We start from the raw sequence: 115343 nt of genomic DNA, 5'->3' as shown, positions 1-115343 counted from the left end.
CGGACCGACGCCGTCGCCGAACGCGTCCGCGACGCCACCGGCGGCCTCGGTGCCGACCTCGCCATCGAGATCAGCGGCGCCTACCCCGCGCTGCACGAGGCCCTGCGCTCGGTCGCCGTCGGCGGCCGGGTGGTGGCCTCCGGCTTCTATCAGGGCGACGGTGCCGGCCTGCGGCTGGGTGACGAGTTCCACCACAACCGCGTCCAGCTCATCTGCTCCCAGATCGGCGGCGTGCCGCCCCAGCTCTCCCACCGCTGGAGCGTGGAGCGCCTCCAGCAGACCTTCCTGCGGCTGGTCGCCGAGGGACAGGTGGACGTCGCCGCCCTCGTGAGCCACGTCGTTCCCGTCGCGGACGCCGCCGAGGCCTACGTGCTGCTGGACGAGCGCCCCGCCGAGGCGCTTCAGGTCGTGCTGGAATTCTGAACCGTTCGAAAGGCCCCTCATGTTCAAGACCGCGGCGCAGGAACAACTCCTGCCCGGAGACACCCTGCAGGCCAAGTGGGACTTCGCCCAGGAGGCGGGCTACGACGCCATCGAACTGCGCGGCAAGGGCGACCTGCACTTCGCCTCCCGCCTTCCCGAGCTGAAGCAGGCCGGCAAGGACGGCGTGGTCATGCCCACCGTGTGCGTCGACATGCTCCACTTCTTCGGCGCCTTCGACGACGACCTGCGCCGCGACGCCATCGTCCAGATGAAGTCCCAGCTCACCGTGATCGCGGAGATCGGCGGCGTGGGCGCCCAGACCCCGGCGTCCTACGGCATGTTCTCCCGCCGCCTGCCGCCCTTCGAACCGCCGCGCAGCGAGGCCCAGGACCGCGAGGTGCTGCTGTCCGGACTGGCCGAACTGGGCGAGCACGCCCGCAGGGAAGGCGTCTCCCTCTTCCTCGAACCGCTCAACCGGTACGAGGACCACATGGTCAACCGGCTGGAACAGGCGGCGGACCTGATCCGCGCCACCGGCCTGGACTCGATCCGGATCGGCATCGACAGCTACCACATGAACATCGAGGAGACCGACCCCGCGGCCGCCATCCTCGCCCACGCCGACCTGATCGGCCACGCCCAGGTCTCCGACTCCAACCGCTTCCAGCCCGGCGCCGGGCACCTCGACTGGCCCGCCTGGCTCGGCGCCCTGCACACCATCGGCTACGACGGCCACCTCGCCCTCGAATGCCGGCTGACCGGCGACCCGGCCGAAGCCGTGCGCTCCGTCCCCGCCCTCCTCAAGAGGTCGGGCGCGTGAAGTCACTCCTGGACCGGCCCGTGCCCACCGCCGCCGCAGCCCTGACACTGCGGCGCGGTGCGGCACGGGTCCTGCTGGACAACTGGACCGGCTCCTCGACCGTCCCCTCCCGCACCCTCTACCCCCATCAGTGGAGTTGGGACTCCGCCTTCATCGCCATCGGGCTGCGCCACCTGTCGGTACGCCGGGCCCAGCAGGAACTGGAGTCACTGCTGTCCGCGCAGTGGGCGGACGGGCGCATCCCGCACATCGTCTTCAACCCCGCCGTACCCCACGACGCCTACTTCCCCAGCCCGGACTTCTGGCAGTCCTCCACCGCCGGCAGGGCGGCCGGCGCACCGGCGGCACCGCAGACCTCCGGCATCGTCCAGCCGCCGGTGCACGCACTGGCGGCCTGGCTCGTCCACCGCGCCGACCCCGAGGAATCTCGACGCCGCGGCTTCCTCAGCCGCGTACTGCCACGCCTCGAAGCCTGGCACGACTACCTCCTCGACCGCCGCGACCTCGGCGGCGGAGGACTGGCCGCCGTGGTCCACCCCTGGGAACCGGGGACCGACAACAGCCCGTGCTGGGACACCGCCCTCAAGCGCGTCCTCCCCGCCACGCCCGACTCCTTCCGCCGTGCCGACCTCAACCACGGTCACCCCGCCGACCGGCCCACCGACCTGGACTACGGCCGCTACGTCCGTCTCGTCACGGACTACCGCGACGCCGGCTACGACGACCGGGCCGGCCGGCGCGCCTTCGCGGTGGAAGACCCGTGCTTCAACGCCCTGCTGATCACCGGCGAACGAGCCCTGGCCGCCATGGCCCGGGAGACCGGTGCGAACCCCGCGGCGCACACGGCTCGCGCCGACGCCCTCACCCGGCACCTCGTGACCCGGCTGTGGGACGACGGCGCAGGCATATTCCACGTACGCGACCTGGCCACCGACACTCTGGTGGAAGAGCACGCCGTCACCGGCCTCGTTCCCCTGCTCGCCCCGCACCTGCCGCAGCACATCGTCACCCGTCTCCTGGACACGCTCACCGGCCCGCGCTTCAGCGCGCCGGCCACCCGTCTGGTGCCGAGCTACGACCTGACCGGGCCCGCGTTCGACGCCCAGCGCTACTGGCGCGGCCCCGCCTGGTTCAACACCGCCTGGCTGATCCACCGCGGTCTGCGCACGCACGGCCTGCACGACAGCGCCGAACACCTGCGGCAGGGCTTCCTCGGCGAAGCGGAGAAGTCCGGCTTCGCCGAGTACATCGACCCGCTCACAGGAGCCGCCCGCGGAGCGCGGAACTTCTCATGGACCGCCGCCCTCGCCCTCGACCTGGCCGGCACAGACCCACAGGAGCCCCTGCCATGACCTCGGCCGACACCGGCGTCCAGCTGGTCCGCGACGCCACCTTCGCCCGGCTGGACTCCGCCGGGAACATCAGCGGCACCCTCGGCACCGCCCCCGACGGACTGTTCCTGCGCGACGCCCGTCACCTCAGCCGCTGGCAGCTCACCGTCGACGGCGCCGCGCCCGTCCCGCTGATACCCGCCACCGTCGACGCCGACGACACAGCCACCTGCGTCCTGACACCGCAGGGCACTCGGGACAACCCGCCCGCCTACACCGTCTTCCGCAGCCAGAAGGTCGCGGCAGGTGTCCTGACCGAGCATCTGCGGCTGGTCAGCAACCGCCCCGAACCGGTCACCGCGCACGTCCAGATCACCGTGGACGCCGACTTCTCGGACCTGTTCGAACTGCGCGCCGACGACCGCCGCTACGACAAGCCGGGCGCCGAGCTCCACGTCCACCGCACCGACGACGCACTGCACTTCGACTACCGGCGACACGACTGGCACTCCCGGACCGTCCTCACCTCCCGGCCCGCCCCCGACACCACGGACACCTCCCCCGGGCTGCCCAACGCCACCGCGCGCACCCTCGGCTGGCACCTCGCCCTCGCCGCCCACGGCGAAGCCGACCTGCACCTGACCGTCCGCGCCCTGCCGCACGGTCTGCCGACCGCCTCCACAGCACCTGCCGTCCGACGACCGGCACCGCGTCCGGCAAGGGCAGACGACCCGCTCGCCCGCACCTGCGAGCGAGGCCTCGCGGACATCGACCTGCTGACCATCGCCGTCACCGGAGTGGACGGCGAGGAAGTCCACGTTCCCGCCGCCGGCATCCCGTGGTTCTTCACGCTGTTCGGCCGCGACTCACTGCTGACGTCCTACTTCCTGCTCCCCTACCGGCCGGAGACGGCCGCGGCGACCCTGAGCGCCCTCGCCACCACCCAGGGGCGCCACCATGACCCGGTGAGCGGCGAACAGCCCGGTCGCATCGTCCACGAGACGCGCCACGGCGAACTGGCGCACTTCCGGCAGGTTCCCTACGGCCGGTACTACGGCGCCGTCGACTCCACCCCGCTCTTCCTGGTGTTGCTCCACGCCCACCACGAGACGACCGGCGACCGGACCCTCGCCGTACGGCTCGAACAGCATGCCCGGCGAGCCGTCGACTGGATGCTCACCGACGGCGGCCTGGACAAGCACGGCTACCTCGTCTACCAGCCGGACCCCAACGGTCTGGTGAACCAGAACTGGAAGGACTCTGCGGGTGCCATCTGCTTCGCCGACGGCACCCAGGCACAGGGACCCGTCGCCGTGTCCGAAGCCCAGGGTTACGCCTACGACGCCCTGATCCGAACCGCCCGACTGGCGGCGGAGGTCTGGCACGACGAACCGTACGCCCACCGGCTGCGCGAGACCGCCGAAGCGCTGCGCACCCGCTTCACCGCCGACTTCTGGATGCCCCAGGCGGACTTCCCCGCCCTCGCCCTGGACGGCAACGGCCGGCAGGCCGACGCCCTCGCCTCCGACGCCGGCCACCTGCTGTGGTCGGGCATACTCGATGCGGACCTGGCGCGCCGGGTGGGACAACGCCTCCTGCGCCCCGACTTCTTCTCCGGCTGGGCCATCCGCACGCTCGCCGCCGGACAGCGCCCGTTTCACCCCTTGTCCTACCACCGCGGCAGCGCCTGGCCACACGACAACGCCGTCATCGCGATGGGCCTCGCCCGCTACGGACTCGCCCAGGAGGTCCGCACGGTCACCGACGGGCTCGTCGCGGCAGCCGCTCATCACCAGTACCGGCTGCCCGAAGTACTCGCCGGCTACGACCGGACCGCCACGACCCGACCGGTCCCCTACCTCCACTCATGCTCCCCGCAAGCGTGGGCCGCGGCGACGCCCCTCGCTCTCAGGACGGCACTGGACCTCACACTCAGTCCGCCGGGTGGCCTGGGGTGATGTCATGGGTGTCGTTCAGCGTCAGCAGCGGGGTTCTGTCACCCGTGGGATTGTTCGCCGCCTCGGGAGCGAGCAGGAAACCGACGTGGTCCCCGCCGTCGATCTGGTTCTCCACGCGACCGGCGAACCAGGCGGGGGCGTCGTCGAGAATCAGCGTTCCGCCCGGTCCTGGATGCCACGGGACGTGAGTGAACTTGTCGGTGCGGTCGCCGGTCTCGCCGCCGAAGAGCCGGGCCAGTCGGTTCTGGTCGCGGCCGAGGAGATGGACCGCGAGTCGTTCGGCGCGCTCGGCCACCTGGTACGTCCGGTTGGCCTTGGACAGCCAGACCATGAACCGGGCGGGCCGAATCGAGCACTGAGAGGCGAAGCCGACCAGGCAGCCGGCTCTTTCCCCGCCGGCTTCCGCGGTCACGACGTACATCGGATAGTCGAGCAGGTCGGTGAAGGGATCAAGCTCGGGCACAGTACCTGGCTCCCGCCTCGAATGATTGGATATGGGGTCATTCTGTGCCCTGTCGGTGTGCGGCCGCGGCACCCGGCTGATCGCCGGCATCGTCGTCTCGACGGCGACGGCCGGATCAAGGCCGATTACCTGTTGCCCGGGGCTTGACCCTCGACAGCAGCGGCTGTGGGTCCGGCGGCCGCCGAGAGCGCCTCGGCTGTCGCCGGGTCGGCCGGCAAGAACGCCTCCAGCTTCAGTTCGGCGAGTGTCACGTCAACGGCGGTCGCGAAGGTCGTCACGGTCGTCATCAGGCGCAGCTCACCGTACGAGGACCGCAGGCGGAGCGGAACCGCGAAACCCAGGAGCCCTGCGGACGGCCCCAACTCCGGAACGTACCCGGTGAGTTCGGAGTGCAGCTCCTTCAGATGACCGAGACCCGCCAGGATGTGGCGCGCCCATTCGGCGAGGTTGAGGATACGGGGAGCCAGGCCGTCAGGGTGCAGCGCAAGGCGGTAGACGTTGGTGCCCGGACCCACCAGGTCCGGCGCCGCTCCCTCGGTGATCAGGTCGAATGCGGCGTTCGCGGCGATAAGGTCACCGCCGCGGTCCACCACCAGCGCCGGATACGGCAGATGCCCGCGCAGGATGTGGTCGATCGCCGTGCGCACAGGGGCCAGTTCCGGGTCGTCGAGTGCGCTCTCGGGGTAGGCGGGTGCGTACCCGGCGGCCAGCAGGAGTTCATTGCGCTCCCGCAGCGACAGTCCCAGCGACTCGGCCAGGCGCACGACCATGGTCCGGCCGGGGACGGACCTGCCGGACTCGATGAAGCTGAGATGTCGCTGGGTGGTGCCCGCCCGCAGCGCCAGGTCAAGTTGGCTGAGATGACGGCGGGTACGACGTTCGCGAAGCGTACGAGGGAAGTCCACGCGCCTGTTGTAACGGCGACGAAGGGTTCCAGGCCATTCCCCGCAGGGAATTGCCGCCACTCACACCGGTCGTGAACATCACCGACATGGACATCGGTGTACTGCTTCCGACCGGAAGCGCCCAGTGGGGCCCGGCCGACGACCCTCGCGAGCTGATCGCCCTCGGCCGTCAGGCCGAACGTCTGGGCTTCTCCTCGCTCTTCGTCAACGACTCCTTGATCAGCCCGCGCATCGAGGCGCTCTCGATGCTGGCCGCGCTCGCCCCGGCGACCGAGAACGTGACGCTGGGTACGGCCGCACTGATGCCGTTCCTCCGCCGGCCGATCCAGGCAGCCCAGTCCCTCGCATCGATCGACCTGCTGTCCGGAGGAAGACTCACCGTGGCCGTCGGCGCCGGCTTCCCCGGCCGCTTCGGACGGCCCCTCTACGCGCTGTCCGAGCTGCCGTGGGACAGGCGCTTCGCCCGTTTGGACGAGACGGTCGCCCTGTGGCGGGCGTTGTGGGACGGTGCCGATGCCTTCCACGGCGAGATCCTCCGGTTCGACGGCATCCCGCCCACGACCAAGCCGACGCGAGCCGGCGGGCCGCCCGTCTGGCTCGGCGGTGCGACCCCCGCAGCGCTGGCACGCACCGGCCTGATGTACGACGGATGGCTGCCCTACCCGCCCGAACCCGCCGACTACGCGTCCGGCCTCCGCGACATCCACGGAGCGGCGGCCGATGCCGGACGCACAGCCGACAGCATCACCCCGGCACTGTTCGTCTCGGTACGGATCGACGACGACATCGAAGGCGGCCGCCGGGCACTGGACGGCTACGCACGCGCCACATATGGCATGCCGCTGAAGGAACTGGAGAAGATCCAGGCAGTCGTCGCCGGCTCCGCCGACCAGGTACGCGAGCGCCTAGGACAGTACGTCGCCGCCGGCGTCCGACACGTCGTCGTACGCCTCGGAGCCCTGGGCCTGCACTCCCAGCGCGATCAGCTCGAACGGGTCGCAGACCTGATCCCGGCCGTCCAGGCAGCAGCGGCCCACACCGCCGTCTCTGAAGGCTCCTGATTCTGGCCGGGCCGACCCGGAGTGTCGATTACGGACGGCCTTTAGTCGGGGCCAGCCGGCGGCGCTATCCGATCAGAGCCACCGCCATGGCGATGAGGCCGATCGCCACCAGCAGGACCACGCCCATGATCAGAACGAGCGGTACGGCCGCCCATCCCCTGCGCGGCTCGGGCGGCTCCGGATGGGAGATGCCGGAAGTGCTCCCCTCGGCGGGTGGGGTTTCACCAGGTGGCACCCTGCCGGCTGTCGCGAGTCCCGGGGTTCGGCCCGGCTCAGGAGTCGTCATCACACGGGCTCCTCTCGATTCTCGATTGGCTGCGGCCTGTCGGCCTCGATCACAGGGTCGGCGTTTTCGCAGTGAACTCTTTTATTCCGCGTTTCCCGCATTTATACGACTAAACGGTAGGCGGCCTGCTCGAAATCGGGATCGCCGTCGGTCACCGCGGAAGTCCCGATGGCCAAGGCGGTGGGTCGCGGATATGTGGGCACTTGGCCATGAGCCATCGCCGTATCCCCCGGGGGAGTGTGATGGTCAGGCTCTTCCGGTTCGGATCATGTGCCGGAAGAGCCGCCCCGACGGCCACGACGTCAGCCGGGCAACGACCGCGGTGTTCGTGCCGGCCGTCGACCACGTAGGTGTCGTCACGCACGGGCCAGGGCCCCAAGGTACCGGCCGCTTGGGCCAGGTACTGGCGTCGGACGATGCCCGGCGGGTGCGTCGGAGGCCGCGCAGTCGGTGTTCGGTGCGGTCACGGTCGACACCCCAGGTCATCTCGCCCTTGGCGACCTTCGCACCGATCTGCGCTGCGATCAGCCGCTGCCGGGGTAGCGCTTCGGTCATCTCGTCGAGCAGGTCGGTCCATGCTGCCCGCTCAGGGTCTCCACGACCTCGCCCACAGTCGGAGAGCCCTGCCCGGGGGCAAGTACCAGAGACCGCCACCTGAACTGCTGGCGATGTACGGGGTATTGACGCGTAGCTGGTCTAGTCCATACCGTCTTCAACCATCGATGGTTCAACAGAGGAACCATCGTTCAGCTATGTGAACTTCTGCTGCAGCTTCCGAATGCTCTGTCTCGGCACCCCCACCTCGCGCGTCCCGCGTTCATGACAGGAGCCGTCCTGTGATCAGATCCGCTGCCAGAGCCCTCACCACCCTTCCCGCCGTCCTCGCGACGGCCGCCACCGTCCTCGTCGCCACCGGCGGCTCCGCGAGCGCCGCGACCAACCCGGGCCCCGGCTTCCCCGCCCACTACGCCGCGCCGTACGTCGAGACCTGGAACTCGCCCTCGGCCATGACCAACGCCCGCAACGCCACGGGCCTGAAGTACTTCACGCTCGCCTTCGTCATCGACGGCGGGGGTTGTAACGCCATGTTCAACGGCGACACTCCCGTCACCGACGCCGGCTGGACTTCAGCGATCAACTCCCTGCGTGCCGCGGGCGGCGACGTCATCGCCTCCTTCGGCGGCGCCTCCGGCACCGAGGAGGCCCAGGCCTGCACCACCGTGGCCTCGCTCAAGGCCCAGTACAAGAAGGTCATCGACACCCTCAACCTCACTCGGGTCGACTTCGACATCGAGGGCAGTGCGATCGCCGACACCGCCGCCAACGACCGCCGGAACAAGGCCCTCGCCCAGCTCCAGCAGGAGTACGCGGCCGCCGGGCGCAAGCTGGACGTCCAGTACACCCTGCCGTCCATGCCGAACGGCCTGGACGGCAACGGCACGAAGCTGCTGTCCAACGCCAAGAGCAACGGACTCACCGTCAATCTCGTCAACATCATGACGATGGACTACTACGACGGCACCCGGGACATGGGCAAGGCGGCCACCGACGCCGCCACCGCCCTGCGCACCCAGCTCGGCACCATCTGGCCGGAGAAGTCCGACGCCCAGCTGTGGGCGATGGAGGGCAACACCCCGATGATCGGGGTCAACGACGACGTCAGCGAGATCTTCACGACCGGCAACGCCACCACGCTCACCAACTTCGCCAAGTCCAAGGGCATCCAGGAACTCGCCTTCTGGGCACTCGGCCGCGACAAGGCGTGCGCCACCAACGGCCAGCTGTCCGACACCTGCAGCGGTACCCCGCAGAGCGCCTGGCAGTTCTCCAGCACCCTCAACACCGTGACCGGTGGTACGACTCCCCCGCCACCCACCGGCTCCACCGGCCAGATCACCGGCCTCGGCGGAAAATGCGTGGACGTCGCGGCGGCAAGCAGCGCCAACGGCACCGCCGTTCAGATGTATGACTGCAACGGCACCACGGCCCAGCAGTGGACCGTGGGTTCCGACAACACCATCCGCAGTCTCGGCAAGTGCATGGACCTCACCGCCGCCGGCACCGCCAACGGCACGAAGGTCCAGTTGTACGACTGCAACGGCACCGCCGCTCAGGTCTGGCAGCAGAGCAGCGGCGACACCCTGGTGAACCCCGCCTCCGGCAAGTGCCTCGATGTCACCGACAAGTCGACGGCCAACGGAGCCCGCCTGCAGATCTGGACCTGCGCCGGCGGCACCAACCAGCAGTTCCACTTGCCGGCCTGACGGGGAAGAACACCCGGCCCGTCCGGGCCAACTCCGACGCCCAGTCATAGGACGCTCCGTCACACAAGCGTGTGTGACGGAGCGCGGCACTTTGCGGGTGATCCCCCGCGTAGGGTCACCCTGTCGCAGAAGCAGGCCGCGGCGGTCGGGGGCAGCCGGAGGTGTGTGGGAGGGCCAGGTGTTACGCGCGTAAATTCTGCGACCGATGGCTTGCCGACGGCCCCTGAACTCACGATACTTCAGAATTGAACTTGTCAGGAGCACGTCCGACCCGCCCACCGGCGGGCTCGCGCCATACCCACTCGTCTCTCTGACCCGCATCCCCCCACAGGAGGAACGTATGCGGATCAAGAAGCTCAGCTCCGCGAGACGCACGGGACCGATCGCCACAGCGTCCGGCCCGATGGCAGCAACCGTACCCACGACCCCCACCCCTCGGACCATCGCCCGCCCAGGCGGGTCCCAGCCGAGGAAGCACCCGGCGTCCACCGAGCCCCGCTCCGCCGCCACCATCACCTTTCTCGGTGGCACGGCCGCCACAGGACACGCGGGCGGAACCGCCGGGCAGCCGCGACGCGGCGAGAGCACCGCACACAGGCCGCCGGCCCACCGCCGACGCGCGCGCCGCGCCCACGGCGCGCACGACGCCCGCGACGCCGATACGACCGCCGACGGCCGCGCGCGCACCGGGCGCGGCGAGGCACACGGCAACGCGCCCGACCGTGCCAGGACATTCACTCCGGCCCCCAGCGGCAGTGCCGCCCGCGGCGCACGCACCTCAACCCCCGCTTCCAGGCCCGTGACCGGGACGCCCAACACGTAAGCGGCACCAGCATGCGCTGACGGTCAGCCGGCCGCGTCCTCGCAGCACCCACACCGCCCCCACCGGCCCGCCGGGGGCACCTCACCGCCCTCTCGCGGCGGCCCTCCCTGTTCGCCCGCCCCCTGGTCTCGTCCCGTGAGATCAGGGGGCGAACGCGGAGTGCCGCAAGAGGGTGATCTGTCATGCACACCTCACATCTCTCAAGTGCCTCATCCACACGCTCCTTCCGTGCGCCACCCGCTGGAATCCGGCATTCCACTTCTGGAGGTCCCGTGAGATCGACCAAGTCGCTGTCCGTGCTCGCAACTCTGGGCGCCGCGGTACTCGTCAGCCTGGGTCTGGCCGCTCCGGCCGAGGCCGCCGGCCCGGTGTACGTCGCGCTCGGCGACTCGTACTCCGCCGGCAACGGAGCGGGCAACTACGACAGCGCGAGCGGCAGTTGCCACCGCAGCCTCAGTTCCTACCCCTACCTCTGGAAGAACGCGCACGCCCCGTCGTCCTTCGCGGACACGGCCTGCTCCGGCGCGGTCACCACGGACGTGACGAACTCCCAGCTCGGCCCGCTGAACTCCGCCACCACCCTGGTCTCCGTCACCATCGGCGGCAACGACGCGGGTTTCGCCGACGTCATGACGGCCTGCGCCACGGATTCGGACTCCGACTGCGTCAACCGGCTCAACCAGGCCGAGAGTTACGCGCGGAGCACCCTGCCCGGCCGTCTCGACGCCACCTACGACGCGATCCGGGCCAAGGCCCCCAACGCCAAGGTGGTCGTACTGGGATACCCGCACCTCTACACCCTCAACGTCTTCTGCGTCGGGCTCAGCGACACCAAGCACCGCAAGATCGACGAGGCCTCGGACGTCCTCGACAGCGTCATCCAGAGCAGGTCCGCCGCGCACGGTTTCGCCTTCGGTGACGTCCGCACCACGTTCAACGGGCACGAGCTGTGCTCCGGCGACGACTGGCTGCACTCCATCGTCATCTCGCCGACCTGGGAGTCCTACCACCCCACCGCCACCGGCCACGCCTCCGGCTTCTACCCCGTCCTCAACGCCAACAGCTGACCGGCCCTCAACCCCGCGCAGGCATCCCGGGCCGCCGGGGTGCCTGGGCGTGCTCTCCCCCTCACCTCCGGCCTGACCACCTCGCTGATCTGAGGCAGAATGGCCCACGGGCGCCTGCCGTGGCGGGCCGGGGCGAGGGGGCGGCGACGTGGCGCACTGGCAGGGAACCGACTTCACCGTGAACGGCCGCGAGCCGACCAGTGCGGAGGACTACTACCAGATCGGTCTGCACTGCTGGAACAGCGGTCAACACCGTGCCGCGGCCCCCTTTTTCCTGGAGACGGCCGCCTCCGCCGGCCATGACGCCGCCGTAGAACTCCTGGGGCACATCGCCTACCTGCAGGGGCACTACGCGATCGCGGTGCCGCTGCTGCGGCAGAGCACCGGTTCGCCGCGAGCGGCCTACTACCTTGCCTCGCTGTACCACCAGGGCTGCCCCGAGGCAGGTATGGCCCAGTCGCTCGACGAAGCATCCCGCCACTACCGGACCGCGGCTCGACTGGGCGAACCCGAAGCGATGCTCGCCCTGGGCGAGCTGTACCTGGAGCGGCTGCTGCCCCTGACGCGGACGCCCGCGGAGCACGCGCTGGAGCACTTCCTGGCGGCTGCCGAGCGTGGCCACCCCTATGCCCAGTACCGTGCCGCGGAGCTCTACCGCACCCTCTACCAGGACACCGAGCGCGCCGCCGCCCTCTACCGGTCCTGCCTGGACAACCCGATGACCGGCCGCCATCCGCTGGGCTCGATGATGACCCTGCAGAGCCAGGCACACCTGCGGGAGGAGGCGGCGATGCGGACGGCTCGCGCGGCGCAGCAACGGCGCGACGCCGTCAACCCCGTGGAACGACGAGGCGACTTCATCTGAGCATTGGACACTGGGCCCAGTGTCCAATGCCAATGCTCAGGGCCCTGGGCCGTGAGCCCTGAACGCCGGGCACGTGTACGGAGCGCGCCCCGGGCACCGGCGGCCACGCGCACCAGCCGGTCAAGCGCACGCCAGCACCCACAGGAAGACGGAGAGCGTCCGTATCAGCTCCCGCGTCTCCTCGGTCTGCACCCGCAGCGCATCCGGTACGTGCGTCAGCTCCCAGTCGGCCGGGTCCCGCGGCTCCTCAGGCTCGGCCTCCCAAAGGAACCGTACTTCTTCAGTGCTGGTCCGCAGTCCGGCGCAGGCGCGAGCCGTGGCGTCCAGGACCTGCGCCAGCGGCTCCGGGGGACCTCCGCCGTCGGCCGGTATCCCCCCGGCGGCCCCTGACAGGACGTCGGCGCCCCCGGACAGGACGTCGGCGAGGCCGACCAGGTGCGTTGCCCGTGCGAGCCAGCTCGGGGCCCGGCCACCCGGCGCGCCGCTACCGTCGGCCGGTTCCCGGTCCAGGGACATGCGTCCGCACAGGGTCCGTTCCCGGGCGCCGGGCTGCCATGTCCCCCGCTCCCGGAGAGCGTCGGCCCGCTGCATCGCCTGCCGGGCCAGCGCGATCACCGCCGGCCAGTCGCCGCGATCCCAGTCGGGTGTCGCCAGGAGTTCCCGGACTCGGTAGCCGACCGTCGCCGTCGGCCGCACTCCGGCAGGGGCGGACCGCGGGAGATCGGGTGTGAGGTGGGCGAGCAGTACGGGTCTGACCCCGGCCACCGCTTCGACGCCGCCCACCCCGATCCCGCCTACGCGGGCCGCGTCGGGCATCGGGCCTGCCGCCAGAGCAGCGGCCGCGGGGTCGCAGTAGCGCATGACGTCGGCCAGGGGAACTTCGTCGACGAGGATCCCGGCATCGTAGGCGGTCCGCCACAACAGCAGACCAAGGGTGTGCTGGCCGCTCCCCCACGGCCACTTCACGCGTGCGCCGGGATCGGAGGCGAACCGCCGGGCTGTCAGTGCGCCGAAGTGGAGATCCTGCTCCTGGTGCCAGGCGACCATCAGGCCCCCCTGACGACAGGCCCGCTCCCAGGCACCGCGCCCGTACGCGGCCCGGTGCCGCGACTCCCACCCGTCCGCGTCCAGCTCCAGGTCAGCGTCCACGTGACGAACCGTACCGGTGCGGCCTCGGCCGACCAGCGCCGAGGCCCCGGTCCGGAGCCCTGACACTCGTCGGCGAGCGCGAGACCTTATCGCACGGGCCGCAGATATATTCATCGATTCCATTTCTCAGTGCCATGACCAACAACTATTGGACTGCTGAATCATCGATTCCTAGGCTCGGCCAGGCAGGCCTTCGGTACGAGAAGACCTCGACCACCTGTCTTCCACACCCCGGAGGAGACGTCCGATGAAGCAACGCACGATCGGCGGTCAGACGGTTTCGGCCATCGGGCTCGGCGGCATGCCGATGTCCATCGAGGGCCGCCCCGACGCCCGCAGGTCGATCGCGACGATCCACGCCGCGCTCGACGCCGGTGTCACGCTCATCGACACGGCGGACGCGTATCACCGCGACGCCGGCGAGGTCGGGCACAACGAGGAGCTCATCGCCCAGGCTCTGCGCACCTACGGCCGGGGAGCTGACGACGTACTCGTCGCGACGAAGGGCGGTCACCTGCGGCCCGGCGACGGCAGCTGGACCGTGAACGGCGATCCGGCCCATCTCAAGCGTGCCGCCAAGGAATCGGCCAGGCGCCTGGGCGTCGAGGCGATCGGCCTCTACCAGTTCCACCGCCCCGATCCGAACGTCCCGTACGCCGACTCGATCGGTGCGATCCGTGACCTGCTCGACGAGGGCGTGATCCGCGGCGCAGGCATCTCGAACGCGACCGTGGAGCAGATCGACGAGGCGAACGAGATCCTGGGCGGTCGCCTCGACTCGGTCCAGAACCAGTTCTCACCCAGGTTCCGCTCCAGCCTGCGCGAGCTGGAACACTGCGCCGGACTAGGGATCGCGTTCCTGCCCTGGAGCCCACTGGGCGGCATTGCGAACGCGCCCGAACTCTCGGCGCACCACGCCGCTTTCCGCCAGGTCGCGGACGAGGTGGGCGTCAGCGTCTACCGCGTGACCCTGGCCTGGGAGCTTGCCCTCGCGCCCGTGGTGGTCCCGATTCCCGGGTCCTCTCGCCCCGAGAGCATCCGTGACTCAGCGGCGGCCACCGACGTCGAGCTCACCCCCGAGCAGATTTCCCGCCTGTCGGCGGCATGAGGCGCCCGGTACCGGCACCGCATACCCACTCACGGACAAGGACCCGATCGTGAAGACGTTCAAACTGCCCGGCACTGACATGGTCGTCCCGAACATCGTGCTCGGCCTGATGCGGATCCAGGACAAGAGCGACGCCGAGGTGCGCGAACTCCTCGCCACCGCCATGGACGCCGGCATCACGTTCCTCGATCACGCCGACGTGTACGGCAGCGAGCTGCACGGCTGCGAGCGCCGTTTCGCCGAGGCGATGCGGCTGAGCTCCTCGCAGCGGGAACAGTTGATCATCCAGTCGAAGGCGGGCATCGTCCGCGAAGGCCCTTACTTCGACTTCTCCTACGAACACATCGTGGAGTCGGTGGACGGTTCGCTCGAGGCTCTCGGCACCGACTACCTCGACATCCTGCTGCTGCACCGTCCCGACGCCCTGGTCGAACCCGAAGAGGTCGCGCGCGCCTTCGACGACCTCGCCACGGCGGGCAAGGTACGGGCCTTCGGCGTCTCTAACCACACCCCCCGGCAGATCGATCTGCTTCGCCGCCACGTCAGTCAGCCGTTGGTGGTGAACCAGCTCGAGCTGTCGATCACGCACGCCCCGCTCGTCGCGCAGGGCGTCGCGGCCAACATGCAGGGCCTGGACCAGTCGGTCAGCCGTGACGACGGGCTCCTGGACTACTGCCGACTGCACGACATCACCGTGCAGGCCTGGTCACCGTTCCAGGCCGGCTTCTTCGACGGACCGTTCCTCGGCTCGGAACGCCACACCGAGCTCAACGCCGTCATCGATCGCCTGGCGGCGAAGTACGGTGTGCCGCCCCTTGCCATCGCGACGGCCTGGATCACCCGTCATCCCGCCCGGATGCAGGTGGTCATCGGCACGACCACACCGCAGCGCGTCGCGGACGCCGCCCTCGGCTCGGACGTACCCCTGAGCCGTGCGGAATGGTACGAACTGTTCCGCGCCGCCGACTACATCGTGCCCTGACCGCCGACCCGAACTGACAGCGCGGACAGACGTCCTGGGCCACAGGCTTCTTCGTCGAAGGGCTCGTCGACAGAGTCCTCGACTGGGCGGATCAGGCGCCGGCGGCGTCTGATCCGCCGCGTCGGAGGGCAGGGCCTCGGCTTCGCCCAGTCGTCGGCGTCGACGGTGGCCGGCAGCGGCTCGCGGTCACGCAGCAGCCCGGGGATCCCAGCCCAGCGCTGGAGCGCGGTCTGTTCCTCGGTCAATCCGCCGGCCGGCGTGCCTGGTTCGCCTCGCGGAGGGCCTGCCAGGCGTCCGCTACCGGGCCGACGTGGCCGAGCTTGTCGGGGTTGTTCACCGTGCGGATCGTCTGGATCTGCCCATCGAGTACGTCAAGTGCCCAGGTGCTGAGGACCTGGCCATCTCGGTCGCGGAAGATCGCGCCCGGCTGGCCGTTCACCTGCTGCGGCTCGACGACGCCACCGCTTCTGACCACCAGCGGGACAAACGACGCCAGCGCCCGGAGCACGTTCTCCGCACCGAGCATGACGGGCTTGAACTGCGGGGCCTTGCCGCCGCTGTCGCCGACCATGTGAACGTCGGCGGCCAGCAGCTCGGTCAGTCCGTCGACGTCTCCTTCGCGGAAGGCGTCGAAGAAGCGTTCGGCGAGTTTCTCGCGTTCCTTCCCGTCCGCCTCGAACCGGACCCGGCCCGCGTCCATGTGACGGCGTGCCCGCACCGCGAGCTGGTGGCACGCCGCTTCCGACCGTCCCACGGCCGATGCGATCTCCGAGAAGCCGAAGGCGAACACCTCCCTCAGCACGAAGACCGCGCGCTCCAGCGGGGTGAGCCGCTCCAGCAGGAGCAGGGCCGCCATCGACACCGAGTCCGCCAGCTCAGCCGACCGCACCGGATCCTCGTACGGGTCGGTCAGCAGCGGTTCAGGGAGCCACGGTCCGGCATACTCCTCCCGCCGGACGCGGGCCGAGCGCAGTACGTCGATCGAGATCCGGGTGACCACGGTCGACAGGAACGCCCTGGCCGACCCGGGCCGGGTGGAGGCGGCCTGGTAGCGCAGCCATGTCTCCTGGACCGCGTCCTCCGCCTCGCTCACACTGCCCAGGAGCCGGTAGGCGATCGAGAACAACAGCGGCCGCAGCTCCTGGAACTCCTCTGTCTTGGTCACGCCGGATTCTCCTTGATCGTAGGCACCTTGACCGGCCCTGGTGTACGGACTTGTTCCGGCTCCACTCGCACGTTCGACGGTGGAACCCACACCCCCCGCAGCTGTCCGGGGACACCATCACCAGGGAACCGGACCCTCCGCACTGAAGAACCCTCCGGTCGGTCCGTCCGCGCCCGGCATGGCCAGGCGAACCACGGATGTGGCGCCCTGCGCGACCGTGAGGAACCCGGTGTGGTTGTTGCTGTCCGTGTCGACGAACCCGGGGGCGACCGCGTTGACCCGGATGCCCCGGCTCCGTAGCTCATTGGCGTACTGCACGGTCAGGGCGGTCAGCGCGGTCTTGGACGGCGCATACGCGGCGGACGGCAGGAGTGCCGTGAAGGGGCCGTCCGGATCGCTGGTGAGAGTCAGCGACGCGGCGTGACTGCTGACGTTGACGACGCGTGGCGCCGGTGACCGCCGCAACAGCGGCAGCATGGCATTGGTCACTTGGATCACCCCGAAGACATTGGTCTCGAACACCGCCCGAACCATGTCCAGGTCGACGGAGCTGGGGACCTGATCGTGGGCGTCTTCGGGCGACACCTGTCCGGAGCCGGTGATTCCGGCATTGTTGATCAGTACGTCGAGATGACCGAAGCGCTCCTCGAGCTGCTTCGCGGCCCCCTGGACGGTGGCCTGGTCAGTGACGTCCAAGGTGACCGCGTGCGCATTGCCGCCGGCCGCGCGCACCGCCGCAGCGGCCTCCTCGCCGCGCAGCGGGTCTCTGGCACCGATCACGACGGCCATGCCCAGCGCGGCGAGCTGCTCGGCAACGCCACGGCCGATCCCCTTGTTCGCCCCGGTGATCAGCGCGACCTCCTGGCGCGTGCTCTCCCCACTCATGATCTGCTCCCTGTTGTCGAGGCGGACTCTTCTCAGAACCTGTCTGCACAGCCTGAGACGAGACAGCCAGGCCATCTCTGACATGCGGGCGCAAGGAGCTCCTCACTTCCGGAGGCCGCCAGTCCCGGTTCCCCCGGCCGCGGCCAGGAAGCCCGCCTGCAGGCCGGCACGTCGTCGGCGCTGCGGCAACCGGTCACCACGACCATGATCGCCGCACCCGTCCCGGCCAAGCTCCGCGCCTGCTACTACCCGGCCACCGGACAGCCGGGCCGGGACTGCTTCAGCGGATGAGGCCGTCGGCAGGCACGCCGGCCCTCTCCGCCCGCGCCTTCGTGACCACTGCGGCGCCCTGCCTGCGCTGAACCGAGGGTGCCGTACGGAGTGTCAGAGGTCTGGCCTAATCTTCGCTCACCGGCTACAGGGCCGGTACAGGCCGCGCACAACGGCCGCACGCCCTTGGGGGGTTCGAATCACCGTGCGTATCCGCACACTTCCGGCTGCCGTCGCGACGGCAGCCCTCTTCAGCTCCGCTGTGCTGACGGCTGCCGGCCAGGCGGCCGCCGACACCAGCGTGCCGATCAGCGTCGGCACCGTGAACGACACGGTCGTCGACGGCGCCCACCAGCACCTCTACATCAGCGGCGACAACACCATCTCCGTCGTCGGCTACAACGGCAAGGTGCTCAACAAGCTCACCGGCCTGCCCCAGGTGTCCGATCTCCAGTTGAGCCCGGACGGCAGCACCCTGTACGCCGCGGTGACCGGAGCGGACAAGATCGTCGCGTTCGACACCACGACGCTCACGCAGACCGCCGAGTACCCGACCGGCGCCGGGACCGCACCGCGCTGGATCGCCCTCACCGAGGGACGGATCTGGTTCGGCTACGGCGACCAGTGGGAGTCCGGGCTCGGCAAGGTCGACCTGAGCGCCGACCCGGCCACCGTGACCCTCGACCTCGCCGGTGACCACGACTTCGCCACCACGCCGAGGCTGTTCGCCGACCCGGCGAACCCCACCTCCCTGGTCGCCCTGGACCCCGGCATCAGCAGCGGGCCGATCATCGTCTACGACATCTCCTCCGGCACCCCCGTCATCCGCGTCGCCGCGAACGAGGGCGGCTTCTACCGGGACGGCGCGCTCACCCCGGACGCACAGTCGATCGTCGTGGCCGGCCCGGGCAACCGCGCGGTCACCGAATACCGGCTCTCCGACCTTCAGATGGTCCACGAGTACCCGGTCAAGGACGAGCCGGAGACCGTCAGCGTCGCCCCGGACGGCACGGTCGCGGCGACCGCGCTCGACACCGAGAACACCGGCGACACCTACGTCTTCCCCGGCGGGGCCGACGCGCCCGCCAGCATCCGCAACCTGTCGGACTCCTGGATGCCGTGGGGCGGGCACTCGACGGCCTGGTCGGCGGACGGCACGAAACTGTTCGTGCTGACCGGGAGCACGGACTTCAGACAGCTGCAGACCGTCACCGAACCGCGCAAGTACGTCACGAAGCTGACCGTCGATGCTCCGTCCACCGGCACGCGCGGCAAGACACTCACCGTCAAGGGCACGCTCACGACCGGTCTGAAGCTGCCCGCCGGAACGCTGCTGAACGTCGTGCGCACCGACCTGCTGTCCCCGTCGGGCAAGTCGCTGGGCACCAGGGCGCTCGGCGCGAACGGTACCTTCTCCTTCACCGACGCGCCGCCTGCCGGCAGCAAGGTGCGCTACACGGTGACCTACGCCGGGGACGCCGCGCACACCCCGGCATCCGCCTCGGACACCGTCACCGTCCCCCGCGCCACGCCCGCCCTGACGCTCACCAACAACAAGAAGACGTACGCCTACGGCAAGAACGTCGTCTTCACCGCCCACCTCGGCACCACCTACAGCAACCGCACGGTGGAGATCTGGGCCGACCCCTACGGCGGCGACAAGCCGAACAGGCTCCTGAAGACCGGCAGGACCGACGCGCACGGCAACCTGTCGGCCACCGTCACCATGTCCCGGGACACCGCCGTGACCGTCGTCTTCAAGGGCGACGCCCGCTACGCCGGCCGGACCGTCAAGTCCACCGCCTACGCGCACGTGAAGACCGCCGGCTCACTGTCCAAGTACTACCGCACCGGCACGATCGGCTCGACCCGCTACCGCTACTACCACAAGAACACCGACGCGGTCCTGACCACCACGATGACCTACTACAAGGGCCGCAAGGAGCGCCTGGACCTCCAGGTCTACTCGGGCGGCAAGTGGTACACCACGGACTCGGAGTACTTCTCCCTCGGCACCAACGGCAAGTCCATCGTCAACCTCGGCCACCCCGGGAGATCCGGCGTACGCGCCCGGGTACGCACCTCGTACATCGACCCCTCCTCGGGCGACAGCGTGAACACCACGACGTACGGCACCTGGAACTACTTCTACTTCAGCAGCTGACCCAGCTCGGACACGGGACAAGAGCGGCGGCGCGCAGGACGTGCCGCCGCCCTTGCGCGCCCATGCCTCGACCGCCGGCACATCGGACCGGAGTGTGGAGTTTCCCCCAGGACCGCGGTACGGCGGTCTGGCGAGTTGCCCGGTAGGTGCCGCCTGATCGAACCCTCCGTCACTTGACGTCCTGGCGGGCGCGGTTGAGCGCCGGGGGCGACGGGCGACCGCTGTACGCCGCCCGCTAGCATCCCTTCCCATGACGAGGCGGGGGTGGCGACTGGGTGTCGTGGTGGTGCTGGCGGCGATCTGCGTCTCAGGTCCCGGGCGCCCGGAGCCCATCAGAAGGGCGTCGGACCTCGGCCCCCTGCCGGCCGACCGCTACGGCTTCACGCCGCAGGACTACCAGCGATCGCAGCGGGCATCGGCGTTGCTGGTCCGGCAGTGCATGGCGGAGCGCGGCCACCGGGACTTCCCGCTCGACCCCCGCTACCCCAGCGACCCCATCGTCGCCACCGCGGTCAGCACCGACTACGGCGTCCTGGATCTCGCCGCCGCCCGCCGCTGGGGATACGGCTGGGACCCGGCCAAGTCCCTGGCCTTCCGGCCGAAGGGCCGCCGGATGACCGACGCCGAGTATGCGGACTTCCCCGCCTGCGACGCCAGGGCAAGCGGGCGGCTGCTGCACGGCATCGACGTCAAGCAGGACTGGCTCTACGCGAGTACCCGGGCGGTCGAGGTCAACAAGGCGGTCAAGCGCGACCCGCGCCTCCGTACGGCGTGGGACGAGTGGTCCCGCTGTGTGGCAGAACAAGGATTCACGCGCTATCCCGACCCCGTCGCGGCGTACACGGACCCCGCCTGGCATCGGAGCAGTGACGGCAACACCCGGCACACGCGGCGGGAACGGGCCACCGCCGAAGCGGACGTCACCTGCAAGCGCCGCCACCACACGGCCGAGATCTGGCACGCCGCACTGGCGCGGCAGCAGGCCCTGGACATCACCCGTCACCGCGACCGCTACACCGCCGGGCTCCAGGCGCTGCGGACATACCGGACCACCATCGCCGAGGTGCTACGGAAACTCGGCTAGCCAGGCACCCGCGCATCACTGCGAGTCCCACGAGACCACGAGACCCGAAGTCGCCGCCCAGCCGACCGACCTCGCGCCTCGCGTACGACGGCGGCGTCCTTGGCATCGGTCCTGCCACGCGGTGGCTCTCGGAGGTCTCTCGTCGATCGAGACGCAGTGAACTTGGGTCTCGCCTGGTGCCTTCGTGCAGGGAAGGTTGCCGGGCTCGGGTACAAGTCCTCAGGCCGGTCAGCCGAGATAGTCCGCGCGCCCCTCGTCGTCAAGTTCGAAGGCGCCGTCGGGGATGATGCAGAACTCGTTGCCCTCAGGGTCCGCCATCACCAGGAAGCCGCCATCGGCGTACTGCTGCAGTCTGCGCCCGCCGAGCCTCTCGACCCGCTGCTGCTCGGCGGCGGGGTCGGGCGAGGAGATGTCGAAGTGCAGCCGGTTCTTGCCCGACTTGGGGTCGCTGGTCCGCTGGAAGCCCAGGCCGAGGCCGCTCTCTCGCCGCAGCCATACGTACGGGCCCATACGGCCCACGACCGGCCTGCCGAGCAACTCGGACCAGAACGCGGCAAGCCGCTCTGGGTCGGTCGCATCGATGATGAGGGCATTGACCTGCATAGGTGAGTCCGCCATGCCCAGATCATCCCAGAAGAGCGCGAGGCCACTCAGCGCCGGGACCCTGACCAGGGATGTGTGCGAGCCGGCGGGGGTGTGACTGCGCGCCTCGAGATGGGCTCATGGGCCGGCTGAGGCCGTGTGGGGACGGGACGGTGCCGAGGAGCTTCGCAGATCCGCCGTGGTGGCGCTCACCACGGCGACGGCGCCGAGGCACAGCAGGCCGCCGCTGACGAGGGCCGCTGTTCCCGAGGTGGCGTCTGCGACGAGGCCGCCGCGCAGGTTGCCGATGTCGGGTCCGGCTTGCCCGACGATCTGTTCGGCAGCGCTGACGCGTCCGCGTAGTTCGTGCGGGGTGTGCATCTGGACGACGGTGCTCCGGGAGACGACGGAGACGGTGTCGGCGGCGCCGGCCATGACCAGGAAGGCCAAACCGACCCAGGGGTTGGGCGACAGGCCGAACAGCGTCAACGATGCGCCCCAGGCGGCGGATCCGCCGAGCATGACCAGGCCGGGGCGGGGGAAGCGGGTGAAGGATCCGGAGAAGAGGGACGCGGCAACGCCACCGACGGCCACGGCTGTGAGGAACAGTCCGAGAGTGCGTGGGTCGTCGCCGAATCGTTCGGCGTTGATCAAGGGAAACAGGCTGATGGGCATCGACAGCACGGTGGTGGCCAGGTCTGTGAGCAGCGCTCCACGGATGACAGGAGTGCGGCCCAGGAAGGCCAGTCCGTCCAGCACGCCGCGCAGGCCGGGTCGAGCGGGCTCGTCTCCGGGGTTCATCTGCGGCAGGCCGAAAGCACCGTAGAGCGCGGCGATGAATGTGAGGGCGTCGATCAGGTAGCAGGCGCCGGCTCCCAGGCCGCCCACGATCAGTCCGCTCAGTGCGGGACCCAGCAGCATGGCGCCCTGGAAGGCGATCCGTCCCAACGCCAGGCCCGCGGCCAGCTGGTGCTTGGGCAGAAGGTGCGGAATGAAGGTGCGCGAGGCCGGGCCTCCGCCTGCGCCGAAGCAGGACTGGAGTGCGACCAGCCCCAGAACGCCGGCGGCAGGAACGTGTCCGAGGAAGCCCTGGAGTGCGAGGAGGAGCGAACACACCGCTTGCCCGCTGGTCGTGAGCAGGAAGAACTTCCGGCGGTCCACTCGGTCGACGAGTGACCCGGCAAAGAGTCCGAGCGCGACGAGGGGAACGGCCTGTGCCAGCCCGACGGCCCCTGTCCACGTGGTGCTCCTTGTCGACTGCCAGACCTGGAACATCACTGCGACGACAGTCATCTGGCTGCCGAACCCGGAAAGGGTCTGGCCGATCCACAATCGCCGGAACGGCGGCGAAGACCGTAACGGAGTCACGTCGATCAGCGTGTGTCTCATCCCCACGCGGGATCCTCGGCCAGCTTCTCGGCGATCCGGTCGTGGAAACTCTTGCGTGCCAAGGCCCGCTCGATATCGGTGACGACCCGGGAGAGCGGGTAGGGAACCTCGGCCTCCAGGTCGGCGACGGCGGCCTCGGTGGCCCGCCATTCCGCCGCCAGGCGGTCGACGACGTGGCGAGCCTTGTCGGTGAGCGTCACCTTCCTGGTGCGCGCGTCGTCGCCCACGACGGTCTGGACCCAGCCGGCCCTGCGCATCGCCGCGACTTTCTGGCTGAGCGCCGAATGCGTGCGTTGGACCGACTCGGCCAGTTCCGCGATGGTCATGGGGCCACGGGCGTGGAGCCGGAGCAGCTCCATGACGAAGCTGGGCTTGAGCCCGTCGATCCGCTGCTCGGAGTAGACCCGGGCGATGTCGGCGTCCATTGCCGCCTGGAGCAGGCGCAGAGGTCGCCAGAGGCTCTGCCGCGTCGGGTCGAGTGCGTGAGGTTCGGTCACGCGTCGAATCGTAACAGCGCTTATATAAGCACTGTTGCTTCTGCGTGACCGCGCTGAACGTCGCGGAAGAGAGCCGCGCCGACCACTCCCGGGACAAGTTCCGGCGCTGGAGGGACGCGAACAAGGACGGCTTCAACACCCACTCGGAGTTCCTTCGGTCGCCCACGTGGTCTTCGGCCAGGTGCCGCACGTGGGCGCGGAACCCGGGTCCAGGCACAGCTCGGCCAGCTCCACCCATGCCCTGAACTCCTCCTCTGTGGGGTTGTCCGGGAGTTCGGGTGTCATGGAGCGTCAGCACGCCCGTGCAGACCCGGAACCGGCAGGCACCGGACGGCGAGACCCTGGTGGCCGCCGTCATGCCGCTCGCCCACTGGAGCACGAAGCGCTCCGGTTACCGAACCACTGACCGGCCGACCGGCCGCCCTCCGCGACCTCCGCAACGTCCGCGGCCTCCGCCGCTTCCACGACCCCCGCCGCCAGCCGGATCAGAGCATCAGCTGGTCGATGGTGAAGGGAAGCGACCTCAGACGGCGGCCCGTCGCGTGGTGCACGGCGTTTCCGATGGCCGCGGCGAGCCCGACCAGACCGACCTCGCCGATGCCCTTGGTGCCGACCTCGCTCGCCCGGTCGGACCCGCCGCAGAAGATGACCTCCATGTCAGGGATGTCCGCGTTCACCGGCACCAGGTAGTCGCCGAACGTCGCGTTGGCGATGCGTCCCGTCCCGGCGTCGGTGACGGTCTCCTCGAAGATCGCCTGGCTGATGCCTCCGACGGTGCCGCCGACGATCTGGCTGGTGGCGGTCTTCTCGTTGAGAATGCGGCCGCCGTCGATCGCCGACACCACACGCGCGACGCGCAACAGCCCGAGCTGCGGGTCGATGCGCACCTCGACGAACTTGGCGCCGAACGCGCCGGCGGTGGCCATGCCGAGCCGCTCGGCGTCGGGCGGTGTGCTGCGGCCGTCCGCACTGAGCTCCTCCAGGCCGTGGCGGGCGAGGATGTCGGCATAGGCCTCACCGGCGCCGGGATCGTCGACGAGGTGCAGGCGGCCGTCGGTCACCTGCACGCCGTCCGGCTCCGCGCCTCGCAACGGGGAGGCGTCGTCGTCCCGCACCACGTCGAGGAACTCCCCGACGAGGTTGCGGCAAGCCGTGTGAACGGCGTTCGCCAGAGCCCCGGTCAGCCCCGACCCCCCGGCCTGCGGGGCGTAGGGCATGTCGGAGTCGCCGAGGTCGAAGCGGACTTTCCCGATGTCCAGGCCCAGGAGTTCGGCCGCCAGCTGTGTCATGACCGTGTACGTGCCGGTGCCGATGTCCGTGGCGGCGCTGCGCACATAGGCCGATCCGTCGCGGCGCAGCGACGCCCGCGCCTGGCAGGGCACCTGGTAGAACGGGTACGACACACTCGCCATGCCGTAGCCGACCAGCCACCGGCCGTCGCGCATCGAGCCGATCCCCGGCCTGCGACGGGACCAGCCGAACCTCTCGGCGCCCACGGTGTAGCACTCCCGCAGGGCGTTGCTCGACCACGGCAGGCTGAGCACGGGGTGGGTATCGGCGAAGTTGCGCACGCGCAGTTCGAGCGGGTCCATGCCGAGGGCGTGGGCCAGTTCGTCGACCGCGGATTCGAGGGCGAAGTTGCCCTGTGCCTCCGCGGGCGCGCGCATGGATCCCGGGCACGGGATGTTGAGCCTGGCCTGGCGGTCGCGTGTCACGACGTTCGGGCAGGCGTAGGACACCGCCGAGCACGAGGAGACGGGCTCGTAGTCGTCGTCCTCCATCGCCACCGAGGAGAGGCCGTGGTGCTCGATGGCGACCAGGTCACCGGACGAGGTGGCGCCGATCCTGATGTGCTGGACGCTGTTGGGGCGGTGGCCGACCGACGTGAACATCTGCGGGCGCGTCAGCACCAGTTTGACCGGGTGCTTCACCTCGCGTGCCGCCAGGACGGTCAGCACGGTGTGCGACCACACCCGCAGTCCGGCGCCGAAGCCGCCGCCCACGAAGGGCGCGAGGACCCGGATACCGCTCTCGGGGATGCCGAAGATCCGGGCGATCGAGGTGCGGACGTTGTGGGGCCACTGGGTGGAGTCGTGGATGGTGACGGAGTCGCCGTGCCAGGCGGCGATCGTGGTCATGAGCCCGAGCGGGTTGTTGGTGTTGTCCGGGGTGCTGTAGTCCGCCTCGACCACCACGTCGGCCCGGTCGAAGCCGGCGGCCACGTCTCCGCGCCGGGTGTCCAGCCCCCACGGGTTCTCGACGATCTCCGCCCGCGGGTCCCGTACGTCGAGGAGCGGATCGGCGGGTTCGTACGTCACGCGCACGAGGGAGGCGGCGTGCCGGGCCCGCTCCGGGCTGTCCGCGACGACGACGGCGATGTGCTGCCCGTAGTGCAGGATCCGGTCGTCCCGCAGGGGGGCCGGCGGGGACTGCCCGAGCAGGGTCACGGGTCCGCGTTCCAGCCGTGGGGCCGTCAGGTGCGTGATGACGGTGATGACGCCCGGGGCCGCCTGGGCGGCGGAGGCGTCGATGCCGCGGATGCGTCCGGCCGCGATCGTGCTGCCCACCAGGGCGGCGTGCACCAGGCCCGGGTAGCTGAAGTCGTTGGGGTAGTGCGCCGTCCCCGTGGTCTTCAGGGGGGCGTCCACCCGGTCGAGGCCCGCTCCGATGGAGGTGGGTGTGGCGAGGGTCGTCATGGGTGGCCTCCCGTGACGGTTTCGAGGGCGCGGACCAGTGTGCGTTTGGCCAGTTCGACCTTGAACGCGGTCCCCGGCAGGGTCCTGGCGCCCTCCAGGGCCGCCTCCGCGGCCGTCCTGAAGTTCTCGCCGTTCACCCGGCAGCCGCGCAGCACGCTCTCCGCGCCCCAGGCCCGCCACGGGATCGTGCCCACACCGCCCAGCGCGATCCGGGCTTCGGTGATCACGTCGCCGTCGAGTCGTACGGCCACGCCCGCGGACGTGAGGGCGAACTCGTAGGAGACGCGGTCGCGCACCTTCAGATAGTGGGACCGGGTCCCTTCGGGAAGCAGGGGGATCTCGACCTCGGTGATCAGCTCGCCGTGCCGCAGCATGTTCTCGACGTCGGGTGTGGTCCCGGGCGGGAGGTAGAACTGTGTCAGCGGGACGGAGCGTGGGCCGTCCTCGCCCTGTATCCCGACGATCGCGTCGAGTGCCACCAGCGGGACGGCGACGTCCGAGGCGTGCAGGGCGATGCAGTGCGCGCTGGTGCCGAGGATCGCGTGCATGCGCTGGGCGCCGGTGATCGCGGCGCACCCCGATCCCGGGTTCCGCTTGTTGCACGCGGCGACCGCCGGATCGCGGAAGTAGCGGCACCGGGCGCGCTGGAGCAGGTTGCCGCCGATGGTGGCCATGTTCCTCAGCTGCGTCGACGCGCCGAGCAGCAGGGCCTCCCGGACGAACGGGAGCCGTTCGTTCAGGGCCGGGTCCGCGGCGAGCTCCTCCATCGTGGTCAGCGCCCCGACGTGCACCGACGTGGCCGTGTGCATGATTCCCCTGAGCGGCAGCCTCGTGATGTCGACCAGGCGCTCGGGACGCAGGACGCCGTCCTTCATGAGGTCCAGCTGGGTCGTCCCGCCGGCGAGGTACGACGCGTGCCGGTCGCGGGAGACGGTCGCGACCGCATCGTCGGCGGCGGAGGCGCGCACGTACTCAAAGGGATGCATCGGTTCCCTCCGACGCGACCTCGCGGATCGCCGCGCGAATGTTGGGATACGCCCCGCAGCGGCAGATGTTGCCGCTCATGAACTCGCACACGTCCTCCTCGGTGCGGGCCCGGCCCTCGGCCATCAAGGAGACGGCGGACATGATCTGCCCGGGGGTGCAGTAGCCGCACTGGAAGGCGTCGTGCCGCGCGAACGCCGCTTGCATCGGGTGCGGCTCGTCGTTGTCGGACAGCCCCTCGATGGTGGTGATCTCCAGCCCGTCGTACTGGGCGGCCAGCCCCAGGCAGGCGACGATGCGCTTTCCCTCGACGAGGACGGTGCAGGCGCCGCAGGCACCCTGGTCACAGCCCTTCTTGGCTCCTGTGAGACCGAGGTGGTCGCGCAGCGCGTCGAGGAGTGTCACCCGGGAATCGATCCGCAGGCGATAGACATCGCCGTTGACGTGCAGAGTGACGTCCACATCGGGAATGCCGGAAGCTGCCTGTCCGGGGCGCGCCGTGGTCTCGACGTACTTCATAGCGCCTCAGTTCTTCGATCCAGTCCGGGGGGAACGCTTCACCGTCCGGAGCGGTATCTGTCCGATGGTAGAACCGGATCGGCCTGTTCGCCTGCCCTGGAGGTGCGGTCCCCTTCCCGGGGCAGACGCTCCCTGTTTCGGCGGTCCGGCGCGGTGCACTCGAATGGCGAATACCAGGGAATTCCGGGCCACCGCGAGCGCCGTCTTCGTGCTGATGGTGGACGACGGTGAGCAGTTGCTCAGCATCCGGTCTACGGCGACAGCGGAATGGGTACGGTTGCCTGGGGAGTCCTCGGTGATCAGCGCCGGGACGCAGATCGTGATGAGCGGTCTGGGGCGAGCACGGGGTGACGATGGTTTACCTGGTGATAACTGCGACAGCGCTCGTGTCCATCGTGGCCGCCGCGGTGATCACACTGGTGCGCCGCGATCGGCGCCGGATGGCTGCCAGTCCGGAAGCACAGCGAATCGAAGCGGCGGCTACGAGAACCTTTCGCGATGCGCGTCGGCAGGCTCATGGCTATGAGCATTTCGGCGATGCCAGTGGCAGTATCAGTGCCCTGCGGGATCGTGACTCCCGTTCGTAAGGCGCTCGTCTCGCCGACGGCGTGAGGGTCGGCCTTTTCCCCGGTGTCCGGGGCCGGCGCTCGCGGACCGAGCACCAGTCTCCGTGCCAGGCGCCGTGAACCAGCGGCACGGTGGGGCGCGCCGTTAGCTCCGCCCGGTCCCCGGATGCCCCGTCCAGCCACGTTTGCCATGCTGAATTGGCCGGGGTATGGAAGGAAGTGGCTGATGTGAGCGCCACAGATGAGACACCGCGACATCCGCCCGAGTCCGGCACCAAAACGGCTGACGTGGTCGTCGACCAGTACGGCGTGATCGCGAGATGGAGTGCGGCGGCGGAACGGTGTCTGGGCTTCACCGCCTCGGAAGTCGAGGGCGAGGCGGCCAGCGACTTCCTGGCCGCTCGGCAGGAAGCGCGGCTGGACGAGGCCGACCGTGTCCGCCGGGGCCGGGAAGCACCGGTGGCCCTTCGATGCCGCGACGGCGGCACCGCGGCGTTTCAGGTCCGTATCTGCCCGACCGCCGAACCTCCCGGCTGCTGGGACGTGGTCCTGACCCCCATGGCCGAGATCTCCGAGGCGCGGGCAGTGGACGACGCCGTCCTCGACGCCCTGTTCAACCGCTCCCCCACGAGTCTCTGCGTGTACGACCCGGAACTCAGACTACGACGCTTCAATCCGGCGGCACGGGGGATGCCAGGCGTCTTCGGCGAGGACTCCATCGGCCGGACCCCTTTCGAAATCTGGCCGGAGTCGAACTCCGATGCTTTTGAAGACGACATGCGGCGCGTCCTGGAGACCGGCGTCGCGCGGATCGGCTTCGAGAAGCGGGGCCGGCCGCCGGACGATCGTGAGCACGAACGCATATTCAGCAATTCCATTTTCAGGCTGGAGGATTCCTCCGGCCATGTCCTGGGCCTGGCGACCACCGCGGTGGAGATCACCGAGCAGCGCCGCGCCGAACAGCAGATCGCTCTGCTCGCGGAGGCCAGCTCGGTGATCGGCACGTCGTTGGACGTGATGCAGACCGGTCAGCAGCTGGCGAACGTCAGCGTGCCCCGCCTCGCGGACGCCATCACCATCGATCTGTTCGCCCCGGTCCTCGCAGGGGAGAACCCCGCCGCCAGGTCGCCCGCTCCCACGGCGAAGGACCTCCTGAGAGTGGGCATGCGTTTCGCCTGCGACCGGTTCGACCTCACGAAGACCAGCCGCCCGGGATTCCCCTACCCGTCCTCGGTGGCCTCGCTGATCCAGACCCCTGAGCCGCGGCAAGGAGTCACCGACCTGCCGGCCGACGACGGGGAGCCGCTGTATCGGGGCACGGGCGGCAAACGGTCCGCGCATTCCCTGGTGCTGCCGGTGACCGCCCGCGGGACGGTGCTGGGCTTCGTGTCGTTCTACAAATTCGGATCGAGCGGCCCGTTCACCGAGTTCGACGTCATGACCTGTCGCGAGCTGGTCTCCAGGGCCGCTCTCAGCATCGACAACGCTCGGCAGTACACCCGTGAATACAACACGGCGCGCGGTATGCAACGCGACCTCTCTCCGCAAGGGATCGTCGATCACGGTGCTGTGGAAACGGCTCACTACTTCGCTCCCACCTCATCGGAAGCGAACTGGTTCGACGTCATTCCCATCTCGGGCGCCCGCGTCGCACTGGTCCTCGCGGCCACCGACGAAGCCGGCCTGCGTGGCGCGGCCACCATCGGCCGCCTCGGGGCGGCGGTGCACACTCTCACGCATCTGGATCTGAGTCCGGAGGAGGTGCTGGCCCGCCTGGACGGCGTGGTGAAGAGCATTTCGGGCTTCCAGGCGTCCGGTACGGGCGAAGGTGAGAGCGGTACCGCGGCCATGGACCTCCGGTGTGTGTACGCCGTGTACGACCCGGCCACGGGCCGGCTCTCCATTGCGAGCGCCGGGCATCATCTTCCGGTCATCGCCCGCCCGGACGGGGAGATGAACGTGCCGGCTGCGCCGGTCGGCCCTCCACTGGGGACCTCGGAAATGCGCGCCAAGGCGGCGGAACTGCGTCTGGAGGCGGGCAGCACTCTGGTGTTCTCGTCGTCCTTCCGTGACTCGCCCACCGCTTCCGCTTCCGACGAGCAAGAGCATTTGATGCAGGCGCTGTCGGCTGGGGCGGACGTACCTCTGAAAGACCTGAAGGAGAAGGTGCTGGAGACCATCCACCCCGGGCCCTCTCCATCCGAAGGAGAAGTGCTTCTCCTGGCACGCACCCAGTGTCTGAGCGCCGACAACTTCATCACCTGGGAGTTCCCCGCCGATCCGGCCGTCGTCGCGACGGCACGCAGTCTGGTCGAGCACCAGCTCTGCATCTGGGGGCTGGAGAACGCCGTGTTCACGACCGAACTCGTGGTGAGCGAACTGGTCACCAACGCGATCCGCTACGCGAGCGGGCCCTTCGGCCTGCGGTTGATACGCGACCACCATGTGCTCATCTGCGAGGTCTCCGACACGAGCGCCACGGCCCCACACCTCCGGTACGCGCGCTCCAGCGACGAGGGAGGACGAGGCCTGTTCCTGATCGCGGAACTGACCGACCGTTGGGGAACCAGATTCGGCTCCGACGGAAAGACGATCTGGACCGAACAGGACCTCGAGGCGGCGTGATGTCGCGGCTGGATCGTGGTGGTGGCCGAGGGTGATGCGTACTCCGATGAGGCTCGAAGTGTCGGCCGCGGTCGGGGTCGTGTCTCGTCTGCCGTCGCGGGAACCGCGCACCCTGGCAACGCGTGAGCTGCCGCGCTCACGGATCGACGGCGCGGATCTGCGCGTTCACGTCGCCGACGCCACCCGCGCCCTTTGGAGCCGGGAGCACGACGAAGAGAATCCGTCGGAGCAGGCACGCTTTCGGCTGTCCCAGCACGACGGCGTGAAGCCCCACAGAGGAGGGAGGAGTCTTCGGAGCGTGGGTAGTGCAGGAATTCGATGCGCTGCATGGCCGTCATCCTGATGGGCGAGGACTGCCCGCGCGACCCGTCTTGGTTGCCGCGGTGGCCGCCTCGGCCCGCGAACCTGGCTGCGGAGTCGGGGACGAACACGGCTCAGGGTGAACGCGTGCGGTCGCGCGACCAGTTCGGTGCGGCGGGCTCGTCGAGGTGTCCGGCCGCCTTCCGCCATGCGGCCGTCACCGCGCCGTGGGCCTGTGCGGTACACGCTGCCCGGTCACCGGTCAGTGTGAGCGGTGACCCGACGTGGACGTGCAGGGACGGGCGGCGCAGTGGTGCGGTGAGCAGCCCGGCGATCTGCTTGCCGGTCCTGCCCGAGGTGATGCGCCGGGCTCCTGCCTGGCCGACGGGTACGACGGGGGCGCCGGTGCGTTCGGCCAGCCGCGCCAGGCCGCTGCGGAAGGCGGCGGGCGCGGCCTCGGCGGCGTCGGTACGGAGCGGGAGTCTGCCTTCGCCGTAGATGAGGACCATGCGTCCTTCACCCAGGGCGGCGGCGGAGAGGTCGAGGCAGCGATCAGCACGGCGGTCGTTGCGGTGTACCGGGATGTGGCCTTCGCGGGCGAGCGCGCGGCCCAGCAAGGGGATGCGCCACAGGCCCGCGGCCGCCATGACGGCCGGCTCGGCGCCCAGGCGGCGCAGCGCGGCGAGAACGACGGCCGGATCGGCGAGGGAGGTGTGGTTGACGACGATGATGCTGCCGGGCGTGAAGGCGGCACCGGTGTCGGCGGTCACGGTGAGTCGGCCGACGGCCGGCAGCAGGACCTCGGCAAGGCGGCTGAGCATGAGGTCTCCCGGTCCCGACGATGAGATCTTCATTCTCGAGGGCCGACGGGGGCCGGGGCGTGAGCGCATCTACTCAGCTCCAACGGTGCTCGGTACTCAACCCGGGCGGCATCGTTTCGTTGGCAAGGGAGAGCCTGTAGGACGCCACGGCAGGGCGCACCAAGGATGCTGCGGCAGGGCTTAGTTCATAGCTTGATTTAACTAATGAGTTTCGTCGCTCGGCAAGCCTTCGGAAGCTGGAATCTTTCCGGGTCCTCTTCCGCCGGATCCCTTGACACCTTGATGACATGCCCTCAACACTCCTGGTCGGGAGAGCGCTCTCCCGACGTCTCCCGGCGCCCCCACGTCAGCTCGCCTGACGTCACGTCACGGGGACTCCCGGCGACGACCTCTGACACCCCCACCGTTCAGGAGGAGGTCTCCATGCCACGGAGATCGAAAGGCCTGTCAGCCACGCTGATCACCGGCGCGCTCCTGCTGACCTCGCTCGGCCTCGGCGGCATCGCCGTCAGCGCCGGGCCGCCCGCACCGCACAGCGCCGCCGCGCAGGCGTTCGCGGCCACCCACTCCGGTCATGCGATGGCCGCGTCCACGGCCAACTCCCCGGAGGATCCGGACGGCGACGGCTACATCCCCGCGAACCCGCCCGTCACCGGCGTGACGCCGTCCACCCAGGACCCGCCGCACCGCTACTTCCACGAGTTCCAGGCCAACTGCTCGGTCACCCACACCAGGCCGGACGACCCCATCGTCTACCCGCAGCAGCCGGGCAAGTCCCACGACCACACGTTCATGGGCAACACGACGACCGACGCCAACAGCACGACCGCCTCTCTGTCGGCCGGCGGCACCACGTGCAAGGCCCCCGGCGACCTGTCCGGCTACTGGATGCCCACCCTCTACAACGGCGACCAGCAGATCCTGCCCGTCGGCCCGCAGGTCATCTACTACAAGGCCGGCGTCACCGACTACACCAGCGTCCGCCCCTTCCCCAAGGGCCTGCGCTTCGTCGTCGGCAGCCCCCTGCAGAGCGCCGACGAGTTCCGGCACCACCCCGGCTTCGTCGAGGGCTGGGAGTGCGGTGACAGCTACTTCAACACCGAGTTCCCCGCGACCTGCCCGAACCGTACGGACGTCCAGCTCAACATCCGTTTCCAGGCGCCCAGTTGCTGGGACGGCAAGTACCTCGACACCCCCGACCACAAGAGCCACATGGCCTACCCCGTGGTCAAGCCCGGCACGAACGACAACATGTGCCCGGCCGACCACCCGGTGGCGCTGCCGATGATCGAGTTCAAGATGGCCTTCCCGGTCAACGGCGACATGTCGAAGGTGCGGCTGTCCAGCGGAACGGGTCACAGCTTCCACTACGACTTCTTCAACGCCTGGGACGACCGCACACTCAAGGCCCTGGTCGACCACTGCGTCGTCGGCGGGCTCCAGTGCGACGCGCGCGGCTACGACGAGACCCACCCCGAGGCCGGCGCCGCGCTCGACGAGCACTACCGACTGCCTTGAGGAGTTCGCGCATGACCCCACGACCCCGCACCCGCACCCGCACCCGCACCCGCCGCATCGCGGCACCCCTCACCGCCGGCGTGCTGACCGCCGGATTCCTCGCCGCTCTGCCCGGCGCCCAGGCCCACGCCGCGGGCAGTGTTGTCAAGGTCACCGGCAGCCAGGGCGCCTGGCAGCTGACCGTGGACGGGCAGCCGTACCAGATCAAGGGCCTGACCTGGGGCCCGAGCGTCGCGGACGCCGAGAAGTACCTGCCGGACCTCCAGTCCATGGGCGTCAACACGATCCGCACCTGGGGCACCGACGCCACCAGCAAGCCGCTGTTCGACTCCGCGGCCGCCCACGGCATCAAGGTCGTCGCGGGCTTCTGGCTGCAGCCGGGCGGCGGACCCGGCAGCGGCGGCTGCGTCAACTACCTCACCGACACCGCCTACAAGAACCAAGTGCTCGACGAGTTCCCCAAGTGGGTCCAGACCTACAAGGACAACCCCGGCGTGCTCATGTGGGACGTCGGCAACGAGTCCCTCCTCGGGCTGCAGAACTGCTACAGCGGCGACGAACTGGAGAGACAGCGCGACGCCTACACCACCCTCGTCAACGACATCACCAGGAAGATCCACGCCGTCGACCCCAACCACCCGGTCACGTCCACCGACGCCTGGGTCGGCGCCTGGCCCTACTTCAAGAAGAACGCGCCGGACCTCGACCTGTACGCCGTGAACTCCTACAACGCGGTCTGCGACATCAAGTCCGCCTGGCAGCAAGGGGGTTACACCAAGCCCTACATCGTCACCGAGACCGGGCCGGCCGGCGAGTGGGAGGTCCCCGACGACGCCAACGGCGTCCCGCTGGAGCCCTCCGACCAGGCCAAGGCCGACGGCTACGCACGGGCCTGGGGGTGCGTCACCGGGCACCGGGGGGTCGCGCTCGGCGCCACGATGTTCCACTACGGCACCGAGTACGACTTCGGCGGCATCTGGTTCAACCTGCTGCCCGCCGGCCAGAAGCGCCTGTCGTACTACGCCGTGAAGAGGGCCTACGGCGGCGACACCAGCCACGACAACACCCCGCCCGTCATCACCGACCTGACCGTGGAGGGCGGCGCGGGCCAGGTGCAGGCCGGACGTGACCTCGTCCTGGCCGTGAAGGCCACCGACCCTGACGGCGACCGGATCTCCTACGAGGTCCTCGACAACAGCAACTACATCGACCAGAGCAAGAACCTGGCCTCGCTGCCCTCCACCGACCTCGGCGGCGGCCGCCTCAGGATCACCGCGCCCGACCGCCCCGGCGTCTGGAAGGTCTACGTCAAGGCGACGGACGGCCGGGGCAACGTCGGCGTCGAGACCCGCTCGATCCGCGTCGTCCCGCCGATTCCGTCCGGCACCGACGTGGCACGGGGCAGACCCGCCACCGCCTCGTCCTACCAGGCGAGTTACGGCGACTGCCCGTGCACCGCGGCCGACGCGGTCGACGGCGATCAGACCACGCGCTGGGCCAGTGACTGGAGCGACCCCCAGTGGCTCCAGGTCGACCTCGGCACCCGCACCACGTTCCGGCACGTCCAGCTGTCCTGGGAGGCCTCGTACGCCAAGGCCTACACCATCCAGACCTCCGACGACGGCCAGAACTGGCAGACCGTACACACCGTGTCCGACGGCAACGGCGGGATCGACGACTTCGACGTCACCGGGACCGGCCGCTACGTCCGCGTCAACGGCACGGCGCGGGGCACCGGTTGGGGCTACTCGCTCTACGAGTTCGGCGTCTACGCCTGACGGACGGACCTCTGACGGAGCGCACGGGCTCGTCGGCCGCCTCCCGGTCCGGGGATCCGGGCCCGGATCCCCGTTCCGGGAGAGCGCTCTATTTCGGGATTCGCAGGTCCGTTAGGGTGCCTGCATGAGCAGAAGGGCCCCGACTCTGGAGGACGTCGCCCGGGAGGCCGGTGTCTCCCGGGCGACCGTGTCCCGGGTCGTCAACGGCATCCGCAACGTGGATCCCGAGATTCAGGAAGTGGTCCGCGGGGCCATCGAGCGAACGGGTTACGCGCCCAACCGGGCCGCCCGTTCCCTGGTGATCCGGCGGGCCGAGACCGTCGCCCTGGTGATGTCCGGCGCCGGGGACACCAGCGACGCCGGCCAGGACGCCTTCGCCGCGTCGGTTTTCGCGGACCCCTTCTTCGGACGGGTCGTCAGCGGGATCGTCGGCTTCCTGCGCCCCCGCTCGATGCACCCTGTCCTCATGTTCGCCGAGTCCACCCAGGCTCGGGAGGAGGTGCTGGCCTACCTTCGACAGGGCCGTGCCGACGGCGCCCTCGTGGTCTCCACCCACGCGGACGACCCGCTGCCCGCCCTTCTCGCCGACGCCCGGCTTCCCACGGTGCTCTTCGCTCGTCCCTCCCGTCCGGTCCCGCTCAGCTATGTGGACCTGGCGCACCGGGACGGCGGGCGCCTCGCCGCGGAGCACCTCCTCGCGCGCGGCTGTCGCCGACCCGCCACGGTCTGCGGCCCCCTGGACGTGGCGGCGAGCCAGGAGCGCCTTGCCGGGTTCCGTGACGCGCTCGCCCGCCACGGCCACCCCTACGTCCCGGTCGCCGAGGGCGGGTTCACCCTGGACAGCGGTCTCGCGGCCATGTCGGACCTGTTGGCCCGCCACCCCGACACGGACGGCGTGTTCGCCGCCAACGACCTCATGGCGCAGGGCGCCTGCCAGGTCGTACGGGAGCGCGGACGCCGAGTGCCCGAGGACGTCGCGGTCGTCGGCTTCGACGACTCCAGCATCGCCGTGACCTGCCGGCCCCGGCTGACCACGATCCGCCAGCCGGTGGAGGAGATGGCGGCGGAGATGGCCCGCCTGCTCGACGAGCACATCCAGGGCCGCCGTACCGATGCGACGTCGGTCATCTTCGACCCGGAGCTGGTGGTCCGCGACTCGGCCTAGCCCTGCTCCGCGGACAGGTCGGCGACGCGGCCGGCCGGAGTCCCCGCCCGCCGATGCCGGACACCCGTGATCTACGCCTGGCGCGCCGGGGACGTGATGCGGGCCGTCGCCCGGACCGGGCCCCCGTCGGCGCCCGCGAGGCGCATCGGAAACAGGAAGACCTCGACCGGACACCCCTCCGCCTGCGCGTCCGCGACGCGTCCGAGCCCGGTCAGGTTCTCGGCGATCACACCGCCCGCTCCGCACAGCACCCGGTGCGAGGGCAGATCCGCGGGACCGGTCGGATCGACGCTCAGCGCGTCGATCCCGACGGTGAGACAGTCCGCCGCGACCACGGCCCGCGCCGCCTCGGGCGTGAGCCAGGGATGCGCGAGGTAGTCCTCGGTTCCCCAGTGCCGCGACCACCCGGTGGCCAGCAACAGGATCGAGCCGGGCCGCAGCCGCAGCCGGCCCAGGGCGGAGGTGAGCCGGTCGGAAGTGATCGGTGCCCGCGCGGGCAGACCGCGGACATCGGCGACGACCGCCGGCCCCGCGAACCGCGCCAGCGGCAGATCGTCCAGCGTGGGCCACGCCTCGTCCACGTGGTACGGCGCGTCGACATGCGTTCCGGACTGGGACCCCATGTGCAGCCGGAGGACGTTCACCCCGTGCTCGGCGACCCGCAACGCCCTGGAGACCTCCACCTCCGGGTCACCGGGGTAGACGGGCATCCCGGTGACCACGGGCACGGACAGGTCGAGCCAGCTCTCCATCAGCGCATCAACTGCCTTCGACGGCGAGGGCGGGCGTGCCCTCGCTCTCCGTACCAGGACCGGTGATCGGTGGCACCGGAACATCGATCGTACGGGCCAGCCGCGGACCGTCGGGCCCGTACACCGCCCGTGGCTCGGGGAACAGCCGCAGCAGCGCCAGGTACAGCACCCCGGCAACGGCCAGCGACAGCGGCAGGCTGACGTCGATGCCGTTGACGAGATCGCCCAGCGGTCCGACGAACTGGCCGGGGATGTCGGTGAACAGCACACCGACCACGGCGCCCACCCACCAGGCCGTCATACCGCGCCAGTTCCAGCCGTGCGTGAACCAGTAACGGCCGCCACGCTGGCGGCGGTTGAAGACCTGGAGCGCATCCGGGTCGTACCAGCCGCGCCGGGTGTAGAACCCGAGCATCATCACGACCATCCAGGGCGTGGTGCAGGTGATGATCATCGTGGCGAACGTCGAGATGGACTGCACCAGGTTGAAGCCGAACCGGCCGATGAAGATGAACGCGATCGACAGGACTCCGACCAGGACCGTCGCCTGGACCCGCGACAGCTTCGGGAACACCGACGAGAAGTCGAGCCCGGTGCCGTACAAGGACGTCGTACCGGTCGACATGCCGCCGATCAGGGCGAGCAGACACACCGGCAGGAAGAACCAGCTCGGTGAGATGGCCAGCAGACCGCCCACGAAGTCCGGAGCCGCCGGGTCCACGTACTTCGGTGCCCTGGTCGCGATGATGCTGGCGGTAGCGAGCCCGAACACGAACGGCAGCAGGGTCGCGATCTGGGACAGGAAGGCGGCGCCGACGACCTTGCGCCGAGCCGTGTCCGCCGGGATGTAGCGCGACCAGTCGCCGAGGAACGCGCCGAAGGACACCGGGTTCGACAGCACGATCAGCGCCGAGCCGATGAAGGAGGGCCAGAACAGCGCCTGCGTCGCCGAGTCGGCCGAGGCCGTGAAGGCACCGGCGTACGAGGGATCGAAATCACCGGCGAAAGCGATCGCTCCGAGCAGGAAGAGCAGGGTCGCCGAGGTCACCGCGATCTTGTTGACGAACAGCATGAAGCGGAACCCGTACACGCACACCGCGAGCACCAGGCAGCCGAAGAGCCCGTACGCGACCACGTACGACAGATTGTTCTGCTCCAGTCCGAACAGCCGGTGCGCGCCGCCGACCAGGGCGTCCCCGGAGCTCCACACCGAGATGGAGAAGAACGCGACGGCCGTGAGCAGCGACAGGAACGAACCGACGACCCGGCCGTGCACACCCAGGTGCGCGGAGGACGCGACGGCGTTGTTGGTGCCGTTGACCGGGCCGAACACCGCCATCGGGCACAGGATCAGCGCGCCGACGACGACTCCGAGGAGAGTGGCCGCGAGCCCTTGCCAGAAGGAGAGGCCGAAGAGGATCGGGAAGGCCCCGAGGACGCAGGTGGAGAAGGTGTTCGCACCGCCGAAGGCGACTCTGAACAGGTCGAGCGGCGACGCGGTGCGGTCCGCGTCGGGGATGCGCTCGACGCCGTAGGTCTCCACCTCGGTGAGAGACGGCGACGAGGTGGCGGGGGAATTCTCGGACAAGGGTGTGCTCCAGCCAAGTGCCTGGGCCCGGACGCGGGCGATGGAGCGCGTGATGGCGCGAGGGGAGAACGGTCACGCCTTCGCCGCAGGGGTGTGCGACGGGAGCGGGAGCCGTCCCGGGAGGGTGTGCCGACGCTAAGGCCGGGCCGGTGATCTGCGCCAGCAGGTAGAACATCCATCTTGCGCGCCGGAGGTGGAGCATTCATCCACAACGGGGAATGCCCGCCGGCTCAGCTCTCCGGCCTCCACTTCTCACCCGCCTGAGGCGGGTGTGCGCTCACCGTGTCAGCCGGCCCAACTGACCAAGGTCTCGAAGCCTGCGCTGTCGCAGTAGGACACTGTTCGCGTTGCCACTCCTTGGACTGCGCGGGATCGTCTGACGAACAACCCCCAGTCGCGACGACGACGGCCGCTGCTGCCCTGACTGCTCGTGGCCGCGGGCGCCACCCGCGCTGGTGACCTTCCGTCAGTCCTCGATCTTCAGCGTGGGGGTGGGCGAGGGCTGCGCACCGTGAGCGGACACGGCCTTTTCGAGAAGGGTGAACGACTTGCGTATGCCGCCGGGTTGGGGCTTGCCCGCCTTGTGGCCGACGACCCGATAACCGGCGTTCAGGTAGTACGAGTTCAGGCGCGCGTTTCCGGCGAGACAGTCCAGGCGCACCCACGCCCGCCCCGCCGCGGCTACCCGACGCTCGGCGGCCTGAAGCAGCAACTGCCCCGTTCCCGGTGGGGCATTGGTCCGTTCCACCATGAGGCGGTGGACGTAACCGGCCAGAGGCGGTTGCGGCCCCCAGGCGTCTTCATCGGCCCACCACAGCTCCCAGGCCCCCACCAGACGGTCGGCGGCTTCCGCGACCCAGACCTCTCCGCTCGTCATGACTTGGCGGAAGTGGCCCTCGTCCAGTTCACCCGGTTGCCACTGGCCGGTGATCCCCTGAGCGAGCATCCATCGAGCAGCATCGTCACGCAGACGAACGACGGAAGCCAAGTCGGCATCAGTGGCGAGGCGAAATCGTATGCCGTTCACAGCGCGATCTTCGCACGGAAGCGAACCGCTCCGCTGGTGCCGCTCACTCGATGTCGTATCTGCCTGCCACGGGAGTTCCTACCGCTCCGGATCGGAGTCACCGGGTGCGGCGGGCGGTGCTGAAGCGGCGTTGGTAGGCGGCGGGGGCGATGGAGAGCTCCCGGGCGAAGACGCGGCGGAGGCTTTCGTAGCTCGGGAACCCGGCCAGGGCGGCCGCCCGGGTAGCGGTGTGCCCCTGGTCGAGCAGGGACTTGGCGATGTCGAAGCGGATCGACTCGACGTACCGGGCCGGTGTGGTGGACAGCTCCTCCCGGAACAGGCGGGTGAGATGGCGGGGGCTGAGGTGGAGATGTCCGGCGAGCTCGTCGAGCGAGTGGTTGCCTCCGGGATCCGCCGTCACCAGGTCGACGACCGTGCGCAGGGCCGGGGACCGGGGCGGTGGGCCCTGCAGCGGCGCGGAGAACTGCGACTGGCCGCCCGCGCGTTGCAGATAGACGACCAGGGCGCGGGCGACGTCCCGGCTGACGTCGGCGCCGTGGTCCTCCTCGACGAGGGCCAGCGCCAGGTCGATGCCGGCGGTGACGCCCGCCGAGGTGTAGGTGGTGCCGTCGCGCACGTGGATGGCGTCGGGTTCGACGCGGATCTTCGGGTGCCGCTCGGCGAGTTCGCGCGCGATCTTCCAGTGGGTGGTCGCGCGCTTGCCGTCCAGGAGGCCCGTGGCGCCCAGGACGAACGCCCCTGAGCAGACGGACGCCACCCGGCCCGAGCGGGCCGCCAGTTCCCTGGTGGCGTCGGTCAGTTCGCGGGTGACGGGCGCCCGGGGATAGACGGCCCCGCCCGGCATCACGAAGGTGTCGGGGTCCGGTTCGGAGGCGGGGCCACCGTCGACGGCGATCCGGATGCCGGTCGAGGAGGTGACGGCGGCGCCGGTCACCGACAGCACGACGATCCGGTAGTCGGCGCCCAGCCGGTTCGCCTCGCCGAAGACCTCCGCGGGGCCCGCGACGTCCAGCAGTGCGACCCCGTCGTAGACGAGGATCGCGACCCGATGCGGTGTGGAGCTCACAGTCCCGTTCCCCAGGTGTCCGGATTCGAGTGGTTCATGGCCGTGCCGAGGTGGCGGCAGAGGCCGCGCGATCGGCACCGTGGAGATGAGCGAACAGCCCGTTCCGCACGATCACACCGAAAGCACGAACATCATGACCGACATCATCGCAGCAGTGGAAATTCCCGAGACGGCAGCCGTGACGGAGGCCACCGAATTTCTTCGCGAAACAGTCAGCCCGCTGATCTTCCACCATTCCCGTCGAGTATTCCTCTTCGGTTCTCTGCAGGCCCGCGCGCTCGGTCTGCAGCCCGATCCGGAGCTGCTCTACATATCCGCGATGTTCCACGACACCGGGCTTTCGACCCCCTTCTCCGAGGTGGAGCAGCGCTTCGAGCTCGACAGCGCCGACCACGCGCGCAGGTTCCTGCTCGAGCGCGGCTTCTCGAAGAGTGCCGCGGAGGTCGTCTGGACGGCGATCGCACTGCACACGACCCCGGGGATCCCCGGCCGGATGGGCCCGGAGGCGGCTGCCACGAACTACGGCGTGCTGACCGACGCGGTCGGCTGGGGACTGGAGCGGCTGAACGGCGGCCGGGTGGACGAGATCATCGCCGCCCACCCGCGCGGACAATTCAAGGAGGGATTCCTGCAGGCGTTCGTCGACGGACTGAAGAACCGTCCCGACACGACGTACGGGACCGTCAACGCGGACGTGCTGGAACATTTCCTTCCGGGTTTCCGCAGCACGACGATGGTCGAGCGTGTGATGGGCGCACCCTGGCCGAATTGAGGTCGGAGAAGCCGGCGGAAGCGAGCGAGATCGAGAGAAATCCCGAGGCGGGCATTGCGATGCCATCAGTGGCCGCTCGCCGTGGCCGTGGACGGACGCCGGCCGGTCAGGATGTCTGCGGCAGAGCCTGTCCGGTCGCCTCGGCTTCCTTCGGTGCGGTGGGGCCCGTCCGCTCGGGGTCCCGGCCCCGCCCTCGGCTGAGCTGCGCCCCGACCGCCGAGGTCACCAGACTCAGCGCCGCGGCCGTGTACCAGACGACCCGGAAGTCGTGGTGCGAGGTGGCGTCGACGTGGGAGCCGAGGACCGCGACCAGGACGGCGACGCCGATCGTGGCCGAGATCTGGCGCACCGAGTTGACCAGCGCCGACCCGGTCGCCGCACGGTGTCCTGGTACCGCGTGCACGCCGGCGGCCACCAGTGTGCCCAGGGCCAGGCCCACTCCCGTACCGGTCAGCAGCTGGCTGGGCAGCAGCTCACTCGCGTAGTCCGGAGCGACCGACGCGAAGATCGCGAACCAGACCATGCCACCGGCGAACAGCACACCGCCCGCCGCGATGAGCGGTCCCTGCCCCAGGCGCTGCGCCGCGCGGGTGGTCAGCACGGTGACGACGGGCACGAGCGCGGGGCCCGGGGCCAGGGCGAGGCCGGTGCGCAGCGCGCTCCAGTGCCAGACCTCCTGACACCACAGCACGTTCGACAGCAGCATGAGCGAGAAGGCCACGCCGAACAGGAGGCTGCCCGCGTTCGCCGCACCGAAGCGCGGCAGCCGCAGCAGGTCCAGCTCGAACAGCGGACGAGGATGCCGCAGGGACCGGACCACGAACGCGGCGCCGCCGATCACGGCGACGGCCAGCAGCAGCACGGTCTCGCCGCTCGTCCAGCCCTGGTCGGGTGCCTGCACCAGCGCCCCGGACAGCGACGCGATGGAGGCGATGACCAGCAGGGCGCCGAGGAGGTCGGGCAGCGGCCCGGTCTCGCGCGCGGCCGGCTTCGGCAGTGCGGCGCGGCCGATGACGAGCGCCGCGACGCCGATGGGCAGGTTGACGGCGAAGACCCACCGCCAGTCCACCTCGGTCAGCAGGCCACCGGCGACGGGCCCGGCGGCCGCGGCGAGTCCGCCGACCCCGGCCCAGCCGCGGGTGGCCTGGGTGCGGCGCTCGGCCGGCACCGCTGCCAGCAGCAGGGCCAGGGAGGTCGGGATCTGGGCCGCCGCCCCCACGGCCTGCACCATCCGGGCCACGATGAGGGTTCCCAGGTTCGGGGCCAGGGCACAGCCCAGCGACGCGAGCGTGAAGACGGCGATCCCGGCGAGGAAGACCGGCCGCTGCCCTATGCGGTCACCGGCACGCCCGGCCACCACCAGCAGCGCGGCGAAGGTGATCGCGTAGGCGTTGAGGACCCAGGACAGCGATCCGAGGCCGACTGCGCCGCCGCCTCCGGAGAAGTCCTCTCCCACGGCGGGCAGCGCGACGTTGACGATCAGCAGATCCAGGTTGGTCATGAAGACGGCCACCAGGACGACTGCGGCGGCCGTCCGAGGGTGCTTTGAAAACCGAAGCAGCTTGGACATGACGCCACCCAAACACAGGGTGGTTTGGAAATCAAACCCTGTCGGGCGATACTGGGGGAATGACCACGCCTATCGACCCCCGGGACATGGCGGGGCGCCCGTGCTCCCTCGCCGCGGCCCTCCAGATCGTCGGTGACCGCTGGGCCCTGCCTGCGATCCGCGAGGTCATGCTCGGCAACCACCGCTTCCGGCAGATCGCCAGGAACACCGGCGCTCCTACCGACCGGCTCGCCGCGCGCCTGAAGGCGCTGGTGGAGAGCGGCGTCCTCGAACGGCGCCCGCTGCCGGACGACGCCCGCTACAGCGGCTACTACCTGACGGAGGCCGGGCGCGATCTGGGGGCCATCACCCGCGAGCTGATCGGCTGGGGCGACCGCTGGGTCGTCACCGCACCGCCCGCCCGGATCCGGCACCGGGACCACGAACTCGTCACCCACACGGTGTGCGAGACCTGCGGCGAGCGGGTCCACGGGGAAGATGTCCACCGGGACGACCTCGTGCCCGGCTGGGACCAGTCGGGCCCGGTGACCCCGTAGACCCAACGGCCCCATCTCGGCGAAACGAAGGACCGGCATGATCAACGGCGCCCACGTCATCCTCTACAGCCAGGACCCGGAGGCCGACCGCGCCTTCATCCGCGACGTCCTCGCCTTCCCCGGCGTCGACGCGGGCGGCGGGTGGCTGATCTTCAAACTGCCCCCGGCAGAGATCGCCGTACACCCCACCGAGGACGCCCCCCAGCACGAGTTCTACCTGATGTGCGACGACCTCGACGCCCAGCTCGGAGAACTGCGCGCGCGGGGCGTCGAGATCTCCCGCCCGGTCAGCGAACAGCGCTGGGGCAGGCTGACGGCGGTGCGTCTGCCCAGTGGCGCCGAACTGCCGCTGTACGAACCCCGTCACCCCGTGGCCCACAGTCTGTGACACTCGAGCGGCCCCGCCCGGCGGCCACCGGATGTGCTGACGGCACCGCCCGTCACGGTGCACCGGTTCGCCCCTGAAAGCCGTCGTGGTGCCTGGTCGCGGGGGCTGGTGGAATCATCCGCCGGGACGACCGCGTTCCCCCTGGGAAAGCCGGGCAGAGGCGGCCCGGACGGTGAGAAAGGTGCGACATGCTGGAGACGGTGGGCCTGACGGCCGACGAGAGCGAGGTGTACCGCCTTCTGGTCGCCACCGGGACGGCGTCCGCTCAGGACATCTCCGGCCGCTCGGCCCTCGACGTCGAGACCGCGCGGCTGCTGCTGCGCGCGCTGGAGCACAAGGGCCTGGCGTCGGCGGCCGAGGACAGTCCCGAATGGTTCACGGCCGTGCCGCCGCAGATGGCCCTGATGCCCCGGCTCCAACGCCACTTCGACGCCCTGGAACAGACCCGGGCCGCCGTCTACGAACTGGCGGAGACACACCGCCGCAGCGCATGGGCCCGGAGCACGGGCGAGGCCGTCGAGATCATCACCGGCGCGGCGGCGCTGCGCCAGCATCTGCGCCAGCTCCAGCACGGCGCCGGCCGGGAGATGATGTGGTTCGTGAAGGCCCAGTACGTGGCCATGTCCCCGGAGAGCAATCAGGAGGAGTACGACGCGCTGGACCGGGGCGTGCTCTACCGGGCCCTGTACGAGCAGGCGTACTTCGACGACCCCGACTCGGTGGACTACGTCGTCAAGGGCGTGTGCGCCGGAGAGGTCGCCCGGGCGGTGCCTCTGCTGCCGTTGCGGATGGCGATCGCCGACCGCTCGGTGGCCATCCTGCCGCTGGCCGCCTCGGGCACGTCCCGCAACCCCCGGGAACTGCGGGCCGCGGTGGTGCGGGAGAGCAGCCTGCTGGACGCGCTCATCGCCCTGTTCGAACACCACTGGGAGATCGGGGCCCCGCTCCGGGTGACCGAGGAGGGCCAGATCGGCGGCGCCGGCACCACGGACGCCGCCTCGCCGGTCGGGGAGGACCGGCACCTGCTCTCCCTGATGGTCGCGGGTATGACGGACGAGGCGATAGCCGGACAGCTGCGGGTCAGCAAGCGCACCGTCCAGCGGCGTATCCAGGGCCTGATGAGCCTGGCAGGCGTCGCCACCCGCATGCAGCTGGGCTGGCACGCGGCCCGGCGCAACTGGCTCTGAGTACGGCGGGCGCCGCGACGCACCCGGACAGGGCCCACCGGACGTGTCCGGTGGGCCCTGTCCCCGTTCGTCCCGCCGCTTCGGCCGGGCTGCCGCTCGCGGACGCGGTCGCTCGCGGACGTGACCACTCCGTGGAAGCAGCTGCCCGAGGACGTGACCACTCCGTGGAAGCAGCTGCCCGAGGACGTGGCTACTCCGCGCAGGCGGCTACTTGAGCAGGTAGCCCTTGATGACGGTCTCCTTGAAGGAGTTGCCCGCCGCGTCCTCGACGTGGACGCGCAGGCTGACCGAGCCGCCCGCGGCGCGGCGCGGGTGCTCCACGGTCACGGTGCGCTCCATGCCGGAGCCCTTGACCCGCACCGACTGCCAGGTCTTCCCCTCGTCGAAGGAGACCTCGGTGGTGAAGACGCGGACGGGCGACACCGGGGCGCCGGCCGTCCGCTGGATCAGGACCGGGATGTCGAGCTTGCGGCCGGCCTCGGCCCGGTTCCACTCGTCCAGCTTCGGCGACATGCGGACCGCGTACAGCGGCAGCGCCTGCCGGGTCGCCGTGGTCCCCGACCGGAACCGCCATTCCGCCCGCACACTCGTGGAGACGGAGCTGGGGGCCAGGTCACGGTTGTCCTCGACCGTCAGACGGTAGTCGGCGGGGGTGGCGTCGGCCGGGACGTCGCTCATGCTCCAGTCCTGGGAGACCAGCTCGCCGTTGCGCCACAGCTTCACGTCGGGCAGGCCGGACGTGGTGTCGGCCACCAGGTCGAGGTTGCCGTTCGCGGCCGAAAGGAAGGGCCGGTACATCGTGTCGCCCTCACGGAAGGCGGCCATCTGGGACGAGAGGCCCACGGCCTGGATCCCGCCGTTCCAGCGCTCCTCGACCTGGGAGCCGGCCTTGTAGCCGTGCAGGTCGCTCAGGTAGCTCTGCCCGCGCGTGTCCGGGTCGAAGAGGTTGTTCTGGTCGAAGGCCGCCTGCCAGCGCAGGCCGTCGGCCGCCGAGAAGTAGTCGACGCGCCGGGTCGGGACCGGAATTCCCTCCATCGCCCGCCCGCTGAAGCGGACGTTGTCGACGTACGTCCACACGATGCGCGCGGCCGTGGTGCCGGGCGTGGTGGCGGCGAACGTGGTGTTCACCCTGGCCAGCTCCGACCTGCGGGGGTTGTAGGCGGGATCCGCCGGGATGCCGCCGTGCACCGGTCGCGTGAGGTAGTAGACCGAGGCGGGGTTGCCGTCCGCGCCGGCCGGGTCGCCCCAGACGCTGGTGACGAGGTAGGTGAACTTCGAGTCCTTGTACCGGGCCGTCGGCACCGCGTACACGCCGTCGATGTGGTCCGTGCCGATCGCGTTGTACATGGTGACCGAGAGAAGCTCGTCGGCCATGCTGATCGTGCCGATCTCGGCCGACATGATGCGTGCCGAGTGGCTCGGTGCCGACACCGTGACGGGCTTCGCCTTGCGGGCGTCGATGGTCACTTGCCGGTCGGCGCTCATCACGACCTTCGGCACACCGACGATGATGCCCTCGGTGAAGGACGCGTCGAAGTAGAAGCCGCTCACCGAGTAGGTGTCCTTCGGCAGTCGCACCACCGTGCTGCTCTTGCCGAGCGCCTCGACCTCGTACGCCTTGCCGTCGGCCGAGTTGACCAGCAGGTAGGCGTTGTCGGGGGCGGCGCCCGTACGGCTCTTCATGTCGATGCGCAGGTCGTAGGACGGCTGCTCGACGTCCATGCCGAACGGGACGCGCACCGACACCTGGCCGTCCGCGGTGCTCGCGGTCACCACACCGCTGTAGGCGGCGTACGTCGTGGCGGCTTCCGGGGTCGCGGTGAGGCTGACGGCCGCGGTTCCGTGCGCGGGCACGGTGACCGAGTCGGCGCTGAGCCGGAACAGCCCGGCGGGAGCGGGCACGTCCTTCTTCCCGCTGCTCGGGTTGTCCCTCAGCTGAAGGGTCACCGGCGCGGCGCCCGGGTTGCGGTAGGTGATGGTCTTGGTCACCGGGGGACGCTTGCCGTCCGTCCAGCGGATCAGCCCGAAGTCCAGGCCGGTGGTGTCCGCGGTGACGTCCTGGTCGACCGCCCTGGCCACGTCGACCCGTCCGGCGCCCTGGAAGTAGGCGCCGTGCTCCTTGGCTCCGGTCGCCGACTGCATCAGCTGGCGCTTGACCTGCTCCGCCGTCCAGTCGGGGTGCTGCTGGAACAGGATGGCGGCGGCTCCGGTCACATGGGGCGTGGCCATGGACGTACCGCTCATCGCGACATAGCCGTCATCGGCGGTGGTGCCGCCCGCCTGGGCGGCGACGACGTTGACGCCGGGGGCGATGATGTCCGGCTTGAGGCCGGAGTCGCCCACCCGCGGGCCGACCGAGCTGAAGCCTGCGAGGTCGTCGTCCTCCTCGGCCGCGCCGACGGCCAGCGCCCGGTCGTCGGAGGCGGGCGAGGAGACCTTGCCGGGACCGCTGTTGCCGGCCGCGGCCACGACCAGCGTGCCGTAGTCACGGGTCACGGTGTCGACCATGGCCTCGAGGGCGTCGGTCTCCGGTGTGTCCGTGTCGCCCAGGCTGAGGTTGATCACCTTGGCGCCGTGCTGGGCGGCCCAGGCCAGACCCTCGACGATGTCGGAGTTGTCGCAGTTGCCGTCCGCGGTGCACACCTTGCCGGACAGGATCTGCACACCGGGTGCCACACCCTTGTACTTGCCGTCGGAGGCCGCGCCGGAACCGGCCACCGTGGAGGTCACGTGGGTGCCGTGACCGTTCAGGTCGTCGGTGTTCGGCTCGGTGGTGAAGTTCGCGGACTCGGTGACGAGGCCCTTGAGGTCCGGATGGTTCGGGTCGTAACCGGTGTCGAGCACGGCGACCTTGACGCCGGTGCCGGTGTAGCCCTTCTCCCAGGCGTGCGGGGCACCGATGCGCGGCACCGTGCTGTCGAGCTGGATCCTGGAGTGGCCGTCCAGCCAGACCCGGCGCACGCCCGCTCCGAAGGAGGTGGCGTCCTCCCGGCCCGGGGCGATGCCCTTCCAGAACCCGGCGGCGTCCGCGCGGTGTTCGCCGAGGGTGGCGAAGGGGGTGCCGCCGATGGGGCGGACGGTGTCGGCGCCGGCGGCGGTCAGCTGTCGCCGGGCGGTGCCCGCGTCCCCGGCGTACTCGACGATCAGCGGCAGGCTCGACCGCTGCGCGTACTTGCCCCGGACCAGGGCGGAGACGTTGAACAGCGCCTTGTCGAGGCGGCCCGTCGCGAGCAGCGGGAGCGTGTCGGCGGGTATGACCGTCCAGTCGCGGCCGGCCTGGCGCTTGATGAACGCGACGCGTTCACGGCCCTTGGCGGGTTCGACCGACACACTCTGCCTGCCCGAGGTGTCCGTCTCCAGCGTGACGCGGTCGCCGGTGATCAGGGTGAGCTGTTGCCGGGAGGTGATCGGCGACCGGGCCGCTCCGCTCTGCGCGGCGGCTTCCGTTCGCCCGGTGTGCGGGCCGAGGTCCTGAGCGGCGCCGGGGGCGGCGGTCAGGCCGGCCACGAGCGCCACGAGGGCGGCGGCCGCAGCCGTATGCCGAAGCCGGGGAGGGCGGATCCCGGGGCGCCACCTGTTGTTCATGTCTCTCATGGGAGGACAGCGTGGTGCCGTCAAGTGCCGAGGTCAGCAGTTTGCCCTGTCCACCAGACGTCAAGTCACCTTTACGCCAGCCCCCATACCCCGCAAAGCGGGCAGAGGTGTCCAGATGTGCAGCCAGTGCTCGCCGCTATGGACGTCGGCCAGGTTGCACCCTCCATGATCGGCAGCTGCATGGAACGTCCTACGGTCCCCCGGTCGGGTCGTCAGGTGGCGGATCCTGCGGGTTCGATTCCGTTCCTACGCGACCCGTGCCGCGGAAGGCTCGGAGGAGGGTCAGCGCGATGTGAGGGTCCTGGGCAGTGGCGGCCAGCTTTCGCGCCAGGGCTGCCGTGCGGTAGTCCGACCATTCTCGCAGCACTCCCGTGAGCCCGTCCGGGAAAAGACGCCAGATGACGAACGCGCAGAGGGCGAGCCCGCCGGACGACGGGACGAGGAGGTGGGTGAAGACCGCGGGCACGGGGGACTCCGGTTTCGAACAGGGCGTGTTGCTCTCCCAGAGGGACTGGTGGAGGACGGGCGGCGCACGGCGGAGAGAGCGGGCGTGGCCGTAACTCTCCTGGCGCTTTCGTGCGGGTACGCGACGAGTCTCTGTGGCCGGCCGTTTCGTCCGGCGCGTTCACCGGTGTCACCACGCGTGCGGGCGGGACGTCTTCCGGTCTGGTTGGCGAGCCGAGCGGGTGCTCGGTGGTGCCATGACCTCAGATGCGGACGCTTCGGGAAAGCGATCGGAATGGCCTGTTGGCCGTCTGCCCAGGTCAGCGTCCTTGCGATAGCGTCCGGTTGTCATCCGGTCCGGACCGGACACCGGTGGCATCGGGGGTGGGCGTGGTGACGCAGCCGGACGAACCTGTGGTCGGTCAGTTCACGTTGGATCTTCAAGCTCTGTACCGGGCGGCGGGCAATCCGAGCGTCCACACCATGGCGAAGACATGCGGTGCATCTGCTGCCACCCTTCATGAGTGGGTCAGCGGCAAGGCCGTGCCCTCTGACCGGAACAAGGACGCTCTGACGGCGCTGGTCGGTGTCCTGGCCCGCCTGGCCGGGAAGAAGTCGGGTGCCAAATATCCGCGGCACTGCGAGGCCGAATGGCAGGCGTTGCGCAGGGAGGCCTGGGAACGGCGTCAGGGGGGCCGGCCGGGTCGGGGACGCGCGGTGCGCGGGGAGTTCGGCGTGGTGCCCGCTCGGGCGGACTGCTACCAGGACCGGCCCGAGCTGACGGCCTGGCTGCAGCGGCCGGCGCGCGCCGGGGGGACGCGGCAGTACGTCGTGTGCGGGACGGGCGGAGTCGGCAAGACCCAGCTGGCCGCCCAGTACGCCCGAGGTGTCTGTGATCAGGGCGAGGTGGACGTGCTGGTGTGGGTGAACGGCACCTCGCGCTCGGCAGTCGTCGACGCCTTCGCGGCCGCGGCAGCCGGACTGCTGGGTGCGGGGCGCGATGATCCCCGGGCAGCAGTCGCGCTGTTCCGCGCATGGCTGAAGCAGGCACCGGGTACCGGCCGGGCGCTGCTGGGCGCGCGGTGGCTGGTGGTGATCGACGATGTCCCCCATGTCCGTGCCCTGCGGGATCTGTGGCCCCCCGACGTCCCGCACGGGCGGACCCTGGTCACGACCCGCAATCGTGATGCCGTGTTTCTGAGCGGTGGACGCGGCCGAATCGATGTCGACCGGTTCACGCCGGGGGAAGCCGTCGCGTACTTCACGGCCAAACTCGCCCGCCATGGAATGCGTGACACGGCGCAGGAGCTGGCGGCACTGGCCGAAGACCTCGGCCGGCTGCCTCTGGCTCTGTCGCAGGCCGTCCCCTACATGGTCAACCGGGGGCTCGACTGTGCCGCCTACCGCGCGCGTCTGGCCAACCGGACCAGATCGCTCGCCGACGTGATGCCCACCGAGACCGGGCTGCCCGATGACCAGGCCCTCACCGTGGCGGCGGCCTGGGACCTGTCCATCGACCTCGCCGACCAGCAGCCGCCCCAGGGCCTGGCCCGGCCCATGCTCCACCTGCTCGGCATGCTCGACCCGAACGGCATTCCCGAGCCGGTCCTGCTGAGCTCACCTGCCCGGCGTCATCTGACCGGCCACACCGCTCGCCCGGACGGGGCCGGGCACCGGCGGGACATCGCCGACGCCGGGGATGCCGCCGACGCCCTGGCGAACCTGCGCCAGTTCAGCCTCGTCGAATACGACCCCCGAGGCAGCGGCCGGGTGGTGCGCGTCCACCAGCTGATCCAGCGGGCCGTGACGGAACGGCTTTCCGACCGGGACAGGACCAGGTGCGCCCGAGACGCGGGCGACGCACTGCTGGATGTGTGGCCCGGCGGTGAACGGGACATGGAACTGGCCGCCGCGCTGCGCTCCAACGCAGGCGCCCTCGCCAAGTGTGCCGAGAGCGCCATGTACACCCCGGACGCGCACGCCGTGCTGTTCAGGGCAGGCACCAGCCTCGGAGGGGTCGGCCGGGCCGCTGAGGCCCGAGACCACTTCCAGGAACTGGCACGCTCCGTGGACCGGCATCTGGGCCGTGAGCACGCGGACTTCCTCATCGCACGCGGCTACCTGGCCTACTGGCAGGGAGAGGCGGGAGACGCCCCCGGCGCCGTAGCCGCGCTCGGCAGACTGCTGCCCCGGATGGAGCGTACGCTGGGCGCTGATCACTCCGAGACCTTCGGCCTCAGGCACAGCCTGGCCTACTGGCGGGGGCAGGCAGGTGACGCCGCGGGGGCCGCGGCCGCCTTCGCCGAACTGCTGGCGGATTACGGGCGTGTCCTCGGCGATGACCACATCAGCACCCTCACCGCCCGGCACGACCGCGCCCGCTGGCGGGGAGAGGCAGGGGAACCGGACCGTGCCGTGGCCGAACTCGCCGATCTCCTGCCCGACATGACGAGGGCACTGGGCGCGGACCACCGCAACACCCTCGCCACCCGTCACAGCCTCGCCCGCTGGCGAGGGGAAACAGGAGACGCGCAAAGCGCCGCCGCAGCGCTCGCCGACCTCCTCCCGGACCTCGAACGTGTGATGGGTCCCGACCATCCCGATACGCTCGGCGCCCGCAACGACCACGCCCGCCGGCTCGGGGAGGCGGGCGACGCCCCAGGGGCGGCCGCCGAGCTGGCCGAGCTGGTTCCCAGGAGGGAACAGGTTCTGGGCGAACTCCATCCGGACACTCTTGTCACCCGGCACAGGCTCGCCCACTGGCGGGGCAGGTCGGGAGATCCGCAGGCGGCGGCCGAAGCCCTGGAGGCCTTGCAGCCGGACATGCTCCAGGCACTGCACGAGGACGATCGCCGGCTCCTCGCGGTCCGGCAGGACCTCGCCTTCTGGCATGGAGAAGCCGGCGACCCCCACCGGGCCACGGCAGAACTCGCCCGGCTCCTCACCGACATGACGCGCGTGCTGCCCGCGGACGATCCCGACCTGCTCGTCGCGCGGTACAACCACGCCCGCAGGCTGGGGGAAACGGGACACACCGCCCTGCCCCTTGCCGTGGCCGAGCTGGATCGGCTTCTGTCCGACATCCACGCTGTGCTGCCCGCGGACGCGCCTCTCGCAGCGGCCGCCCGAGAGCTCCTGTCCCGCTATCGCCACCGGCGCCCGGAGACGGCGTGAGGAAAGAAACGGCAGGCACAACACGTGGGTGACCGGCCGCCGTAGTCGGCCCGTCCGGCGGACTACGACGTCCACCGAGGCGGATTCCGCCACGGCCGTGAGGGCCACCACCGCAGCCGGTGCCTGCGCCGGATCGTCGCGGGCGGCTTCCAGGCGGGCGGCGAGCGGCCGTCCCGCGGGGCCGAGCAGGGCCGAGCACAGCCGCCTCTCGACGTCCGGGACGCGCGGGCCGGCGTCAGCGCGGTGAGTCGGGCAACGTGGCGAGCAACTGTCTGTCCGTCACCACGGCCAGCGACAGGGTGCGATAGCCGACCGACTCGAACAGGATGGTGATCTTGCCGTCGCCCTCGCTCATGACCTCGCCCCGGCCCCACTGGTCATGGCGCACGCGGACGCCAGGCAGGTAGGCGTGGTCGTCGGCCGTGGATCGTGCGGTCGTCTCCGCCGCCCGGCCGGCACCCGCGGAGGCGCCCGCGCGCGCACCGGCCCGGATCCACCGGCGCTGCCGCGTAACCGCCTTGTACGGCCGTCCGTCTCCGGACCGCTGGCGCCTCGGCCCGCTCGCAGGCTTGGCCACCGTGGCCGTGCAGTTCCCGCACGCCCCGCACGGGACGGGGACGGACTCGCCGAAGTATCCAAGGAGGAACCGCCGTCGGCAGTCGGTCGTCTCGGAGTACCCGCGCATCATGTCGACCCGGGACTGTTCGAGCTTGCGGTGCGTGGCGTGGACGGCGAGGGCGCTCTGCACAGCGGCGTCGACATCGTCATCCGCGGAGGCGCCGGCGGCGCCGGTGAAGCGGCTGCCGTCCCGTCCGGTACGGACGGCCCCGGCCTCCTCCAGCAGGTTCAGCACGGCGGACAGTGCCGTCGCGCCGAGTTCGCAGTCGGCCCGGAGCCGGGTCGCGCCCACGGCGCCCTCCTCGCCGCGCAGCCGCTTGGCGACGCGGCGCACCGCGTCGGCGTCGGGAGCGCCGGCGGCGAAGAAGCGTTGCAGGCCAAGATCCTGCGGGCGGTAGGCGAGGATCGCCCTGGCCGGTGCCCCGTCGCGGCCGGCCCGGCCGATCTCCTGGTAGTAGGCGTCGAGCGAGCCGGGGACGGACGCATGGATCACGAACCGAACGTTCGCCTTGTCGATGCCCATCCCGAACGCCGAGGTCGCCACGACCACGTCGAGTTCACCGGAGCTGAACCGGTCCTGGGTTCGGCCGCGTTCGGCGGCGGACCGGCCCGCGTGGTAGCTCGCGGCGGACAGTCCGAGGCCGCTCAACTGCGCGGCGTAGCTGTCCGCGGCCCGTCGCGTCCCCGCGTACACGATCCCCGGCTTCTCCTCGACGGCCGCCCGTTCCACGACGAACCGCTCCTTGGCGGCTCCGTCCTGAAAGGTCGACACGTCGAGGTGGATGTTGGGACGGTCGAAGCCGGCCACTATCTCCACCGGGTCGTCCATGCCGAGACGCTCGGCGATGTCCCGGCGGACCGGGGCCGCCGCGTTCGCGGTCAGGGCGAGCACCGGCGGGTTGCCGAGCCGCTCGCGCGCGTGGCGCAGCCGCAGGTAGTCCGGCCGGAAGTCATGTCCCCAGGACGACACGCAGTGTGCCTCGTCCACCACCAGCAGCCGGGGCCGGACGGCAGCGAGCCGGTCAGTGACATCCGGCTTGGCGAGCTGCTCGGGAGCGAGGAAGACGACGTCGACCGAGGAGGCGCTGATGCGGGCCCATGCCGTCTCGTTGTCGCTCTGGCGCTGCGCGGAGTTGATGGCGGCGGTGCGCAACGCGCCGGATCCGAGCAGGCTCTGCATCTGGTCCCGCTGCAGCGCGATCAGCGGCGAGACGACCACGACCGGACCGCCGAGCAGGACCGCGGGCACCTGGTACACGGCGGACTTGCCCGCGCCGGTCGGCATGACGGCGAGTACGTCACGCCCCTTCATCACGGCCTTCATCGCGGCCAGTTGGGCCGGACGCAGGTGCTGCCAGCCGAAGACCCGACGGGCGGTGCCGCGCAGACGACGGGACGTGCGTGCGAACATGGTTCTCCTTGAAGGGTGGGCGTCCAACCGCCGTGTGTCTGGCGGCTACCCCGGTTCGCCGGTATATCGCCTCACACGATTCGGTCGCCCCCATCAAGATCCTCACGGCACGTTCGCAGCGCCCGGTATCCGACCGTTGATGCGATTCGGATGCGTTCGTCTTGCCGCCGCCATGACCGTTCACCGAGGGATCGTCCGCCCCGGCCCACCCCGTCGTCCTGCCGCGCCACCGGCGACCGCCCCGGCTTGACCGAGCGCCTCAGCCGGCCGACGTGGTCGTCCTGCCCCCACCTGCGCCGGCCCCGAGCCGCCGCCGACTCCGTACCCTGGCGGCATGCGCATGCGCCCCACCCTGAGCTGGACCCCCGCCGCGGATCTGCCGCCGGGGACCACCGACCTGCAACCGGTCGTCGACGCGCTGAGCACCGGCGGTGTGCTGGTGCTCAGCGGCGCGGGCATCTCCACTGAATCAGGCATCCCGGACTACCGGGGCAAGGGCGGGAGCCTGACCCGGCACACCCCGATGACCTACCAGGACTTCACCGGCAGCGCCCACGCGCGGCGCCGCTACTGGGCGCGCAGCCACCTCGGCTGGCGCACCTTCGGCCGGGCCGTCCCCAACGCCGGGCACCGGGCCGTGGCCGCTTTCGCACGGCACGCCCACGTCTCGGGTGTGATCACCCAGAACGTAGACGGCCTGCACCAGGCCGCCGGCAGCGAGGGCGTCGTGGAACTCCACGGCAGCCTCGACCGGGTCGTCTGTCTCTCCTGCGGCGCCTTCAGCCCGCGCCGCGAACTCGCCCGACGGCTGGAGGCCGAGAACCCGGGCTTCGATCCGGTGGCCGCCGGGATCAACCCGGATGGTGACGCCGACCTCACGGACGCGCAGGTCGGGGATTTCCGCGTCGTGCCCTGCGCCGACTGCGGCGGCGTACTCAAACCGGACGTGGTGTTCTTCGGCGAGGCGGTGCCGCCACAGCGCGTCGAGCACTGCCGACGGCTGGTCCGTGAGGCGTCCTCGCTACTGGTGCTGGGCTCGTCGCTGACGGTGATGTCCGGGCTCCGGTTCGTCCGCCAGGCGCACCAGGAGGGAAAGCCGGTGGTGATCGTCAACCAGGACCCGACCCGGGGCGACCCGCACGCCCTCACCCGGGTCGCGCTCCCCCTGGGGCCGGCCCTGACCACCGTGGCCCACCGGCTGGGCGTCCCGGTCGGCGGTGGGCCTGCGGACTGAGGCGCCCGGCGGGTATCCGCAGCCGTTTCCCCGGATGGATGGAACGGCAGAGATCAGCAGGCCGCGACCGCCTTGTCGATGCCGCACCAGCGCCGGTGCTACAGCTTCCAGTGGCGCAGCTGGTCGGCGACGTCCTGGACGCTGATACGGGTGTCGCGGACCTTGCGGACCAGGTCCGACAGGGCACCGTAGGGAGGATCGATGCCTTCGCCGGCCTGCGCCATGTACTGGGCGGTGATGAACGCGGCGTACAGGCTGTTGCGGTGCGGGAGCGGCTCCAGGCGCACGATCGTGTGCAGCAGGGCCGCGGCGCGCCAGGCCGTGTCCGGGTCGGCTGTCGCGAGGGTGGGCATCCGGGTCTTGTGGCGGGCGACGGCGGCGACCAGCGCGGAGTAGTCCGCCACGGTCAGGTCGTCGTGGCCGAGCGCGTTCTCCTGGATGTCCAGCAGCCAGGAGACGTCGATGTAGAGAGGCGGCATCAGGCGGCCGCGACCCCGTCGCCGCGCTCGGCGGGCGGCACTTCGTCGGGGAAGGCCTCGTCGAACTCGCCGCGCAGCCGCTCCGCCCATTCGGTGGCGCCCGCGACGAACTGTTTGCGCTGCATTTCGCGGATTCCGAGGTCGTGCAGGTACTGCTTGAGGCTCTTGCCCTCTGCGGCGGCCGCAGCCCGCACACCTTCGAGTTCTTCCTCAGTGAAGGACACGTTCAGGGATGGCATACCTGTGATGGTACCTAGTAGGTGCCTGTCCGTGAAGCGCGATACCGGACCTGCCCCGCCGGCACTGATCGCGATCGTGGCCCTGCGCACGGTCAGCGCGGAACGCAACGGTCGGACCTGGTCCCGGGCTCCGGAGCTGGCCGACGCCAGACCCTGTCCGACCGTTCGCGCACGATGCGTTCGCGTGGGCCGTGCTCTCCGTTCCCGGTCGTGCCTACTCGTCGGCAGCGCCACCTCGGGACTTCGGCCGACCGCGACTGCCGCGGGCCACCGTCATCACGGCGCCTGCGTCTCACGAGGATGACTTTCGGCCTGCAGCTCGAACCACATGGTCTTGCCGGTGGCGGTCCGGACACTGCCCCAGGCGTCCGCGAGCAGGTCGAGGAGCTCGATGCCCCGGCCGTTCTCCGCATCCGGGTCGGCGGCGCCGCGCGCGGGGCTGGTGGACTCCGTGTCCTCGACCTCGCACAGCAGGCGCGAGTCGCGCAGCTGCAGGTTGAGCCTGAGCGGACCGCGCGTGTGCCGCAGAGCGTTGGTGACCAGTTCGCTGACCAGCAGCTCGGCGGTGTCGGCGAGCTCACCCACAGCCCAGTCGCCCAGCTGCGCGGTCACCAGACGTCGGGCCTGGCGCACGGAGGTCAGTTCCCGCTGCAGGGGCCAGGAGGCGTCCCAGGCGGTGGCACAGCCACGTGGTGCGTCAAACGGCCGCAGCGGTGCGAGCAGGCGGGACCACAGAGCCCACTGTCGGGCGAGCCGCGACGGTGCAGCGGCGCGAGAGGACCGCGCTCCCCGGTGAAAGGCGATGCGGTAGCCGATGACCCAGGTGGCCACGGGGATCAGTCCCTTCGCTGACGGCCGGCCAGCCGGCCGGGGTGAACGTGCCAGGCAGACGCCAGGCCCCTGCACGTAGCACTCGCTACATCTCAAATATAGACGTAACCCCCGCTACAGTAAATACCTCGCGAATGACCTGATAACGGACAGCGCGGAATGCTCGGCCGCGCGACCCCAGGAGCCCCCCATGCCTCGCCCACCCGATCCAGCCAAGCGACGCGACCTTCTCGACCGGGTCCGCGAGTACGTCGTGCGCAACGGCGTCGCGGACCTGTCCCTGCGACCGCTGGCCAAGGCCCTGGGCACCAGCGACCGTATGCTCCTCTACTACTTCGGCACCAAGGAGCGGATGGTCGCCGAGGCCCTCGACATCTACGAGCGTCGGCCCCTGCTGCGCACCCGCGCACTGCTGAAGACCATCGGCTCGCCCGCGAGCCCCGCGGACCTGCGCCGCTTCGTGGAGGAGGTGTGGCGACGGTTCAGCGACCCCGATGTACGCGCCACACTCCCTCTCTACTTCGAGATCATGAGCGCCAGCGTGCTCCACCCTGGCCGTTACGGGCACGTCATGCGCGACATCGTGACCGAATGGACCCTCCTGTACACCTCCGTCTTCCGCGACCTCGGCATGGCCGAAGAGCGAGCGCGCACACAGGCCACCCTCCTGACCGACGCCTGCCTGGGCCTGCTGATCGCCCCGCTGGCCGACGGCCACTGGGACCGCGCCCACGAAGCCTTCCACGCCCTCCTCGACAGCCTGGAACCCGGATGGCAGACCACGGCGTGACACCTCTGCGCAGGCGCCCTCACGTCCGGCAGTGGTGGAAAGCGGCGCATGCGGACAGAATTGTGATCAGCAGGACCGCACGCTCACAGCCATGCCGCGCGAGGCCGGTGTCCCGCCCACGGAAGGTGGAAGACATGCGGCACTACGATCTCGTCATCCTGGGGGCAGGCAGCGGCAACATGCTGCTGTCCGAGGAATTCGATCACCTGCGGACCGCCATCGTCGAACCGGACCGTTTCGGCGGCACGTGCCTGAACCGGGGGTGCATACCGAGCAAGATGTTCGTCGTCGCCGCGGACGCCGCCGAGGGCGCGCGGGCGGCACGGCGCCTCGGCGTCCACGCGAGCGTCGCGCACGTCGACTGGAAGTCCGTCCGGGACCGCGTGTTCGACCGCATCGATCCGCTGCACGAGAGTGCGGTGGAGTACCGCAGAGGCCAGGGCGTCGACGTCTTCACCGAGGCGGCCCGCTTCGTCGCCCCGAAGGTGCTGGAGGTCGGGACGGAGCGGATCACCGCCGAGACGTTCGTCGTCGCGGTCGGGTCGAGGCCGGTGGTGCCGGACATCCCCGGCCTCGACACCGTCGCCTTCCACACCTCGGACACGATCATGCGGATCGACGCCCTGCCCGCGTCCATGCTGGTGCTCGGCGGCGGCTTCATCGCGGCCGAGTTCGGCCACGTTTTCGCTTCGTTCGGCGTGGACATCACGATCGTGCAGCGCGGGCCACGCCTGCTCATGGCGGAGGACGAGCAGGTGTCGCAGCGCTTCACCGAGCTCGCTTCACAGCGGCACCGTGTGCTGCTCGGCGCCGAGATCACCTCGGCCGCACCGAAGGGGGACGGTGTGGCGGCGGTGGTGGCGGATCCGGACGGTGAACACGCCGTCGAGGCCGACATGCTGCTGGTGTGCGTCGGCCGCAGGCCCAACACGGACCGGCTGCGAGCCGTCGACGGCGGGCTGGAGCTGGACGAACACGGCCACATCGTCACCGACGACACCTACCGCACGTCCGTGCCCGGGGTGTGGGCACTCGGCGACGCGGTGAACCACTTCCAGCTCAAGCACGTGGCGAACGCCGAGTCGCGACTGGTGCGGCACAACATCCTCCACCCGCAGGACGGGCGGACGCTGCCGAACAAGGTGGCGCCGCACGCGGTGTTCACCAGTCCGCAGATCGCCAGTGTCGGTCTCACGGAACAGGAGGCGCGGCGGCGCGGCATCGACCACCTGGTGAGCGTTCGCGACTACGCCCAGACCGCCTACGGGTGGGCCCTGGAGGACACCACCAGTTTCGTCAAACTCCTCGCGAGTCCGGCCGATCGCATGCTCCTGGGCGCGCACATCATCGGGCCCCAGGCCGCGACGCTCATCCAGCCCCTGATCCAGGCCATGTCCCTGGGACTGACGGTGGACCGGATCGGGCGCGACGTCCTGTACATCCACCCGGCTCTGACGGAGGCCGTCGAGCAGGCGCTGCTGGACCTGTAGTCAGGCCTGGCGGACGGGAGGCACCGAGGGAGCACCGTCCGGAGTGGACACCCACCCCGGCGGACACGTGCCCGGCGACGGACCCGGTGCCGCGACTCGCCGTCACCACGGTCGCGCCCCGGGAACCGCACGGCACGCAACCTGTACGTGGCGGACCCGCACGGCCCTCGGCAGGGCGTGGCCGACGGCCTCGGCCCTCGCTCGCGAGGCCGGACCGCCGTGACCGTACGGCCCCGCGCGAGGGATGGACCAGGCCCGGCGAGGACGATCAGGCGGCGACGTCGAGGACGACGCGGAAGCGCGCCTTGCCGGAGAGCATCCGCTCGTAGGCGTCCATGGCCCGCTCGAAGGGCATCGTCTCGATGGCGGGGCGGATGCCGTGGGCCAGGGTGAAGCCGAGGTTGTCCTCGTTCTCGATCGACGAGCCGGTCAGGCTGCCGACGATGCTCCGGGTACCGAAGATCAGGTCGGCGGTGGACACCGACAGCGGGTCGGGCGCGGCACCCACGACGACGAGCTTCCCACCGGGGGCCAGACCGCGCAGCAGCGGGTTCATGGACGCGCCGCTCGACGCCGTGGCGACGACGAGCGAGGCGCCGCCCAGGTCGGCCAGCGCCGTACCGGGGTCGGTCTCCGAGCTGTCGATGTACTCGTGAGCGCCCAGCTCACGGGCGAGCGGCTCCTTGTCCTTGCCGCGAGCGACGGCGGCGACCCGGTATCCGAGGCTGCGCGCGTACTGCAGGGCGAGGTGTCCCAGGCCGCCGATGCCCTGCACGGCCACCAGACTGCCCGCCCGGACGGAGTCCTGCTGGAGCGCCGAGAAGGTGGTCAGTCCGGCGCACAGCAGCGGGGCGGCCTCGGCCGCGGACATGCCGTCGGGGATGCGGACCAGTCCGCTGGCACGCGCGTAGGTCACCTCGGCGTAGCCGCCGTCGATGTTCGTGCCGGTCTGTCCCTGGTCGAGGCAGTTGACGAAGTCGCCCCGGCGGCACGGCTCGCACTCCCCGCAGTGTCCGTTCAGGAAGCCGACCCCGACGCGGTCGCCGGGGTGCCAGGCGGTGACGCCGGGCCCCACGGCGTCGATCACGCCGACGATCTCGTGGCCGGGCACGATCGGACTCGACGGGTCGGCACGCAGGCCCTCCACGGCGAGGACGTCGGTGTGGCAGACGCCGCAGGTCTCCACCCGGAGCCGGACGTGTCCGGGCGCCGGGTCGGTCAGCTCGCGCTCGACCAGCCGGAGGTTGTGGACTCCGGTGGCCTCGAAGGCTCGGTAGGTGGTGGACATTAGGGCTCCTTGGTACCGCCCGGCCGGCACGGGCCGGCGGGGCTCGGTGTGGCGATGTCACTTTCAATATGACCAGTCGTCTTAGATGGCGTCAAGCCCGGCCGGGTAAGCGCGCGGGCCCCGCGATCCCGGCTTGACAGTGACCAAGACGACCGGACATATTGAGAGGGAGGTGATCAGAATGGCACGCGCATCGAAGCGCGAGGAGATCGCGCAGGCGGCACTGGAGCAGTTCCGCACCCGGGGCTTCAACGCCACCGGCATCAGCGACATCACCTCGGCCGCCGGCGCCCCGAAGGGTTCCTTCTACAACCACTTCGCGAGCAAAGAGGACTGCGCCCTGGAGGCGCTCGACCGCTATGCCACCGGCCTGCGCTTCGACATGCTCGACACGGCCGGCCGGCCTCCGCTGGAACGGCTCCGGACGCACTTCGAGTTCATGGGCTCGGACACGATGGACAGCGGCTTCGCCCGCGGATGCCTGGTCGGCAATTTCGGCGCCGAGGTGGCCGACCACTCCGAGGAGATCCGCTCGGCGGTCCAGCGCGGCTTCCAGCAGTGGGCCTCGCACATCGAGCGCGTGCTTGCCGAGGCCCAGGAATCGGGCGAGGTCAGCGCCTCGCTCGACGTGTCGGCGACCGCGCTCTTCGTCCTCAGCGCCTGGGAGGGCGCCCTGATCGCGGCCCGCGCCGACAAGTCCTCCTCCCCCATCGACGCGTTCTTCCACATGGTGTTCGACGTCGTGCTGCGCTGAGCCTGCCGGTCACCGTCACGGCTGCTCTGGGCGGGGCGCCACTCGTCGTGGCTGTCTCGCCGTCCGCCTACGACTGTGGGCGACTACTCCAGACGACGCTGCGGTCCTCGCATGCGAAGTCGGATCCGACGGGGTCTTCTCCGCCGCGCTCAGCAGTGACGCTTCGGCACAGCACAAACCCTGATCCGCTCCTGGATCGAAGGACGACAGGCAGATGGATCTCTCTGCGGGACGCGCTGATTCCGGAGAAACCGAGGATCTCCTCGGCCTCGGTCATGCTCGCGGAGCGGAGCTCGATCGACCTGTAGTGCTGGACCAACTGCATGGCACTCACACCTTCGAAACGCAGGTCCAGGCATGCGGTGTCCACGCTGTCGGGAACAGCCCGAAGGAGCAGTTGAGAATGTCCGACCCCATAACGCCAGACTCTGAAGGTCCGATCGGACTTGAACATGACGACGGAACTCGCGCCGTTCATCGAACTCGCCCCATTGTTCAAAGGGGTTGTCATCTACCTCTACCTCCCTTGACCCAGGTGTCCCATCCCACACCTGCGGAGACCGACCCATGGTGCAGAGCTCCCGGTTCGTCAGTATCTCGAAGCCGCTCGAACCGACTGTCCCCGCACGGGCCGCACCGACAGGTCCGTCGAGGGCCGATGCGGATCTGACACAGATGGGATATCCCGTACCGGGCACGGAAACCGGCCCAGGTACCGGCACCGACTTCTACCGGCCCGCCATCAGCCGAGCCCCGGCAGAGAACACCGTCAGTCGGCCTGTCCCGTCGTTTCCCGTGCCCCGCTTGGAGACGGGCTACCCCGATGACCAGGGAACGCTCCTCTGGATGACGGCCGGGCGGACATCGACAAGATCGAAGCCGTCCACGCGGCGCAGGAGGTGTTGGACCTGGCCCAGGCCGGAGTCGCGGACGAACCCGACCCACCCTTGTGTGGTCGCGTGTCCAAGAAGCCACCCGACGACGTCCATCGTCAACCCGAAGTCGTCCTCGTGGACGCACGTCCGGACGGTCAGGGCCCACGGTTCGCTGCCGTCCGTATTCGGCCTGTCCACGGCACGGACCAGCAGGGAGACATCGGCCCCGTCGAACGAGTGGCTCGCCGAGCCACCGGCGAAGGCCTGCCAGGGACCGCCCCATGACTCCCAGTCGGTGGACTTCAACTCTGTCGGCCTGTCCCCCTGCCCGAGGAGCCAGCTCAGTTCCAGAAGGACCGGCTCGGGCAGGTCCGGCGGCAGGTCCACCGCCAGGAACAGGTCGTAGTAGTCACTCACACCAGGGACCCTAGCCCCAGCCGGTGACAGCGCCTCGCGGCCCTGGCGGACCCCCGCGGAGCCCGGTGGAGTCAGAAATCGGGATCTGGCTCAGATTCTGTGGCGCCGCAAGCTAGGGGTGTGCCTCTCCATCGCGAGCCGGTGGCTTGTGGCAGGGTCGTGCGCATGTCGTGCCCCTTCTGCCGGCTCATCCGCGACGACGGTGCGCAATGGGTGGCCCGAGGCCCGTCCGCCTGCGCATTCACCCCGCTCGGCCCGCTCGCTCCAGGGCACACCCTGGTGGTGCCGACGGCTCACTATGCCGACGTCTTCGACACGCCCACCGAGGTACTGGCCGAGACGGTCGAGCTGGTCCAGCGTCTGGCGGGGGCCATGCGCTCGGGTTTGAACGCGACGGGGGTGAACGTCCTCAACGCGAGTGGACCGGGCTCGGAACAGTCGGTACCCCATCTGCACTTCCACGTAGTTCCGCGCTGGCCCGACGACGGCATCTCCACCTGGCCGACCGGACAGTCGCGGCATCGATTCGTCGGCGACCCGGCCGTGCTGCTCGCCGACGCGCTGAGCGCCGGCAAGCAGCACGGAAGCTGAGCCGGAACCGCTGGACCTGAACGAAGCCGGCCCGTGGAAGGCGTGCGCCGCGACGACGTCGTCCGAGCCGTGCGGCGGATCGACTCCCGGCACGGCCTCCCGCTCCCGCCCTGGCTCCCGCCCTGGCTTGCGCCCCGCCGTTGACCGCCGCCGCAAGGACGCCGCGTCGATGATGCCCCTCGAACCGGCCGCACTCCGGACTCGAACGCCGCTGCGGCGGCGCCGTCTTCCGCCCGGGTCTCCCGGCGCGGAACGTGGCACCGCCGCAGCGGCGGGACGGGTGCGTCACTTGATGCCGGTCGTGGCGATCCCCTGGACGATCTGGCGCTGGAAGACCAGGAAGACCGCGATGAGCGGGATGAACCCGAGGACCGAGGAGGCCATGACCTCGGCGTACTGGGGGCTGCTGGGGTCCACCAGTGAGGCGAGGCCCACGGGGATGGTCTGCGACTTGGTCTGGCTGAGGACCAGCAGCGGCCACAGGAAGGAGTTCCAGGAGCTGATGAAGGTGAGAATCGCGACCGTGGACACCGCCGGGCGGCAGATCGGCATGCAGACGTTGGCGTAGACGCGCCACCAGCTCGCCCCGTCGATCCGGGCCGCCTCGATCAGCGCCGTGGGGATGCCGCGGAAGAAGGAGTGGAAGACGAACACCGAGATCGGTGCCGCGACCGACGGCAGGACCAGGGCCCAGAACGTGCCGAGCAGATGGAACGAGCGGTACTCGATGAACTGGGGCAGGACCAGCGCCTCGGTCGGCAGCATCAGGCCGGCCGTGGCCACGGCCATGACCACGCCCCGGCCGCGGAAGCGCAGGAAGGCCAGCGCGAATCCGGCCATCGAGCAGAAGGCCACCGTGAAGATCACGGCGAGTACCGAGATCACCAGGCTGTTCAGATACCAGGCACCGATCGGATGGTTGCCCCAGGACGTCGAGTACGCGTCCAGCGACCAGCCGCCGGAGAAGATCGACGTGGGGCTCTGGGTGATGGAGGCGTCGTCGCGCAGCGAGGTGATCAGTGCCCAGACGAAGGGCACCAGCCAGATCAGGGCGAACAGGGTCAGGCACACGGCGCAGAGCCGGTTGAAGAGCTTGGCGCCGTTGACGGCGCCCTTCGCTTCGGCGGGCTGCGGCTGGGTGATGGTGGTCATGGGTCCTCCGCTCAGGCCGCGCTGCTGGTCGCGCGACGGCGCCGCAGCCCGTACCAGGCCGCCGAGATCGCGACGATGATGACGAAATACACCATGGTGGCGGCCGCGCCGTAGCCACCCCGGTAGGCCGTGAAGCCGGTGTCGTAGATGTACTCGATGACCGGCCGGGTGGACTGGTTGGGCCCGCCGCCGAGCAGCTGGTAGATCTGGTCGAACACCTTCAGCGAGGCGAGGATCTGCAGGATCAGCACCAGGCTGGTGGTGCGGCCCAGGAGCGGCACCGTGATGTGGCGGATCTGCTGCCAGGGGCTCGCGCCGTCGATGGCCGCCGCCTCGTAGACGTCCGCGGGGACGTCCTGGATCGCGGCGGTGAAGAGGACGAAGTTGAAGCCGAACGTCCACCACACGGTCATCAGGACGACGGCGGTCCAGCCGCCCGAGGTGCTGCCGATGAAGTCCGGCACCGGCAGTCCGACGGCTCCGAATGCCTTCGGTATGAGGCCGATCTGCGGGGTGTACATCCAGAGGAAGACCAGGGTGACCACGGAGGACGGCACGACGTAGGGCAGGAAGAAGGCGATGCGGTAGAAGAGCCGGCCGCGGCGCATTCGCGAGGCCAGGACTGCGACACCCAGCGCGAGGATGACCAGCGGGGGTGTGGTCAGCAGGGTGAAGAGGACCGAGTGCCACATGCTCTCCCAGAAGAGGGAGTCGCCGAGGACCTCGCGGTAGTTGGAGAGGCCGACGAAGTCACCGAGGCCGCTCTTGACGGTGGTGGTGTTGAAGAAGCTCAGCACCACGCCGACGAGGAGGGGGCCGACCAGGAAGAGCAGGTAGACGATGAGGAAGGGGGCGGTGAGGAGCCGACCCGCCCGGCGTTCGGACGGGGTGGGCCGGTCGGCGGTGAGGTCCGCGGGGGCTGCGGCGGGTGCCGGTCGCGTCGAGACGACGGTCGTCATGGTGACTGCCTCCTACTTCATCGTGACCGGCGGTCGGGACGTGGTGTACCGCTTCAGAGCGGAGCGCATCGAGGCCGCCATGCCCTTGGGCGAGATGCGCCCGGCGAGGGCCTCGATGACCGTGCCGCCGATCACACCCTGGAAGTCCGAGCCGGCGCCGGTGTACCAGGCGACCGGGTCGTAGCGGGCGTTGAAGGCGGCCTGCACGTAGTTGCGCTGCGGCGACTGGCCGAGGAACGCCTTGCTCCGCTGCGTGGGCAGCCAGGCGGGGATGTGCCCGCCCTCGGCCCACACCGCGCTGCTGTCGAGGAGGCTCTTGACGAACTTCGACGCGTTGCGGGTGCGGGTCTCGTCACCGCGGTCGTTGCGCGGCAGGATCAGCGCGTGCGAGTCGGCGTACGCCACCGGCTTGGAGCCGAGCAGCGCCGGGAACGGCACCACGTTGAACTTCAGGTTCTTGACCGCCCGGTACGACGGGATCTGCCATTCGCCGTCGAAGAGGAAGCCGGACTTGCCCGTGCTGAAGAGGGCGTTGGCGCCGGCGCCGGTGAGGTTCTTCGGCATCAGGCCGGGGCCGGTCAGGCTCTGCATGAAGGCGACCGTCTCCTGCATCGCCTCGTCGTCGATGGCGATCTTCGTGCCGGAGTCGGTGACGATCGGGCCGGCGAGGCCGGAGTAGACCATGCTGAAGAAGCGCCAGGCGGTGGACGGGTCGGCGGTGATCGACATGACCGCGCCGAACTTGGCGCCGCCCGCGTTCTTCATCGCCTTCACCGCGTCGAGGAAGTCCGCCTTGCCCTTGAGGGGCACGAGGCCGTCGCCGGCGGAGTTCAGCAGGCCCGCCTTGCGGGCGATGTCGACGTTGTAATAGAGCACGAAGGGGTGCGTGTCCAGGGGAATCGCGTACACCGTGCCGTCCACGGTGGCGTTGTTCCAGGCCGCCGGGGTGAACTTGTCCTCGGTGACACCCAGCTCCCCGAGGGGGGTCCGCTCGATCGGCTGCAGCAGGCCGGAGGCGGCCAGCAGCGGAAGCCGCGACAGGTGGGTGATGCCGACGTCCGGCGGTGTGCCGCTCGCGGTGGCCAGTGCCAGCTTCGTGTAGTACGGATTGCCCCAGCCCAGGATGGTCGCCTCGACCGTCGTTCCCGGGTTGGCCTTCTGGAACGCCTTCTCCATCAGCACCATGTTGGCGCCGTCACCACCGGTGAAGAGGTTCCAGAAGATGACATCCGCCGTGTTCGGCTGCGAACCCGTCAGGCCGGACGCGAGCGGGGAGGAGCACGCCGCGAGCCCTCCGGTCAGGGCAAGGCCACCACCGAGGGCCAGAAACCGTCGGCGCGCCATCGCTCCGCTCATGGGGGTATTCACCTCGTTAAATCGATGTGAACTCGATGGCGCAGACCCTCGCATACGTTTTGCAACGATGCAATAGATCGTTCGGAAGAAGCTTCCGGGTCGCTGCCGCGCCCCGCCGACCCCACTCCCTTGAATCCACCATGTCCGACATGCCGGATCCCACCCTGCACCTGTCGGGCTGTCGTCCACCGCGACCGGGTTCACACAGCGACAGGTGTCACATCGCGCGCCGGGCCCCGGTCACTCCTGGGCGGGCTCGCGACGCGAGGACTCCCGCACGACCAGCCGGTACGGCGTGGCCTCCTGGGGAGCCGCCACCACCGCTCCCCCCTGCGCGTTCTCGCCCGGATCGGTCTCCTCGGGCTCCGCGGGAGGCTGCATCTGCGCCTCCAGCAGGGCCAGCGAACGCTCGGCGATGGCGTCGAGGTCGGGGGCGATGGAGGTGAGCGGCGGGTGGGTGTAGGCCGCCTCCTGGATGGCGTCGATGCCGACGACGGCGACCTCCTCCGGCACCCGCACCCCGGAGGCGTCCAGGGCCCGCAGCGCGCCGACGGCGAGCGCGTCGTTGAAGGCGAAGATGGCGTCGGGCAGCGGACCGTCGCCCTCCAGCAGGTCCCGCACGGCCGCGTAGCCCTGTTCCCTGGTCCAGTCCTCGACCGGCACGACCAGCCAGTTCACCCGCCGCACCCGGGCCGCCGACATCGCCTGCTCGTACCCCTCGGTGCGCTGGCGGCCGTTCTCGCTGCCGTTGCGGCCGAGCGCGACGATCCAGCGGCAGCCCTGCTCCAGCAGGTGCTCGACCGCGGTGCGCGCGGCCGCCACGTTGTCGATGCCGACCCGCGGGAACTGGTCGCCGACGCTGTGCTCACCGAGCATGACCAGCGGAAAGTCCGGCCTCTTGGCGGCGATGTCGCTGGCCGGCAGGGTCAGAGCGCTCAGCAGCACCCCGTCGGCGACATTGGTCAGGCCGCCCTCGATGATCCGCCGCTCCACCTCGCGGTCGCCCGCCGTCGACTCGACGAGCACCGTGATGTCGCGCCGGCCCGCGGCCCGGATGACGGCCTGGGCCAGCTCGGCGAAGTAGGGCTCGGCGAGGAAGGGCACCGCGAGGGCGATGAAGCCGGTACGGCCCGAGCGCAGGCCGCGGGCCAGGTAGTCCATGCGGTAGCCCAGTTCGTCGAGCGAGCGCTGCACCTTGGCGCGGGTCTCGGGGCTCACGTGCGAGTAGCCGCTGACCACGTTCGACACCGTCCGCACCGACACCCCGGCGTGCTCGGCCACGTCCCGCATCCGCACTCTGGCCACTGGGGCCTCCTTCCCGTCGTGCCGGCACTCTCAGGGCCTGCCGGGTGGCCCGGGTCGGGCGCCCGGCAGGCCCTCAGAGTCTGCCGCACCGGGGCCCGCCTCAGCGTCGCATCCCATCAGGTCCTTGCATCGATGCAAACGATCACTCATGATGGCAGGGCTTCGAGTCGTAGAAACGCCTATGCCGGGAATTCCGGAAAAGGCAGGAGGAGGGTCCGTGAGCGCGATCGAGCAGGACGGGACGTATCCGAGGCCGATCCTGCGGCGGGAGCGGTGGCACAGCCTCGACGGCGTCTGGGACTTCGGGTACGACGACGCCGGCCAGGGCGAGCGCGACGCGTGGTTCTCCCAGGAGACGGCCGGCGCGTTCGACCGGGAGATCACCGTGCCCTTCCCGCCCGAGGCCCCCGCCTCCGGCATCGGGGAGACGGCGCCGCACGCGGTGGTCTGGTACCGCCGCCGCATACCCCACGAGGTCCTCGCCGTCAGCGGCGGCGACCGGGCCCTGGTGCACTTCGGCGCCGTCGACCACCGGGCCAGGGTCTGGCTCGACGGCCGCCTGGTCGCCGAGCACGTGGGCGGTCAGACACCCTTCACCGCCGACGTCACCGACGCCCTGCGCCCTGGCGCCGCCGAGCACGTCCTCGTCGTCCGCGCCGAGGACCACCCGGCCGACCTGGCACAGCCGCGCGGCAAGCAGGACTGGCAGGACCGGCCGCACGCGGTCTGGTACGAGCGGACCACCGGCATCTGGCAGACCGTGTGGACCGAGACCGTCTCCGCTCAGCACGTCACCGACCTGGCCTGGATCCCCGACCCGACGCGCGGTGTCGAGGCCGGGATCACCCTCGCCTCGGTGCCCGCCGCCCCGGTCAGCGTCGAGATCGTCCTCAGCCACGACGGCGAGGTGCTCGCCGAGTCCACCACCTCCGTCCGCACCCCGCGCAGCCGCATCGACCTCGTCGTGCCCGCCCTGCGCAACGGCATCGACCGCGAGGATCTGCTGTGGAGCCCCGAGCGGCCCACGCTGATCGACGCGCGGGTGACGGTCCGCGACGCCGCCACCTCCCAGGTGCTCGACGCCGTCGCCAGCTACGTCGGCCTGCGCAGCGCCGGCGTCGGCCGGGGCGCCTTCCTGCTCAACAACCGCCCCTACTACGTGCGTTCGGTCCTCAACCAGGGCTACCGCCCCGACACCCTGATCGCGAACTCCGGCACCGGGGAACTGCGCCGCGAGGTCGAGCTGATCAAGGCGATGGGCTTCAACGCGGTCCGTATCCACCAGAAGGCGGAGGACCCCCGCTTCCTGTACTGGGCCGACCGGCTCGGCCTGCTGGTGTGGGGCGAGACCGGGGCCGCGTACGAGTACGGCACCGAGGCCGTGGAGCTGCTCACCCGTGAGTGGCTGGACATGGTGCGGCGGGACCGCAGCCACCCCTCGATCGTCACCTGGGTGCCGGTCAACGAGAGCTGGGGCTGCTCCGACGTCGCCGACGACCCGGCGCAGCAGGCCTACACGGTCGCGCTCGCGAACCTGACCCGCGCCCTGGACCCGACCCGCCCGGTCATGTCCAACGAGGGCTGGGAGCACACCGACAGCGACATCATGGGTGTGCACGACTACTCCTCCGACCCCGAGCTGCTCACCCGCCGCTACGGCGACGCCGCCGGGTTCGAAGCGCTGCTGGCCTCGCCGGGCCCGGCCGGGCGGACCCTCTCCCTCGACGCACGGCAGACGGAGCGCTACCGCGCCGGTGAAGTCCCTCTGATGGTCACGGAGTTCGGAGGTCTTTCGGTGGGCGCCGAGGAGGACGAGTTCTCCTACACGCGGACCAGCTCGGACACGCAGTACGCCGCCCTGCTCGGCGAGATCTTCGGGGTGCTGCACACGAGCCCGATCGTCGCGGGCTTCTGCTACACGCAGTTCATGGACACCGCCCAGGAGACCAACGGCCTCCTCTACACGAACGGTTCGCCGAAGCTGCCACTGGAGACGATCCGCCGTATCGTCACCGGCACCGAGGCCGCCCCCGAGGAGAAGCCCCTGGCCGACGAGGGGTGATGACGAGGTCTACCAGGCCCTGCCGCCAGGCACGACATGCGCGGCAGGGCCCGGACCAGTCCCGGACTTCTACTTGTACGCGACGGCCGTGGCAGCGCGGATGCTGTGCGCGGGTGTGGTGATCCGCAGTACGTGGGTGTCGGCGTCCCAGTGCCAGGCCGAGGCGGTCAACCGGGTGCCGCCCGCGGTCACCTCCCTCGGTGGTTCGTTCACGCCGAGGAAGGACACGGTCCAGGTTCGGTGGGCCGCCTGTCCTCGGAAGGTTCCCTTGGCAGGGGAGATCTTCAGCAGGTGTGCGTCCTTGTGCTCGGTGTAGCGGATCAGGGTGGTTGCCGTACGGCCGGCATGCGAGGTGGTGCCGTCGTCCTCGTAGAGGGAGAACGCGCCGGATGCTCCCGGTGCCACTGTGATGCTGACCTTGTCGAGCGGGCTCTGGGCGTCGTCGGGGACGTTGTCGGACCGGGTGGTGACGATGCCGCCCGCCCGGACGAAGACCGGCATGGTGTCCAGGGTGGTCGTGATGTCGTGCGTGGCTCCGCCGGCGGGTGCGGTGTAGGTGCGGCCGGTGAAGTAGTCCGTCCACTGCCCGGGAGGGAACCACACCGACGTGGTGGTGTCGGTGCCGGGTGTGGTGACGGGTGCGACCAGCATGTCGGGGCCGTAGAGGTACTCGCTGTCCGCCTTGGTGTAGGCGTTCTCCTCCTCCGGGTACTGCAGGTACAGCGGGCGGACGATCGGGGCGCCGGTGGTGTTGGCCTCGTGCGCCAGGGTGTACGTGTACGGCACGAGCGACTCGCGCAGCCGGAGGAACTTCTCCGCGGAATTCTGTGCTTCGGTGCCGTACTGCCACGGCAGGCGGTCGCTGTGGTTGCTGTGCAGACGGTCGACGGGCTGGAAGGTGCCGAACTGCACCCACCGTGCGTACAGGTCGTCGGGCAGCTTGGTGGTGCGGTGGGTCTGGCCGTTCGAGGTGTACGTCTCGGCTCCGGGGATGCCGTATCCGTCGTTGTGGCCGCCGATGTCGTGGCTGACGGCGGCGAGGCCGGTGGCGGCCGACTCCCCCGGCGTATAGCCGATTTCCGCGCGCAGGGTGCCCCAGTTCGACGTCGTGTCACCGGTGAAGTGGAGGGTACTGCGCTTGTCGGCCCAGGGGCCGGTGGGCAGGCCTACGCCGCCGCTGTAGCCGCCGGCCTGGAGGGAGCCGTAGGCGCGGGACAGGACGAAGCCGCGGTCGCTGGTCTCGGAGGTGAGGTCGGCGTACTTCTGGTTGATCCACGCGTCCGGGGTGGCTCCGGACTGGGAGGAGCGGGAGGCGTCGCAGCACCAGTCCAGCCACCAGAAGTCGTTGCCGGCCTGGTCCAACGGACGGTGCAGGTCGAGGTAGGCCTTGAGCTGGTCGGGATCGCCGAAGTCGAAGGTGTAGCAGTCCGATCCGGCGCTGCCTGCGCAACCGCCCTTTCGCAGCTTGCCCTTGGCCGTGCTCTGGGCCTTCGCGAACTGCGGGTCGGAGCCGAGGATGCTCGGATGCACGTTCAGGGTGTTGTGCAGCCCTTGGCCGGTGGACCAGTCGAAGAAGGCGTTGGGGTCGGGGAACTTGGCCGGGTCGAAGTTCCAACCGCTCCAGGTGTTCGGCGACTTGAAATCGGTGTCCGTGACCAGCACGTCCAAAGGGACGTCCGCGGCGCGGAACGCGGGCAGGATGGTGTTCTCGTAGTCGCTCGCCGTGCGGTCGATGTACTCCGAGTACCAGACGCCGTAGGCCCAGCGCGGCAGCAACTGTGACGGCCCGGTCAGCGCGGCGAGGTCGGACAGACCCTGCTGGTAGTCGTGTCCGAAGCCGAAGAGATAGCCGTCCTGGTAGGGCCGGCCACCATGGGCGGGGCGTGGCGTGGCCTTCCTGGTGGCGGTGTCGTAGACCGCGGAGGGGGTGTCGTCGAGCAGGTACCAGCCGTCCCGGTGCAGGAGTCCGGGCGTGGTCCAGGGGGTGGGTTCGGTGTCGCCGTTGAGGCCGTCGAGGCTGCGGCGGTAGCCGCCCAGGGCGAGGTGGGGTGCGGGTGCGGCCTCTCCTTGCCGGCTCAGGGCGAGGGTGTCCAGGTTGACGTGGCAGCTGGTCGACTCCGGGCAGTTCAGGGTTACTTGGTCGGTGCCCGCCTTCAACTCGACGGGGACGGAGGCCGACTGCCAGGTGTCCCAGTTGTCGGTGGCCGGGAGCGTGAGAGGGTGGGAGGTCCCGTCGCCGGTGCCGACTTCGATCGTCCGTGGCTGGTGCAGGCCGTCGCTGCCGGTGCCGTTGGCGAAGCGCAGGTTCAGCAGGTAGGTGCCGTCGTCGGGTACGCCGGTGATCCGGTCCGAGATACCGGATCCCTGGTTGAGTTCGGCGGTGAAGCCGTAGCCGGCATGACTCCTGTGATCGGTGGCGATGACCGCGGAGCCTGACAGGAGGGCGTCCTCGGCCTCGCAACTGGTCCCGAACCGGCAGCCGTTGACCGCGGTCTGCGCTCGGGTGGGGTAGGTGGCACCGGAGGTGAGGAGGGCGAGGCTGTCGATGTTGACGCTTCCGGAGTCGGCGGCGGCGCGGTGCAGTCTCACGGCGTGCGGACCGGCGCCGAGCGTCAGCGGCAGGCGGGCCACACCCCAGGTGTTCCAGTCCGATGTCGCCGGAAGCGTGAACGTCCTGTCCGCGCCGCCGTCCACGCTGAGGCTGAGGGTGCGTGCCTCGTGGTGTCCGTCGCCGCCCACCGCGTTGGCGTAGCGCACGGCGAGGTCGTAGGTGCCGGCGGACGATGCCTGCACGTCCGCGGCCAGGGAGTTGTTGTCGACCTCGAAACCGGCGAGGAAGCCCTTGCCGGTGAACCCGCTGTGATCCGTGGCCAGGCCCGGGCCGTCGTACAGCTGGTCCTCCGCCTCGCACAGGGCGCCGACGGTGCACACGTCGTGCTGCCAGGGCGCCGCGAGCACCTGCGTCTGCCCTGCCTTGAAGGAGGTCGTCAGGTTGTCGCCGTCGAAGGGTCCGGAGCCGACCCGGTAGCGCAGGGTCATGGCGCTGGTGGTGATGGTCAGGACACCGCCGCTGACGGACGAGGTGTAGGGCGGCGGAGTGAAGGAGTCCCGGCCGACGGCATTGAAGGTGGGGCTGTCCTCGAAGCGGCCGTCACCCGCGTACTCCGTCCGGATCAGTGTCGGTGACAGGACTTCGAAGCGGGCGTCCTGCACGGTGACGGCGGAGGGACGGCTCGGCCGGCTCGCGGTGTCCGCGGCCCCCACGCCCGGTGTGACCAGGCAGAGCCCCAGCGCCGCGATGGCCACCGTCCCGACGACGGCGGGGCGCCCCGGCCTGCGGCGGGATCTCGGCAAGGATGGTTTCACAGCACTCTCCGTCTCCGGCCCAGCCATGTCTGGGCAACCACCACCACGGCCAGGAAGGCTCCGCTGACGACCTGTTGGTAGGCGGAGTCGAGCGAGCCGATCTGGTTGATCACGTTCTGGATGACCTTCAGCAGCAGCACTCCGACGAGGGAGCCGCTGATGAAGCCGAAACCGCCGCTGAGCAGGGTGCCGCCGATGACCACGGCCGAGATGGCCTCCAGCTCCATGCCGCTGCCGAGAATGGTCACGCCGGACAGCAGCCAGGCCGCGTTCAGTGCGCCGGCGAGCCCGGCGCACAGGCCCGACAGCGTGTAGACGGAGATCTTCGTACGGGCCACCGGTGCGCCCATCAGGGCCCCCGCGTCCTCGTTGCCGCCGACCGCGTAGACGTACTGCCCGAACCTGGTCCGGCGCAGCACGACGGCGCCGAGCACGAACAGGGCCAGGGTGATCCACACGGGTACTCCGATGCCGCCCAGGGAGCCCTGTCCGAGGGTGGCGAAGAAGGAGTCCTTGTCGACGAGATACGTCTTCGAGCCCTCGTCGGTGATGGCCAGCAGAACGCCCCGGGCGCCCAGCATCGCCGCCAGGGTGACGATGAACGGCGCCAGCCGGACGTGCGCGATCAGTACCCCGTTGACCAGGCCGATCAGTCCGCAGACGGCGAGCGGCAGCAGCAGGGCCACCGCCGTGCCGTACTGCGAGCCCCAGGCGGCGAGGACGCCGCCGAGGGCGAACAGCGAGCCCACCGACAGGTCGATGCCGCCGGTGACGATCACGAACGTCATGCCGAGGGCGACCACGGCGAGGAACGCCGAGGACAGCGCCATGTTCTCCAGGTTGTCGCCCGTGAGGAAGGTGTCGAAGCTCAGCGACGCCACGGCCATGGCGACCACGAGGGTGACCAGGGCGCCGTGTTGCTGGGCGAGCCCGCTCAGCCGCTCGGAACGGTTCATGCGCCCGGGCCCGGCGCCCCTTCGGCTCACGGTGTCGGCCGGCATTCCGGCCTCTTCGGTCTGCGTGGTCATCGCCTGCCTCGTTCCCGGGCCGCGTAGACGGCGAGGACGATCACCACGGCCTGGGCGATCTGGGTCCACGACGGCGGCAGATCGTGCTTGATGAGGGTGGTGGTGAGCAACTGGATGAGCACGGCGCCCGCGACGGTGCCGCCGATGCGCACCCGTCCGCCGCTGAGCGGGGTGCCGCCGACGACCACTGCGGTGATGGCGGACAGTTCCATCAGGGTGCCGAGGGAGGTGGGGTCGCTCGCGGCGAGGCGGGCGGTGGCGAGCACGCCCGCGATCGCGGCGAGGGCGCCGGAGCAGACGTAGACCACGACCAGGACCCGGCGTACCGGGAGTCCGGCGAGCCGGGCCGCCGGACGGCTGTCGCCGATGGCCAGGACCTGCCGCCCGAAGGTGGTGCGGCGCATCACGAACGCGACCAGCACCGCGAGCGCCGTGGCGATGAGGACCAGGTAGGGCACGCCCAGCACGTCGCCGGAGCCGAGTGCCGCAAGGCCCGGATCGCGTACGTCCTTGAGCTGGGGCAGCAGGACCAGGGCCAGTCCGCGTCCGGCGACCATCAGGGCGAGGGTGGCGACGATGGGCTGGACGCCGACGAACGCGATCAGCGCGCCGTTCGCGACGCCGACCACGGCACCCGCGATCAACGCGATCAACGCGGCGATCCAGGGTCCGTAGCCGAGGTAGAGCGAGAGCAGGGAGGTGGCCATGGCCATCACCGAGCCCACCGACAGATCGACGCCCTCGGTGCCGATCGCCAGCGCCATGCCCAGCGCGACGACGAGGACGGGGGCGACCTGGACGGCCTGGGTGCGGAAGTTCTCCGAGGAGGCGAAGTGGGGGGTGAAGGCGAAGTTGAACAGCAGCAGCGCCAGGACGCCGGCGTACACGCCGTAGTCCTGCAGCAGGCGCAGCAGCCGGGTACGGTCCAGCGTGCCACGCGCGAAGGTGAGTTCAGTCATCGCTTTCTCCAGCGGGTACGGCGGCGATGGCGCGCATCAGCTCGCCCTCGGTGACGGCGTCACCGGTCAGCTCGCGAACCACGACGCCGTCCTTGAGGACCACCACCCGGTCGCTGCCCTCGATCAGTTCCTCGGTGTCGGAGGAGATCAGCAGCACGGCGAGGCCGTTGTCGGCGAGTTCGTCGATGAGTGCCTGCACCTCGGCCTTGGCGCCGACGTCGATGCCGCGGGTCGGCTCGTCCAGGAGCAGGACCTTCGGGTGCAGGGCGAGCCAGCGGGCCAGCAGGACCTTCTGCTGGTTGCCGCCGGAGAGTTCGCCGACCTTCTGGTGCGCTCCCGCGGCCTTGATCCGGAGCCGTTTCATGAACGTGTCCACGATCCGGTCGACGCGGGCGTCGTCGACCAGGCCGAAGCGCGACAGCCCGGGCAGCGCGGCGAGCGCGATGTTCTCGCGGACCGACAGACCCGGCATGATGCCCTCGCTCTTGCGGTCCTCCGGCAGCAGGCTGATGCCGGCGCGGATCGCGGCGGCGGTCGAGCCCGCCCGTACCGGGACGCCGGCGACGACGACCCGGCCGGTGTCGGTGGGCAGCGCCCCGGCGATGGCCTTCGCGGTCTCGCTGCGGCCGGAGCCGAGCAGCCCGCCCAGGCCCACGACCTCGCCGGGCCGGATCGCCAGTGACACGTCCCGCAGACTGTGCCGTACCGTCAACTCAGTGGCGGTGAGCACGGGTTCGGCGTCGGTGTCGTGCGAGCCGGAGAACTTGGTCATGCCTTCCGCGCGTACCTCGCCGATCTCCCGGCCGAGCATCATGGCCACCAGCCGCAGCCGGTCGAGCTCGGCGAGCGGGCCGGTGTGCACGACGCGTCCGTCGCGCAGGACGGTGATCGTGTCGCAGAGTTCGTACAGCTCGTCCATGCGGTGGCTGACGTAGACGACCGCGACGCCGCGCTCGCGCAGCATGCGGATCACCTCGAACAGGGTCTGGACCTCCCGTGGTTCGAGGGAGGAGGTCGGCTCGTCCATGATGACGACGCGGGCCTCGACGGCGACGGCGCGGGCGAGCGCGACCATCTGCTGTGCGCCGACGCCGAGTTCGCGCAGCGGTCGGTGCACGTCGACCCGGATGCCGAGTCCGCGCAGTGCCTCGTCGGCCTCACGGTGCATGCGCCGGAAGTCGATCAGGCCCAGCCGGCCCAGCGGTTCGCGGCCGAGGAACAGGTTGCGGGCCACGCTCATCAGCGGGACGAGGTTGACCTCCTGGTAGATGGTGGAGATGCCCGCCTGCTGGGCCTGCAGCGGTGTGGTGAAGCGGACGGGCTCTCCGTCGTACGTCACCTCGCCGTGGTCGGGCCGGTACACCCCGGTGAGCACCTTGATGAGCGTCGACTTGCCCGCGCCGTTCTCGCCGACGAGTGCGTGCACCTCCCCGGCGCGCGCGGTGAAGTCCACGTCGGACAGCGCGCGCACGCCGGGGAAGGTCTTGGACAGCTGGGTGACCGAGAGCACGTCAGAAGGCCTTGCCGAGGTCCGACCGGGCGTTGCTCTTGTCGTAGGCGCTGTCCTTGATAACGATGTCCTGCCCGACCTTCTCGCCCTTGGTGAAGGTGTCGAGGGTCTGGAAGGCGAGCGGCCCGAAGCGCGGGTTGGACTCGATCACCGCGTAGATCCATCCGTCCACGATGCCCTGTACGGCGTTGCGGGTTCCGTCGATGGTCACGATCTTGACGTCGCCGGCCTTCTTGCCCGCGCCCTTGAGGGCGTTGACGGCGCCGAGACCCATCTCGTCGTTCTCGGCGTAGATCCCGGTGATGCCGGGCTTGGACTGGATGAGGTTCTCGGTGACCGACTGGCCCTTCTCGCGGGCGAAATCGCCGGTCTGACGGAACACGACCTTGAGGCCGGGTGCCTTCTCCTTGATGCGGTCCTCGAAGCCCGCGGTGCGCTCGGTGGTCACGTTGTTGCCGGCCGCGCCGAGCAGGATGGCGATCTCGCCCTTGCCGCCGGTCGCCTGGATCATCTGGTCCGCGGCCCGTTTGCCCTGCTCGACGAAGTCGGAGCCGATGAAGCTCACATAGTCCTTGCAGGCCGCTGCGTTGATCTTGCGGTCGATGGTCACGATCGGGATGTGCTTGGCGGCCGCGGTGCGCAGCACCGGCTCCCAGCCGTCGGAGTTGAGCGGTGCGATGACCAGCAGGTCCGCGCCCTTGGCGATGAGGTCCTGGACGTCGCTGATCTGCTTGGAGAACTGCGACTGGGCGTTGGCGGTGAGCAGTCTGACGCCCTGGGCTTTGGCTTCGGCCTTGATGGAGGCGGTCTCCGCGATCCGGAAGGGGTTGGCCTCCTTCTCGGACTGGGAGAAGCCGACGGTGGCGCTTTTCAGATCGAGTTTCCGGCCGCCGTAGGCGTCGATGGTGCAGGTCGGGCCGGAGGCGGTGCCGGGCGAGGCGACCACCTGGCCGGCGTCGTCCTGCTTCGAGGCGGAAGGCTTCGTGCCCGAGTCGTCCTCGGACTTGGTGCATCCGGTCGCGAGCGCGAGGCTCGTGACGAGGCCGGCGGCGAGAAGGGTTCGTGCGGAGGTGCGACGGGCAAGTGCGGTGGGCTTCATGAGTGTCCCCAAACGGCACGGCCCCGGAGCTGAGAGCGCTCTCGGGGAGGCTTGCTCTTGCGTCAACTCGGCGTGCTCGTCGTTCAGGGGAGGTTTTTACATCGTTGGAAGAGCCGTGTAAAGCCTTCCGTCCGAAATCTCGTCACCGTCGGCCCAGGGTGCTCTCCCGCTCGACGAGCTCGAACTTCGCGGTCAGTTCGCGTCCGCCGGGCTCCTCGCGGCCCGAAAGACTGCGCAGCAGCGAGGCCACGGCCATCTTCGCGATGGCCTGCTTGTCCGGCGACACCGTCGTCAGGGTGACGGCACCGAAGCGCCCCTCGGCGATGTCGTCGAAACCCACCACCGCCACGTCCCAGGGCACCCGCAGACCCCGCTCGTGCAGCACCCGCATCGCCCCGATCGCGATCAGGTCGTTGAAGGCGAAAACGGCGTCCGGACGTACTCCGGAGTCCAGCAACTCGGCCATCGCACGCGCCCCGTCGTCCCGGTCCCAGCCGCCGACCGGCACCACCAGGCTGTCCGGCGCGGGCACCCCGGCCGCCGTCAACTCCGCGCGCCAGCCGTCCAGTCGCAGGTGAGCGGGCTGGTTCACGGAGTCGGTGCGCACGCCGAGGTAGGCGATCCGGGTCCGGCCGCAGCCCAGCAGATGGCGCACCGCGCACCGGGCCGCCGCCACGTTGTCGATCGCGATGTGGTCGAAGGGCAGGCCGTACTCGCGCTCACCGAGCAGCACCAGCGGTACGTCGGCGGACCGGCCCTGCAGATCCTCGGCCTCCAGGGTCAGCGGGCTGAGGATCAGCCCGTCGATCACCCCGCCCCGGAATCCCTGGCTGACCAGGATCTCCTGTTCGCGCTCGCCCCGCGTGTGGTCGAGCAGGACCGTGAACTCGTGCTCCGCGGCCGCGTCGATCACGGCGCCGGCCAGCTCCGCGAAGTACGGGTTGCCGAGTTCGGGAACGGCGAGCGCGATGATCCCCGTCCGGCCCTTGCGCAGATGTCGCGCGGTCAGATTGGGCCGGTAGCCCAGCTCGTCGATCGCCGCCTGCACCCTGGCGCGCATGGCCGGGGTGACGTGCGGATAGTTGTTCACCACGTTGGACACGGTCTTGATCGAAACGCCCGCGCGTTCCGCCACGTCCCTCAGGCTGACCCGCAAGGGATCTCCTCAGCGTCGATGAGTGCCCCGTACCCCGGGGATTGTCATGCCCCTGGACAGGGGCCGAGAGCCGTGCTCTCATGCCAACTGCCGTTCCTTCCAACGTTGTACAGACTGAAGCAACGAGCCGCCACCCTTCCTCACCCAAGGAGGATTCGTGCGCATCAGACCTCTCGGACAACGCCTCGCCCTACTGCTCGCCGCGGCACTGGGCCTTGCCGGCCTCACCGCGGCACCCGCCGCCACCGCGGCCGACGATCCCGTCGAAGTCCACGGCCTCAAGGGCGAGTACTACACCCAGTCCGCCCCCGGCGCCTTCGACTTCCACGAGCTCAAAGCCACCGGGTTCGACCCGAACCTCGACTTCGACACCCTGGAGCCGCGTCTGAACTTCGCCACCGGCCAGTCGGACGACGTCAGCGTCCGCTGGACCGGGAAGATCGTCCCGGAGAAGACCGGCCCCACGACCTTCTCGATCATCGGCGACAACGGCTTCCGGCTGTGGGTCGACGGGCAGCTCGTCATCGACCACTGGGTCGACGACTGGGACCGCGAACAGACCAGCCAGCCGGTCGAGTTGACAGCGAACAAGGCCTACGACATCAAGGTCGAGTACTTCGAGCACTACGGCGGGTCCAACCTCCACCTGCGCTGGACCCCGCCCGGCGGCACCAAGACCGCCGTACCGCAGTCGGCGTTCCGGCTGCCCGACGGCTACGACTACGACGGAGCCGTCTCCACCGCCGTCCTGGCGAGCGGCCGTACCCTCGCCCTCGAGTTCGCGCAGCCGCTCGGCGCGCCGCCGGCCGGCCTCGGCGAGCACCTCGACGCCGTGATCGGGGGCGCCACCTGGCCGCTGGGCGATGCCCGGCTGGACTCCATCGACCCCCGTAAGCTGCTGATCACGCTGAAGGAGCCCGTCGTCGGCAACAAGACCGGCACCGCGTCCGGCCTCGCCGACCTGCGCTACGACGGTCGAGGCGGCCTGACCCGCACGGATGGCAACGTTGTCAGCTCCTTCTGGAGCAGCGGTGCCAACAGGTCGACGTACGAGTTGCGCACCAAGTGGGCCGACAAGGTCGGGCCGGGCAACGCCCACCCGGAGTACCCGCGGCCCCAACTCACGCGTGGTGCCTGGCAGAACCTCAACGGCACCTGGCAGTTCGCGGCGGCCACGGCGGGCGAACAGCCGCCGGTGGGCAGGAAGCTCGGCGAGAAGATCCTCGTCCCGTACCCCGTCGAGTCGCAGCTGTCCGGGCTCGAACGGCACGAGGACCGCATGTGGTACCGGCGTACCTTCACCGTCCCGGCCGGCTGGAAGATCGGCTCCGGCAAGCGGCTGCAGCTGAACTTCGGCGCGGTCGACTGGCGGGCGGAGGTGTACGTCAACGGCACCAAGGTCGCCGAACACCAGGGCGGATACGACAAGTTCAGCGCCGATGTCACGGACGCCCTCAAGCCCGGCCGCACCCAGGAGCTGATCGTCGGCGTCTACGACCCCACCGACGCGGCCGACGGCGAGAACCCGCCGGTCGGCAAGCAGCGCCTGGACCCCAGCGGCATCTGGTACACGCCGACCTCCGGAATCTGGCAGACGGTGTGGATGGAACCGGTGGCCGTCGACCACGTCGACCAGCTCAAGCTCACCCCGGACGTCGACGCCGGCACTCTCACCGTCGAGCCGCAGGGCGTCCGCGACGGCCTGCCGGTCACGGCGACGGCCTACGAGGGCAAGCGCAAGGTGGCCACCGTCACCGGCCGGAGCGGCACGCCGCTGACCCTGCGCATCCGGAACCCGCGTCTGTGGTCGCCCGACGACCCGTTCCTCTACGACCTGAAGGTGAGCGTCGGAGCCGATCGTGTCGGCAGCTACTTCGGGATGCGGTCGATCGGGGTCGAGAAGGTGAACGGTGTCCCACGCACCCTCCTCAACGGCAAGCCGGTCTTCATGATGGCCACTCTGGACCAGGGCTTCTGGCCGGACGGCCTGTACACCGCCCCGACCGATGAGGCTCTCGCCTACGACCTGAAGATGCACAAGAGCATGGGCTTCAACGCGGTGCGCAAGCACATCAAGGTCGAGCCCGACCGCTGGTTCTACTGGGCCGACCGGCTCGGCCTGATGGTGTGGCAGGACATGCCCGCGATGACGGCCGGAGTGAACCCGTCCGCCCAGGCGCGCGCCGAGTACGAACGCGAGATGAAGCAGATGATCGACGAGCACTTCAGCAGCCCGTCGGTCGTCATGTGGGTCACCTTCAACGAGGGCTGGGGCCAGTACGACATGGCCCGCATCGCCGACCAGGCCAAGTCCTGGGACCCGACCCGGCTGGTCAACTCCATGTCCGGGCTCAACCTCGGCGACGACGGCGGCACCGGCGACATCATGGACGAGCACGGCTATCCCAGTCCGGCCCTGCCGCCCCACCCCGACGGCCGACGTGCCCTGGTCAGCGGCGAGTACGGCGGCCTCGGCCTCGCGGTACCGGGACACGCCTGGTCCGTGCAGCAGTCGTACGTCGACGTCGACCCGGCGACGTACACCGACGACTACCTGGCCAAGCTCGCCGAGGTCCACGCGCTGGCCTGCAAGGGCGGCAACGGCGCGGTGTACACCCAGATCTCGGACGTCGAGGGTGAGCTCAACGGCCTGCTGACGTACGACCGCAGGGTCGTCAAGCCCGACGTCCAGCGGCTCAGGACGGCCCAGCGGGCGCTGATCTCCGACGCCTCACGGGCCACCCCGGCCGGGTGCGCCTGACGGCCGACCGGAACCGGCGAACGCCTCCCCGCGCTGCGCCGAGTGTCCTGCGCCGGCCGTGAAAAGGGTGCGGTCCGTCGCCGTCCATGAGAGGGGTGCGGTCCGCCGCCGTCTTTCGGACGGCGGCGGACCGCATTCCCGCCGCTGTCACCGGGTTCGTCACCGGACTACTTCGGGCGGACTCCGTCCAGCAGGTTGTTCACGAGTCCGGTGACGAAGTCGTCGGTGACGGGTTCGTCGGGGATGAGCAGCCGGTGGTAGACGGCGCCCCAGAGCTGGTCGACGAGGATCTGCACGTCGACGTCGGTGCGGATCTGGCCGAGCTCCTGGGCTCGGTGAAGGCGTTCTCCCGCCAGCCGGCGCCGCTGCGACGAGTACAGCTTCCGGTAGGCCGTGGCCAGGTCCTGGTCCGTCTGTGACTCGCCGATGAGCTCGGCCAGTATGCGACCGCCCGGCGTCTTGGTCATGACCTTGGCGAAGGCGCGGAGCTGGGCGAGCAGGTCGGCGCGGATGTCCCCGGTGTCGGGGAAGGCGAGCGTGTCCTCGACGGCGTGGAAGTAGCCGTCCAGGGAGAGCGCGCCTCTGGAGGGCCACCATTTGTAGAGGGTGGTCTTGCTGACGCCCGACGCCCGGGCGACACGTTCGAAGGTGAGGTCGCCGACGCCTTCGCTGAGCAGCAGGTCCCCGACGGTGCGCAGTACGTCTGCCCGGACCTCGTCCGCGGGCCGGCGCCCCCGTCCGCGAGCGTTGCCCTCCCCGGCAGCGGGTCGGTTCGCGTCGTTCGCCATGTGTGCTCCTGCTCGGTTGCCGGGGGTCGTGTCGTGTCGGTTTCCAGGTGGGCGCCTGCCCGCGTCGAGTCTGCGCGTGTCATGGCACGCGCGGTGTCACGGAGCTCGCGATCAGCCCGTCGCGCAGGCGGAAGGTCATGGGGCCGGTGCCGTTGTGGCCGTTGCCGGTCACGGTCAGGGTGGCGACATAGGTGTCGGATGACGTGCCGGGTTCGATCGCGTCCAGCGCGAAGTGTGCCTGTACTCCGATGTTGTCGGTCCGGTCCCAGGCGCGCACGCCGTCACGGCCGTGGTACTCGCGACCCCAGTCGTTGAGCTCGGCGTCGTGGGTGAACGCGGCGGCGAACGCCTCGGCGTCGCCTTGGTCGGTCGCCTCGACGAAGGTCTGGATGGCGGCGGGGATCTCGATGATGCTCATGGTAGGTGCCTCCTCGGTGAGTGGGGCGGGGACGCCAGGCCTGACGTCCCCCTGCCGTTCCGGACCAGGGGTTTTCAGCTCTGAACGGTGAGCAGGTCGGCAAGGCCGATGCGGGTGAGGAAGCCGCGGCGGATACGGTCGGCGGTCTCGGAGACCTCCTCGGACCCGTCGTCGGCAGGGTCGATGTGCACGCGGTAGGGGCGCCGTCCGGCGGGCAGCGCGACGATGCGGGCGATCTCGTCGGAGACGAGCGACGCGGGCGCGTCCTCGGGGGCGAGGGCGGCGAGCTTTTTCGCCACCTGGTCCATCAGGCCGGGGTACCGGCTCTCGTACTCGGCCTCGACGGTGGTGTCGTCGGGGTGGCCGGAGTGAGCGAAGTGGTTGGTGCCGCTGGTGAACGAGCCGGGGACGACGATCGAGGTCTCCACGCCCCAGCGGGCGAGTTCGCCGGCGTAGGACACCGCGAGGGAATCCATGGCCGCCTTGGCTGCGAAGTAGGGGGCGAGGTAGGGCGGGGTGCCGCCTTTGACGCTGGTGCTGGACACCCAGACCACCAGTCCTTGCCGGCGCCGGCGCATACCCGGCAGCACAGCGCGGTTGACGCGCTGGGTGGACAGGACGTTCACGTTGTAGAGCTCGGCGAGCTGGTCGGGGGTGAAGGCCTCGGCCGGCCCGGTCACCATGTGTCCGGCGTTGTGGACCAGCACGTCTATGTGGCCGTGCTCGGCTTCGACCTCTGCGACGGCGGTGTCGACCGAGACCTGGGAATTCACGTCGAGCTCGATGGACCGCAGGTCGACGTGGTGCCCGTCGGCGTAGTCGGCGGCGGCCTGGACCTGGGGGGCGTTGCGGCCGGTGGTCTGGCGCATGCCGGCGTAGACGGTGTGGCCGGCGTCCGCCAGCGCACGGGCGGTGAGTGCTCCGAAACCGCTGGAGGCGCCGGAGATGACGACGATGTTGCCGGTGGTGGACATGGACGTGGTTCCTTTCCGCAGTGACGGTCGAGGGGCAGGGTGGTGCGTGGGCGGCAGGGGTCAGGCGAGTCCGCCGTTGGCGTAGAGGACCTGTCCGTTGACCCAGCGCGCGGGGCCGGCCAGGAACGAGACGACGTCGGCGATGTCCTCGGGCCGGCCCAGCCGCTCGAGCGGGGTCGCCTTGGCGAAGTTGACGATGGTGGCGTCGTCCTTGCCGTCCAAAAACAGCGGTGTGGCGGTGGGGCCGGGCGCGACGGCGTTGACGGTGATGTCCCGGCCGCGCAGCTCACGGGCCAGGATGAGGGTCAGGCCCTCGACTGCGGCCTTGCTGGCGACGTAGGCGCCGTAGCCCGGCAGCTGGGTGCGGACCACCGAGGTCGAGATGTTGACGATCGCACCCCCCGGGCGGACCCTGCGTGCCGCCTGCTGGGAGACGACGAAGGTGCCGCGGATGTTCGTGCGGTGCATCCGGTCCAGGTCGGCGAGGTCGAACGTCGCGATCGGCGCCAGGATCATGATGCCGGCGGTGTTCACGACCACGTCGATACCGCCGAAGGCCGACTCGACCGCGTCGAACGCCGCGCTCATCGCACTCTCGTCGGCGACATCGCCTCCCACTGCCAGGGCCCTGCCGCCGGCGGCGGTGATCGCGGCCACGGTGTCCTCGGCCCTGGTCCTGTTTCCCGCGTACTGCACGGCGACCGCGAAACCGTCCTTGGCGAGCCGCTCGGCCGCGATGCGGCCGATGCCGCCCGAGCCTCCGGTGACCAGTGCGACACGGTCGGTGGTGGGGGTGCTCATGGGGGGTCTCCTTTTCAGGTGCTTCCAAATGAACGGCTCGTTCATATAACCGCGAAATGAACGCACCGTCCATATCTTGGGGCGGGGTCTTCCCGGACACCGCGCAGGCACGGCGCCGCGCCGCCCGAACTCACCCGCGCCTTCTCCGGCCACACGGACAGGGAGCACGCCGAGCGCGGGGCACGGTGAGCGAGGCGGCTTCCGGTCAGCGGTGCACGGTACGGGGAGTTCGCGGGGGCGGACGCCCGCTCGCAGGCAGGGACATGAGGGTGTGTCGGATGTAAGACAGGCTTTTCCACCACGTGTCCGCCACTTCACGCAGGGGCCTTCGCGTGGGTCTGGGATGGCAGGGCGGGGCGGGTATGACAGGTGGCGCCGCACAAGCCGAGTCGTACGTCAGGAGAGGCATGTCTGTCAGAGCCGAGACGTTCGGGTGCGCGGTACGGGGAGTACGCCGGAAGGCGGGACGGGGTTTCGTGCTGGGCACCGCGCTGGCCCTGCTCGCGTTCGTGCCGCCGGCCGGCGCGAACGCGCGGACCGCGGGCCCCACCGCGGACACCGTCGCGGATGCCGTCGCGTGGACCACTCGGCACGTGGCGCCCGGGGTCGAGGTCCGTACCGGGGTGCTCAGCGACCCGCGGGCCTCCGGAACATGGACCGTCACCGTCCAGGCTCCGGCCGTCAACCGCCTCACGGGTGCCGCCACCTGGGCCCCGCTGGGTGACCGTGGCTGGGCCGACACCGCGGCCGGGCGGTTGCGGGCCGCGGGGTTCGCGCCGCGCGTCGAGCGGGTGACCTGGGACCCGTACGCCGACACCCCGCACGGCACGATGGGGTGGCAGGTCAGGGTCGGCCGGTACGCCACACAGGCCGAGGCGGTGACGCGGGCCTCTGCGATGTCGGCCGCCGGATTCCGTACCTCGGTCGAGTGGACGGGCTACGACGGACGCCGGCGCGCCGACGCGGAACGCATCCACGTCGCCGTCGTCGATCCGGCCCGGCTGCGCGGCACGATCGAGGTGAGCGACGGCGGCGACACCGCCGACCGCGAGAAGACCTCGACGGTGGCCGCCCGTCTGGGCTCCCTGGTCGGCGTCAACGGCGGATTCTTCGTCACCGCCGACGCGGACGGCGTCCAGGGCACCTCGGCCGGGCTGTCCGCGGTGCACGGTGAGTTGCAGTCCATGGCGGCCGGTTCCCGTGCCGCGCTGGTCCTCGCCGACGGTGGACGGCACGTCCGGGTCGCGGACCTGTCCACCGGCGTGACCGTCCGTTCCGGTTCCGCCGTCCGCGCGGTGGAGGGCATCAACCGGGTCCCGGGCAAGGTGCGCAACTGCGGCCGCCCCGCCGCCGTACCCACCGCGCTCCCCCGCCAGGACGTCACCTGCTCGCTCGCGGACGACCTGGTGAAGTTCACCTCCGAGTTCGGGGCGCCACTGCCGACCGGCGCCGGTGTCCAGGTGGTCCTCGACCGGCATGGTGTCGTCGTATCGCGTGGTGCCCGTGGCGGCTCCGTGCCCGCGGGCGGCTCGGTCCTCCAGGGCACCGGGGCCGCAGCCGCCTGGCTCACCGAGCACGCCGGGACGGGCAGCCGGCTGGAGCTGCGCGAGACGGTGCGGGACGCCTCGGGCAGGCAGGTCCGGCTCGGTCCCGACGACAGCATCGTCAGCGCGGCCCCGACCCTGGTCGAGGACGGCCGGATCCACATCGACGCAGCCGCCGAGGGCACACTCGACCCGCTCGACCTCTCCTTCGGGTTCGCCTGGTCCAACGTGCGCCAGCCGCGCACCCTGGCCGGCGTCGACGGTCGCGGGCGGCTGCTGCTCGTGACCGTCGACGGCCGGCAGCCCGGTGTCAGCGAGGGCTTCACGCTCGCGGAGGCCGCCCGGTTCATGCGCTCACTCGGCGCGGTACAGGCACTCAACCTGGACGGCGGCGGCTCCAGCGCCATGGCCGTCGACGGCAGCCTCGTCAACGTCACGTCCGACACCACCGGCGAGCGTGCCGTCGGCGACACGGTCCAGGTCCTGCCGCGCGCCGGACGGGACTGACCGCCCGCGCGGCACCGTCGAGAAACCGTGTCACCACTCCGCCGCCCCGCAACCCGCCGGGCGGCGGAGTCGCGTGCATCGGCTGTGAGGTCGCCGGGCCGGCCCGACCTGACAATGTGAAACAGGCACTCACCCGAAAGCCGACACCACGACCACGTCGGCCGCCGGCCACGACGCGCTTTCGACAGTTGGGACCACCGATTCTCAGATCACCTGGAACAGATCACGGTGACGAGGGTGAACGAGGCGTAGAAGGAGCCCTCGGTGAGACTGGCGAACCACCGTCGGCCGCGGTCCCGCTGCACGTAACCGTCGTCGATGGCCTGCTGCATGTTGCGGCCAAGCCCCAGCGTGTGGTCCGCGTCGGCGAAGTCCCGGAAGACCGGTGTCGTCGCGACCACCGTCTCCACACGGAAGCCCGCCCCCTCGGCGAACCGGCCCAGGCTGCGTCCGATGGTGGCGTTACGGACTACTTCCTCCGTGGTGTAGCGGGTGAAGTCGCGGCTGGTCTGACGATCCTCCGCATCGACGGCCAGCGTGTCCCAGTCGGGCTCGACGAGCCCGACGAGAGCCCCGGGTCGAGTGGCTCGGTGCAACTGAGCGAGAGCTGCCTCGGGCTCCTCGACATGCATCAGGACCCGGTCGATCTTGGCTCGGTCCACCGATCCCGGATCGATGGGAAGCGCGTGTACGTCGCCCTCCCGGATCTCCACTCCGCGAAGGCCACTGGTCCGTTCGCGTGCCTGGGCGAGCATGGCCGGATCGCGGTCGACGCCGATCACCGAGCCGTCCTCACCGACTCGCTCAGCCAGTGCCGGAAGGTCGGTACCTGGACCGCAGCCGACGTCCAGCACGGTCTGACCGGGCGCAATGTCCAACAGGTCGATGAGCTGCTGCTTGTAGGCACGGCCGGCGTTGCCGGCCGCCGCCCGCAACATGTACGAGGCCTGCTCCGGACGGGTCACACCGAGGGGCGTCTGCATACACGCAAGTCAAGCAGGCCGACAGGGCTCCGAGCCAGCAACTCGACTCCGCTGCCGCACGGTTACGGACTCCACCGCTCCGAACCGGGCGACCGGGCGGGCGGCGCCGACGGGATGTGCATGTCGAGTACCGCGTCCACGGCCGGCCCTCACCCTGGGGGCCGGTACCGGCCCCCAGGGGTTTCGAGCGTCCCCGGACCTATCGCTCCCTTCCGCTCCCCCCGCGAGCGGTGGTGTGACTACGTCGCCCGGCGTGTCTCACCAAGGAGCCGGGGCCGGCGGCGGGGCCACCGGGGGCCGGTCGTCGCAGGTGATGGTGTTCGGCAGTTCCCAGGACGCCAGCCAGGGGCCGGTCGTGCCACCTCCGTCATTGCCCCCGAGGTCGTTCACCGCGAACTCGGAGCCGGAGGGCGGAAAGTTGAAGGATCCGCAGTTGTTGATGCCGACCGCGCCGACGTTACGGGCGTCCACGTTCTCGAAGGACGCCGATCCGGCGGAGCGGGCGCTGAGCACGGAGGTGCCGGTGCCGTCCACGCGGATGTCCTTGAAACGGACACCTCGGATCGCGTACTTGTCCTTGACCGGGAAATCGGAGACCAGCATGATCGCGTTGTAGGTGTTGTCGAGGAAATGGTCGCCGGTGACCTGGATGTCGGCGTCGATGTCCCGCTCCAGGGCGTAGAACCAGATGGCTCCCAGGCCGATCTTCCAGTTGAGCTCGAACGGCCCCGAACGGACTGTGGTGTTGTCCGTGATCTTCAGTTGTCCGGCGAACGGCTGCGCAGCGAACCGGGAGCCGACCTGGATGGCGCTGCCCTCTCTGATGGGGTCGGCTATGAGGTTGCCGGTGACCGTGTTGTCGGTGCCGCCGTACAGGGCGATGCCGTTGGCGAGGACCGGGGTCTGCACGGTGTTGTGGGCGAAGACGTTGCGCGCGTCGCCCGTCTTCTCCGACCACATGGCCAGGCCGTCGTCGCCGGTGTTGCGGACGAAGGTGTCGGAGACACTCGAATCGGTCACGCCGGTATGGAAGTTGAGGCCGTCGGCGATCTGGTCGGCGATCAGGGTGCGGGTGACGCGCAGGCGGGTCATCGGACCGTCGAACCACATGCCGACCTTGGTGTGGTGCAGGTAGAGGCCGTCGATCGTCGAGTCGCTGAGCGCCCCGCCGACGGCGTTGACCTGGTCGGTGTCGATGCGTTCGCGTACGTCGCCCTCGACGGTGAAGCCTGACAGGTGGACGTCGTGGCTGCCGCCGTCCGCCGCGTCCTTGCCGTAGAAGCCCACACCGGTGTGAACCGAGCCGTCGGGGGCGGGGGTGTCGAGGGTGACCTGGTGGCCCTTGACGATGCTGTACCAGCTGCCGGCCCCGACGATCGTCACGTCGTCCACGGTGATGTGACGGTTCACCTGGTACGTGCCCGGCGGTACGTACACCTTGAGGTGGTGTTTCCTGGCGGAGGCGATGGCCCGGTCGAAGGCGTCGCCCGCGTCACGCCGGCCGGTGGGATCGGCTCCGAACGCGATGACGTTCGCGGCGTGCTTCTCGACATGCGGCGCGCCCACGAGTTGCGTGTCGAGCAGGTCGATCACGGTCCAGGCCGCGGTGCTGTTCCTGGGCGCGGTGAGGCGGACGGTGTCACCGGCCGCGTACCGCTTGCCGAGCAGCAGTCTCTGTTCGTCGTAGAAGTGGCTTGGCCTGAACGGCTTGTCGATGGTGGGCGTCGGGCTGGTCGCGGCGGGAACGCAACCGCATTCGGTGATCCACCAGTCGGGGTGCAGCAGGTCGCCCTGGGGGTCGTTGCTGAACGGGTACTGGTTGTAGAGCCAGGAGTACTGCGAGGTGAGGGTCATCGTGGTGCGGTGGCCGCCGCCCACGGAGACGTCGAGGGGCGCGGTGATGCCGCCGCCTTCGGGAGCGTCGGGGATGCTGTACCGCACGGTGAGAGCGTTGGCCGCGCGCGGCAGGGTGAACTCGACGTACTGGCCCGGCTTCAGGCGCACCGCCGTGCGGCCGGATGCCTCCGAGGGGAGCGTGTACGCGGTGCGGTCGGGGCCGATGACGGTGCCGTTCGTCGCCGCGTTCTCCGCCTCCTGTTCGACGAAGTCCACCGCGGCGCCCCGCCCCGCGACGAGGGCGGGATCGAGCCCGGCCCGGGTCACCGTCGGGGTGCCCTCCCGGCCGCCGTGCCCTGACGCCGCCGGGGCCGGAGCGCCGAGCCCGAGCACGAGTCCGGCGGCGGCCGCGGTCAGCGCCACGAGGGTCCGACCCGGTCTTCGTGCACGGCCCCAAAGCCGCTCCGCAGCCACGTGGTTGGTGTACCGCGCCATCGGATTCTCGTTTCTCTGGGAGCGGAGGTCACCGAGGGCAGCTCGGTGCACGGCAGCACGACGGGAACGGGCCGTGCCGCTGCGTACCGGGACATTAGGCGCGACAGGACGGCCGGACAAGACGTCGGACACCTCCTTCCATCTTTTAGTGCAGATCCTGCAAGCGATTGTCGATTCCTTGCAGGATGGCATCTGGCATCCGGGCCTTCGGACCATTCGATCGGCGTTCGGCACCCGCACCGTCGCCGGCCCTTGTTGAACCCGGGACATGATCTCGCGCAGACCCCCTAGGCGTACCGACCAGTCGGTACTAGCCTCTGCCCACGCTCTCGGAGCCGGGCCTCCGCGCATGCTCGTCACACCGATGCGAACACCCGGTTCCGGGTATCCCTGGGAGGAGCCGTATGTCCGCCGCCACGACACCGTCCGACGCCGACAGACCCGCGCCCGCTGCGCCCTCCGCGGACCCCCGCGCCCCGCTGGCCTGGCTGTACCGCCGCGAACTGGCGGACTACCCGCCCACCGTTCGCCGTATGGTCTATCTCGCGATCGTGGTCGTCACCACGGTCGTCCTGTACTACATGCTGTACATCCAGTACGCGGTGGCGACGTCGATCATCACGCACTTCGGTATGACGTATCGCTACTTCATCTGGGTCTCGGTGATCGGCAACGCGGTCGGGGCCTTCGCCTCGCTCGTGGCGGGTCTGGCGGACCGCTGGGGCCGGGCGAATCTGGTGGTCTACGGGCTGCTGATCGCCGCGTTGCTGGTCTTCTTCGGGTTGCCGAACGCGGCGAACAAGACCACCTATCTGGTGCTCTTCGCGCTCGTCAGCTTCATCGAGGGCATCGTGCTGGTCGCCACCCCCGCGCTGATCAGGGACTTCTCCCCGCAGCTCGGCCGGGCGACCGCGATGGGGTACTGGACGATGGGACCGGTCATCGGCTCCCTGGTGGTCACCACCGTCACCAGCAACACCCTCGACAGCGCCACCTGGCAGGACGAACTGCGCTATTCGGCGATCGCCGGGTTCGTCGTCTTCGTCGTCGCGGTCTTCGCGCTGCGCGAGCTGTCCCCGGCACTGCGCGACCAGATCATGGTGACGCTGCGGGACCGGGCGCTGGTCGAAGCCCGCGCCAAGGGGCTGGACACCGAGGCGGTACGCCGCGGTGAGTGGCGGCAGATGATGCGCCTGGACGTGCTGGGCTCGGCCTTCGCCATCGCCGTGTTCCTGCTGCTGTACTACGCGGCGGTCGGCAACTTCGTCGTCTACTTCTCCACCGTCTTCGGCTACAGCGAACAGCGCACCAACGCGCTGGCCAACTGGTACTGGACGGCGAACGCCATCGCCCTGGTCCTGGTCGGCCTGCTCTCCGACCGGCTCAAGGTGCGCAAGCCCTTCATGATCTTCGGCGCGGTCGGCTCCGTCGTGGTGACCGCCGTTTTCGCCACCCGCGCCACCCACCTGACGACCGACTACTACACCTTCGCCTGGCTGTTCATCGGTATCGGCGTCTTCAGCGGCATCGCCTACGCGCCCTGGATGGCGAGCTTCACCGAGACGGTGGAGAAGCACAACCCGGCGGCGACCGCGGCGGGCCTGGCGGTCTGGGGCTGGACGGTGCGCATCGTGGTGGCCGTCTCCGCGGCCTTCATCCCGGTACTGGTCACCTCCGTCACCCCGCTCGTGGAGCACGGCGCCGAGGTCAAGGTCGCCTCGGCGCAGGCGGCGCCCGCGCTGGCCATCGTCAACGCGCACCCGGACATCTTCGCCGAGTTGAACAAGTACACCCCGGCCACCGTGCCGCCCGCGTTGGGCGCCCGCGCCGCCAAGGAGGTCGGCCCGGAGAACCTCGCCGTCGTGCAGAAGGCGGGGCCACAGCTCAAGCTGTTGCAGGAGTACGGCGCCAAGGTCCAGAAGGCGTCGAAGGACGGGCCCGGCGAATGGCGCACCTGGTGGTGGATCTGCGTCGGCGGCCAGGTGCTCTTCCTGCCCTTCGTGTTCGTGATGGCGGGCCGCTGGAGCCCGAGGAAGGCGCGCCTGGACGCCGAGGCGCACCAAGCCGCCGTCAACCGCGAGCTGGCCGCCCTCGCCGCCGCCACGGAGTGATCAGAGGCGGAGCCGGCCGTCCGTGGACGGGGCGGCCGGACGCGGGACACGGCAGGTGAGATGTTGGTCCAAGCCGGTCTGAACCAGGCTGGTGGCGAGGGCGCGAGGCCTGCTGAGGCGTTGCCTCAGCAGGCGGCCCGAGCCGGGCGCCTTCTGCCTTCAGGCCGAGGAACGGCCAACAGCCCGTCGAGACCACGCGCAGCCCCGTCACGACCTGTCCCATGTGCCCACCGGTACCGGTCGGAGCCCTCTTTGGATTTCCGGCCTCTCCCGTGAAGTTACTTCTGCCAGCCTACGGTCTCCGGCAGGGGGGTGCCGAAGATCGTGGCGCCGACGTTGGCCAGGCCCTTCTTGACGCCGTAGATGGACGGACCGCTGAACAGCGGCAGGAAGGCGTACTGCGCCAGTTCCTTGCGCTCGATGGCATTGGCCTGGGCGGTCTGCTTGCCGGGGTCGGATATCTGGGACGCTGCGTGGATCTCCTTGTCCAGCTCCGGGGTTCCGGTGCCGGTCAGGTTGGAGTCACTGTCTGTGCCGTAGAACTGGTAGAGGTAGCGGGCGCCGAAGGGATCCGTGGAACGGTTGCCGGACAAGAAGAGGTCGAAGTCACGGTCGCTCAGGATCTTGGCGAAGTCCGCTTCGTCGGCCTTCTTGATGTCGACCTGGATGCCGACCGGCTTCAGCATCGCGGCGAACGCGTTGGCCGTGGCCTTGTCCAGTGGGTCGTCGCCGAGCAGGGTGTAGCCCACCGTGAGTTCGGCGCCGTCCTTCTCCCGGATGCCGTTGCCGCCGGCCTTCCAGCCGGCGGAGTCCAGGATCTTCTTGGCGTCGTCGGGCGCGTACTTGATCACGGATGAGACGTTGTCCGCATAGCCCTTCTGGAAGCTGTAGAGCAGTGCCGAACCGGGGAGTGGCTCGGAGTAGTCCAGGCCCTGGAACTGGATCTTGGCGATCTGTGTTCTGTCGATGCTCTCCAGCAGTGCTTTGCGCACCTGGACGTCCTTCAGGGCTGCCGATTTGGAGTTGACGTAGAGCGAGTACTCGAAGGGGCTGCCGCCGCGGCGGATCTCGGTGCCGTTGACGCCGCTGATCTGCTTCACGCCCTCGGCACTGCCGGTGGAGGCGTAGTCGACCTGGCCGTTCTTGAACGCGTTGACCGCGGCGTCCGAGTCCAGGTTGACGTAGATCCGCTTGTCGAGCTTGCCCTTCTTGCCCCACCACTTCGGGTTGCGGACGAAGGTGAGGTTGCCGCTCTTCGTGTCGAAGGTGCCGACGGTGTAGGGGCCGGCGCCCCACTCGGGATGCGCCTTCTTCACGTAGGCGTCGTTGAAATTGGCGACCGTGGCGGCCTTGGGGTTGAGGAGGGTCGTGAACAGGCTTGACCACCACGGGTCGACGCCCTTGAAGTCGATGACAGCCTGCCGGTCGTCGGCGCCGCGGGTGACGGAGGCGATGTTCCGGTAGCCCTCGGTGTTGCTGGCGTTGTAGTCCTTGTTCGAGCCGTTGTTGACCTGCCAGGTCGCCTTGACGGCCCGCCAGTCGATCGGGGTGCCGTCGTTGTAGGTGGCCTTGGGGTTGAGGGTGAGGACCACGCGCTGGTTGCCGCCGGTGACGGTGACCTTGACGTCGCTGAGGTAGTCCGGGTTGTACTGGACGTCGCCGGTGGGCGAGTAGGTGATGACGTCGGGGTTGTACCAGAACCAGACGCGTGTCGCGGTGAGGGTGGCGTTGGCGTTGAACGGGTTGCCCTGGTCGTCGAAGGTGCCGGGAGTGGTGTAGGTGCCTCCGTCCTTGATGTTGCCGTACGGCTGGGGGTTGTAGTCGACCTTCGCCGAGGCGACCGAGGGTGACGTGTCCTTGGCCGCCTTCCCGGCGGCCGGCGCATCGGTTCCCGAGGAACTGCACGCAGTGGCGGTAAGGGCGAGAGCCACGGCGAGCGCGGAGGCCGGGGCGATTCTCGGTCGCATGGGGGATCCGTTTCTCTGTGGGGGCGGGGCGACGCCGCACGGCGCGACGTCGTGCTGGGGAAGGAACCGGTCAGCGTGCGTGACAGGCGAAGCTGTGGCCGGAGCCGGCGACCGCGGTGCGCAGGGAGGGCCGTTCGGTGCGGCATCGTTGCCGCAGCCCGTCGTCGAGCAGGCGGTGCAGCGGACAGCGGTCGACGAAGACACAGCCCTTCGGCAGACGCGACGCACTGGGCTGCTCGCCCTCCAGCACGATGTGGTCCCGGGAGCGTTCCAGCTGCGGGTCGGGTACCGGAATCGCCGACAGCAGCGCTTCGGTGTACGGGTGCCTGGCGTGTGCGAAGAGCTCTTCGGTGTCGCCGGTCTCGACGATGTGTCCCAGGTACATGACGGCGATGCGGTCGGACACGTGGCGCATCACCGCGAGGTCGTGCGCGACGATCAGGTACGCCAGGCCCAGGTCACGCTTGAGCTTGCCGAGCAGGTTGATGACGCCGGCCTGTACGGACACGTCCAGGGCGGACACGGGTTCGTCCAGGACCACGATCCGCGGCTCGGTCGCCAGTGCTCGCGCGATGCCGACGCGCTGGCGCTGCCCGCCGGAGAGGGCGCCCGGGAAGCGGTCCGTCACCGATGCGTCCAGCCCGACCAGGGACAGGAGTTCGCTCACCCGGGCCCGGATCGTCTCCCGGTCCGTGCCCACGGCCTGGAGCGGTTCGGCGAGCAACTGGAAGACGGGCAGCCGTGGGTCGAGGGAGCCCATGGGGTCCTGCATGACGATCTGTACCGCGCGGCGCAGTGCTCGAGTCTGTTCGGCGGAGCCCGCAGCGGCCACGTTCGTGCCCGCGATCTCGATCGAGCCGCTCTCGGGCCGCCTGAGCCGCATGATCTCCAGCAACGTGGTGGTCTTTCCGCTGCCGGACTCGCCCACCAGGCCGAGCGTCTCACCGGCCCGCAGTTCGAAGCTGACGTCGCTGACCGCGTGCAACGTACCGACACGGCGTTTGAGGAGCGCTCCCTTGGTGACCGGGAATGTCTTGCCCAGGCCCTCGACCCGCAGCACTGTCTCGCCCGAGACGCTCCGACTGCGGCCGGGCCCCTCGGTGTCCGTCGCGGTCGGGAAGATCGAGTCCGCCACCGGTGTGCCGTCGGCTATTTCGCCGGCGCGCAGGCAGGCGACCTGCCCGTGCCCGGGGACCGTGGCGAGCACGGGTTCCTGTGTGCGGCAGCGGTCGACGACGGCGGGACAGCGATCGGCGAAGGAGCACCCTGCCAAGGGGCCCACCAGTGACGGCGGCTCGCCTCCGATCGGCACCAGTGGCCGCTCCAGCCGTGCCTCGGGACGTGGCACCGCGCCCAGCAGCCCGATCGTGTACGGCATGGTGGGACGCCCGAACAGCTCTTTCGCGGTCGCCTGCTCCACGATCCGGCCCGCGTACATCACGGCGACCTCGTCCGCGTACCCGGCGACCACCCCCAGGTCGTGGGTGATCAGCACCACGCCCGCACCGGTCTCGGCCTGAGCGGTCCGCAGCACGTCCAGGATCTGCGCCTGTACCGTCACATCAAGGGCGGTGGTCGGTTCGTCGGCGACGATGACCTTCGGCGAGTTCGCCATCGCCATTGCGATCACGACGCGCTGGCGCATGCCGCCGGAGAACTCGTGCGGGAAGGACCGCGCACTGCGGTGCGGGTCGGGGATTCCGACCAGGTCCAGCAGCTCGACCGCCCGGATCCACGCGGCTTGCTTCGTCAGGTCCTGGTGCACCCGTAGCGCGTCGGACAGCTGCCTGCCGACCGAGAAGATCGGGGTCAGCGCGGACAGCGGATCCTGGAAGACCATGCCGATGTCCTTGCCGCGCACCGCGGACAGCTGTCTGTCGTTGAGCCCGACCAGATCACGGCCGCCCAGCAGCACCCGGCCCGACACGCGGGCGGCCTCCGGCAGCAGCCCCATGATGCCCATGGCCGTCGCGGACTTGCCCGACCCCGACTCGCCGACGATGCCGAGCGTCTGTCCGGGCAGGACGTCGAAACTCACTGAGCGTACGGCCTGGACAGGTCCGGCCTCGGAAGGAAAGGAGACACTCAGGTCCCGCACGGACAGCACCGGCGCCGTTGCCGCGGATTCCGCCGCCGGGTGCGTCCCGGGGGTTGCCAACGTCATCGCCGGCCCCCGAGCGCCCCGGTGGTCGACGTCGGGTCGAAGGCGTCACGCAGTCCGTCTCCGACAAGCGTCATCGACACCGTCAGCAGCACCACCAGAGCGGCCGGGTAGCCGAACAGCCACGGCGCACTGGTGATCGTGCCCGATCCGTCGGCGAGCATCGTGCCCAGTGACACGTCCGGGGGCTGCACCCCGAAACCGAGGAAGGACAGGGCGGTTTCACTGAGCACGGTGGCGACGACTCCCAGTGTCAAGTTGACGATGAGCAGGGAACCGAGGTTGGGAATGATGTGCCGCATGACGATCCGCCAGGGCCCCACCCCCATGAACTCGGCGGCGAGCACGTAGTCCCTCTCGCGCAGGGATGTGGAGACGGACCAGATGACCCGCGCCGTCGACATCCAGCCGAAGACGGTCAGCACCAGGATGAGCACCCGCCAGTCCCCGGCAAGGCGGTGCGAGACCAGAGCCAGGATCAGGAACGACGGCACGACGAGCAGGAAGTGGATGACCATCAAGGTCAGCTTCTCGACCCGGCCGCCGAAGTACGCCGCGCCCGAACCGATCACCGCGGCGAGCACGATCGTCAGCACCGAGACGCTGACCGCGATCACCAGGGAGCGCTGGAGGCCGTGCACGGCCTCGGCGTAGACATCGTTGCCACCCTGGTTGGTGCCGAAGTAGTGCGTCGAGCTGGGTGGTTGGGTGAGCGCGGTGAAGTCCACGTCGGTGTAGGCGAAGTGCGTGAACGCGCCGCCGAACACGCTGAAGAGCACCAGCAGTACGAAGAGCGCCACTCCGAGCAGGGCCGGACGGTTCCGGGCGAACCGCCGCAGGTACAGACGGCCGCTGCCCAGACGGGGTGTCAGCGTAAGGTCCGCCGCGCCGGGATCGAGTGGCTCGGGCAGAGGAGGCACCGTGGTCGTCATGTCAGCTCACCCTGACCCTGGGGTCGAGGAGGACGACCGCGATGTCGGCCAGGACCGCACCGATCGCTGTCATGGCGGCTCCGAACGCGGCGACGGCGACGGCGCCGTGCACATCGTTCTTGCCGATGGTCTGGATGAAGTACTGGCCCATACCGTTCCAGCCGAAGACGGTCTCGGTGATCACCGCGCCGGTGAAGATGGCCGGGATGCTGAATGCCACCGACGTGGCGGTCGGGATCAGCGAGGCGCGCAGCGCATGCCGGCGGATCGCCTGGGCGCGTGTCAGCCCGGTGGCGCGGGCGGTGCGTACGTAGTCCGAGTTGATGCTGTCCAGCAGCAGCGAACGCTGAGTCAGGTGATAGCCGACATAGCCCAGCAGAGTCAGGCACAGTGTCGGCAGGATGAGGTGCTGGAAGCGGTCGGCGATCGTCGGCCACAGTCCGGTGACGGTGGGCGACTTCTCCCCGGCGACGTACAGGAAGCGCCATCCGAGGTGCTGGTTCAGCCAGATCCCGGCGAAGACGACTGCCAGCGCCGCGACAGCCGTCGGGACGTTGAACAGGAACACGGAGACGAGCTGGGTGATGCGGTCCCACCACCCGTACTGGCGGGAGGCGGTGAACACGCTGAGCGCCACACCCGCCACCACGGACAGCAGCGTGGCCGCGGTGACCAACTGGCCACTGACCACGACCCGGAAACCTATCTCCGAGTTGACCGACGCCCCGACCGGGGACTTCCCCCAGTCGAAGTGCAGGACCACGTTGCTGAACCAGTGCCACCACCGGTCCGCCAAAGGGACCCGCGGATCCAGGTTGTACGGTGCCAGAGACCGATCGATCTGTTCCTCCGTACGCACCGGCCGCAGCCCCCGGTAGTTGGACCTCGGGTCGAGGAACCACGCGGCAAGCAGGTAGGTCACATTGGTGGCGACCACGATCATGGCCAGCCACCCTGCGGCCTTGCGTATCACATGGCGGACCACGAGCCCGCCTTCCTGCAGGAACGGGATGCGGCGGCGGTAACCGCACGCAGGGCCGGCGGAGGTGTGCCGGGTCTGGGCATGGGCCTGATGCTTTCTGGACGGACATGAACACACCGCCCTGGCTGAGGCGGCGGTGCGCTTGTGTGCCGCGGCCCTGCTCTTTGCGTAGCGGGTGAGTGGGCCGACCACGAATAATTCTTCGGCGGTGATCACGTTCCGCGCCAGCCTTCCAGCGGGCCTGCCATGTGATCGCAATGTGCATGTCACGAACTTCGACTGTCCGGAGCCGCCCCGCCATCGCAGACTGGCCCCATGGATGCAGGACTCGCCGCGCCGCTGGGCGCCGCTGTCGGCTCTGCCACCACTCTTGGTGCCGCGATCATGAGCGGCCGGGCACAGGCACGGGCACAGCATGATCAGTGGCGCCGTCAGCACCGCCGCGACGCGTACGCCGGCTACCTCAGCGCGCTACCAGGCAGTCAAGGACTTCCGCCTCGCAGCCCGCGGTGTCATCGGCAACACGAACTGACAGCGCGCCGACCGTCATCGCCGTCGGAAAAGCCGAGGCACTGCTCAGGTCGGCACGTCAGACAGCGAGCTCAGTACCTGTCTGAAAGCACTGGTCGCATTCCCTGGATCGCCCGTTCCCGGAATCGCGTGGGTGGATCATGGGGTGATGACGACAGCTCTGTGGAGGTGCTGAGTGACGATCTCGATCCGGCCGGCCCGGGATGAGGAAGCGGGCTTCTTATCTGATCTGGCGCTACGTTCGAAGGCCCACTGGGGGTATGACGCCGAGTTTCTCGCCTCGTGTCGGGAGGAACTCACGCTCAGCGGGCCAGAGCTCGCCCGCCGGCGGACGGTCGTCGCGGAGCGCGACGGCGACATCGTGGGCTTCACGACCTTCGAGGGTGAACCGCCACAGGGTGTCCTCGGCATGATGTTCGTCGAGCCGGACGCGATCGGTCAGGGCATCGGCCGTCTGCTGTTCACTCATACTGTCGAGACTGCCGAGGCGCTGGGATTCGCCCAGTTCACCATTGACGCGGACCCGAACGCCGAGCCTTTCTACGAGGCCATGGGAGGCATCCCCGCCGGCCGTGTTCCCTCCGGGTCGATTCCCGGCCGTACCCTCACCCAGTACCTGCGCAGGATTCAGAGCTGACGTCCTGATTCCTCACGTCCGGCCCGTTGTCAGTGGTGGACGGCAAGATGCGGGACATGACGACACCTGCAGCAGAGATCGTGGACACCGCCGCCTACACGCAGGCGGTCGAGGAGGCCGTCGGGGCGGCGGCCGCGTACTACGCCGGCGGCACGTCGCCGCTGGACGACGACGCCTACGACCGGCTGGTGCGCTCGATCGCCGCGTACGAGGCCGGGCACCCCGAGCCAGCGCGCCAAGGCCGGACAACTCGGCATCCGGCTCGCCACGCCCGACGAGTTCGCCGACCTCGTCGGCACCCACCGGAACTGAACCGTCGAAGAGGGGCCCTCACCGACGTGGTTCGGGCCGCGCACCGCTGCCGTGCGTCAGGAGGGTGACCGGCAGAGCTTCTCCGGTGTCCTGGCCGAGCCGTCACGCGCCACCCCCGGCACGGCGATGCCGGCGCTGAGATGCTCGCGGCCGTCGGAAAGTTCGGCCGCAACCGAGAGTTGGCGGGATGTTCGTGAAGCGGGCGGAACGCCCACCAGGATGGTCATCTGACACACCCTGAACGGATACCTGTGGTCTGCCGGACAGGTGTGCGGTGGTCGTTGCGCGCCGGGAGCACCGGCGTGCACGACCGCAAGGACAGAACCCACATGACACTTCGCGAGAAGAGACCCGCCACCGCGGGCGCGCGCCGCACTGCGGTGGCCGCGGTGACTCTGGCGCTCGTCGGCGCCGTGACCGGGGCGGGCATCGCCTCCGGTTCCGACGCCGTCACGGCCACGGACGGCCACGGCCACTCCGCCCCGCGCGGCTGGCTCCCGGAGACCCCGGAGAACTGGCCGCTGGTGGTGGACCGGACCCGTACCCCGGCCGAGACCGTCACCCGCGGCCTGAAGCACTACAGCGAGACCTACGACACCGTCGGCGGCCGTCAGCACATCCAGGTGCTCCAGGCCGACCTGACCGACCCGAATCTGCGGGTGGGCGTGGTCGAGGCCGGCGACACCCTCACCTACCCGGCGGACGAGACACCGTCGTCGATGGCCCACCGCACCCACGCGGTGGCGGGTGTCAACGGCGACTACTTCGAGATCCACGGCAGCGGACGTCCGGTCGGCGGCGTCATGACCGACGGCCGACTGCTGAAGAGCCCCAAGGCGGGCTTCGCCTCCCAGCTCGGCGTCAAGCCCGACGGCACCCTGGTCATGGGGCCCGAGACCTTCTCCGGCACCATCACCGCCGGGTCCGCCACCCGTGCGCTCACCTCGGTGAACACCGTCAACGACGTGGCCGGCGGAGGCATCACGGAGGTCACCCCCGACCTCGGCGAGACCCCGGGCCTGACCAAGGCGTCCACGCTGGTGGCGGGGCACAGCACCGACGGCGGCTTCGTCGTCGACCGGGTGCTGACCGGCCTCACCACCGTGCCGCGCCTGGCCGCGGACGAGACCGGCCTGCTGGGCGCCGGCGACGGCGGGCAGTGGCTCACCGACACCCTGCACACGGGCGACACGGTCGAGATCGCCACCCGGCTGTCCCCCGATAACGATGTCACCCAGCTGGTCAGCGGCGTCGACACCCTCGTCAAGGACGGCAAGGTCTACCAGGACCCGACCGGCACCCCGCCGAACGGCGCCAACCCGGAGACCGCCGTCGGCATCTCCAAGGACGGCAGGCACGCGATCGTCGTCGCCGTCGACGGCCACGGCGGCTCCGACACCGCCTTCGGCGTGACCCCTGAGCAAGCCGCGGGCTACCTGGTCGCGCACGGCGCGTACACCGGGATGCTCTTCGACGGCGGCGGTTCCACCGGCATGGTCAGCCGCGCCCCCGGCGCCGACCGGGCCGAGGTCGTCAACACGCCCTCCGACCTGCCCGGCAACACCGAACGCCCGGTCGCCAACGGCATCTTCTTCTACTCGACGGCCAAGGAGCCGGGTGCCGCCACCAAGGTGGTCGTGAACGACGGGAAGACGGTCACCACCGTCACCGGCGGCTCCATCCCGCTCCCGGTGCACTCCGTCGACCGGTTCGCCAACCCGGCGGACGGCGAGACCCATGTGCGCGTCGAGCCCGCGGGCCTGGCCACCTACGAGGACGGCAAGCTCACCCCGCACCGCTCCGGTACCGGCCGGATCGTCGCCTGGAACGGCAGCGCGTCCACGTCCGAGAAACTGGAGGTCGTCAGCAGGCTGAAGACCCTCACCGTCTCCCCGGACCAGACCGACCTCGACAACGGCGCCACGCAGCAGCTGACCCTGTCCGCCACCGACCCGGACGGCAACCAGGTGCAGATCCCCGCCGAGGCCGCCACCTGGAGGACGGACCCGGCGAACCTCGGCGCCGTGGACGCCCACGGCCTGTTCACCGCGAGCGCCGACGACGGCGGACTCGCCGAGGTGAGCGCGACGGTCGCGGGTGCCACCGGCACCACGTCGGTCGCGGTCGGCAGCGTCAGCAAGGTCATCGACCCGATGAACAGCCTCGACCACTGGCGCCTCAGCAACAACACGACCGGCAAGCCGGCCACACTGACCGCCGACGCCGGGGTCGTACCGCCCGGCTCCACCGAGTCCGGATCGCTGAAGCTCGACTACTCGATGCCGGCCGGTTCCGGCGTCAAGCAGCTCGTGCTCACCCCGAACGTCACCCTCAAGACCGACACCGCGGGCGGCCATGTCCCGACCGCCATCGGCATGTGGATCAAGGGCGACGGCAACGGCATCGAGCTGGCCGAACGGTACATCGGCGTCAACGGCTCGGCGACCACCCTGTATCCGACGTACGTCACCTGGAAGGACTGGCACCTCGCCATCGCGCAGCTGCCGGCCGGCATGCAGTTCCCGCTGACCATCAGCTTCGTCGACTTCCTTGCCATCAGCCCGAGCACCGCCTACAGCGGCTCGCTCAACGTGGCCGGTCTGCAGGCGCTGTACTCCCCGCGGCCGGTGACCGTGCCCGAGTACCACGCCGTGCCGAAGAACCCGAAGTGGCTCTCGTACGAGGAGGACTCGGCGGACTTCGCCCGGCACGGCAGCACCCTGCTCACCGGTGACGACGCCCACCTGCTCGCCTCCGACCCGAAGTCGGTCAGCGGCAACGTGATGGACTCCATCGCCGGGCGGCTGCCCACGCTCACCCCGCAGGCCCGGCCGGACGCCGCCCAGTTCCTCGGCGACATGTCCGACGACGGCAAGCTCGCCGACCTCCGGTTCGCCAAGTCCAAGATGGACGCGCTCGGTGTTCCCGAGCGGGACATCGTCGGCAACCACGAGATCACCCAGGGAGCCGACGCCGAGAACGGCAACTACAGCGACACCTTCGGCGACACCCACTACGCCTACAGCCAGGGCGCGGCGCGGATCGTCGTCACCGACAACTCGCACGGCAGCCTCCAGTCCTCGGACCCCTTCCAGGATCCCGAGGGCGCCCAGTACCCGTGGCTGGTCCAGCAGTTGACCGACACCACCGCCAAGGACGTCCTGGTCGTCACGCACATGCCCGCCTACGACCCGCACCCGGCCGCGAACAGCCAGTTCACGGACCGCTGGGAGGCACGCATGTACCTGCGGCTGGTGCAGCGCTACCAGCAGACGCACCCGAAGCAGCACGTGATCATGATGTACGGCCACGCCCGCGGCTTCGCCGAGCAGATCCTCGACCCCGAGGGCCACGCCGCCACGGTGGAGAAGGGCGGCATCCCGCAGTTCACCTTCGCGGACCTCGGCATGCCCGCGTACGCTCCCGCGGACCAGGGCGGCTTCTACCACTTCGGGCTGATCCGGATCGGTGACGACGGCGACCTCCAGTACACCGTGGAGCCCGCGCTCGCCTCGATCACCGTCCAGGGCCCGAAGGACCCGATCGCCAAGGGGGACCACGTCACCCTGACCGCGACCGGCGACCAGGTGGCCGGCGACAACATCGCACCGCTCACGATCCCGGTCGCGGACCCCGCCTCACACGTGTGGTCCTCGGCCGACCCGAAGATCGCCTCGGTGGACCCGTCCACCGGAGCCCTGACCGCCCACCGCTCCGGCACGGTCACCGTCTCGGTGACCTCCGGCGGCGTCACGGGCAGCGCCCAGGTCGTCGTACGGTGACCCGCTGACCCGAGTGAGGGGGTGCCCGGCTCCGACCGGGCACCCCCTCACTCGGCGGTCTCCGCCTTCACCCGCAGCGCCTGGCACGACCGCGCCGACGCGGCCTGTTTGGAGTTGGTCGAGGTACGCCCGTTGGTCGGGGCTGATGCGCGGAAGCCAACCATCGCCGGCATCCGTCTCCGCCGACTACCTGCACGGTTGCGAAGGGGCCAGTAGGGTCGTCGGCGTGCGCGATGTGCGGGTGGTGTTGATCGGTGGGACGTCGAACGTCGGCAAGTCGACCGTCGCCGCGGCGGTGGCGGAGAGGCTCGGGTTCGAGTGTCTGACCACCGACGGGCTGGCTCGGCACCCCGGGCGACCCTGGAAAACGCCGGAGCGGCAGGTACCGGCGCACGTCGCCGAGCACTACCGATCACTCACGGTTGACGAACTGATCACGTCCGTTCTCGGCCACTACGACCGTCTGTGGCCCCGCATCGAAGAGCTGATCTCGGCCCACGCGACCGAGGGTGGCAGCAGCACGGGCCTGGTCCTGGAGGGGTCGGCGCTCTGGCCCGTCCGCGTCGCCGGGCTACGGGTCCCGCGCACGGCCGCCGTGTGGCTCACCGCGGACGACGCCGTGGTACGCGCCCGGGTCCATGCAGCAGGCCGCTACGAGGCAGCCACAGACGAGGAACAGCGCCTGATGGACAAGTTCTTGGCCCGCACGGCGCGCTACCAGGTGCTCATGAACGACGCCATCGACGGGTTGGGCATGGACCGCATCGACGTGGGTGGCGGACGCCCCGTCACAGAACTGGCCGACTCAGTACTCGCGGCGGTCCACGCGCAGAAATCGGTCGGGCGATCATCCGCCGCCCGATGACCAGTCACGGCGGCCGGCCAATGCCGACTCCCCCTCTACGAACCCGGCACAGGCGTGGCTTGGTGGTAGTACATCCGCCATCCGGAGCCTTCGTCCGACTTTCGCCAGATCGAGCTTCTACGCGCCTGCCTACCGTCGATCGTGGTCTCGTACGTCAGATGCACAATGCCTGGAGCCAGGACAACGCCAGTGATATCGGAAGGCACGTATTGCGGGCCGTCTTCAGCCGCACCCTGCATGTCCGGCAGCTCGGAGAGCATCGCCTGACGGTCCCACCTGCGGCCCGAGGCGCCTACTTCCACGAACTCCGGATCGAAGAGTCGGTCTGCCAGCGCCCTGGATACCCGCACGGCTGGACTCATCAACTGCAGCTCTCGAGCGATCGCCTCGGTCACGCTGCTGTCTGTGTCAGTGTTCATTGGATCATTTTGGCCCGGCTGACCGCGGCACACGCAATCGAAAAAGCAACTGACCCAACCGACGGCACAGCTGGGCCGCTCGGCTGAAGGCGCTGGCGCGCGGCATTCCGCCCAGCCGTTCTCCCCAAGCCGAATGGCGCCAGGTAGCACCCCCAGTCATCAGTCCACCGGCTCACCGCGCGGTTCCGGTGGTTGGACGCGGTGGGTCGGGTCGGGGCCCCGGGTGGACTGGGCCGTTCGCCACAACAACAGGCAGCAGAGGGCCGTAACCGTCAGACCGAGCAGCCATATGCCCACCAGGCCGAGCGCCACACCGAGTGATCGTTGGCCATGGTCCGTCGTGAACGTCGCGGGAGCTGCCGCTCCGAGAGCGAGCAGCGCCACCCCCGGATAGGACATGAAGTACGCATAGATCCACAGCACCCCCGGGATGCCGAACCTGGCGGGGTTCTGGACGACCCAGGATTCCCAGCCGAGGCCTCCCGGTACGCGTGCACTCAGATGCTCGCGGATGTAACGGCCCAGCTGTCCGATACCGACATGGTCCTCAACGAAGCGTGAGCACAGCATGTAGGTGCTGACTGGAACGATCAGCAGGAACCCGCTCCTGGACGCACCGGTGAGGCTGAAACTGAACACCGCTCCGGAGATGGTCAGTTGCAACGCGAGGACATTGTGCTGAGTGGCCTGCCGCTGAATTATCTCCTGTCTCAAGGCTACGAACTCCGCCAGCGGACCTTCGGCATCGCGGTCCGTTGATGCGCTCACCCACTACCCCCGGTTGTCGACCCGACAGCTCGCTCTGATCGCGCACGGGTCAGCATCACCAGGTGGCGGGAACTACGCAAGACCGACCGGCCGCTGGCGAACAGAAGTCACGCCCGCCACTCCCGAGTTCACTCGACGCCCAGCGGTTCGATGCCCAGGTCCTCACGCATGGCGCTACGCATCTGCGCCATGGCCGCGCGCCGCCGCGCTATCAGCAGCGCTTCCTCGGCGGAGCCGACAGCCACCCCTCGGGCGTAGGCGTCGCGCAAGGCGCGCATCCCGTGGAACGCTTCGTTCCCCGCCGTCACGACCTGCGGCGGCCCCACGAGCCAGAGGCGTTCACTGGCTGTGTGGATGCCGGTGCCGCGGACGGCCTCCCGCACTGCGGCGTCCCGTGCCGACGCGGACATGTGATCGCCCAAGGCGACGGCCCGTATGTCTTCACCTGCGGCTTTGAGAGCGGAAACGAACACGGTATAGACCTCGCGCCGTATCTCCAGCGCGTGTCTGGCTTCTTCCCGTCGCCACCGGTTGCGGTCGGCGATCAGAGTGGCCGCGATACCGATCGCGGCACCGGCCAGTGTGGAGAGCAGGGGCATCCAGTCCATGTGCCGCAGCCTTTCCGAAACGGCGCGCCGCCACCAGTGGGTCTCTCTCCGAACGCGGGCGCCCGGGCGTGCTGAGGGGACAACCGGTGCGAAGCAGGGCCCCGGGGCACGCCTGTCAGTGGCGACAAGGACGAGCATGGCTGTGAAGAGGGCGAAGACCGCTCCGCAGCGCTCGGCCTACCGGTCGAGCGGAAGAAGGGGGCGCGGCCACGCCGAAGGAGCCACGCCTGCGGTGACGGCGTACGCGCCCTGTTCCGGGATCACGCCCGGGTGAGCTGGGTCCACACCCGCAGGGGGGTGGCCGCCCGTCGGCGGTGGTCTGCTCCGTGCGCCACCCTCCACGCTCTGTAGCCCTGAGTGCTCGATCAGTCACTCTTGGTGCGCACGCGTGTGAGGCGGTCCCGTTGGGGGCCGCCCGGTCACTCCACCCGATGCCGGTCACCACCGAAGGAGCATCATGCAGATCAAACGGGGTCTCACAGCCTCTGTCGCCGCCCTCGTGCTGGCCGGCGCGGCCGCTGTCGCCGCCGCGGCTCCCGCTCCGGCGAGGACGCCGCCCGCCGCCAGCGCCCCGTTCCGCGCCGCAGGCGCCTCCGCACGGGAAGATCCGGCCTTCTGCGGCTTCGACAACCGGCTCACGCCGCCCACGATCCGGGAGGGCGCTGCCGGGGACACGGTGCGCGAGGCCCAGTGCCTGCTCCAGCTCTGGGGCTTCTACGTGGGCCCGAGGGGAGTCGACGGCGCCTTCGGTCCCCTCACCACCAGTGCCGCCAAGTCCTTCCAGACCAGTCGCGGCCTGGCCGCCGACGGCATCATCGGCCCGAACACGTGGACGAGGCTGCGCAACGGGTGAGCCCACATGTCCTGGCTCGGCGTGGACGGCTGCCGGTGGACGGCCGGCATGCATCGGCAGCCGTCCTTGGCCGCCCCCCAACTCATCACCCCACCGGCGGTCACGTCCGATGTCCACGGCGACACAGGCGCTGCGCCGCGGCGAACTCCCGCCGGTCGGGGGATCAGAGTGGGTTCGGTGTCCGCGCCACCGGATCGGCTACCAGCCGACGGCGACGAGGAGCCATTGCGGGTTGGCGTGGGAGATGAAGGAGGACTGACCCGCCACGTCGTCGTAGGGGAAGCCGTAGGCGAGGTGGTTGATGGCGTTGTCGTGCCAGAACTTGGCGTAGTAGTTCGCCGGTGCCGCCGTGTAGAACTGGGCGGGGTCGGACTGCTGGGAGGCCGGCAGGGTGGCGACGTGGCGGTTGAGGGCGGCGCACATGTTCGGGTTGCCTGCCAGGGAGGCCGCGCAGCCGAAGATGTCGGAGGTGGCCGCGTTCACGCCCACCGACTGGGCGTACGAGGTGAAGTAGTTCGCGTTGGCGCCGCCCGCGCGGAAGCTCGGGTCGCTGCCGGGCGCGATGATCCGGTACGGGGCCTGGGTCTGGGCCAGCACCTTGAACTGACTGGGCACCGCGTCGGTGAAGCGCTGGAAGGTGGTGGCGCGGTCCTCGGCGAAGGTCTGCCGGTTCTCGCCGACCTCGGTGTCGTAACCGTCCTTGGTGTGCAGGCGCATGGCCAGCTTCAGGCCGAAGGCGTCGACCCGGGTGGTGTTGCCGTTGAAGACGTTGTTGCCGACCGTGAACTCGATGAAGTCGTAGTACGAGCTGGTGGGCGAGCCCAGGTAGAAGTACATGCGGCCCGCGGAGTTGGCCGGCATGTCGAGGTAGGGCTGTTCGGCGATGGAGTGCGTCTGGCCGTTGAAGCTCCAGTACACCTGGCTGTCGGGGTACTTGCCGTTGGTGCGGTTGAGGATCTTCACCTCGACGGCGTTGTTCGCCGCGGGTATGTCACTGGTGCTGCCCCAGAAGTCGTCCGGCGGGGTGGTGCTGCCGGGGCCGTAGATCTGGAACTCCCACAGGGAGTATCCGTAGGGGGTGCCCCGCGCGGTGCCGTAGACGCGCACGTAGCGGCCGCTGCCGGTGACCGTGAGGTTCTGGGTTCCGCCTGTGGCGGTGGTGGTGGAGTAGACCGTGGTCCAGGTGCTGGCGTCGGTGGAGGTCTGGATCTGGAAGGCGGTCGCGTAGGCGGCCTCCCAGTTCAGGGTGACGCGGCTGAGCTGCTGGACGGACCCGAGGTCGACCCGTAGCCATTGCGGGTCGGCGAAGGCCGAGGACCAGCGGGTGCCGGTGTTGCCGTCGACCGCCGCGCTCGCGGGGAAGGATCCGTTCTCGGTCGAGGAGGCGGTGGCCGGCTTGCCCTGGGACAGCAACTGGTCGGCGGCGTGCGCGGGCGACGGCGCGACGACCGCGAAGAAAGCGGCGATCAGCACGACGACCAGGCCGAGAGCCAGGCGTGGGCCTGCGGCGCCGGCCGGTGGTCTGCGGGTGGGTGCGCTGGCGGAACTCTGCATGCGGAGTCTCCTCAAGCCGGTTCGGCGTGTGTGGGGATGGAGCAACAGCAGATATGAGAGCGCTCCCTCGGGTTGTAGACCCATCGGTGTCCGCCGTCAACAACTGAAGCTGAAAGCAATCGGGATGCGGCCTGGCGGACGACGCGGTGCTGGTCTCGGCGTCGGTCTCGCGCACAACGCGCCCACCGCATTCAGCTTCCGACCGCACAGCGGCCCCAAGTCGGCCCGTTTCTGCAACCCTTGACGCAACCGGTACGGACCTTTTATGACGCCGGCCCAGGCAGGTCGTGCGGTGCGAGGCCCGTGGAGGCGGGGTGGTCCTGGGCCGGGTCGAGGCCGGCCAGGGTGATGTCGGCCGTCTCGTAGCGCACCTCGCCGCCGTCGGCGAGGTGGGTGGCGGTGAGCTTCTGGACCAGGACCTGCTGGGGGCACAGACGCGCCCCGGGGCCCTCGGATCCGTCGCTGTCGTCCACGAGGTGGCTCTTGCCGTCCACCCGGAACTCCAGGATGCCGTCGTGAGGTGGGCCGCCCAGCACCAGGTCGGCAAGCCCCCAGGAGGCGAACATCCGCACCGCGCGGCTCTCCACGATGCCGGCCCGCTGCCGCTGTGCCACGTACTGTCGGCTGCGGCGCTCCAGGACGATGCTGTCGACGCCGCATCTGCGCAGCAAACTGGCCACTGTCAGCCCGGCCGGGCCCGCACCGATCACCACCACGGTCGTGGATTCCGGAACCTCGTCCAACTTCCGCTCGACCTCGGCCACTTGGCACCTCCGGCGTCAGCCTAGCGCCGAGTGGGGCCACGCCGGGGTGAAGCGGCGACCGTGGCCACCCCCTCTGACCTCGACGACATCGCGCGTATCGAAGCCCTGGCCGCGGGTCCCCGGGCGCCGGCCGCGGGCGCCCCGGGCGTTGGCCGCGGGCGCCCCGGGCGTTGGCCGCGGGCGCCCCGGGCGTTGGCCGCGGACGCCCCGGCGCCGGCCGCGGACGCCCCGGCGCCGGCCGCGGACGCCCCGGCGCCGGCCGCGGACGCCCCGGCGCCGGCCGCGGGCGCCTGGGCGTCGGCCGAGGTCCCGACGGTTCGGCGGGCCGCGCTGCTCGGAAGTGCCCGGGCCGGCGCAGCGCCGGCCCGGGCGTACGTGTTGTGCTGTCGCGGCTCGGGGCTAGTCCGCGGGGCCGGCGATGTCGGCTTCCTCGGGGAGGATGACCATGTCGATCTCCTTGCGGCCGAGGAGCGGGCCCAGTGCCAGGCCGCGCTCCGGCGGCCAGAACTCGGGCTTCTCACCGGGCACCGGGTCGTCGCCGCCTTCCAGCCACAGCCCCTCGCCTCCGCCGGGCGTGAAGAAGGACACCATGTGCGCCTGTTCGCCGGTGCGGTTGCGGAACCGGTGCCGCGTGCCGCGCGGCACGAAGACGAAGTCTCCGGCGTTCGCCACGAAGGTCTGATCGCCGTTCAGGAATTCCAGCGCACCCGAGATGACGTAGAAGGACTCGTCGGCGGACCGGTGCACGTGTGCGATCGGGCCGCCGCCCGGGGGTACCCAGCAGACGGTGAAGCCCACCGCGCCGTCGGTGGATCCGGCGGGCGCCATCGTTTCGTAGACGTCGCCGGACATCCACTTGACCACGCCCTTCTCGGCGGGGACGTGCAGGACGCGCGGACGGTGGTAGTCCGCCGTCTCGGCGCCGTCGGTCAACGGTATGGAACTCATGTCGTTTCCTTAGAGGTGTGGGACGTCGTGGTGCCAGGCGGGCCGCCGCCTGGAGAACTGGGGAACGCGGCGCGGGTCAGCGCACTCCGAAGTGGCGTGCCTGCCGGGTGGCGGCCCGGACGCCGTCGGTGAAGGGCTCGCCGTGGCCGGGCAGCAGCAGGTCCGCCGGGAGTTGGTCGAGACGGTCGAGGGCGGTGAGCGCGGCCTTGCTGTCGTGGGTGAAGCAGCGGCTCACGATCGAGGGTCCGGTGTGGCCCGACAGCCCGTCCGCGGTGACCAGGGCGTCGCCGGTGAAGAGCAGCCCGCGGTCGGCGAAGTGGTAGGCGGCGCTGCCGGGGGTGTGACCGGACAGCACAACGGCCTGCGGGGCGCCGGGGACCTCCTCCAGCACCTGGTCGCCGTAGAAGACCCGGGTGTTCTGGACGGCGGGAGCGGTGAAGGCTCCCGCGCGGGCCAACTGGAGAGGCATGGCGAATGCGGCCGGCCTGCGCAGGAGGTAGGGGAGCATCGAACGCTCGGGCTTGGCATGGCGGTTCACGCTGCGCGGACCGTCGTGCAGGATCGCGGCGTCCCGGTCGTGGATCCAGATGTCGGCTCCGGCCTCCTGGAGGGTGTGGGCCAGGCCGGTGTGGTCGAGGTGGCCGTGGGTCAGGAGCACGGCACGGATGTCGGCGACGGAACGGCCGAGACCGGCCAGCAACGCGCGCAACTGGTCCTCATGCGCGGGCACACCCGCGTCGATCAGGGTGAGGCCGTCGGGGCCCTCGATCAGGTAGAAGTTGATGCCGTGATCGCCGAGGCGATGGACGCCGGGTGCCACCTGGGTGGGCGCGGGACGGGACATATGGACCTCCAGCAACCTGCCAGAATTCAATACAGTGGACTGTATCAAATTTGGAGAGTGCACCGATGCCAGGCGAGACACCACGCCGGCCCTACAACTCCGAGCGCCGACGGGAGGCCGCCCGCCGCAATCGCACGGCGGTGTTGGCGGCCTGCGGTGAGCTGCTCTTCCGGGACGGCTACCACGCCACGACCGTGCGGGCGGTGGCCGAGGGGGCGGGTGTCTCACCCGAGACCGTGTACAAGGCGTTCGGCGGCAAGCCGGGCCTGGTGAAGGCCCTGTGGGACAGCACGCTGGCCGGCGACGACGAGCCGGTGCCCATGGCGGAGCGTCCCGAGACGCGGGCGATCCTGCGGACGGGCGAGCCGGTCGCGAAGCTCCGGCTCTATGCCGCGTACGTGCGCGGAATCCATGAGCGGATCGCCGCGCTGTTCACCCTGCTGACCCAGGCGGGGCCGGAGGTCGGGGAGGTACTGGAGACGGCCGAACGGGAACGGCTCACCGCCGTCACCTCGTTCGTCACCCATCTCACCGAGACCGGTGCGCTGGATCCGGAAACGGATCCGGCGCACCTGGCGGACGGCCTGTGGGCGCTGGCCGGGCCGCAGCTGTACACGCAACTCACAGCGGGGCGCGGCTGGTCGGCCGACACATACGAGGAGTGGCTGGCCGACACGCTCATCGCCACGCTCCTGCGGTCCTCCCGCCCGAAGCGGTAGGCCTCGGGCGGGGCGGCGGAGCCGGGGGTTCGTGCCTACGCGGCCAGGGTCTCGTCCTCGCGGCCGCTGCCCCCGTGGCCGGAGCGGTAGCCCTGCAACAGGGTGTCCGCCACCTGCAGGGCCTGCTCCGCGTCGGTCGCTCCGGTCATCACGCACAGCGTGTACGTGGCGTCCTCCAGCAGGCGGCTGGTACGGCCGGTGGGGCGTACGTCGTGCTCGATGCGCGCGTCGGCGAACCGGGCCAGTGCGGCACGCAGTTCCTTCTCCGCCGGATGAATCATGACGATTCCCCACTCCCCCAAGCTCGGCTCGCGGGCGCGTCGGCGCCGCCGCGAGGCACAGGTTGCACAGGTGGCGTCGCGCGCCACTCCTCGGCGCGGGACCGCGCCGAGCGAATCTCCGTCTGCCCCGCAACTGGACATCCATACCTGGATGATTCAAGGACGATCAGCCTGTCCGAACAGAGTCGCCCAGAACGTCTACCAAACCTGGGGCAGTTCACCGCACATCAGGTTGCCGGGTTCTCGGGGGTCGTCGCTGGTCCAGAACTGGGTCCACAGGGTGGCGAACTCCGGGCGGCTGAGGTAACCGTCGCCGTCCTGGTCGAGGCGGTCGAACACCTCCCCGGTCTCGACGGCCTGTCCGTGCCATGTGTCGACCAGGCGCTTGTGCTCGCCGCGGCCGATTCGCCCGTCGCCGTTCTCGTCCACCGCGTCGAAGACGGTGTCGGCCGTGGCGGTGACCGCCTCCGGGATGGAGGGCAACAGGTCGACCATGGCAAGGAGATCATCCATGTCGATCCGGCCGTCCCCGTCCGCGTCGACAGCGGCCGACAGCTGCTGCCACCACCCTCTCATCACGCTCTCCACCCGCACGGCCAGCTCCGACTCCGCTCGCACCCGCGGCAGCCGGCCCCAACGGACCGCGAGCGCCGCGAAGTCCTCCTCCTCCAGATAACCGTTGCCGTCCGCGTCGAACGCGTCGAACATCGCCCGAAGCTTGTTCCGCTGGAACTCACTGGCCATCACACGCCTCCTCACACAGCACTGAGGAGATGCTGTCCGCAGGCGCCACTCCCCCAACGGCGCACGCGATCACTCGCCCACGGGCCGACGACTCCGCCAGCCGGGCCGACGCCACGAGCGCCGGTTTGGCCCTCGCCAAAGGCAGAACGGACGAGACCACCAATGTCGCGGTCACACCGCATCGCGCATGTCATGTTCACATCTTGACGGGCTTGGTATAGACCTTTAGCTTTCCCGGTGTCAGGTCTTCCTGGCGTGCGTCCTGTCGGTGTCCGCCACACCAACGTGCCACCTCGGAAAGGCTTCCTCACCCCCATGGCTGCTGGCTCTTCCTTCCTCACCACCGCGTTACGCGGTACTCCTCTCATAGCCCTGCTGGCCTTGTCGATCGGCCCGTTGACCGCGGCACCGGCGGCCGCGGCGACCGGTGCGGTCACGGGCCTCGCCGGCAAGTGCCTCGACGTCGCCGGCGCCGACTCCGCCGACGGCACCCCGGTGCAGCTCTACGACTGCAACGGCACCAGCGCCCAGCAGTGGACCCCAGGCACCGACAACACCCTGCGCGCCCTGGGCAAATGCCTTGACGTCACCGCCAACTCCACCGCTGACGGCGCCAAGGTCCAGCTGTGGTCCTGCACCGGCGCCGCCAACCAGCAATGGACCGTCACCGCCGCTCACGACATCGTCAACCCCGCCGCGAACAAGTGCCTCGACGTCACCGACCGCTCCTCCGCGAACGGTGCGCGGATTCAGATCTGGACCTGCACCGGCGCCGACAACCAGAAGTGGACCGCTCCCGCGGAACAGGGCGGCGAACAGTGCTGGGCCACGCACTACGGTCCCCAGCCGCCCGGCGCCCTGACCGCCAGCGGCGAGGTCTTCGACAACAACGCCGACACGGTCGCCACCTCTCTCTCCCGCCGGCCTCAACTGCCCTTCGGTACGCGCGTCCAGGTCACCAACGTCGCCAACGGCCGGTCCCTGACCGTACGGGTCAACGACCGCGGCACGTTCGCCCAGACTCCGCAGGAGCCCAAGTGCCTTGATCTGACCGACGGCGCGTTCAGCCGGCTCGGCGGTGTCCTCGACCCCGATGCCGGACACATCGTGGTGACCCAGCAGGTCCTCGGCTGAGTCGTCTGCCTCCGCAGGCCGGTCACGCACTCTCCCCCTCGTTTCACGTCAGGAGCAGCTCTCCATGCGCCTTCCACTCCTCATGTCCCGCCTCCGCGGGCACAGCGCCCCCGGCCGGCTGACGCTGGCCGTGGTCCTCGCCGCCGTCCTGTCCGCCCTCTTCACCGTCGCCCCGGCTCAGGCGGCGACCGGCCAGATCACCGGGCTGGCCGGCAAGTGCGTCGACGTGGCCGGCGCGAACAGCGCCAACGGCACCGCCGTCCAGCTCTACGACTGCAACGGCACCGGTGCCCAGAGCTGGTCCAACAACGGCGACGGCACTCTGCGCGCCCTCGGCAAATGCCTCGACGTGGTCGACCGCGGCACAGCCGACGGAGCCGCCGTCCAGCTCTGGGACTGTTCCGGCGGAGCGAACCAGCAGTGGGTCGTCACCGCCGCTCACGACATCGTCAACCCCGCCGCGAACAAGTGCCTCGACGTGCAGGGCAACAGCAGCGCCAACGCCACGCGCCTGCAGATATGGACCTGCACCGGCGCCGCGAACCAGAAGTGGAACGCCCCGGCCGGTGGTGGTGGAGGCGGCAACCCGTCCGGGTTCGTCGTCAGCGAGGCACAGTTCAACCAGATGTTCCCGAACCGGAACGGCTTCTACACCTACAGCGGCCTCACCGCCGCGCTCAGCGCCTACCCCGGCTTCGCCAACACCGGCAGTGACACCGTCAAGAAGCAGGAGGCCGCCG

93 protein-coding genes and 1 pseudogene (1 of these 94 running past the window's edge) are annotated in these 115343 nt (G+C 70.0%); 38 read left to right on the top strand and 56 right to left on the bottom strand.

Going from position 1 to position 115343, the window contains the following annotated elements; genetic code table 11:
- The 4 genes in view from ACWDGI_RS39875 to ACWDGI_RS39860 are tightly spaced (at most 19 nt apart) and all read left to right on the top strand, a layout consistent with a single transcriptional unit that may run on beyond the window.
- Positions 1–423: the end of a zinc-dependent alcohol dehydrogenase gene (locus ACWDGI_RS39875; RefSeq protein ID WP_450767793.1), read on the top strand. The gene continues 624 nt to the left of window position 1, outside the view; the window shows 423 of its 1047 coding nt (coding positions 625–1047); its start codon lies beyond the left edge, outside the window; the stop codon is at positions 421–423.
- 19 nt (positions 424–442) lie between these two features.
- Positions 443–1243: a sugar phosphate isomerase/epimerase family protein gene (locus tag ACWDGI_RS39870; protein ID WP_450767791.1), complete on the top strand. Its 801-nt coding sequence runs from the start codon at positions 443–445 to the stop codon at positions 1241–1243.
- A complete protein-coding gene (locus ACWDGI_RS39865) occupies positions 1240–2595 on the top strand; it encodes an MGH1-like glycoside hydrolase domain-containing protein (RefSeq protein ID WP_450767789.1) in 1356 nt (451 codons plus the stop codon). The genes ACWDGI_RS39870 and ACWDGI_RS39865 overlap by 4 nt, the downstream gene beginning before the upstream one ends.
- Entirely contained in the window at positions 2592–4532 is a 1941-nt protein-coding gene (locus ACWDGI_RS39860) for an amylo-alpha-1,6-glucosidase (protein ID WP_450767787.1), read from the top strand. The genes ACWDGI_RS39865 and ACWDGI_RS39860 overlap by 4 nt, the downstream gene beginning before the upstream one ends.
- Here ACWDGI_RS39860 and ACWDGI_RS39855 read toward each other — a convergent pair.
- Positions 4507–4995, bottom strand: coding sequence for a flavin reductase family protein (locus ACWDGI_RS39855; protein WP_450767785.1), 489 nt, complete (start codon positions 4993–4995; stop codon positions 4507–4509). The two genes, ACWDGI_RS39860 and ACWDGI_RS39855, sit on opposite strands and share 26 nt — an antisense overlap.
- A gap of 125 nt (positions 4996–5120) precedes the next feature.
- Entirely contained in the window at positions 5121–5900 is a 780-nt protein-coding gene (locus ACWDGI_RS39850; protein ID WP_450767784.1) for a helix-turn-helix domain-containing protein, read from the bottom strand.
- An 86-nt stretch (positions 5901–5986) separates the two neighbouring features.
- On the opposite strand from ACWDGI_RS39850, the gene ACWDGI_RS39845 reads away from it, so the two are divergent.
- Positions 5987–6961, top strand: a complete 975-nt coding sequence (locus ACWDGI_RS39845) for an LLM class flavin-dependent oxidoreductase (protein WP_450767782.1) — start codon at positions 5987–5989, stop codon at positions 6959–6961.
- Positions 6962–7025: 64 nt separating this feature from the next.
- Here the strand turns inward: ACWDGI_RS39845 and ACWDGI_RS39840 are convergent, their stop codons facing one another.
- Positions 7026–7247, bottom strand: a complete 222-nt coding sequence (locus ACWDGI_RS39840) for a DUF6480 family protein (RefSeq protein WP_450767780.1) — start codon at positions 7245–7247, stop codon at positions 7026–7028.
- Between the two features lie 836 nt (positions 7248–8083).
- On the opposite strand from ACWDGI_RS39840, the gene ACWDGI_RS39835 reads away from it, so the two are divergent.
- From ACWDGI_RS39835 to ACWDGI_RS39825, 3 genes are all read left to right on the top strand, one after another.
- On the top strand, positions 8084–9511 hold the full coding sequence (locus tag ACWDGI_RS39835) for a ricin-type beta-trefoil lectin domain protein (protein ID WP_450767778.1): 1428 nt from the start codon (positions 8084–8086) through the stop codon (positions 9509–9511).
- Between the two features lie 1095 nt (positions 9512–10606).
- Positions 10607–11401 carry an SGNH/GDSL hydrolase family protein gene (locus ACWDGI_RS39830; RefSeq protein ID WP_450767776.1) on the top strand — a complete coding sequence of 265 codons (795 nt, stop codon included), beginning with the start codon at positions 10607–10609 and terminating at the stop codon, positions 11399–11401.
- A gap of 148 nt (positions 11402–11549) precedes the next feature.
- The gene (locus ACWDGI_RS39825) at positions 11550–12266 is read left to right on the top strand and encodes a tetratricopeptide repeat protein (protein WP_450767774.1); all 717 of its coding nucleotides are present in this window, start codon (positions 11550–11552) and stop codon (positions 12264–12266) included.
- A 120-nt stretch (positions 12267–12386) separates the two neighbouring features.
- On the opposite strand, the gene ACWDGI_RS39820 is transcribed toward ACWDGI_RS39825, so the two are convergent.
- Complete coding sequence (locus ACWDGI_RS39820) at positions 12387–13415, bottom strand: hypothetical protein (RefSeq protein ID WP_450767772.1); 1029 nt, start codon at positions 13413–13415, stop codon at positions 12387–12389.
- A 247-nt stretch (positions 13416–13662) separates the two neighbouring features.
- Here ACWDGI_RS39820 and ACWDGI_RS39815 point away from each other — a divergent pair, with 247 nt between their 5' ends.
- Complete coding sequence (locus ACWDGI_RS39815; RefSeq protein ID WP_450767770.1) at positions 13663–14523, top strand: aldo/keto reductase; 861 nt, start codon at positions 13663–13665, stop codon at positions 14521–14523.
- Positions 14524–14572: 49 nt separating this feature from the next.
- A complete protein-coding gene (locus ACWDGI_RS39810) occupies positions 14573–15505 on the top strand; it encodes an aldo/keto reductase (RefSeq protein ID WP_450767768.1) in 933 nt (310 codons plus the stop codon).
- A 241-nt stretch (positions 15506–15746) separates the two neighbouring features.
- Here the strand turns inward: ACWDGI_RS39810 and ACWDGI_RS39805 are convergent, their stop codons facing one another.
- Positions 15747–16670 (bottom strand): RNA polymerase sigma-70 factor, encoded by a 924-nt coding sequence (locus tag ACWDGI_RS39805; protein WP_450767766.1) that lies wholly within the window; start codon positions 16668–16670, stop codon positions 15747–15749.
- Between the two features lie 117 nt (positions 16671–16787).
- A complete protein-coding gene (locus ACWDGI_RS39800; protein ID WP_450767827.1) occupies positions 16788–17555 on the bottom strand; it encodes an SDR family NAD(P)-dependent oxidoreductase in 768 nt (255 codons plus the stop codon).
- A 475-nt stretch (positions 17556–18030) separates the two neighbouring features.
- On the opposite strand from ACWDGI_RS39800, the gene ACWDGI_RS39795 reads away from it, so the two are divergent.
- Both ACWDGI_RS39795 and ACWDGI_RS39790 read left to right on the top strand, forming a co-directional pair.
- Positions 18031–19989 carry a YncE family protein gene (locus ACWDGI_RS39795; protein WP_450767764.1) on the top strand — a complete coding sequence of 653 codons (1959 nt, stop codon included), beginning with the start codon at positions 18031–18033 and terminating at the stop codon, positions 19987–19989.
- 250 nt (positions 19990–20239) lie between these two features.
- Positions 20240–21073 carry a hypothetical protein gene (locus ACWDGI_RS39790; RefSeq protein WP_450767762.1) on the top strand — a complete coding sequence of 278 codons (834 nt, stop codon included), beginning with the start codon at positions 20240–20242 and terminating at the stop codon, positions 21071–21073.
- Between the two features lie 228 nt (positions 21074–21301).
- Here ACWDGI_RS39790 and ACWDGI_RS39785 read toward each other — a convergent pair whose 3' ends face one another.
- The 7 genes and pseudogenes from ACWDGI_RS39785 to ACWDGI_RS39755 all read right to left on the bottom strand — a co-directional run bounded on the left by ACWDGI_RS39785 (position 21302) and on the right by ACWDGI_RS39755 (position 27740).
- Positions 21302–21691, bottom strand: a complete 390-nt coding sequence (locus tag ACWDGI_RS39785) for a VOC family protein (protein WP_450767760.1) — start codon at positions 21689–21691, stop codon at positions 21302–21304.
- A gap of 102 nt (positions 21692–21793) precedes the next feature.
- Positions 21794–23050, bottom strand: coding sequence for an MFS transporter (locus ACWDGI_RS39780; protein ID WP_450767758.1), 1257 nt, complete (start codon positions 23048–23050; stop codon positions 21794–21796).
- On the bottom strand, positions 23041–23541 hold the full coding sequence (locus ACWDGI_RS39775; RefSeq protein WP_450767756.1) for a MarR family winged helix-turn-helix transcriptional regulator: 501 nt from the start codon (positions 23539–23541) through the stop codon (positions 23041–23043). The genes ACWDGI_RS39780 and ACWDGI_RS39775 overlap by 10 nt, the downstream gene beginning before the upstream one ends.
- A 157-nt stretch (positions 23542–23698) precedes the next feature.
- Positions 23699–23832 (bottom strand): annotated as a pseudogene (locus ACWDGI_RS39770) (MerR family transcriptional regulator); the annotation flags it as partial.
- 194 nt (positions 23833–24026) lie between these two features.
- Positions 24027–26237, bottom strand: a complete 2211-nt coding sequence (locus ACWDGI_RS39765; protein WP_450767754.1) for a xanthine dehydrogenase family protein molybdopterin-binding subunit — start codon at positions 26235–26237, stop codon at positions 24027–24029.
- The gene (locus ACWDGI_RS39760; protein ID WP_450767752.1) at positions 26234–27223 is read right to left on the bottom strand and encodes an FAD binding domain-containing protein; all 990 of its coding nucleotides are present in this window, start codon (positions 27221–27223) and stop codon (positions 26234–26236) included. Before ACWDGI_RS39760 ends, ACWDGI_RS39765 begins: the two co-directional genes overlap by 4 nt.
- The gene (locus tag ACWDGI_RS39755; RefSeq protein WP_450767750.1) at positions 27210–27740 is read right to left on the bottom strand and encodes a (2Fe-2S)-binding protein; all 531 of its coding nucleotides are present in this window, start codon (positions 27738–27740) and stop codon (positions 27210–27212) included. The genes ACWDGI_RS39760 and ACWDGI_RS39755 overlap by 14 nt, the downstream gene beginning before the upstream one ends.
- A gap of 854 nt (positions 27741–28594) precedes the next feature.
- Here ACWDGI_RS39755 and ACWDGI_RS39750 point away from each other — a divergent pair.
- Positions 28595–30931 (top strand): SpoIIE family protein phosphatase, encoded by a 2337-nt coding sequence (locus ACWDGI_RS39750; protein ID WP_450767748.1) that lies wholly within the window; start codon positions 28595–28597, stop codon positions 30929–30931.
- Between the two features lie 434 nt (positions 30932–31365).
- On the opposite strand, the gene ACWDGI_RS39745 is transcribed toward ACWDGI_RS39750, so the two are convergent.
- Positions 31366–32052 carry a lysophospholipid acyltransferase family protein gene (locus ACWDGI_RS39745; protein ID WP_450767746.1) on the bottom strand — a complete coding sequence of 229 codons (687 nt, stop codon included), beginning with the start codon at positions 32050–32052 and terminating at the stop codon, positions 31366–31368.
- 423 nt (positions 32053–32475) lie between these two features.
- Between ACWDGI_RS39745 and ACWDGI_RS39740 the strand changes: the two genes are divergently transcribed.
- From ACWDGI_RS39740 to ACWDGI_RS39730, 3 genes are all read left to right on the top strand, one after another.
- A complete protein-coding gene (locus ACWDGI_RS39740) occupies positions 32476–33570 on the top strand; it encodes a DUF1996 domain-containing protein (protein ID WP_450767744.1) in 1095 nt (364 codons plus the stop codon).
- 11 nt (positions 33571–33581) lie between these two features.
- Entirely contained in the window at positions 33582–35348 is a 1767-nt protein-coding gene (locus ACWDGI_RS39735) for a discoidin domain-containing protein (protein ID WP_450767742.1), read from the top strand.
- A 124-nt stretch (positions 35349–35472) separates the two neighbouring features.
- Positions 35473–36513 carry a LacI family DNA-binding transcriptional regulator gene (locus tag ACWDGI_RS39730; protein WP_450767740.1) on the top strand — a complete coding sequence of 347 codons (1041 nt, stop codon included), beginning with the start codon at positions 35473–35475 and terminating at the stop codon, positions 36511–36513.
- Between the two features lie 71 nt (positions 36514–36584).
- Here the strand turns inward: ACWDGI_RS39730 and ACWDGI_RS39725 are convergent, their stop codons facing one another.
- From ACWDGI_RS39725 to ACWDGI_RS39710, 4 genes are all read right to left on the bottom strand, one after another.
- A complete protein-coding gene (locus tag ACWDGI_RS39725; RefSeq protein WP_450767738.1) occupies positions 36585–37265 on the bottom strand; it encodes a cyclase family protein in 681 nt (226 codons plus the stop codon).
- A gap of 7 nt (positions 37266–37272) precedes the next feature.
- Entirely contained in the window at positions 37273–38853 is a 1581-nt protein-coding gene (locus ACWDGI_RS39720) for a purine-cytosine permease family protein (RefSeq protein WP_450767736.1), read from the bottom strand.
- A gap of 466 nt (positions 38854–39319) precedes the next feature.
- Positions 39320–39880 (bottom strand): GNAT family N-acetyltransferase, encoded by a 561-nt coding sequence (locus tag ACWDGI_RS39715; protein ID WP_450767734.1) that lies wholly within the window; start codon positions 39878–39880, stop codon positions 39320–39322.
- Between the two features lie 97 nt (positions 39881–39977).
- Positions 39978–40946, bottom strand: a complete 969-nt coding sequence (locus ACWDGI_RS39710; RefSeq protein WP_450767732.1) for a GlxA family transcriptional regulator — start codon at positions 40944–40946, stop codon at positions 39978–39980.
- Positions 40947–41079: 133 nt separating this feature from the next.
- On the opposite strand from ACWDGI_RS39710, the gene ACWDGI_RS39705 reads away from it, so the two are divergent.
- On the top strand, positions 41080–41718 hold the full coding sequence (locus ACWDGI_RS39705) for an HD domain-containing protein (protein WP_450767825.1): 639 nt from the start codon (positions 41080–41082) through the stop codon (positions 41716–41718).
- Between the two features lie 106 nt (positions 41719–41824).
- Here ACWDGI_RS39705 and ACWDGI_RS39700 read toward each other — a convergent pair whose 3' ends face one another.
- Complete coding sequence (locus ACWDGI_RS39700) at positions 41825–43288, bottom strand: MFS transporter (protein ID WP_450767731.1); 1464 nt, start codon at positions 43286–43288, stop codon at positions 41825–41827.
- Positions 43289–43347: 59 nt separating this feature from the next.
- Between ACWDGI_RS39700 and ACWDGI_RS39695 the strand changes: the two genes are divergently transcribed.
- From ACWDGI_RS39695 to ACWDGI_RS39685, 3 genes are all read left to right on the top strand, one after another.
- The gene (locus ACWDGI_RS39695; RefSeq protein ID WP_450767729.1) at positions 43348–43824 is read left to right on the top strand and encodes a winged helix-turn-helix transcriptional regulator; all 477 of its coding nucleotides are present in this window, start codon (positions 43348–43350) and stop codon (positions 43822–43824) included.
- A 37-nt stretch (positions 43825–43861) separates the two neighbouring features.
- Positions 43862–44212 (top strand): VOC family protein, encoded by a 351-nt coding sequence (locus tag ACWDGI_RS39690; RefSeq protein ID WP_450767727.1) that lies wholly within the window; start codon positions 43862–43864, stop codon positions 44210–44212.
- Positions 44213–44400: 188 nt separating this feature from the next.
- Positions 44401–45399 (top strand): helix-turn-helix domain-containing protein, encoded by a 999-nt coding sequence (locus ACWDGI_RS39685; RefSeq protein ID WP_450767725.1) that lies wholly within the window; start codon positions 44401–44403, stop codon positions 45397–45399.
- Between the two features lie 207 nt (positions 45400–45606).
- On the opposite strand, the gene ACWDGI_RS39680 is transcribed toward ACWDGI_RS39685, so the two are convergent.
- On the bottom strand, positions 45607–48984 hold the full coding sequence (locus ACWDGI_RS39680) for a S8 family peptidase (RefSeq protein ID WP_450767723.1): 3378 nt from the start codon (positions 48982–48984) through the stop codon (positions 45607–45609).
- A 996-nt stretch (positions 48985–49980) separates the two neighbouring features.
- Here ACWDGI_RS39680 and ACWDGI_RS39675 point away from each other — a divergent pair.
- Positions 49981–52611, top strand: a complete 2631-nt coding sequence (locus tag ACWDGI_RS39675; RefSeq protein ID WP_450767721.1) for a tetratricopeptide repeat protein — start codon at positions 49981–49983, stop codon at positions 52609–52611.
- A gap of 235 nt (positions 52612–52846) precedes the next feature.
- On the opposite strand, the gene ACWDGI_RS39670 is transcribed toward ACWDGI_RS39675, so the two are convergent.
- Positions 52847–54640: a RecQ family ATP-dependent DNA helicase gene (locus tag ACWDGI_RS39670; RefSeq protein ID WP_450767719.1), complete on the bottom strand. Its 1794-nt coding sequence runs from the start codon at positions 54638–54640 to the stop codon at positions 52847–52849.
- Between the two features lie 334 nt (positions 54641–54974).
- Between ACWDGI_RS39670 and ACWDGI_RS39665 the strand changes: the two genes are divergently transcribed.
- A complete protein-coding gene (locus ACWDGI_RS39665; protein ID WP_450767717.1) occupies positions 54975–55874 on the top strand; it encodes an NAD-dependent protein deacetylase in 900 nt (299 codons plus the stop codon).
- 98 nt (positions 55875–55972) lie between these two features.
- Here ACWDGI_RS39665 and ACWDGI_RS39660 read toward each other — a convergent pair whose 3' ends face one another.
- The 3 genes from ACWDGI_RS39660 to ACWDGI_RS39650 form a co-directional block, all read right to left on the bottom strand.
- Positions 55973–56353 carry a toxin Doc gene (locus ACWDGI_RS39660; protein WP_450767716.1) on the bottom strand — a complete coding sequence of 127 codons (381 nt, stop codon included), beginning with the start codon at positions 56351–56353 and terminating at the stop codon, positions 55973–55975.
- The gene (locus ACWDGI_RS39655; protein WP_450767714.1) at positions 56353–56592 is read right to left on the bottom strand and encodes a hypothetical protein; all 240 of its coding nucleotides are present in this window, start codon (positions 56590–56592) and stop codon (positions 56353–56355) included. Before ACWDGI_RS39655 ends, ACWDGI_RS39660 begins: the two co-directional genes overlap by 1 nt.
- Before the next feature lie 276 nt (positions 56593–56868).
- The gene (locus ACWDGI_RS39650; RefSeq protein WP_450767823.1) at positions 56869–57408 is read right to left on the bottom strand and encodes an ATP-binding protein; all 540 of its coding nucleotides are present in this window, start codon (positions 57406–57408) and stop codon (positions 56869–56871) included.
- A 205-nt stretch (positions 57409–57613) separates the two neighbouring features.
- On the opposite strand from ACWDGI_RS39650, the gene ACWDGI_RS39645 reads away from it, so the two are divergent.
- Both ACWDGI_RS39645 and ACWDGI_RS39640 read left to right on the top strand, forming a co-directional pair.
- Positions 57614–58213 carry a TetR/AcrR family transcriptional regulator gene (locus tag ACWDGI_RS39645; RefSeq protein WP_450767712.1) on the top strand — a complete coding sequence of 200 codons (600 nt, stop codon included), beginning with the start codon at positions 57614–57616 and terminating at the stop codon, positions 58211–58213.
- Positions 58214–58347: 134 nt separating this feature from the next.
- Positions 58348–59703 carry a mycothione reductase gene (locus ACWDGI_RS39640; protein WP_450767710.1) on the top strand — a complete coding sequence of 452 codons (1356 nt, stop codon included), beginning with the start codon at positions 58348–58350 and terminating at the stop codon, positions 59701–59703.
- A 268-nt stretch (positions 59704–59971) separates the two neighbouring features.
- Here the strand turns inward: ACWDGI_RS39640 and ACWDGI_RS39635 are convergent, their stop codons facing one another.
- Positions 59972–60991, bottom strand: coding sequence for an alcohol dehydrogenase catalytic domain-containing protein (locus ACWDGI_RS39635; protein WP_450767708.1), 1020 nt, complete (start codon positions 60989–60991; stop codon positions 59972–59974).
- 181 nt (positions 60992–61172) lie between these two features.
- Here ACWDGI_RS39635 and ACWDGI_RS39630 point away from each other — a divergent pair, with 181 nt between their 5' ends.
- Entirely contained in the window at positions 61173–61745 is a 573-nt protein-coding gene (locus ACWDGI_RS39630) for a TetR family transcriptional regulator C-terminal domain-containing protein (RefSeq protein WP_450767706.1), read from the top strand.
- A gap of 815 nt (positions 61746–62560) precedes the next feature.
- On the opposite strand, the gene ACWDGI_RS39625 is transcribed toward ACWDGI_RS39630, so the two are convergent.
- Positions 62561–63037 (bottom strand): hypothetical protein, encoded by a 477-nt coding sequence (locus ACWDGI_RS39625; protein WP_450767704.1) that lies wholly within the window; start codon positions 63035–63037, stop codon positions 62561–62563.
- Positions 63038–63202: 165 nt separating this feature from the next.
- Here ACWDGI_RS39625 and ACWDGI_RS39620 point away from each other — a divergent pair, with 165 nt between their 5' ends.
- On the top strand, positions 63203–63628 hold the full coding sequence (locus ACWDGI_RS39620; protein WP_450767702.1) for an HIT family protein: 426 nt from the start codon (positions 63203–63205) through the stop codon (positions 63626–63628).
- Positions 63629–63913: 285 nt separating this feature from the next.
- Here the strand turns inward: ACWDGI_RS39620 and ACWDGI_RS39615 are convergent, their stop codons facing one another.
- The 4 genes from ACWDGI_RS39615 to ACWDGI_RS39600 form a co-directional block, all read right to left on the bottom strand.
- Positions 63914–64780: a carbohydrate ABC transporter permease gene (locus tag ACWDGI_RS39615; protein WP_450767700.1), complete on the bottom strand. Its 867-nt coding sequence runs from the start codon at positions 64778–64780 to the stop codon at positions 63914–63916.
- 11 nt (positions 64781–64791) lie between these two features.
- Positions 64792–65739: a carbohydrate ABC transporter permease gene (locus ACWDGI_RS39610; protein WP_450767698.1), complete on the bottom strand. Its 948-nt coding sequence runs from the start codon at positions 65737–65739 to the stop codon at positions 64792–64794.
- A 12-nt stretch (positions 65740–65751) separates the two neighbouring features.
- Positions 65752–67095, bottom strand: a complete 1344-nt coding sequence (locus ACWDGI_RS39605; RefSeq protein WP_450767696.1) for an extracellular solute-binding protein — start codon at positions 67093–67095, stop codon at positions 65752–65754.
- Between the two features lie 240 nt (positions 67096–67335).
- Positions 67336–68400 carry a LacI family DNA-binding transcriptional regulator gene (locus tag ACWDGI_RS39600; RefSeq protein ID WP_450767694.1) on the bottom strand — a complete coding sequence of 355 codons (1065 nt, stop codon included), beginning with the start codon at positions 68398–68400 and terminating at the stop codon, positions 67336–67338.
- A 217-nt stretch (positions 68401–68617) separates the two neighbouring features.
- Here ACWDGI_RS39600 and ACWDGI_RS39595 point away from each other — a divergent pair, with 217 nt between their 5' ends.
- On the top strand, positions 68618–70462 hold the full coding sequence (locus ACWDGI_RS39595; RefSeq protein ID WP_450767692.1) for a glycoside hydrolase family 2 protein: 1845 nt from the start codon (positions 68618–68620) through the stop codon (positions 70460–70462).
- A 69-nt stretch (positions 70463–70531) separates the two neighbouring features.
- On the opposite strand, the gene ACWDGI_RS39590 is transcribed toward ACWDGI_RS39595, so the two are convergent.
- The 6 genes from ACWDGI_RS39590 to ACWDGI_RS39565 all read right to left on the bottom strand — a co-directional run bounded on the left by ACWDGI_RS39590 (position 70532) and on the right by ACWDGI_RS39565 (position 79580).
- Complete coding sequence (locus ACWDGI_RS39590; protein WP_450767690.1) at positions 70532–73855, bottom strand: TIM-barrel domain-containing protein; 3324 nt, start codon at positions 73853–73855, stop codon at positions 70532–70534.
- A complete protein-coding gene (locus ACWDGI_RS39585) occupies positions 73825–74856 on the bottom strand; it encodes an ABC transporter permease (RefSeq protein WP_450767688.1) in 1032 nt (343 codons plus the stop codon). Before ACWDGI_RS39585 ends, ACWDGI_RS39590 begins: the two co-directional genes overlap by 31 nt.
- Positions 74853–75815: an ABC transporter permease gene (locus ACWDGI_RS39580; RefSeq protein WP_450767686.1), complete on the bottom strand. Its 963-nt coding sequence runs from the start codon at positions 75813–75815 to the stop codon at positions 74853–74855. The genes ACWDGI_RS39585 and ACWDGI_RS39580 overlap by 4 nt, the downstream gene beginning before the upstream one ends.
- Complete coding sequence (locus ACWDGI_RS39575) at positions 75808–77325, bottom strand: sugar ABC transporter ATP-binding protein (protein WP_450767684.1); 1518 nt, start codon at positions 77323–77325, stop codon at positions 75808–75810. The genes ACWDGI_RS39580 and ACWDGI_RS39575 overlap by 8 nt, the downstream gene beginning before the upstream one ends.
- Position 77326: 1 nt before the next feature.
- Positions 77327–78424, bottom strand: coding sequence for an ABC transporter substrate-binding protein (locus ACWDGI_RS39570; protein ID WP_450767682.1), 1098 nt, complete (start codon positions 78422–78424; stop codon positions 77327–77329).
- Positions 78425–78566: 142 nt separating this feature from the next.
- Positions 78567–79580 carry a LacI family DNA-binding transcriptional regulator gene (locus ACWDGI_RS39565; protein ID WP_450767680.1) on the bottom strand — a complete coding sequence of 338 codons (1014 nt, stop codon included), beginning with the start codon at positions 79578–79580 and terminating at the stop codon, positions 78567–78569.
- 157 nt (positions 79581–79737) lie between these two features.
- On the opposite strand from ACWDGI_RS39565, the gene ACWDGI_RS39560 reads away from it, so the two are divergent.
- On the top strand, positions 79738–82341 hold the full coding sequence (locus tag ACWDGI_RS39560; protein WP_450767678.1) for a PA14 domain-containing protein: 2604 nt from the start codon (positions 79738–79740) through the stop codon (positions 82339–82341).
- Positions 82342–82508: 167 nt separating this feature from the next.
- Here ACWDGI_RS39560 and ACWDGI_RS39555 read toward each other — a convergent pair whose 3' ends face one another.
- The 4 genes from ACWDGI_RS39555 to ACWDGI_RS39540 form a co-directional block, all read right to left on the bottom strand.
- Positions 82509–83129: a TetR/AcrR family transcriptional regulator C-terminal ligand-binding domain-containing protein gene (locus ACWDGI_RS39555; protein ID WP_450767676.1), complete on the bottom strand. Its 621-nt coding sequence runs from the start codon at positions 83127–83129 to the stop codon at positions 82509–82511.
- A 79-nt stretch (positions 83130–83208) separates the two neighbouring features.
- Entirely contained in the window at positions 83209–83547 is a 339-nt protein-coding gene (locus tag ACWDGI_RS39550) for a nuclear transport factor 2 family protein (RefSeq protein WP_450767674.1), read from the bottom strand.
- A gap of 74 nt (positions 83548–83621) precedes the next feature.
- A complete protein-coding gene (locus ACWDGI_RS39545) occupies positions 83622–84521 on the bottom strand; it encodes an SDR family oxidoreductase (RefSeq protein ID WP_450767672.1) in 900 nt (299 codons plus the stop codon).
- 60 nt (positions 84522–84581) lie between these two features.
- Positions 84582–85322, bottom strand: a complete 741-nt coding sequence (locus ACWDGI_RS39540) for an SDR family oxidoreductase (RefSeq protein WP_450767670.1) — start codon at positions 85320–85322, stop codon at positions 84582–84584.
- 407 nt (positions 85323–85729) lie between these two features.
- Here ACWDGI_RS39540 and ACWDGI_RS39535 point away from each other — a divergent pair, with 407 nt between their 5' ends.
- Positions 85730–87373, top strand: coding sequence for a phosphodiester glycosidase family protein (locus ACWDGI_RS39535; protein WP_450767668.1), 1644 nt, complete (start codon positions 85730–85732; stop codon positions 87371–87373).
- Between the two features lie 209 nt (positions 87374–87582).
- On the opposite strand, the gene ACWDGI_RS39530 is transcribed toward ACWDGI_RS39535, so the two are convergent.
- Together ACWDGI_RS39530 and ACWDGI_RS39525 are read right to left on the bottom strand one after the other, a co-directional pair.
- Positions 87583–88356 (bottom strand): methyltransferase domain-containing protein, encoded by a 774-nt coding sequence (locus tag ACWDGI_RS39530; protein WP_450767666.1) that lies wholly within the window; start codon positions 88354–88356, stop codon positions 87583–87585.
- 258 nt (positions 88357–88614) lie between these two features.
- A complete protein-coding gene (locus ACWDGI_RS39525; protein ID WP_450767664.1) occupies positions 88615–90687 on the bottom strand; it encodes a glycosyl hydrolase family 28-related protein in 2073 nt (690 codons plus the stop codon).
- Positions 90688–91091: 404 nt separating this feature from the next.
- On the opposite strand from ACWDGI_RS39525, the gene ACWDGI_RS39520 reads away from it, so the two are divergent.
- Positions 91092–92798: an MFS transporter gene (locus ACWDGI_RS39520; protein ID WP_450767662.1), complete on the top strand. Its 1707-nt coding sequence runs from the start codon at positions 91092–91094 to the stop codon at positions 92796–92798.
- A gap of 278 nt (positions 92799–93076) precedes the next feature.
- Here the strand turns inward: ACWDGI_RS39520 and ACWDGI_RS39515 are convergent, their stop codons facing one another.
- From ACWDGI_RS39515 to ACWDGI_RS39500, 4 genes are all read right to left on the bottom strand, one after another.
- Positions 93077–94765 (bottom strand): ABC transporter family substrate-binding protein, encoded by a 1689-nt coding sequence (locus ACWDGI_RS39515; protein WP_450767660.1) that lies wholly within the window; start codon positions 94763–94765, stop codon positions 93077–93079.
- Positions 94766–94835: 70 nt separating this feature from the next.
- Positions 94836–96929, bottom strand: coding sequence for a dipeptide ABC transporter ATP-binding protein (locus ACWDGI_RS39510; protein WP_450767658.1), 2094 nt, complete (start codon positions 96927–96929; stop codon positions 94836–94838).
- A complete protein-coding gene (locus tag ACWDGI_RS39505) occupies positions 96926–97858 on the bottom strand; it encodes an ABC transporter permease (protein WP_450767656.1) in 933 nt (310 codons plus the stop codon). The genes ACWDGI_RS39510 and ACWDGI_RS39505 overlap by 4 nt, the downstream gene beginning before the upstream one ends.
- Position 97859: 1 nt before the next feature.
- The gene (locus ACWDGI_RS39500) at positions 97860–98843 is read right to left on the bottom strand and encodes an ABC transporter permease (RefSeq protein WP_450767821.1); all 984 of its coding nucleotides are present in this window, start codon (positions 98841–98843) and stop codon (positions 97860–97862) included.
- A 703-nt stretch (positions 98844–99546) separates the two neighbouring features.
- Between ACWDGI_RS39500 and ACWDGI_RS39495 the strand changes: the two genes are divergently transcribed.
- Both ACWDGI_RS39495 and ACWDGI_RS39490 read left to right on the top strand, forming a co-directional pair.
- On the top strand, positions 99547–100008 hold the full coding sequence (locus ACWDGI_RS39495; RefSeq protein WP_450767654.1) for a GNAT family N-acetyltransferase: 462 nt from the start codon (positions 99547–99549) through the stop codon (positions 100006–100008).
- Positions 100009–100064: 56 nt separating this feature from the next.
- On the top strand, positions 100065–100388 hold the full coding sequence (locus ACWDGI_RS39490) for a hypothetical protein (RefSeq protein ID WP_450767829.1): 324 nt from the start codon (positions 100065–100067) through the stop codon (positions 100386–100388).
- Here the strand turns inward: ACWDGI_RS39490 and ACWDGI_RS39485 are convergent.
- On the bottom strand, positions 100377–100547 hold the full coding sequence (locus tag ACWDGI_RS39485; RefSeq protein ID WP_450767652.1) for a hypothetical protein: 171 nt from the start codon (positions 100545–100547) through the stop codon (positions 100377–100379). The two genes, ACWDGI_RS39490 and ACWDGI_RS39485, sit on opposite strands and share 12 nt — an antisense overlap.
- 102 nt (positions 100548–100649) lie before the next feature.
- On the opposite strand from ACWDGI_RS39485, the gene ACWDGI_RS39480 reads away from it, so the two are divergent.
- Both ACWDGI_RS39480 and ACWDGI_RS39475 read left to right on the top strand, forming a co-directional pair.
- A complete protein-coding gene (locus tag ACWDGI_RS39480) occupies positions 100650–104102 on the top strand; it encodes a phosphodiester glycosidase family protein (RefSeq protein WP_450767650.1) in 3453 nt (1150 codons plus the stop codon).
- Between the two features lie 241 nt (positions 104103–104343).
- Entirely contained in the window at positions 104344–104967 is a 624-nt protein-coding gene (locus tag ACWDGI_RS39475) for a hypothetical protein (RefSeq protein ID WP_450767819.1), read from the top strand.
- 35 nt (positions 104968–105002) lie between these two features.
- On the opposite strand, the gene ACWDGI_RS39470 is transcribed toward ACWDGI_RS39475, so the two are convergent.
- The 3 genes from ACWDGI_RS39470 to ACWDGI_RS39460 form a co-directional block, all read right to left on the bottom strand.
- A complete protein-coding gene (locus ACWDGI_RS39470; protein WP_450767648.1) occupies positions 105003–105386 on the bottom strand; it encodes a nuclear transport factor 2 family protein in 384 nt (127 codons plus the stop codon).
- Between the two features lie 159 nt (positions 105387–105545).
- Entirely contained in the window at positions 105546–106154 is a 609-nt protein-coding gene (locus ACWDGI_RS39465; RefSeq protein ID WP_450767646.1) for a hypothetical protein, read from the bottom strand.
- A 128-nt stretch (positions 106155–106282) separates the two neighbouring features.
- Positions 106283–106762: a hypothetical protein gene (locus ACWDGI_RS39460; protein WP_450767644.1), complete on the bottom strand. Its 480-nt coding sequence runs from the start codon at positions 106760–106762 to the stop codon at positions 106283–106285.
- Positions 106763–107219: 457 nt separating this feature from the next.
- On the opposite strand from ACWDGI_RS39460, the gene ACWDGI_RS39455 reads away from it, so the two are divergent.
- Positions 107220–107615, top strand: coding sequence for a peptidoglycan-binding domain-containing protein (locus tag ACWDGI_RS39455; protein ID WP_450767642.1), 396 nt, complete (start codon positions 107220–107222; stop codon positions 107613–107615).
- A gap of 198 nt (positions 107616–107813) precedes the next feature.
- Here ACWDGI_RS39455 and ACWDGI_RS39450 read toward each other — a convergent pair whose 3' ends face one another.
- The 4 genes from ACWDGI_RS39450 to ACWDGI_RS39435 form a co-directional block, all read right to left on the bottom strand.
- Complete coding sequence (locus ACWDGI_RS39450) at positions 107814–109169, bottom strand: beta-1,3-glucanase family protein (RefSeq protein ID WP_450767640.1); 1356 nt, start codon at positions 109167–109169, stop codon at positions 107814–107816.
- A gap of 263 nt (positions 109170–109432) precedes the next feature.
- Positions 109433–109933: an FAD-dependent monooxygenase gene (locus ACWDGI_RS39445; protein ID WP_450767638.1), complete on the bottom strand. Its 501-nt coding sequence runs from the start codon at positions 109931–109933 to the stop codon at positions 109433–109435.
- 399 nt (positions 109934–110332) lie between these two features.
- Positions 110333–110881, bottom strand: coding sequence for a cupin domain-containing protein (locus tag ACWDGI_RS39440; protein ID WP_450767637.1), 549 nt, complete (start codon positions 110879–110881; stop codon positions 110333–110335).
- A 76-nt stretch (positions 110882–110957) separates the two neighbouring features.
- Positions 110958–111725, bottom strand: a complete 768-nt coding sequence (locus ACWDGI_RS39435) for an MBL fold metallo-hydrolase (RefSeq protein WP_450767635.1) — start codon at positions 111723–111725, stop codon at positions 110958–110960.
- 65 nt (positions 111726–111790) lie between these two features.
- Between ACWDGI_RS39435 and ACWDGI_RS39430 the strand changes: the two genes are divergently transcribed.
- Entirely contained in the window at positions 111791–112444 is a 654-nt protein-coding gene (locus ACWDGI_RS39430) for a TetR/AcrR family transcriptional regulator (protein ID WP_450767633.1), read from the top strand.
- A gap of 35 nt (positions 112445–112479) precedes the next feature.
- Here the strand turns inward: ACWDGI_RS39430 and ACWDGI_RS39425 are convergent, their stop codons facing one another.
- Both ACWDGI_RS39425 and ACWDGI_RS39420 read right to left on the bottom strand, forming a co-directional pair.
- On the bottom strand, positions 112480–112725 hold the full coding sequence (locus ACWDGI_RS39425; protein WP_450767631.1) for a DUF5133 domain-containing protein: 246 nt from the start codon (positions 112723–112725) through the stop codon (positions 112480–112482).
- 198 nt (positions 112726–112923) lie between these two features.
- Positions 112924–113469 (bottom strand): EF-hand domain-containing protein, encoded by a 546-nt coding sequence (locus ACWDGI_RS39420; RefSeq protein ID WP_450767629.1) that lies wholly within the window; start codon positions 113467–113469, stop codon positions 112924–112926.
- A 315-nt stretch (positions 113470–113784) separates the two neighbouring features.
- On the opposite strand from ACWDGI_RS39420, the gene ACWDGI_RS39415 reads away from it, so the two are divergent.
- Positions 113785–114603 (top strand): ricin-type beta-trefoil lectin domain protein, encoded by an 819-nt coding sequence (locus tag ACWDGI_RS39415; protein WP_450767627.1) that lies wholly within the window; start codon positions 113785–113787, stop codon positions 114601–114603.
- An 82-nt stretch (positions 114604–114685) separates the two neighbouring features.
- The coding region (locus tag ACWDGI_RS39410; RefSeq protein ID WP_450767817.1) for a ricin-type beta-trefoil lectin domain protein at positions 114686–115343 on the top strand (658 nt) is incomplete at its 3' end.

It is taken from the genome of Streptomyces sp. NPDC001220 (assembly GCF_053597895.1).
The sequence above is the reverse complement of the archived record's forward strand: the minus strand, read 5'-3'. Positions and strand labels throughout refer to the sequence as shown.

Bases quoted from the DNA above. Each gene is read 5' to 3' on its own strand.
- ACWDGI_RS39870 (WP_450767791.1), top strand. From the start codon at position 443: ATGTTCAAGACCGCGGCGCAGGAACAACTCCTGCCCGGAGACACCCTG.
- ACWDGI_RS39860 (WP_450767787.1), top strand. From the start codon at position 2,592: ATGACCTCGGCCGACACCGGCGTCCAGCTGGTCCGCGACGCCACCTTC.
- ACWDGI_RS39845 (WP_450767782.1), top strand. From the start codon at position 5,987: ATGGACATCGGTGTACTGCTTCCGACCGGAAGCGCCCAGTGGGGCCCG.
- ACWDGI_RS39840 (WP_450767780.1), bottom strand. From the start codon at position 7,247: ATGACGACTCCTGAGCCGGGCCGAACCCCGGGACTCGCGACAGCCGGC.
- ACWDGI_RS39815 (WP_450767770.1), top strand. From the start codon at position 13,663: ATGAAGCAACGCACGATCGGCGGTCAGACGGTTTCGGCCATCGGGCTC.
- ACWDGI_RS39800 (WP_450767827.1), bottom strand. From the start codon at position 17,555: ATGAGTGGGGAGAGCACGCGCCAGGAGGTCGCGCTGATCACCGGGGCG.
- ACWDGI_RS39790 (WP_450767762.1), top strand. From the start codon at position 20,240: ATGACGAGGCGGGGGTGGCGACTGGGTGTCGTGGTGGTGCTGGCGGCG.
- ACWDGI_RS39785 (WP_450767760.1), bottom strand. From the start codon at position 21,691: ATGGCGGACTCACCTATGCAGGTCAATGCCCTCATCATCGATGCGACC.
- ACWDGI_RS39765 (WP_450767754.1), bottom strand. From the start codon at position 26,237: ATGACGACCCTCGCCACACCCACCTCCATCGGAGCGGGCCTCGACCGG.
- ACWDGI_RS39760 (WP_450767752.1), bottom strand. From the start codon at position 27,223: ATGCATCCCTTTGAGTACGTGCGCGCCTCCGCCGCCGACGATGCGGTC.
- ACWDGI_RS39755 (WP_450767750.1), bottom strand. From the start codon at position 27,740: ATGAAGTACGTCGAGACCACGGCGCGCCCCGGACAGGCAGCTTCCGGC.
- ACWDGI_RS39745 (WP_450767746.1), bottom strand. From the start codon at position 32,052: ATGCTCAGCCGCCTTGCCGAGGTCCTGCTGCCGGCCGTCGGCCGACTC.
- ACWDGI_RS39740 (WP_450767744.1), top strand. From the start codon at position 32,476: ATGCCACGGAGATCGAAAGGCCTGTCAGCCACGCTGATCACCGGCGCG.
- ACWDGI_RS39735 (WP_450767742.1), top strand. From the start codon at position 33,582: ATGACCCCACGACCCCGCACCCGCACCCGCACCCGCACCCGCCGCATC.
- ACWDGI_RS39730 (WP_450767740.1), top strand. From the start codon at position 35,473: ATGAGCAGAAGGGCCCCGACTCTGGAGGACGTCGCCCGGGAGGCCGGT.
- ACWDGI_RS39725 (WP_450767738.1), bottom strand. From the start codon at position 37,265: ATGGAGAGCTGGCTCGACCTGTCCGTGCCCGTGGTCACCGGGATGCCC.
- ACWDGI_RS39705 (WP_450767825.1), top strand. From the start codon at position 41,080: ATGACCGACATCATCGCAGCAGTGGAAATTCCCGAGACGGCAGCCGTG.
- ACWDGI_RS39700 (WP_450767731.1), bottom strand. From the start codon at position 43,288: ATGTCCAAGCTGCTTCGGTTTTCAAAGCACCCTCGGACGGCCGCCGCA.
- ACWDGI_RS39695 (WP_450767729.1), top strand. From the start codon at position 43,348: ATGACCACGCCTATCGACCCCCGGGACATGGCGGGGCGCCCGTGCTCC.
- ACWDGI_RS39690 (WP_450767727.1), top strand. From the start codon at position 43,862: ATGATCAACGGCGCCCACGTCATCCTCTACAGCCAGGACCCGGAGGCC.
- ACWDGI_RS39685 (WP_450767725.1), top strand. From the start codon at position 44,401: ATGCTGGAGACGGTGGGCCTGACGGCCGACGAGAGCGAGGTGTACCGC.
- ACWDGI_RS39680 (WP_450767723.1), bottom strand. From the start codon at position 48,984: ATGAACAACAGGTGGCGCCCCGGGATCCGCCCTCCCCGGCTTCGGCAT.
- ACWDGI_RS39670 (WP_450767719.1), bottom strand. From the start codon at position 54,640: ATGTTCGCACGCACGTCCCGTCGTCTGCGCGGCACCGCCCGTCGGGTC.
- ACWDGI_RS39665 (WP_450767717.1), top strand. From the start codon at position 54,975: ATGCGCATGCGCCCCACCCTGAGCTGGACCCCCGCCGCGGATCTGCCG.
- ACWDGI_RS39660 (WP_450767716.1), bottom strand. From the start codon at position 56,353: ATGCCGCCTCTCTACATCGACGTCTCCTGGCTGCTGGACATCCAGGAG.
- ACWDGI_RS39655 (WP_450767714.1), bottom strand. From the start codon at position 56,592: ATGCCATCCCTGAACGTGTCCTTCACTGAGGAAGAACTCGAAGGTGTG.
- ACWDGI_RS39645 (WP_450767712.1), top strand. From the start codon at position 57,614: ATGCCTCGCCCACCCGATCCAGCCAAGCGACGCGACCTTCTCGACCGG.
- ACWDGI_RS39640 (WP_450767710.1), top strand. From the start codon at position 58,348: ATGCGGCACTACGATCTCGTCATCCTGGGGGCAGGCAGCGGCAACATG.
- ACWDGI_RS39635 (WP_450767708.1), bottom strand. From the start codon at position 60,991: ATGTCCACCACCTACCGAGCCTTCGAGGCCACCGGAGTCCACAACCTC.
- ACWDGI_RS39630 (WP_450767706.1), top strand. From the start codon at position 61,173: ATGGCACGCGCATCGAAGCGCGAGGAGATCGCGCAGGCGGCACTGGAG.
- ACWDGI_RS39620 (WP_450767702.1), top strand. From the start codon at position 63,203: ATGTCGTGCCCCTTCTGCCGGCTCATCCGCGACGACGGTGCGCAATGG.
- ACWDGI_RS39615 (WP_450767700.1), bottom strand. From the start codon at position 64,780: ATGACCACCATCACCCAGCCGCAGCCCGCCGAAGCGAAGGGCGCCGTC.
- ACWDGI_RS39610 (WP_450767698.1), bottom strand. From the start codon at position 65,739: ATGACGACCGTCGTCTCGACGCGACCGGCACCCGCCGCAGCCCCCGCG.
- ACWDGI_RS39605 (WP_450767696.1), bottom strand. From the start codon at position 67,095: ATGAGCGGAGCGATGGCGCGCCGACGGTTTCTGGCCCTCGGTGGTGGC.
- ACWDGI_RS39590 (WP_450767690.1), bottom strand. From the start codon at position 73,855: ATGGCTGGGCCGGAGACGGAGAGTGCTGTGAAACCATCCTTGCCGAGA.
- ACWDGI_RS39585 (WP_450767688.1), bottom strand. From the start codon at position 74,856: ATGACCACGCAGACCGAAGAGGCCGGAATGCCGGCCGACACCGTGAGC.
- ACWDGI_RS39580 (WP_450767686.1), bottom strand. From the start codon at position 75,815: ATGACTGAACTCACCTTCGCGCGTGGCACGCTGGACCGTACCCGGCTG.
- ACWDGI_RS39570 (WP_450767682.1), bottom strand. From the start codon at position 78,424: ATGAAGCCCACCGCACTTGCCCGTCGCACCTCCGCACGAACCCTTCTC.
- ACWDGI_RS39555 (WP_450767676.1), bottom strand. From the start codon at position 83,129: ATGGCGAACGACGCGAACCGACCCGCTGCCGGGGAGGGCAACGCTCGC.
- ACWDGI_RS39550 (WP_450767674.1), bottom strand. From the start codon at position 83,547: ATGAGCATCATCGAGATCCCCGCCGCCATCCAGACCTTCGTCGAGGCG.
- ACWDGI_RS39545 (WP_450767672.1), bottom strand. From the start codon at position 84,521: ATGTCCACCACCGGCAACATCGTCGTCATCTCCGGCGCCTCCAGCGGT.
- ACWDGI_RS39540 (WP_450767670.1), bottom strand. From the start codon at position 85,322: ATGAGCACCCCCACCACCGACCGTGTCGCACTGGTCACCGGAGGCTCG.
- ACWDGI_RS39535 (WP_450767668.1), top strand. From the start codon at position 85,730: ATGTCTGTCAGAGCCGAGACGTTCGGGTGCGCGGTACGGGGAGTACGC.
- ACWDGI_RS39530 (WP_450767666.1), bottom strand. From the start codon at position 88,356: ATGCAGACGCCCCTCGGTGTGACCCGTCCGGAGCAGGCCTCGTACATG.
- ACWDGI_RS39525 (WP_450767664.1), bottom strand. From the start codon at position 90,687: ATGGCGCGGTACACCAACCACGTGGCTGCGGAGCGGCTTTGGGGCCGT.
- ACWDGI_RS39520 (WP_450767662.1), top strand. From the start codon at position 91,092: ATGTCCGCCGCCACGACACCGTCCGACGCCGACAGACCCGCGCCCGCT.
- ACWDGI_RS39515 (WP_450767660.1), bottom strand. From the start codon at position 94,765: ATGCGACCGAGAATCGCCCCGGCCTCCGCGCTCGCCGTGGCTCTCGCC.
- ACWDGI_RS39510 (WP_450767658.1), bottom strand. From the start codon at position 96,929: ATGACGTTGGCAACCCCCGGGACGCACCCGGCGGCGGAATCCGCGGCA.
- ACWDGI_RS39505 (WP_450767656.1), bottom strand. From the start codon at position 97,858: ATGACGACCACGGTGCCTCCTCTGCCCGAGCCACTCGATCCCGGCGCG.
- ACWDGI_RS39490 (WP_450767829.1), top strand. From the start codon at position 100,065: ATGACGACACCTGCAGCAGAGATCGTGGACACCGCCGCCTACACGCAG.
- ACWDGI_RS39485 (WP_450767652.1), bottom strand. From the start codon at position 100,547: ATGACCATCCTGGTGGGCGTTCCGCCCGCTTCACGAACATCCCGCCAA.
- ACWDGI_RS39480 (WP_450767650.1), top strand. From the start codon at position 100,650: ATGACACTTCGCGAGAAGAGACCCGCCACCGCGGGCGCGCGCCGCACT.
- ACWDGI_RS39470 (WP_450767648.1), bottom strand. From the start codon at position 105,386: ATGAACACTGACACAGACAGCAGCGTGACCGAGGCGATCGCTCGAGAG.
- ACWDGI_RS39460 (WP_450767644.1), bottom strand. From the start codon at position 106,762: ATGGACTGGATGCCCCTGCTCTCCACACTGGCCGGTGCCGCGATCGGT.
- ACWDGI_RS39455 (WP_450767642.1), top strand. From the start codon at position 107,220: ATGCAGATCAAACGGGGTCTCACAGCCTCTGTCGCCGCCCTCGTGCTG.
- ACWDGI_RS39450 (WP_450767640.1), bottom strand. From the start codon at position 109,169: ATGCAGAGTTCCGCCAGCGCACCCACCCGCAGACCACCGGCCGGCGCC.
- ACWDGI_RS39440 (WP_450767637.1), bottom strand. From the start codon at position 110,881: ATGAGTTCCATACCGTTGACCGACGGCGCCGAGACGGCGGACTACCAC.
- ACWDGI_RS39435 (WP_450767635.1), bottom strand. From the start codon at position 111,725: ATGTCCCGTCCCGCGCCCACCCAGGTGGCACCCGGCGTCCATCGCCTC.
- ACWDGI_RS39430 (WP_450767633.1), top strand. From the start codon at position 111,791: ATGCCAGGCGAGACACCACGCCGGCCCTACAACTCCGAGCGCCGACGG.
- ACWDGI_RS39425 (WP_450767631.1), bottom strand. From the start codon at position 112,725: ATGATTCATCCGGCGGAGAAGGAACTGCGTGCCGCACTGGCCCGGTTC.
- ACWDGI_RS39420 (WP_450767629.1), bottom strand. From the start codon at position 113,469: ATGGCCAGTGAGTTCCAGCGGAACAAGCTTCGGGCGATGTTCGACGCG.
- ACWDGI_RS39415 (WP_450767627.1), top strand. From the start codon at position 113,785: ATGGCTGCTGGCTCTTCCTTCCTCACCACCGCGTTACGCGGTACTCCT.